The 114,064-nt window shown below is 61.1% G+C and carries 104 protein-coding genes, 2 tRNA genes, 1 pseudogene and 1 riboswitch (1 of these 108 running past the window's edge); of the genes and pseudogenes, 56 read left to right on the top strand and 51 right to left on the bottom strand.

The window, feature by feature from the left end; translation table 11 throughout:
* The 4 genes in view from KIT08_09045 to KIT08_09030 are tightly spaced (at most 31 nt apart) and all read left to right on the top strand, a layout consistent with a single transcriptional unit that may run on beyond the window.
* Positions 1–267, top strand: the 3' portion of a protein-coding gene (locus tag KIT08_09045; protein ID UYN89232.1) for a winged helix-turn-helix transcriptional regulator. 201 nt of this gene lie to the left of the window's left edge; the window shows 267 of its 468 coding nt (coding positions 202–468); its start codon lies beyond the left edge, outside the window; the stop codon is at positions 265–267.
* 10 nt (positions 268–277) lie between these two features.
* Entirely contained in the window at positions 278–1,072 is a 795-nt protein-coding gene (locus KIT08_09040) for an ATP-binding cassette domain-containing protein (GenBank protein ID UYN89231.1), read from the top strand.
* Positions 1,073–1,103: 31 nt separating this feature from the next.
* Positions 1,104–1,886, top strand: a complete 783-nt coding sequence (locus KIT08_09035; GenBank protein UYN89230.1) for an NAD(P)H-binding protein — start codon at positions 1,104–1,106, stop codon at positions 1,884–1,886.
* Complete coding sequence (locus KIT08_09030) at positions 1,792–2,619, top strand: ABC transporter permease (protein UYN89229.1); 828 nt, start codon at positions 1,792–1,794, stop codon at positions 2,617–2,619. The genes KIT08_09035 and KIT08_09030 overlap by 95 nt, the downstream gene beginning before the upstream one ends.
* Positions 2,620–2,857: 238 nt before the next feature.
* Here the strand turns inward: KIT08_09030 and KIT08_09025 are convergent, their stop codons facing one another.
* The 4 genes from KIT08_09025 to KIT08_09010 all read right to left on the bottom strand — a co-directional run bounded on the left by KIT08_09025 (position 2,858) and on the right by KIT08_09010 (position 5,691).
* Positions 2,858–3,790: an SPFH domain-containing protein gene (locus KIT08_09025; protein UYN89228.1), complete on the bottom strand. Its 933-nt coding sequence runs from the start codon at positions 3,788–3,790 to the stop codon at positions 2,858–2,860.
* A gap of 132 nt (positions 3,791–3,922) precedes the next feature.
* The gene (locus tag KIT08_09020) at positions 3,923–4,588 is read right to left on the bottom strand and encodes a histidine phosphatase family protein (GenBank protein UYN89227.1); all 666 of its coding nucleotides are present in this window, start codon (positions 4,586–4,588) and stop codon (positions 3,923–3,925) included.
* 48 nt (positions 4,589–4,636) lie between these two features.
* Positions 4,637–5,056: a hypothetical protein gene (locus tag KIT08_09015; protein ID UYN89226.1), complete on the bottom strand. Its 420-nt coding sequence runs from the start codon at positions 5,054–5,056 to the stop codon at positions 4,637–4,639.
* Positions 5,057–5,058: 2 nt separating this feature from the next.
* Positions 5,059–5,691 (bottom strand): aquaporin, encoded by a 633-nt coding sequence (locus tag KIT08_09010; GenBank protein UYN89225.1) that lies wholly within the window; start codon positions 5,689–5,691, stop codon positions 5,059–5,061.
* A gap of 177 nt (positions 5,692–5,868) precedes the next feature.
* Here KIT08_09010 and KIT08_09005 point away from each other — a divergent pair, with 177 nt between their 5' ends.
* Entirely contained in the window at positions 5,869–6,561 is a 693-nt protein-coding gene (locus KIT08_09005) for a hypothetical protein (protein UYN89224.1), read from the top strand.
* Here KIT08_09005 and fmt read toward each other — a convergent pair.
* Positions 6,558–7,487, bottom strand: coding sequence for a methionyl-tRNA formyltransferase (fmt, locus tag KIT08_09000; protein UYN89223.1), 930 nt, complete (start codon positions 7,485–7,487; stop codon positions 6,558–6,560). The genes KIT08_09005 and fmt overlap by 4 nt on opposite strands.
* A 138-nt stretch (positions 7,488–7,625) precedes the next feature.
* Between fmt and KIT08_08995 the strand changes: the two genes are divergently transcribed.
* The 7 genes from KIT08_08995 to KIT08_08965 all read left to right on the top strand — a co-directional run bounded on the left by KIT08_08995 (position 7,626) and on the right by KIT08_08965 (position 13,252).
* Complete coding sequence (locus tag KIT08_08995) at positions 7,626–7,943, top strand: DUF4870 domain-containing protein (protein ID UYN89222.1); 318 nt, start codon at positions 7,626–7,628, stop codon at positions 7,941–7,943.
* Between the two features lie 68 nt (positions 7,944–8,011).
* Positions 8,012–8,392, top strand: a complete 381-nt coding sequence (locus KIT08_08990) for a hypothetical protein (protein UYN89221.1) — start codon at positions 8,012–8,014, stop codon at positions 8,390–8,392.
* 121 nt (positions 8,393–8,513) lie between these two features.
* Positions 8,514–8,619, top strand: a riboswitch (glycine riboswitch).
* A 179-nt stretch (positions 8,620–8,798) separates the two neighbouring features.
* A complete protein-coding gene (gene gcvH / locus KIT08_08985; GenBank protein UYN89220.1) occupies positions 8,799–9,191 on the top strand; it encodes a glycine cleavage system protein GcvH in 393 nt (130 codons plus the stop codon).
* Between the two features lie 35 nt (positions 9,192–9,226).
* Entirely contained in the window at positions 9,227–10,534 is a 1,308-nt protein-coding gene (gcvPA, locus tag KIT08_08980) for an aminomethyl-transferring glycine dehydrogenase subunit GcvPA (protein ID UYN90804.1), read from the top strand.
* Positions 10,527–11,990, top strand: coding sequence for an aminomethyl-transferring glycine dehydrogenase subunit GcvPB (gene gcvPB / locus KIT08_08975; GenBank protein ID UYN89219.1), 1,464 nt, complete (start codon positions 10,527–10,529; stop codon positions 11,988–11,990). Before gcvPA ends, gcvPB begins: the two co-directional genes overlap by 8 nt.
* Positions 11,991–12,109: 119 nt before the next feature.
* Positions 12,110–12,619, top strand: a complete 510-nt coding sequence (locus KIT08_08970) for a DinB family protein (GenBank protein ID UYN89218.1) — start codon at positions 12,110–12,112, stop codon at positions 12,617–12,619.
* Positions 12,620–12,670: 51 nt separating this feature from the next.
* On the top strand, positions 12,671–13,252 hold the full coding sequence (locus tag KIT08_08965) for a thermonuclease family protein (protein UYN89217.1): 582 nt from the start codon (positions 12,671–12,673) through the stop codon (positions 13,250–13,252).
* A gap of 63 nt (positions 13,253–13,315) precedes the next feature.
* Here KIT08_08965 and KIT08_08960 read toward each other — a convergent pair whose 3' ends face one another.
* Complete coding sequence (locus KIT08_08960; protein ID UYN89216.1) at positions 13,316–13,726, bottom strand: META domain-containing protein; 411 nt, start codon at positions 13,724–13,726, stop codon at positions 13,316–13,318.
* Between the two features lie 386 nt (positions 13,727–14,112).
* Here KIT08_08960 and KIT08_08955 point away from each other — a divergent pair.
* Positions 14,113–15,948: pseudogene (locus KIT08_08955) on the top strand (ABC transporter ATP-binding protein).
* A gap of 14 nt (positions 15,949–15,962) precedes the next feature.
* A complete protein-coding gene (locus tag KIT08_08950; protein ID UYN89215.1) occupies positions 15,963–17,963 on the top strand; it encodes an ABC transporter ATP-binding protein in 2,001 nt (666 codons plus the stop codon).
* A 35-nt stretch (positions 17,964–17,998) separates the two neighbouring features.
* On the opposite strand, the gene KIT08_08945 is transcribed toward KIT08_08950, so the two are convergent.
* The gene (locus KIT08_08945; GenBank protein UYN89214.1) at positions 17,999–20,341 is read right to left on the bottom strand and encodes a transglycosylase domain-containing protein; all 2,343 of its coding nucleotides are present in this window, start codon (positions 20,339–20,341) and stop codon (positions 17,999–18,001) included.
* Between the two features lie 89 nt (positions 20,342–20,430).
* Here KIT08_08945 and KIT08_08940 point away from each other — a divergent pair, with 89 nt between their 5' ends.
* The 6 genes from KIT08_08940 (at position 20,431) to KIT08_08915 (ending at position 25,981) form a co-directional block, all read left to right on the top strand.
* On the top strand, positions 20,431–21,561 hold the full coding sequence (locus KIT08_08940; GenBank protein ID UYN89213.1) for an alanine--glyoxylate aminotransferase family protein: 1,131 nt from the start codon (positions 20,431–20,433) through the stop codon (positions 21,559–21,561).
* Positions 21,562–21,669: 108 nt separating this feature from the next.
* Entirely contained in the window at positions 21,670–22,053 is a 384-nt protein-coding gene (locus tag KIT08_08935; protein UYN89212.1) for a hypothetical protein, read from the top strand.
* Positions 22,054–22,155: 102 nt separating this feature from the next.
* Complete coding sequence (ruvX, locus tag KIT08_08930; protein UYN89211.1) at positions 22,156–22,569, top strand: Holliday junction resolvase RuvX; 414 nt, start codon at positions 22,156–22,158, stop codon at positions 22,567–22,569.
* A gap of 4 nt (positions 22,570–22,573) precedes the next feature.
* Complete coding sequence (gene mltG / locus KIT08_08925) at positions 22,574–23,689, top strand: endolytic transglycosylase MltG (protein ID UYN89210.1); 1,116 nt, start codon at positions 22,574–22,576, stop codon at positions 23,687–23,689.
* 37 nt (positions 23,690–23,726) lie between these two features.
* Positions 23,727–25,133, top strand: coding sequence for a cystathionine beta-synthase (locus KIT08_08920; GenBank protein UYN89209.1), 1,407 nt, complete (start codon positions 23,727–23,729; stop codon positions 25,131–25,133).
* An 11-nt stretch (positions 25,134–25,144) separates the two neighbouring features.
* Complete coding sequence (locus KIT08_08915) at positions 25,145–25,981, top strand: hypothetical protein (protein UYN89208.1); 837 nt, start codon at positions 25,145–25,147, stop codon at positions 25,979–25,981.
* 182 nt (positions 25,982–26,163) lie between these two features.
* Here KIT08_08915 and KIT08_08910 read toward each other — a convergent pair whose 3' ends face one another.
* Genes KIT08_08910 through KIT08_08900 form a run of 3 tightly spaced genes read right to left on the bottom strand, consistent with a single transcriptional unit; the run spans position 26,164 to position 28,108 of the window.
* Positions 26,164–26,559 carry a VOC family protein gene (locus KIT08_08910; protein ID UYN89207.1) on the bottom strand — a complete coding sequence of 132 codons (396 nt, stop codon included), beginning with the start codon at positions 26,557–26,559 and terminating at the stop codon, positions 26,164–26,166.
* 38 nt (positions 26,560–26,597) lie between these two features.
* Positions 26,598–26,948, bottom strand: a complete 351-nt coding sequence (locus tag KIT08_08905; GenBank protein ID UYN89206.1) for a hypothetical protein — start codon at positions 26,946–26,948, stop codon at positions 26,598–26,600.
* 14 nt (positions 26,949–26,962) lie between these two features.
* Positions 26,963–28,108 (bottom strand): cystathionine gamma-synthase, encoded by a 1,146-nt coding sequence (locus tag KIT08_08900; GenBank protein ID UYN89205.1) that lies wholly within the window; start codon positions 28,106–28,108, stop codon positions 26,963–26,965.
* 155 nt (positions 28,109–28,263) lie between these two features.
* On the opposite strand from KIT08_08900, the gene KIT08_08895 reads away from it, so the two are divergent.
* The 7 genes from KIT08_08895 (at position 28,264) to ahcY (ending at position 36,637) form a co-directional block, all read left to right on the top strand.
* Positions 28,264–28,722: a hypothetical protein gene (locus KIT08_08895; GenBank protein ID UYN89204.1), complete on the top strand. Its 459-nt coding sequence runs from the start codon at positions 28,264–28,266 to the stop codon at positions 28,720–28,722.
* 14 nt (positions 28,723–28,736) lie between these two features.
* On the top strand, positions 28,737–30,842 hold the full coding sequence (locus tag KIT08_08890; GenBank protein UYN89203.1) for a heavy metal translocating P-type ATPase: 2,106 nt from the start codon (positions 28,737–28,739) through the stop codon (positions 30,840–30,842).
* Between the two features lie 85 nt (positions 30,843–30,927).
* Positions 30,928–31,341 (top strand): hypothetical protein, encoded by a 414-nt coding sequence (locus KIT08_08885; protein ID UYN89202.1) that lies wholly within the window; start codon positions 30,928–30,930, stop codon positions 31,339–31,341.
* Between the two features lie 38 nt (positions 31,342–31,379).
* Complete coding sequence (locus KIT08_08880; protein ID UYN89201.1) at positions 31,380–33,128, top strand: PD40 domain-containing protein; 1,749 nt, start codon at positions 31,380–31,382, stop codon at positions 33,126–33,128.
* On the top strand, positions 33,125–34,240 hold the full coding sequence (locus KIT08_08875; protein UYN89200.1) for a M23 family metallopeptidase: 1,116 nt from the start codon (positions 33,125–33,127) through the stop codon (positions 34,238–34,240). Before KIT08_08880 ends, KIT08_08875 begins: the two co-directional genes overlap by 4 nt.
* 140 nt (positions 34,241–34,380) lie before the next feature.
* Positions 34,381–35,340, top strand: coding sequence for a carbohydrate kinase family protein (locus KIT08_08870; GenBank protein UYN89199.1), 960 nt, complete (start codon positions 34,381–34,383; stop codon positions 35,338–35,340).
* A 34-nt stretch (positions 35,341–35,374) separates the two neighbouring features.
* Positions 35,375–36,637, top strand: a complete 1,263-nt coding sequence (ahcY, locus tag KIT08_08865) for an adenosylhomocysteinase (GenBank protein ID UYN89198.1) — start codon at positions 35,375–35,377, stop codon at positions 36,635–36,637.
* A 38-nt stretch (positions 36,638–36,675) separates the two neighbouring features.
* Here the strand turns inward: ahcY and KIT08_08860 are convergent, their stop codons facing one another.
* The 3 genes from KIT08_08860 to recA form a co-directional block, all read right to left on the bottom strand.
* Positions 36,676–37,155 carry a YbaK/EbsC family protein gene (locus KIT08_08860; protein ID UYN89197.1) on the bottom strand — a complete coding sequence of 160 codons (480 nt, stop codon included), beginning with the start codon at positions 37,153–37,155 and terminating at the stop codon, positions 36,676–36,678.
* Positions 37,156–37,158: 3 nt separating this feature from the next.
* Positions 37,159–37,656, bottom strand: a complete 498-nt coding sequence (locus tag KIT08_08855; GenBank protein ID UYN89196.1) for a hypothetical protein — start codon at positions 37,654–37,656, stop codon at positions 37,159–37,161.
* Between the two features lie 91 nt (positions 37,657–37,747).
* On the bottom strand, positions 37,748–38,833 hold the full coding sequence (gene recA / locus KIT08_08850) for a recombinase RecA (GenBank protein UYN89195.1): 1,086 nt from the start codon (positions 38,831–38,833) through the stop codon (positions 37,748–37,750).
* Between the two features lie 232 nt (positions 38,834–39,065).
* On the opposite strand from recA, the gene rpsD reads away from it, so the two are divergent.
* Together rpsD and KIT08_08840 are read left to right on the top strand one after the other, a co-directional pair.
* Complete coding sequence (gene rpsD / locus KIT08_08845; GenBank protein UYN89194.1) at positions 39,066–39,665, top strand: 30S ribosomal protein S4; 600 nt, start codon at positions 39,066–39,068, stop codon at positions 39,663–39,665.
* A gap of 169 nt (positions 39,666–39,834) precedes the next feature.
* The gene (locus KIT08_08840; protein UYN89193.1) at positions 39,835–40,134 is read left to right on the top strand and encodes a hypothetical protein; all 300 of its coding nucleotides are present in this window, start codon (positions 39,835–39,837) and stop codon (positions 40,132–40,134) included.
* A 545-nt stretch (positions 40,135–40,679) separates the two neighbouring features.
* Here the strand turns inward: KIT08_08840 and KIT08_08835 are convergent.
* The 7 genes from KIT08_08835 to KIT08_08805 all read right to left on the bottom strand — a co-directional run bounded on the left by KIT08_08835 (position 40,680) and on the right by KIT08_08805 (position 48,601).
* Positions 40,680–41,885, bottom strand: a complete 1,206-nt coding sequence (locus tag KIT08_08835) for a hypothetical protein (GenBank protein UYN89192.1) — start codon at positions 41,883–41,885, stop codon at positions 40,680–40,682.
* A gap of 6 nt (positions 41,886–41,891) precedes the next feature.
* Positions 41,892–42,737 (bottom strand): serine/threonine protein kinase, encoded by an 846-nt coding sequence (locus KIT08_08830; protein UYN89191.1) that lies wholly within the window; start codon positions 42,735–42,737, stop codon positions 41,892–41,894.
* Positions 42,738–42,739: 2 nt separating this feature from the next.
* On the bottom strand, positions 42,740–43,408 hold the full coding sequence (locus tag KIT08_08825) for a hypothetical protein (protein UYN89190.1): 669 nt from the start codon (positions 43,406–43,408) through the stop codon (positions 42,740–42,742).
* A 141-nt stretch (positions 43,409–43,549) separates the two neighbouring features.
* A complete protein-coding gene (gene eno / locus KIT08_08820) occupies positions 43,550–44,842 on the bottom strand; it encodes a phosphopyruvate hydratase (protein UYN89189.1) in 1,293 nt (430 codons plus the stop codon).
* Positions 44,843–45,302: 460 nt separating this feature from the next.
* On the bottom strand, positions 45,303–46,949 hold the full coding sequence (locus KIT08_08815) for a CTP synthase (protein ID UYN89188.1): 1,647 nt from the start codon (positions 46,947–46,949) through the stop codon (positions 45,303–45,305).
* A 291-nt stretch (positions 46,950–47,240) separates the two neighbouring features.
* Positions 47,241–47,615, bottom strand: a complete 375-nt coding sequence (locus KIT08_08810) for a roadblock/LC7 domain-containing protein (GenBank protein ID UYN89187.1) — start codon at positions 47,613–47,615, stop codon at positions 47,241–47,243.
* A 110-nt stretch (positions 47,616–47,725) separates the two neighbouring features.
* Complete coding sequence (locus tag KIT08_08805) at positions 47,726–48,601, bottom strand: hypothetical protein (protein UYN89186.1); 876 nt, start codon at positions 48,599–48,601, stop codon at positions 47,726–47,728.
* Positions 48,602–48,671: 70 nt separating this feature from the next.
* On the opposite strand from KIT08_08805, the gene KIT08_08800 reads away from it, so the two are divergent.
* The 3 genes from KIT08_08800 (at position 48,672) to mfd (ending at position 53,123) form a co-directional block, all read left to right on the top strand.
* On the top strand, positions 48,672–48,872 hold the full coding sequence (locus tag KIT08_08800; GenBank protein ID UYN89185.1) for a hypothetical protein: 201 nt from the start codon (positions 48,672–48,674) through the stop codon (positions 48,870–48,872).
* A 205-nt stretch (positions 48,873–49,077) separates the two neighbouring features.
* Positions 49,078–49,689 carry an aminoacyl-tRNA hydrolase gene (pth, locus tag KIT08_08795; GenBank protein UYN89184.1) on the top strand — a complete coding sequence of 204 codons (612 nt, stop codon included), beginning with the start codon at positions 49,078–49,080 and terminating at the stop codon, positions 49,687–49,689.
* Positions 49,686–53,123, top strand: a complete 3,438-nt coding sequence (mfd, locus tag KIT08_08790) for a transcription-repair coupling factor (protein UYN89183.1) — start codon at positions 49,686–49,688, stop codon at positions 53,121–53,123. The genes pth and mfd overlap by 4 nt, the downstream gene beginning before the upstream one ends.
* Before the next feature lie 50 nt (positions 53,124–53,173).
* Here the strand turns inward: mfd and KIT08_08785 are convergent, their stop codons facing one another.
* On the bottom strand, positions 53,174–53,899 hold the full coding sequence (locus KIT08_08785; protein UYN89182.1) for a YceI family protein: 726 nt from the start codon (positions 53,897–53,899) through the stop codon (positions 53,174–53,176).
* A gap of 170 nt (positions 53,900–54,069) precedes the next feature.
* A complete protein-coding gene (locus KIT08_08780) occupies positions 54,070–54,867 on the bottom strand; it encodes an SDR family oxidoreductase (GenBank protein UYN89181.1) in 798 nt (265 codons plus the stop codon).
* Positions 54,868–55,039: 172 nt separating this feature from the next.
* Between KIT08_08780 and KIT08_08775 the strand changes: the two genes are divergently transcribed.
* On the top strand, positions 55,040–55,594 hold the full coding sequence (locus KIT08_08775; GenBank protein ID UYN89180.1) for a DUF4287 domain-containing protein: 555 nt from the start codon (positions 55,040–55,042) through the stop codon (positions 55,592–55,594).
* 402 nt (positions 55,595–55,996) lie between these two features.
* Here KIT08_08775 and KIT08_08770 read toward each other — a convergent pair whose 3' ends face one another.
* The 9 genes from KIT08_08770 to KIT08_08730 form a co-directional block, all read right to left on the bottom strand.
* Positions 55,997–56,503 (bottom strand): gluconokinase, encoded by a 507-nt coding sequence (locus KIT08_08770; GenBank protein UYN89179.1) that lies wholly within the window; start codon positions 56,501–56,503, stop codon positions 55,997–55,999.
* Positions 56,504–56,505: 2 nt separating this feature from the next.
* Entirely contained in the window at positions 56,506–57,465 is a 960-nt protein-coding gene (locus tag KIT08_08765; GenBank protein ID UYN89178.1) for a glycosyltransferase family 2 protein, read from the bottom strand.
* Positions 57,466–57,475: 10 nt separating this feature from the next.
* Complete coding sequence (locus tag KIT08_08760; GenBank protein ID UYN89177.1) at positions 57,476–60,133, bottom strand: ABC transporter permease subunit; 2,658 nt, start codon at positions 60,131–60,133, stop codon at positions 57,476–57,478.
* Between the two features lie 189 nt (positions 60,134–60,322).
* Entirely contained in the window at positions 60,323–61,891 is a 1,569-nt protein-coding gene (locus KIT08_08755; protein UYN89176.1) for a hydantoinase B/oxoprolinase family protein, read from the bottom strand.
* Positions 61,888–63,864 carry a hydantoinase/oxoprolinase family protein gene (locus tag KIT08_08750; protein UYN89175.1) on the bottom strand — a complete coding sequence of 659 codons (1,977 nt, stop codon included), beginning with the start codon at positions 63,862–63,864 and terminating at the stop codon, positions 61,888–61,890. The genes KIT08_08755 and KIT08_08750 overlap by 4 nt, the downstream gene beginning before the upstream one ends.
* Before the next feature lie 124 nt (positions 63,865–63,988).
* Positions 63,989–64,060: transfer RNA gene (locus KIT08_08745), tRNA-Met, on the bottom strand.
* A gap of 36 nt (positions 64,061–64,096) precedes the next feature.
* Positions 64,097–64,483 carry a hypothetical protein gene (locus tag KIT08_08740; protein ID UYN89174.1) on the bottom strand — a complete coding sequence of 129 codons (387 nt, stop codon included), beginning with the start codon at positions 64,481–64,483 and terminating at the stop codon, positions 64,097–64,099.
* A 39-nt stretch (positions 64,484–64,522) separates the two neighbouring features.
* Positions 64,523–65,569, bottom strand: a complete 1,047-nt coding sequence (locus KIT08_08735; GenBank protein ID UYN89173.1) for an LCP family protein — start codon at positions 65,567–65,569, stop codon at positions 64,523–64,525.
* A 95-nt stretch (positions 65,570–65,664) separates the two neighbouring features.
* Positions 65,665–68,145 carry a hypothetical protein gene (locus KIT08_08730; GenBank protein UYN89172.1) on the bottom strand — a complete coding sequence of 827 codons (2,481 nt, stop codon included), beginning with the start codon at positions 68,143–68,145 and terminating at the stop codon, positions 65,665–65,667.
* A gap of 122 nt (positions 68,146–68,267) precedes the next feature.
* Here KIT08_08730 and KIT08_08725 point away from each other — a divergent pair.
* A tRNA-Leu gene (locus tag KIT08_08725) sits at positions 68,268–68,351 on the top strand.
* A gap of 41 nt (positions 68,352–68,392) precedes the next feature.
* Here KIT08_08725 and KIT08_08720 read toward each other — a convergent pair.
* From KIT08_08720 to murJ, 6 genes are all read right to left on the bottom strand, one after another.
* On the bottom strand, positions 68,393–68,728 hold the full coding sequence (locus KIT08_08720; GenBank protein ID UYN89171.1) for a hypothetical protein: 336 nt from the start codon (positions 68,726–68,728) through the stop codon (positions 68,393–68,395).
* Positions 68,729–69,130: 402 nt separating this feature from the next.
* Positions 69,131–71,755, bottom strand: coding sequence for a hypothetical protein (locus tag KIT08_08715; GenBank protein UYN89170.1), 2,625 nt, complete (start codon positions 71,753–71,755; stop codon positions 69,131–69,133).
* A 10-nt stretch (positions 71,756–71,765) separates the two neighbouring features.
* Complete coding sequence (locus KIT08_08710; protein UYN89169.1) at positions 71,766–73,067, bottom strand: alpha-hydroxy-acid oxidizing protein; 1,302 nt, start codon at positions 73,065–73,067, stop codon at positions 71,766–71,768.
* The gene (locus tag KIT08_08705; protein UYN89168.1) at positions 73,060–74,490 is read right to left on the bottom strand and encodes a hypothetical protein; all 1,431 of its coding nucleotides are present in this window, start codon (positions 74,488–74,490) and stop codon (positions 73,060–73,062) included. Before KIT08_08705 ends, KIT08_08710 begins: the two co-directional genes overlap by 8 nt.
* Before the next feature lie 426 nt (positions 74,491–74,916).
* On the bottom strand, positions 74,917–76,293 hold the full coding sequence (locus tag KIT08_08700; protein UYN89167.1) for an HD domain-containing protein: 1,377 nt from the start codon (positions 76,291–76,293) through the stop codon (positions 74,917–74,919).
* A 22-nt stretch (positions 76,294–76,315) separates the two neighbouring features.
* The gene (gene murJ, locus KIT08_08695; GenBank protein ID UYN89166.1) at positions 76,316–77,884 is read right to left on the bottom strand and encodes a murein biosynthesis integral membrane protein MurJ; all 1,569 of its coding nucleotides are present in this window, start codon (positions 77,882–77,884) and stop codon (positions 76,316–76,318) included.
* Between the two features lie 100 nt (positions 77,885–77,984).
* On the opposite strand from murJ, the gene KIT08_08690 reads away from it, so the two are divergent.
* From KIT08_08690 to KIT08_08645, 10 genes are all read left to right on the top strand, one after another.
* Positions 77,985–78,341, top strand: coding sequence for a hypothetical protein (locus KIT08_08690; protein ID UYN89165.1), 357 nt, complete (start codon positions 77,985–77,987; stop codon positions 78,339–78,341).
* Positions 78,338–78,916, top strand: coding sequence for a DNA-3-methyladenine glycosylase I (locus KIT08_08685; protein ID UYN89164.1), 579 nt, complete (start codon positions 78,338–78,340; stop codon positions 78,914–78,916). The genes KIT08_08690 and KIT08_08685 overlap by 4 nt, the downstream gene beginning before the upstream one ends.
* Positions 78,917–79,283: 367 nt before the next feature.
* Positions 79,284–80,291: an ABC transporter ATP-binding protein gene (locus KIT08_08680; protein ID UYN89163.1), complete on the top strand. Its 1,008-nt coding sequence runs from the start codon at positions 79,284–79,286 to the stop codon at positions 80,289–80,291.
* Positions 80,281–81,117 (top strand): ABC transporter permease, encoded by an 837-nt coding sequence (locus tag KIT08_08675; protein UYN90803.1) that lies wholly within the window; start codon positions 80,281–80,283, stop codon positions 81,115–81,117. The genes KIT08_08680 and KIT08_08675 overlap by 11 nt, the downstream gene beginning before the upstream one ends.
* A gap of 1 nt (position 81,118) precedes the next feature.
* Positions 81,119–82,006 (top strand): ABC transporter permease, encoded by an 888-nt coding sequence (locus KIT08_08670; GenBank protein ID UYN89162.1) that lies wholly within the window; start codon positions 81,119–81,121, stop codon positions 82,004–82,006.
* Positions 82,007–82,064: 58 nt separating this feature from the next.
* Complete coding sequence (locus KIT08_08665) at positions 82,065–82,967, top strand: LLM class flavin-dependent oxidoreductase (GenBank protein ID UYN89161.1); 903 nt, start codon at positions 82,065–82,067, stop codon at positions 82,965–82,967.
* On the top strand, positions 82,964–83,500 hold the full coding sequence (locus KIT08_08660) for a methylated-DNA--[protein]-cysteine S-methyltransferase (protein ID UYN89160.1): 537 nt from the start codon (positions 82,964–82,966) through the stop codon (positions 83,498–83,500). The genes KIT08_08665 and KIT08_08660 overlap by 4 nt, the downstream gene beginning before the upstream one ends.
* Before the next feature lie 96 nt (positions 83,501–83,596).
* Positions 83,597–84,076, top strand: coding sequence for a DUF2975 domain-containing protein (locus tag KIT08_08655; protein UYN89159.1), 480 nt, complete (start codon positions 83,597–83,599; stop codon positions 84,074–84,076).
* Positions 84,077–84,081: 5 nt separating this feature from the next.
* Positions 84,082–84,300 (top strand): helix-turn-helix transcriptional regulator, encoded by a 219-nt coding sequence (locus KIT08_08650; GenBank protein UYN89158.1) that lies wholly within the window; start codon positions 84,082–84,084, stop codon positions 84,298–84,300.
* A gap of 67 nt (positions 84,301–84,367) precedes the next feature.
* Entirely contained in the window at positions 84,368–84,793 is a 426-nt protein-coding gene (locus KIT08_08645) for an RpiB/LacA/LacB family sugar-phosphate isomerase (protein UYN89157.1), read from the top strand.
* 55 nt (positions 84,794–84,848) lie between these two features.
* Here KIT08_08645 and KIT08_08640 read toward each other — a convergent pair whose 3' ends face one another.
* Entirely contained in the window at positions 84,849–87,326 is a 2,478-nt protein-coding gene (locus tag KIT08_08640) for a PDZ domain-containing protein (protein UYN89156.1), read from the bottom strand.
* 106 nt (positions 87,327–87,432) lie between these two features.
* On the opposite strand from KIT08_08640, the gene KIT08_08635 reads away from it, so the two are divergent.
* From KIT08_08635 to KIT08_08615, 5 genes are all read left to right on the top strand, one after another.
* The gene (locus KIT08_08635) at positions 87,433–88,368 is read left to right on the top strand and encodes a hypothetical protein (GenBank protein UYN89155.1); all 936 of its coding nucleotides are present in this window, start codon (positions 87,433–87,435) and stop codon (positions 88,366–88,368) included.
* A 47-nt stretch (positions 88,369–88,415) separates the two neighbouring features.
* Complete coding sequence (locus KIT08_08630; GenBank protein UYN89154.1) at positions 88,416–89,918, top strand: carboxypeptidase M32; 1,503 nt, start codon at positions 88,416–88,418, stop codon at positions 89,916–89,918.
* An 83-nt stretch (positions 89,919–90,001) separates the two neighbouring features.
* Positions 90,002–90,370, top strand: coding sequence for a response regulator (locus KIT08_08625; protein ID UYN89153.1), 369 nt, complete (start codon positions 90,002–90,004; stop codon positions 90,368–90,370).
* Positions 90,348–91,436, top strand: a complete 1,089-nt coding sequence (locus KIT08_08620) for a hypothetical protein (protein UYN89152.1) — start codon at positions 90,348–90,350, stop codon at positions 91,434–91,436. Before KIT08_08625 ends, KIT08_08620 begins: the two co-directional genes overlap by 23 nt.
* The gene (locus KIT08_08615; GenBank protein UYN89151.1) at positions 91,411–92,238 is read left to right on the top strand and encodes a hypothetical protein; all 828 of its coding nucleotides are present in this window, start codon (positions 91,411–91,413) and stop codon (positions 92,236–92,238) included. The genes KIT08_08620 and KIT08_08615 overlap by 26 nt, the downstream gene beginning before the upstream one ends.
* Here the strand turns inward: KIT08_08615 and KIT08_08610 are convergent.
* Positions 92,235–92,873, bottom strand: coding sequence for a site-2 protease family protein (locus KIT08_08610; protein ID UYN89150.1), 639 nt, complete (start codon positions 92,871–92,873; stop codon positions 92,235–92,237). The two genes, KIT08_08615 and KIT08_08610, sit on opposite strands and share 4 nt — an antisense overlap.
* A 43-nt stretch (positions 92,874–92,916) precedes the next feature.
* Here KIT08_08610 and KIT08_08605 point away from each other — a divergent pair, with 43 nt between their 5' ends.
* Genes KIT08_08605 through KIT08_08595 form a run of 3 tightly spaced genes read left to right on the top strand, consistent with a single transcriptional unit; the run spans position 92,917 to position 94,998 of the window.
* On the top strand, positions 92,917–93,117 hold the full coding sequence (locus KIT08_08605) for a DUF951 domain-containing protein (protein UYN89149.1): 201 nt from the start codon (positions 92,917–92,919) through the stop codon (positions 93,115–93,117).
* Positions 93,117–93,956: a 16S rRNA (cytidine(1402)-2'-O)-methyltransferase gene (rsmI, locus tag KIT08_08600; GenBank protein ID UYN89148.1), complete on the top strand. Its 840-nt coding sequence runs from the start codon at positions 93,117–93,119 to the stop codon at positions 93,954–93,956. The genes KIT08_08605 and rsmI overlap by 1 nt, the downstream gene beginning before the upstream one ends.
* On the top strand, positions 93,943–94,998 hold the full coding sequence (locus KIT08_08595; protein ID UYN89147.1) for a bifunctional phosphoglucose/phosphomannose isomerase: 1,056 nt from the start codon (positions 93,943–93,945) through the stop codon (positions 94,996–94,998). The genes rsmI and KIT08_08595 overlap by 14 nt, the downstream gene beginning before the upstream one ends.
* 16 nt (positions 94,999–95,014) lie before the next feature.
* On the opposite strand, the gene KIT08_08590 is transcribed toward KIT08_08595, so the two are convergent.
* The 5 genes from KIT08_08590 to KIT08_08570 all read right to left on the bottom strand — a co-directional run bounded on the left by KIT08_08590 (position 95,015) and on the right by KIT08_08570 (position 99,114).
* Positions 95,015–95,788 (bottom strand): NERD domain-containing protein, encoded by a 774-nt coding sequence (locus KIT08_08590; protein UYN89146.1) that lies wholly within the window; start codon positions 95,786–95,788, stop codon positions 95,015–95,017.
* Positions 95,789–95,808: 20 nt separating this feature from the next.
* Positions 95,809–97,035 (bottom strand): acetyl-CoA C-acetyltransferase, encoded by a 1,227-nt coding sequence (locus KIT08_08585; protein UYN89145.1) that lies wholly within the window; start codon positions 97,033–97,035, stop codon positions 95,809–95,811.
* A 24-nt stretch (positions 97,036–97,059) separates the two neighbouring features.
* Positions 97,060–97,671: a methyltransferase domain-containing protein gene (locus tag KIT08_08580; protein UYN89144.1), complete on the bottom strand. Its 612-nt coding sequence runs from the start codon at positions 97,669–97,671 to the stop codon at positions 97,060–97,062.
* Positions 97,664–98,305 carry a class I SAM-dependent methyltransferase gene (locus KIT08_08575; protein ID UYN89143.1) on the bottom strand — a complete coding sequence of 214 codons (642 nt, stop codon included), beginning with the start codon at positions 98,303–98,305 and terminating at the stop codon, positions 97,664–97,666. Before KIT08_08575 ends, KIT08_08580 begins: the two co-directional genes overlap by 8 nt.
* Before the next feature lie 86 nt (positions 98,306–98,391).
* Positions 98,392–99,114, bottom strand: a complete 723-nt coding sequence (locus tag KIT08_08570; GenBank protein ID UYN89142.1) for a glycosyltransferase — start codon at positions 99,112–99,114, stop codon at positions 98,392–98,394.
* 25 nt (positions 99,115–99,139) lie between these two features.
* On the opposite strand from KIT08_08570, the gene KIT08_08565 reads away from it, so the two are divergent.
* Both KIT08_08565 and KIT08_08560 read left to right on the top strand, forming a co-directional pair.
* Positions 99,140–100,081 (top strand): DMT family transporter, encoded by a 942-nt coding sequence (locus tag KIT08_08565; GenBank protein UYN89141.1) that lies wholly within the window; start codon positions 99,140–99,142, stop codon positions 100,079–100,081.
* Positions 100,082–100,097: 16 nt separating this feature from the next.
* Positions 100,098–101,006 carry a dihydrodipicolinate synthase family protein gene (locus KIT08_08560; protein ID UYN89140.1) on the top strand — a complete coding sequence of 303 codons (909 nt, stop codon included), beginning with the start codon at positions 100,098–100,100 and terminating at the stop codon, positions 101,004–101,006.
* On the opposite strand, the gene KIT08_08555 is transcribed toward KIT08_08560, so the two are convergent.
* Positions 100,990–101,985: a LacI family DNA-binding transcriptional regulator gene (locus tag KIT08_08555; protein UYN89139.1), complete on the bottom strand. Its 996-nt coding sequence runs from the start codon at positions 101,983–101,985 to the stop codon at positions 100,990–100,992. The genes KIT08_08560 and KIT08_08555 overlap by 17 nt on opposite strands.
* A gap of 83 nt (positions 101,986–102,068) precedes the next feature.
* Here KIT08_08555 and KIT08_08550 point away from each other — a divergent pair, with 83 nt between their 5' ends.
* The gene (locus KIT08_08550) at positions 102,069–103,430 is read left to right on the top strand and encodes an FAD-binding oxidoreductase (GenBank protein UYN89138.1); all 1,362 of its coding nucleotides are present in this window, start codon (positions 102,069–102,071) and stop codon (positions 103,428–103,430) included.
* Here KIT08_08550 and KIT08_08545 read toward each other — a convergent pair whose 3' ends face one another.
* Positions 103,431–104,729, bottom strand: coding sequence for a hypothetical protein (locus KIT08_08545; GenBank protein UYN89137.1), 1,299 nt, complete (start codon positions 104,727–104,729; stop codon positions 103,431–103,433).
* A gap of 256 nt (positions 104,730–104,985) precedes the next feature.
* Between KIT08_08545 and KIT08_08540 the strand changes: the two genes are divergently transcribed.
* A complete protein-coding gene (locus KIT08_08540) occupies positions 104,986–106,290 on the top strand; it encodes a DEAD/DEAH box helicase (protein UYN89136.1) in 1,305 nt (434 codons plus the stop codon).
* Positions 106,291–106,304: 14 nt separating this feature from the next.
* Here the strand turns inward: KIT08_08540 and KIT08_08535 are convergent, their stop codons facing one another.
* The 5 genes from KIT08_08535 to KIT08_08515 all read right to left on the bottom strand — a co-directional run bounded on the left by KIT08_08535 (position 106,305) and on the right by KIT08_08515 (position 113,912).
* The gene (locus tag KIT08_08535; protein ID UYN89135.1) at positions 106,305–107,111 is read right to left on the bottom strand and encodes a class I SAM-dependent methyltransferase; all 807 of its coding nucleotides are present in this window, start codon (positions 107,109–107,111) and stop codon (positions 106,305–106,307) included.
* A gap of 9 nt (positions 107,112–107,120) precedes the next feature.
* Complete coding sequence (locus tag KIT08_08530; GenBank protein UYN89134.1) at positions 107,121–107,483, bottom strand: methionine-R-sulfoxide reductase; 363 nt, start codon at positions 107,481–107,483, stop codon at positions 107,121–107,123.
* Between the two features lie 9 nt (positions 107,484–107,492).
* Positions 107,493–110,909 (bottom strand): class I tRNA ligase family protein, encoded by a 3,417-nt coding sequence (locus KIT08_08525; protein ID UYN89133.1) that lies wholly within the window; start codon positions 110,907–110,909, stop codon positions 107,493–107,495.
* Between the two features lie 957 nt (positions 110,910–111,866).
* Positions 111,867–112,865: a hypothetical protein gene (locus tag KIT08_08520; protein UYN89132.1), complete on the bottom strand. Its 999-nt coding sequence runs from the start codon at positions 112,863–112,865 to the stop codon at positions 111,867–111,869.
* A 3-nt stretch (positions 112,866–112,868) separates the two neighbouring features.
* Positions 112,869–113,912 carry a hypothetical protein gene (locus tag KIT08_08515; protein UYN89131.1) on the bottom strand — a complete coding sequence of 348 codons (1,044 nt, stop codon included), beginning with the start codon at positions 113,910–113,912 and terminating at the stop codon, positions 112,869–112,871.
* Between the last annotated feature and the right edge of the window lie 152 nt (positions 113,913–114,064).

Here is a 114,064-nt window from a genome sequence, read left to right as displayed (position 1 = left end):
TCAAAACTGGTGGAGAGCCTGGTGCAGCGCGGGCTGGCCAAGCGTGAAGCACATGCCGGCGACCGCCGGCGTGTGCAATTGAGCGTGCTGCCCAAGGGGCAGAAGAGCATCCACACCGTGCGCGAGCATACGCGTGAATTTTTGGCAGAGCAACTGGCCCACCTGAGCCAGAAAGAGCAGGACGCCGTGATCAGCGCCATGCAGATCCTGAAGGACGCGTTCGGCAGCCTACCCTCCGGGCAGCTCTCGGAATCAAAGAAGGAGTAGTACGCAACCCATGAATGTGATTGAAACTCACCAGCTTACGCGCCAGTTCGGCGCCTTTATGGCCGTGAACGGCGTCTCGTTAGCCCTGCAAGAAGGCGAGATCTTTGGCCTGCTGGGGCCGAACGGCGCCGGCAAAACCACGATGATCAAGATGCTCACTACGCTGCTGCCGCCCAGCGGCGGCAGCGCCAGCGTGGCGGGCTACGACATCGTGACCCAATCGGCCCTGGTGCGCCGCTCGACCGGCTATGTGCCGCAGCTGCTCTCAGCTGACGGCAACATGACCGGCTACGAGAACCTGCTCATCTTCGCCAAGATCTTTGACCTGCCCACGAATGTGCGCGAAGAGCGCATCCAGCGCCTGCTGGAGATGATGGGCCTGCAAGAGGCGGCCGGGCGCATGGTCAAGACCTACTCCGGCGGGATGATCCGCAAGCTGGAGATCGCCCAGTCGGTCATTCACCGGCCGCGGGTCCTGTTCCTGGATGAGCCTACGGTGGGCCTGGACCCGATCGCGCGTGCTTCGGTGTGGGAGCACATCAAACGCCTGAGGGATGAGTTCAACACCACGATCCTGCTGACCACTCATTACATGGACGAGGCGGACGGCCTGTGCCAGCGCATCGCCATCATGCATCAGGGGCAGCTGGCTGCGATCGGCTCGCCGGAGGAGCTCAAGGCTTCGGTGAACGGCGGCGCGAACCTGAACGATGTATTCAGCCATTACGCCGGAGCGGCTTTGGAGGCGCCCGGCTCCTATCTCGAAACATCACGCACGCGCATCAATGCCAACCGAGTCCGCTAAGGGTCGTGTTTTCATAGCGGGAGCCAGCGGCGTGGTGGGCCGCAGCCTGTGCCGCCTGCTGGTCAGTGAGGGCTGGCAAGTGAGCGGAACCACGCGGTCAGCCCATAAAGCCGAGCTGCTGAAGGGCTTGGGCGTGCTGCCAGTGATCGTGGATGTATACGACGAGGCCGCGTTGCGGGAGCATATGCTGCACGCGGCGCCTGAAATAGTTGTGCACCAACTCACTGACCTGAGCGGCCTCACTGACCCGCAGCAAATCAGCACCGTGCTAGCGCAAAATGCGCGCCTGCGCGAAGAGGGGACTCGCAGCCTGGTGGCGGCGGCCGCCGCTGCAGGCGCCCGGCGCATGGTGGCGCAAAGCATCGCTTTCGCTTACGCACCCGGCCCGCGACCTTACAAGGAAGATGCCGCGCTAGCGGTAGACGACGCCCAGCGCGGCCAGACGGCCCGGGCCGTGGCCAGCCTAGAGCAGCAAGTACTGGGCGGCCCGTTTGAGAGCTTGGTGCTGCGCTACGGCAAATTCTACGGCGCGGGCAGCGGAGCAGACCAGGCACCGGCGGGCGGCGCGGTGCATGTGCACGCCGCCGCAGACGCAGCCAGGCGAGCGCTCACCCACGGCGCCGCCGGCATCTACAACATTGCAGAGCAAGACGGCACAGTATCCAGCGCTAAGCTATCGCCGAACTGGGCTGGAACCCTGCCTTTCGTATGGAGACCGAATGACCCACACAGACATTGTCACTCCCCCGGCCGCCTGGCTACGGCCTTTCACTGCGGTAGCTTTTTTCATCCGCAAGACGCTCAACATCGCTGAAATGGAGATGCGCAAACTACGCCACGAGCCGCTGGACCTGCTGACGCGGGCTGCTCAGCCGGTGCTATGGATTCTTATCTTCGGCCAGGTGCTGGCTGGCGTGCGCGCCATCCCCACCGGTGAGTTTGGCTATATCGAGTTCATGGCGCCGGGCATCCTGGCGCAGAGCATGCTGTTCATCTCGATCTTCTACGGTATCTCGATCATCTGGGAGCGCGACCTGGGCATCATTCACAAGTTCCTGGCAGGGCCGGCGCCGCGTGCTTCGCTGGTGCTGGGCAAGGGGCTCTCGGCCGGGGTGCGCGGTATTTCGCAAACCTTCATTATTTATCCGCTGGCGTACATCATGGGCGTCAAGCTGGATTTCAACATCTTCGCTCTGCTGGGCACGCTGTTCACGGTGCTGATGGGCGCGGTGCTGTTCTCGACCTTCTCACTGCTGGTAGCGATCAAGGTGAAGACGCGCGAGCGTTTCATGGGCATTGGCCAATTCATGACCATGCCGCTGTTCTTTGCCAGTAATGCGATCTACCCGATCGAGATCATGCCGGGCTGGTTGCAGGCGATCTCGCGCTTCAACCCGCTAACGTATGTGGTGGATGCTTTGCGCACATTCATGCTGGATGGCGGCCAAAGCCATTTTGGCCTGGGAACCGATTTTGCAGTACTGATCCTGGTAGCCGCGCTGTTTGTGTGGTGGGCAGGGCGTGCGTATCCGAGTTTTGTGAATTGAGGGTGTTACTTGTAAGGGAGTTGCCACAGAATGGCTAGCTGGGAACCTTACCCTTAACGGATTCCTCCTCGGCCTTGTGGCCTCGTTCGGAATGACAACATGACTTGAAACCCGAGCGAAGCGAGGAATCCCGCCTCGGAATGACTTTTAGTGAAGATAGGCTGTCATTCTGGTTTGTCGGAATGACAAACAAAAAGAGCCGCCCAATTGGACGGCTCTTTGATTACAGATCGCGGAACTACTTGCCCTGAGGGCCTTCGTCCCCGGTCATCTCGTTGCCGACGTAGATCGCGTTGCGCATCTGGTCGGTCAGGTCGCCAACGGCGTTGGGGCTATAGGGGATCAGCACCACCTTGCTGCCCGCGTGAGCGCCGATGTCCTTGAGCATGTCGAAGTGCTGGGTAACCATCAGCAGGTCCATTACCGTCTGCGGCGAGACGCTGGGAATCTCCTTCTGGAAGTCGCCAACGGCGCTGCTCAGACCTTGAGCGATCTCCTTACGCTGGTTAGCGATACCCACACCCTGCAGACGCTTGCTTTCGGCTTCACCTTCAGCTGCTTTGACCGTCAGGATGTATTCGGCCTCAGCCTTTTGGGCGGCGGCCAGGCGCAGGCGCTCCTGGGTGTTGATCTCGTTCATGGCCTGCTTCACCTTGGCATCCGGGTCGATATCGGTGATCAGGGTCTGGCGAATGTCGTAGCCAAAGTCTTCCATGGCGTCCGACAGTTCGGTGCGCACGGCAGTGGCGATGTCTTCTTTATTTTCGAAGACCTCATCGAGGGGCATCTTGGGCACATTGGCGCGCACCACGTCAAAGACAAAGGAGCGGATCTGGGTGTGCGGATCCTGCAGACGGTAGAAGGCGTCAAAAACCTTATCCTCGCGGATCAGGTACTGGACGGAAACCGTCATGCGTACGAAGACGTTGTCCTTGGTCTTGGTTTCGATCTCTACATCCAGCTGTTGAAGACGCAGGTTCACGCGGCCGGCGATCTGCTCGATCAGCGGGATCTTGAAGTTAAGACCGGCCCGGTAGATACGCGTAAACTTACCGAAGCGCTGCACAATGACGGCGGTTTGCTGCTGCACCGTGAAGATGGTGCTGGGAACAAGGATCAGCAGTACGACGAGCCAGAATGCGTACGTGCCAATTGTGGAAAAGAAATCCATTGGGTCCTCCTGGTATAGTCAGCGGAGGCGCCGCTGCGACTCAGCAAGGCTGCTGATTAGTATAGGGTAATGCATTATTCATATAAATTGTGTAAGAACGAAAATAAAAATGCGGCTTGCGCCGCATTTTTGCTACTTGCTGTTGTGAGCTGGCACCGGTACCAGCAGTGAACTAACCGGCAGCTCCCCAAGGTGGCCTAGATCATTGAAGGCGAAGAGCCGCCACTGGTGATTATGGGTATCGTAGGTCAGACGGGCAAAACCAGTATTCTGGAAATGGAAGCGCGGGCCCTGGAAATTGGCGTGCGGGTTGATGCCCAGAATGGCATACATGAGCATGCCCAGGAAGCCGCGATGCGAAACCACCAGGTACTTGCCGCGCGGCTGGCTGAGTAGATGGTGCAGCATCTGGCCGGCCCGCAGAAAGAGCTGCCATTGCCCCTCGCCCGTGTTGCCGTATGGTTCATATGGAGTGAGGAAGGGCGGCGGCGGCACTTGCTGGCTGGCAATGTCGTGGGTGAGGCCGGTCAGCTCGCCCAGGTGGCGCTCGGCCAGCATGGGCTCAAGCTCCAGGGGCGCGCCCAGCGCTTCGTTCACGATCTCGGCGGTCTGGCGGGCGCGCTGCAAAGGGCTGGAGAAGATACGCGTGAACTGCACGTTCTCGGAACGCCAGCGCTCGCCGAGCGCGGCGGCCTGCTGGCGGCCGAGTTCAGTCAGCGGAAACTCGGCCTGACCCTGGTGCTTCTTGTCTAGATTGCCCTGCGATTCGGCATGCCGCAACAAAATAAATTCATACATAGCGCAACCTCTATTTGCGTAGCGGTTTCGCTTCTTAGTTTCGCTCGGTTATCGTTTGGGGCGATCCATTAAGCGATAGACGAACTTCAATGCGGACCAGGTTTCATCCACAGCGATCACCTTGACATCCACCAACCCATTATCGAGGCCAATCTGGCGCACGAGGTTCTCATCAAGATCGCTTTTAACCTGGGATGCCTTTTTAGGCCAGGAAATCCACAAGCTGCCGTCAAAGCGTAAAGCCACTTTTAATTCGGCAAATTTTATCTGGAGTTGGCTGAAATGCAAGGCAAAAAAGTGAACAAAATCCAGACTCTGCGGCTTGCCCAAGCGGGCACCAATCGTGATATCCGCGGGCAGTTGACCCAATGATGCAAGAAAGCCTGGCGGCGCGCCAATGATACACGCGCGCTGCCCGGCTTTCAGGCCAAGCTTTTTGATCAGCGGTGTGCCTGAGTACCCAGCCATTACTACTTGAGAAAGCGCTGCGACCAAGCGGCCAGCGCTGCGCCTGCAAACGGGCCAACGATATAGATCCATAGCGAAGCCAGGTTACCGGTGAACAGCGCCGGACCAAAGCTGCGGGCCGGGTTGAGCGAGGCGCCTGTTAGCGGCCCGCCCATCAGAATGAGCGCGGCCAGCGTGAGACCGATGGCGACGCCGGCGAACGGAGTGCCGTCCTTCTGCACTGCCGTGCGCAGCACGACACTGGCGAGCAGGAAGGTCAGCACCGCTTCCACCACGAGGGCCTGCACGACGGTCACGCCGCCGGCCGGCAGCGTGGCGCCCAGGCCGCTGCTGGCGCCGCCGAGGGCGACGTACAGCAGGCCGGCGCCCAGCGCGCCGCCCAGCATCTGGGCCAGCCAGTAGCGGACGGCCTGCGCCCACTTGAGCTTGCCAGCCAGGGTGACGGCCAGGGTGACGGCCGGGTTGATGTGCGTACCCGATACACTGCCATAGGTGTAGGCGAGGCCCACCAGCACGAGACCGTGCGCCAAGGCCACGCCCACCAGGCCGCCAATACCAAGCGCACCCGCGCCGGCGCCGACAAAGATAAGTGCAGCGGTGCCAATGAATTCAGCGAGCCAAACTCTTGTTTTCATACTCTCTCCTTTGTACTCAGTTCGTTGTTGCTTTCAGGAACTTATTCTAGTCTGCCTGAGCCAGTTGAATAAATTTCAAGCTTGTGATATTATATCAATACATTTTGATACAAAAAGGATTGATATATGCGAGCCGCCACATATGCCCCACAATTGTTTAGCCTGCTGGGAAATGACATGCGATGGAAGCTCGTCTCTGCGCTGGTGCGAGGCGATTTCAGCGTCAACGAATTGCAGCAACGGGTGCACGGAAAACAAAACCTTGTGTCGTACCACTTGGGCAAACTCAAGAAGGCCAAGCTGGTAAAGGAAACGGCCAGCATTGCGGACGGCCGCGAGACGTATTACAGCCTCAACATGGCAACCCTGCAGCGCCTGTTCTTCTCCAGCGGCGGAAGCCTGCACCCGGCCCTGACGCCCAACCCGGAGGATGCTGCCGCCGAGCGCAACGAGGGACTGCGCGTCTTGTTCCTATGTACGCACAACAGCGCCCGCTCGCAAATGGCCGAAGGCCTGTTGCGCGCGAAGGGCGGCAGCCATATTGAGGTGTTCAGCGCGGGGACAGAACCCTCAGACGTGCACCCGTTGGCGATTGAAGCGATGGATGGGCTGGGTATCGACATCCGCAGCCAGCAATCCAAATCCATGAATGGCTTTTTAGGCGAGCACTTTGATTACGTAATCACAGTATGCGACCGCGCAAAAGACAGTTGCCCGATCTTTCCGGGAGCGCCGGAACAGATACACTGGAGTTTCCCCGACCCCAGTGCAGTGCAGGGAACCAAAGCAAATCAACTAAAGGCATTTGAAGATGTTGCACAAGGGTTGATGCAACGCATCAACTACTTTCTGATGATGGTGAACCGCTAGGCAGAAGCCCAATCGCGTGCGCCTTGCAGAAATTCCCGCCCGGTCATGGGCCTTTTGCCGGCGGGCTGCACTTGCTCTAACACCAACGTCCCCTGCGAGGTCACGATTGCAGGCAGGCCATTCACAATCATACGGCGGCCAGCCGCGCCGTTGCCCGATGCAGCTTCCGCGCGCAACACGCGCAACGGGCCGCCCTTCCAGGGCAGGCTGGCGACAGGCCAGGGGTTGTAGGCGCGCACCTTGCGTGCAAGCAACGCGGCTGGTTCATTGAAATCAAGCAGGCCGGCGCTCTTCTCCAGCAGAGGGGCCAGGGTCACGCCCTCTTCTGGCTGGGGCTTGGGCTGCAGGCTGCCATCAAGGTAGCCTGGCAGCGTTTCCACCAGCAGGTCGGCGCCCAGCACACTGAGCTTGTCGCTCAGGCTGGCGGCGGTGTCATCCGGCTGGATGGGGATGCTGCGCCGGCTGAGCATGGGGCCGGTATCCATGCCTGGGTCCATGCGCATGATGGTGACGCCGGCTTCGGCGTCACCATGCAGGATGGCGGCCACGATGGGTGAAGCGCCACGCCAGCGCGGCAGGAGCGAGGCGTGCACGTTGACGCAGCCGTGCGGCGGCAGATCCAGCACAGCCGGGCGCAGGATCTGGCCATAGGCAGCCACCACAATGAGATCAGGCGCCCAGGCCTGCAACTGCTGCATGGCGGCCTTTTCGCGCAGGCGTTCGGGTTGGATGACGGGGATATTGAGCTTCTGGGCCAGGGTCTTGACCGGCGGCGGGGTCAGCTGGCGGCCGCGGCCGGCCGGACGATCAGGCTGGGTCACGACGCCGACCAGTTGGGCAGTGGGCCAGGCCGCCAGGGCTTGCAAGCTGGGCAGGGCAAACTCCGGCGAGCCCATGAATACGATGCGGAGCGGGGGGTTTTGCATCTCGGTGGCATTTTAGCATGCAGGCGCATGCGTGCTTTTAGTAACTAATTGACAACTAGTACGTTATGGCTCTTGTGTTGCTCGCTGGACAGCACTACAATGCATCCTAGATTTGCAATCATCTAAAGGAGATTTCACATGGCTCAAGGTACTGTAACGGATAACGACAAGCTGTTGGCTTTACTGGCCTATGTATTTAGCCCACTGGTGCCCATCATCCTGTTGCTGATGGAGGACAAGAAGAACCGTCCATTCATCAAGCAGCACAACGCGCAGGCGCTGGTATGGGGCGTGCTGAGCATTGTGCTCGGATATGGCCTTGGCTCCATCATGTGCGGCCTGCCTGGCCTGGTTATGTGGGTAGTTGCCATTTACTGGGGTATCCAGGCATACAATGGCAAGGATGTGGTTATCCCGGTCATCACTGATTTCGTGAAGAACCAGGGCTGGGCCTAACCCCGCAAGCTGTATAAGAAAAAACGCCCGTGCAGAATTGCACGGGCGTTTTTGTTAGAATGCAAGGTATGCCAAGCAAAAAGAAAGCTCTCCCTGAGAAACCCAGCAACGTCAACGCGATTGGCGTAATGAACCTGGTCAGCGGCGCCATCAACATTCTGGTGGGCGGCGGCCTCACCATCAGTATCGTGCTCGGCACGCTGTTCCTCGGCGTGGTGTGCCTACCGCTTACGATTGCGCCCGCGGTGCTGGGCGTGTTCGAGGTGCTGTACGGCGTGAAGCTGATGGCCAACCCGCCCCAGCCGGTCAAACCCTCCAAGGCGATCGCCATCGCCCAGATCATTACCTTCCTCTACCTGAACGTGGTCTCGGGCGTCATCGGCATTCTGTCGCTGACGATGTACACCGACCCTGAGGTGGAAGCCTACTTTGAGGCGCTGAACGGCTAGTTAGCCCGGTCTGTCATTCTGGAACTAGGGGCGAAGCATGCTTGGTCCCACACGACATGCAGGTCAAAACCTGCCCTGCACCGCTTGACGGACTGCCCCGCCCCTTTTAGAATCATCAAAAAACGAGTACCGGGAAGACGCCTTCTTTAGTGAAGGGACCGAAGGTGCAATTGTGTCGCACACCACGGCACAAGAAACTCTCAGGTAAAAAGGACCCTGCGCTCGCATACTCCTCTGGAAATTCAGGCTACCAACACCGGCTAAAGCCGGTGCAGATACCTGAAACCGACGGTGCAAGTTGCGGCGAAACCCATGCCGCGATGAAACTCTCAGGTCCCCAACAGAGGCGCACACGTTTATTTCGTGTGCGCCTTTTCGTTAATACGAGTGTCACGAGGAGATAACGATGAAATATCCGAGCGATGTGAAGTACACCAAGAACGACGAATGGGTCCGCGTGGAGGGCGACAGCGCCGTTGTGGGCATCAGCGATTACGCCCAGGACCAGCTTTCTGATATTGTGTACGTTGACTTCAGCGCGGCGCCCGGCGCAAACGTGGCGCAGGGCGCCACGTTTGCCAGCGTGGAGTCCGTGAAGGCCGCGGCAGACATCTACATGCCGGTGGACGGCGAAGTGATCGAGGTCAACAGCGGCCTGGCGCAAAAGCCCGAGGCGATCAACAGCGACCCGTATGGCGAAGCCTGGCTGGCCAAGATCAAGCTGACCAACCCGGCCCAGCTTGATGCGTTGCTGGATGCGGCGGCCTATGAAGCCTACTGCAAGGAGCGTTCGGCGTGACCTTCGTCCCGCACACGGACAGCGACCGCCAGCAAATGCTGGAGGCGATCGGCGTCAAGAGCATTGCCGATCTCTTCGCCGCGGTTCCGCAAAAGTTCCGTTTCCCGAAACTCAACCTGCCCGCCCCGCTCACTGAGATGGAAGCGCTGGGCGAGCTCAAAGGCATCGCGGATGCCAATGAGAGCGCGGATGACCTGGTGAGCTTCCTGGGCGCGGGCGCGTACCATCACTACATCCCCGCCGGCGTCGACAGCATCTTGCGCCGCGGCGAGTACTACACGGCCTACACGCCGTACCAGCCGGAGATCTCGCAGGGCACGCTGCAGGCCATCTTCGAATATCAGAGCCTGATCGTTGCGCTGACCGGCATGGAAGTCAGTAACGCCTCGCACTACGATGGGGCTACCGCGCTGGCCGAAGCGGTCAACATGAGCCGCGCCATCCACCGCGGGGCGCGCAACAAGATCATCCTCTCGCCCGGCATCCACCCGCAGTACCGCGCCGTAGTGCACACCTACGAGGACGGCGGCGACCTGCAGTTCGTGGGAGAAGACCTGGACCTGAGCGCCGGCCCCGACGCGCTCATCGACATGATCGATGAGCAGACCGGGCTGGTGTGCGTGGCCTATCCCGATTTCTTTGGCCGGGTATACGATTACACCAAGCTGGCCGAGGCCGCTCACGCCAAGGGCGCCCTACTGGCGGTCTCCGTGAACCCCACCGCGCTCGGGCTGCTTAAACCGCCCGGCGAGATGGGCGCGGACATCGTCACCGGCGAGGGCCAGCCGCTGGGTATCCCGCTCTCGTTCGGCGGGCCGTACCTCGGCATCCTCACCACCCGCAACCAATACGTGCGCCAGATCGCCGGCCGCCTGGTGGGCGAAACGGTAGACAGCCGCGGCCAACGCGGCTTCGTACTGACGCTGAGCACCCGCGAGCAGCACATCAAGCGCGAGAAGGCCAGCTCCAACATCTGCACCAACCAAGGGCTGATGATGCTGGCGGCCACGACCTACATGAGCCTGCTGGGCAAGAGCGGCCTGCGCCAAGTGGCCGAGAGCTGCTATCACAAAGCGCACTATGCCGCGGCCGAGATCAGCAAGCTCAAGGGCTTTGGCCTCAAGTTCAAGGATGCGTTCTTCCATGAGTTCGTGACGCAGAGCCCCATCCCAGCTGCCGAGCTCAACCTGCGCCTGCTGGAGCGCGGCATCATCGGCGGCTACGACCTGGGCAACGATTACCCGGCCCTGGCGGACTGCAGCCTGCTGGCCGTAACTGAGCTGAACAGCAAGGAAGAAATCGACTACCTTGTACAAACCCTGGCGGAGGTGGCGCATGTCTGAGCCATTAATCTACGACCTGGGCGCGCCCGGCCGCACCGGCGTGCAGATGCCTGTTCCGGATGTCCCTTTAGCGGACTTGCCGAGTGGCCTTGTACGTGGTGACCTCCCTCTTCCGGAACTAGGCGAGCTGGAGGCGCTGCGCCACTTTACGCGCCTCTCGCAGCTCAATCACAGCATCCTCACCGGCTTCTATCCGCTGGGCTCGTGCACGATGAAGTACAACCCCATCATCAACGAGGAAACCGCGCGCCTGGGCGGCTTTGCGCACGCCCACCCGCTGCAACCGGCCGAGATGATGCAGGGCAGCCTGGCCATCATGTATCACCTGCAGGAATGGCTGAAGGAGATCGGCGGCTTTGCCGCCGCATCCCTGCAGCCGGCCGCCGGCGCCCAAGGCGAACTGGCCGGCGTGCTGATGATCCGCGCCTACCATGCCAGCCGCGGCGACACAAAGCGCAACAAGGTGCTGATCCCTGACTCGGCGCACGGCACCAACCCCGCCACCAGCGCCATGTCCGGCTACCGCGTGGTCGAGATCCCATCGGACGCGCGCGGCAACATTGACCTCGCCGCCCTCAAAGCGGAATGCGATGACACGCTGGCGGCGCTGATGCTGACCAATCCCAACACCCTGGGCCTGTTCGAAGAACAGGTGAAGGAGGCCATCGAGGCGGTGCACGCCGCCGGCGGCCTGGTGTACGGCGACGGCGCCAACATGAACGCCTTGCTGGGCATTGCCCGCCCGGGCGATCTGGGCGTGGATGTGCTGCACTACAACCTGCACAAGACCTTCACTACGCCACACGGCGGCGGCGGGCCTGGCTCCGGCCCGGTAGGCGTAGCCGCCCACCTGGCTGACTTTCTGCCCGGCCCCATCGTGGGCATTGAGGAAGAGGGCACGGAGGAAATTGGCCCGGTCTACGGCTGGCACCAGCCGCCCAAGAGCATCGGCCGCCTGAAGGCGTTCCACGGCCAGTTTGGCATGCATGTACGCGCCTTCACTTACATCTTGATGCAAGGCGCCGAAGGCCTGCGCTCGGTGGCCGAGCACGCCGTGCTCAACGGCAACTACCTGCGGGTCAAGCTGCAGGGCGCCTACAAAGTGCCTTACGACCGCGTATGCATGCATGAGGTGGTGCTGGAGGGCCGCTGGGCCGACGCGTCGGATGTGCACGCGCTGGACATTGCCAAACGCCTGATGGACTTTGGCTTTCACCCGCCCACCAACTACTTCCCGCTGATCGTGCGCGAAGCGCTGATGATCGAGCCCACCGAGACGGAGAGCAAGGAAGTGCTGGACGCGTTTGTGGACGCCATGCTCAAGATCGCTGAGGAAGCCCACACCACGCCCGAGGTGCTGCAGCAGGCGCCGCACACGACGAAGTACGGCCGCATGGACGAGGTCAAAGCGGCGCGGCAGTTGGTGTTGTGTTGTGAGATTCCGCGGGAGGCTTAACCCCAGCCTGGGGATTGTGCAATCTTCGATTACTTCGTGCGCATGCAAGCCTGCGCCTCGCAATGACGAAGAACAAAAAGAGCGCACCTATGGTGCGTTCTTTTTTGTATACTGCTCGCATGGCCCACCCACTGGTTGAACAACTGCGTTTTACCCGCAAAGAGTTCCAGCGCGGGCTCAAGAACCTCTCCGAGGCGGACGGCCAGAAGCGTTTTGGCCGCATGAACAGCATCAGTTGGATCATTGCCCATATGGCCTGGCAGGAACAGCTGTACTGGCTTACCCGAGCACAAGGCTTGATGCCAGTGCCCGAGGTGCGTGACCAGGCCAACGGCGCACCGGCCAGCACACCTACGCTGGCCTACGCCTGGAAGGCCTGGAAGACGATCACCACCGCCAGCAATGCGTGGCTGGATACGCTTACCAGCAAACAGCTCACCAAGCATTTCACACAGGAGGACGGCACGCCCTACCGCGAGAGCACCGGGTCTTACCTGTTACGCGTGCGCCACCATTACTGGTATCACCTGGGTGAGAGTCAGGCCATTCGCCAGATGCTGGGACATACCGGCTTAGCGACTTATGTGGGCGACCAGCACGGCAAGGCCCCCTACGCCACCGAAAACTAATTTCCCTCTAAAACTAGTGCCGCTATACTATGTGCCTCAAGAAGAGGTGTTATGAAAAAAGCCCTTGCATTAACTCTGATAACTATCCTGCTGGCTGCCTGCGCCCCGGCGCCCAGCACCGATGACACGGCGGTGCAAACCGCCGTGGCCGCCCTACTGACCCAGCAAGCCCCTGCCCCGGCCGACGCCACCCAGGCGCCGGCCGAAGAAGCCCCGGTGGACACGGGCAACCAGGGTCCGCTGCTGCCGACGGCAGCAAGCATCCCCGGCCTGCCGGCTGAGGCCAGCTGCGTGCCGCTGGGCACCGACCGCTCGGTAGGCACGGTTGTCGAGGTCTACACCGGCGACAGCATTGTGGTGCGGGTTGATGGCGTCGATTACGGCGTTCGCTACATCGGCATTGATGACGGCGACAGCCCCCAATCTACCGAAGCCAACCGCGCCCTGGTTGAGAACCAGCAGGTTGTGCTGGTTGCCGATGAAGGCGACACTGACGAATATGGCCGCTATTTACGCTATGTGATAGTGGGCGAGACCTTTGTCAATCTGCGCCTGCTGCAGCAAGGCAATGCATGGGCTTCTCCCGAAGCCCCCAATTCCGCTTGCGAGCGCTTGTTCAACTCCGTTCCGTAAGCTGACACCAAGCTCAAAAAAAGAGGCGCACAATGTGCGCCTCTTTTTTGTCTTGCCTTCAGGTTAGCGGGTGAAGACCAACGTGTGGCCGCTGCCAGTCAGGGTCAGCGTGTTGCCAGAGATCTGCCATTCGCCCACCATGGTGAGCGCCTGCAAGTAGGCGGCTTCGTTCTGCATGACCTGGTCAGGCTCGCAATACATCAGGGTGGAGACGGGCTGTTCAAAACTGACGGAATTGCCGGATACGGTGTAGCCGGCGCCGTATTGGTTACAACCGCCGCTGCCACCGGCGCGGCCATCCTCGCCAAATTGCAAGGTAATGTCGTTGCCGCCGGCGGCGCTGCCCACCTGGCTGTTGCCATCCAGGCTGGTCAGGACCCAAGCGCCGCCACCCAGTGCTGGGGATTGGGGTGTGGCGGCGCATGCAGACAGCAAGATCGCGCCCAGCATGGCCATAATAAGAATCGTTTTCATAGTTACCTCCTGTCACTCCCAGTAACGCCCGGGATGGGCAAATTGTTCCTTGACGTTTACCCACACCCCGTTACACTTATCCGCTTTTTACAAACAGGGCGTTGGACCGATGTGGGAGCTGCAAATCCAGCATCTCACTCTACACAATATTTAAGCCCCACATTCGTCTTCCAAGGAAGATGAGCAAGGGAGCGATCCAAACCCTGTGCTCTTACCGGTAGCAATAGAAAGGAAAACCAGTGCAAGCAACCCAAACCCAGGGTCGGGAGCGTTCCAAGCGTGCGGCTGGCGCGGCCAATCGCCCCCGACTGCCCAAAGGCGTGTTTCCACGCGCCGTGCGCTATCTGTTCCGTTACAAGTGGGAAGCCGCCCTGCCCTACATCTTCCTGCTCGTGGCCACGCTGGCCCAGCTGGCCGTGCCGCGCCTGATCCGCAACATGATCGATGCCGTCACCCAAGGCGTCATCGCCACCCAGGTGCTGGATGGTTTGCAAAACATCCCGGCTGCATTCGTGGGTCAGGCTTTGCCGCGCATTCTGGAGTTCCTGAATTACGCGCCAAGCACCACGCAGGAGCAACTGGTCATGCAACTCACCGCGGATCAGACAGCCGCGCCCGAGCTGCTGGTGCGCGCCGGCATTTTCATCGTGGTGTTCGCCGTGCTGCGCGGCCTGTTCGCGTTCTTGCAGTCCTACTGGGCAGAGCGCAACTCGCAGAGTGTGTCCTTTGACATGCGCAACGAGCTTTACGCCAAGATCCAGCGCCTGTCGTTCTCGTATCATGACCGCAACCAAACCGGCCAACTGATGATCCGTGCTACGGACGATGTGGAAAAGGTGCGCCTGTTCCTTGGGCAAGGTCTGGTGCAGCTGGTCAGCGCGGTGGTGCTGCTGAGCGCCACGCTGATTATTCTGTTCACCACCAATGTGCAGCTGGCCCTGGTAACCCTATGGATCCTGCCGGTGGCGCTGGCGCTGTTCTTCATCTTTGGCAGCATCAGCCAGCCGCTGTTCATGAAACTGCAGATGCGCCTGGCCGCGCTCAACACCATCCTGCAAGAGAATTTGGCGGGCATCAAAGTGGTCAAGGCGTTCACGCGTGAGCAAAACGAGCAGCGCAAGTTTGACGAATCGGTCAACACGCTGATGAACGAGCAGATCCGCATTGCGCGCATCTTCACCTTCCTGTTCCCGCTCATCTTTCTGGTGGCGAACCTCGGCCAGGCGACAACCCTCAACGCGGGCGGCCAGCAGATCATTGCCGGCACGCTCAGCCTGGGCGAGTGGCAGGAGTTCAGCCTGTATCTCATCTATCTGTTCATTCCATTGGCCCAGTTCGGCTTCATCATCAGCCAGTTCGGCCAGGCCATGGCTTCGGCCGGGCGCATCTTTGAGATCCTGGACGCCAAGTCAGACGTGACCGATAAACCCGGCGCGCCGGCCCTGCCAGCGGTCAAAGGCCAGGTGCGCTTTGAAGATGTCACCTTCCGCTATTTCGGCGGGGGCGACCCGGTGCTGGATAATGTGAGCTTCACTGCTGAACCCGGGCAAACGGTGGCCCTGCTGGGCGCCACAGGCTCCGGCAAGACCACCATCATCAATCTGATCCCGCGCTTCTATGACCCCTCCGAAGGCCGCGTCACTGTGGATGGCCACGACCTGCGCGATGTGACCCTTGAGTCTCTACGCAGTCAGATCGGCATTGTGCTGCAGGAGACTACGTTGTTCAGCGGCAACATTCGCGACAACATCGCCTTCGGCAAGCCCGAGGCCACCCAGGCGGAAGTGGAAGCCGCTGCCAAGGCGGCCGCGGCGCATGACTTCATCATGACCTTCTCGCAGGGTTACGACACGCCAGTGGGCGAGCGCGGCACCACGCTGAGCGGCGGGCAAAAGCAGCGCATCGCCATTGCGCGTGCTTTGCTGCTCAACCCGCGCATCCTGATCCTGGATGACTCGACCTCCAGCGTGGACTTGCAGACCGAGAGCCAGATCCAGGCCGCGCTGGACCAGCTGATGCAGGGGCGCACCTCGTTCGTGATCGCCCAACGCATCAGTACGGTGATCAACGCGAACCAGATCCTGGTGCTGGACAAAGGCAAGATCATCGCCAGCGGCAAACATGCCCAACTGCTGGAAGAGAGCGAGATCTATGCCGATATTTACAACTCGCAGCTGGTAGGCGATGGGGCTGGCGACACTCGCCCCGAGGATGCAGCCTAGGCTGCAGGAGAGCTATGTTCAATACCCGCGCATTACTTGACCAGGAAGCCCTGAAACCCAAACGGACCAGTGAGACGCTGGGCCGCCTGGCGGTTTACTTCAAACCCTTCTGGTATGCCCTGTTGCTGGCGGGCATCTTTGTCATCATTTCCACCTGGGCCTCAGTCACCACGCCGGAGCTCACTGGCCAGATCGTCGACTGTTACCTGACCCCGGCCGCGGCCGCCAGCTTCGGCGGCGAGGCCTCGCCGCTGGCAGGCGAGGCCAGCGAGGCAGCCGAGAGTAACTGCTGGCTGGCCAGCGGCGTGGAGCCAAGCACGACCACCCAGCGCATCATCAAAGGCGCGTTTGCGCTGGCTAACTTCAACTTGCCAAGCGACCCGGCTAGCCTGACCAACGCAGAGCGCGTGGTCGGCCTGGGCCAGCTGATCGCGATATTGATCGTGCTGTTCATCATCGCTTCCTTCCTGACCGGCTTGACCTTCTTCTCAATGAGCTGGGCAGGCCAACACGTGCTGCGGGATGTGCGCGCCCAGTTGTTCCGCCATATGCATAGCCTGCCGGTCGGTTACTACGCCGAGAACGAGGTGGGCGACCTGATGAGCCGCATCACCAACGACAGCGACACCATCCAGCAGGCGATGAGCTTCGCCCTGGTGAATGTCATCAGCGGCGCATTGCTGCTGGGCTGGACTGCCTACAACATGCTGAGCAAAAATGTGCAATTCGCTCTGCTGAGCATGGCCATCGCTCCGCTGATGGCGATCGCCACCTGGTGGTTCTCAGAGCAGGCGCGCAAAGCCTTCCGCAAGACGCGGGTGGAGATGGGCTCGGTCAACGCCAATTTGCAAGAGAGCATCTCGGCAGTGCGCGAGTCCCAAGCCTTCAACCGCGCCGAGGAGAACATCGAACACTTCCGCGCTACCAACGCCGCCAACCGTGACGCCAATGTGCGCGCGGTAGCCTTCACCTCGGCGCTGGCCCCGGTGCTGGAGGCGCTGAGCTACCTGGCGCTGGCCATCGTCACCGTGGCCGGCGGCCTGGCGCTGCTCAACGGCTCTTCGCTGGGCGGCACGGCCGTTTCCATCGGTCTGGTGATCACCTTCCTGGGCTATGTGCAGCGCTTCAACCAGCCCATCCAGCAGATCGCCGTGCTGTGGGGCAACATCCAGAGCGCGGTGGCCGGCGCCGAGCGCATCTTTGGCCTACTGGATGTGGAGCCGAACATTCAAGACAAGCCCGGCGCCAAGGTGATGGGCGCGATCGAAGGCAAAGTGGAGCTGGACAATGTGAGCGCGGAGTACAAGCCCGGCGAGCCGGTGCTACGCAACGTGAACTTCTATGCCAACCCGGGCCAGACCGTGGCCATCGTCGGCCCCACCGGCGCTGGCAAGACCACGATCATCAATTTGATCCCGCGCTTCTATGATGTCACCGGCGGCTCGGTCAGGATCGACGGCACCGATGTGCGTGACGTCACGCAGCAATCGCTGCGCCAGCAGATCGGCATTGTGCTGCAAGACACCTTCTTGTTCAGCACCACAGTGATGGAGAACATCCGCTTTGGCCGCCCGCAAGCCACCGATGACGAAGTGATGGCGGCCGCCAGGCTGGCGCATGCCGACAGTTTCATCGAGCGCCTGCCGGAAAAGTACAACACCGTGCTGGGCGAGCGCGGCTCTGGCTTGAGCCAGGGCCAGCGCCAGCTGCTGGCGATCGCGCGTGCGGCCCTGGCCGACCCGCGCATCCTCATCCTGGACGAAGCGACCAGCAGCGTGGACACGCGCACCGAGCGCCTGATCCAGAGCGCGCTGGAGAAGCTGCTGGCTGGGCGCACGAGCTTTGTGATTGCTCACCGCCTCAGCACCATCCGCAACGCGGATGTGATCCTGGTGCTCAAAGCTGGCGAGATCATCGAGCGCGGCAAGCACGCTGAATTGCTGGAGAAGAAGGGCTTTTACTACGACTTGTATATGAGTCAGTTCAAGAAGCAAGAAGAAATGGCAAACCAATAACGCAGCGCATGCATTTAGAACAAAACGGACCAGTGCTACTGGTCCGTTTTGTTTTCTATGGTCACAACCGTATAGGCTCGGCTGACCGCGCCATCCTCATCCCAGACTTGTAACTGGATCACCCACAGGCCGCTCAGGCCACGCGTATCCCATTGGGCGCGCGGCTGCATGCTGCCGCCGCTGGCCAGTTGCAGCCAGCGGCGCGGGTAGAGGCCCTGCCCCACTTGCAGATCCCAGCCAGCTGCTTGCGCATCTGCCTGGCCGCGCACCAGCACCGTCTCGCTCACCGCGCTGAAGCGCTCCGGCTGCAGCAGGCTCGCTGCGCCGCCTGCCGGGTATGCGGGCACGCTGTCAAAATCCTCCGGCGGCAGCGGCACGTCGGCCGCCAGGGCGGCTGCCTGCTGCGCGGTGGGCACGCGCATAAACAAAGCCTCGTGCACGAATTCGGCGGGCGTGAAGACGGTCGCCAGGCGGCCGTTGAGCGAATTCACTGCGAGGCGTTCATATAGCGTGTCTGCAAAGCGCGGCTCGGTGCCGATGACGAAGTATTCGCGGCGCGTCTGCGGGCAGTCCTCATCCGGCAATTGGCCGGAGGGCACACACACCATCACCGAGCTCAAGCCGCCGGGCGCCTGCCAATCGCGGATGGGCAGGTTGGCGTGAGCGGCGGCGAACAGGGCGGGCCAGTCGGCCGCTTCAAGGCTCAGCACCACACGCTGCGGCGAATAGCCCAACTGCCAGTCGCCCGCATCTTCGGGCGCCAATGCGGCCGGGCGGCCCAGGGCCAGCATGCGCTGGCGCGTTTGTGCTGGGCGCACGCTGACATCGCTCAGGGTATTGCTCACCAGAAAGGCCAGCTCTGCGCTGGCCAGCGCTTCGTATTGCGGCTGGCTCCAATCCAGAACCACGCCGCCCATCTCATCGGTGGCGAACAGCAGGCTGGCTGGCTGAAGCCGGCCGCCCAGCCACTGGCCGCTCAGCTGGCCGCTGCTCAGGCTGGCATACGCCGCGGCCAGCTCCAGCGGGCTGGCCGCGGCCGCACTCAGGATCTGCTCGGCGGCCTGCGGCGCGCTGAGTGTGCTGCGAAACGCGTCCAGGCCGGCGGCGGCCAGCACGCCGGCCGTGTGGAGCGGGCCGGTTTGCTGCAAGGCGGCCTCCGCCGGCTGCGCCAGCCCGTTCACCAGGGCGGTGCGCATGCTCAGCGGGCCGCGCAACCCGGCGGGCGCTGCAGCGTCAAAATTCCAGGTCAGGCTGGCGGGGGCATTGCCCGCCGCGAACGAATCCAGGTATACAAACGGGAGCAACACATTCCCAGCGACCTGCCCTGCTTGCGCATCGCCCGCCAGCGCCAGCACGCGGCCATTCAGTGCGTCCAGAGCCAGGGCGGCTTTGCCCTGGTCTGCAAAAGCAGCTTGCATATCCGCATCCTGGGTGGTGATCAGGGACAGGCCACCGCGGGCCAGGCGCGCCGCGCCCAACGCCTGCGTGGCCTGCTCCAGCGCCAGTTGCGCAAACGCGTCCAGCGCCAGCGGCACAGCATCCGGCGCGAATTGCAACGACTCCGACTGCGCGGCAGCAAGTTGCGCATCATCGATCATGCCCTGGCTGTGCATGCTCACCAGCACCAGATGCGCCAGCGGTTGGATCGCGGCGGGCGTGGCCAGCGCGTCCAGCTCAGGCGCGTTGGCTATCGCCGGCAGGGCGGCGGCCTGCGCCAGCGTAAGCTGGCTGGCCGGCACGTCAAAATAGAACTGCGCCGCGCTCTGCGCGCCAAAGGTCCAGTGTCCGAAATGCGTACTGTTCACGGCCCAGGCCAGCACCTGCTGCTGCCCGTAGCGGGCGGTCAGCTCGCTGGCCAGCACGCGTGCGCGCAGCGCTTTGCGCCAACCTTCCGGCTCGGCCGCCAGCAGCAAGTCGGCTGCCAGGCGCTCGGCCAGCGTATGTGGCTCAGGCTGGCCTTGCAGCCAGCCCGCCCCGCTGTGCTGCCAGAAGCGCGGGTCGCTGCTGGCGATGAGCGCTTGCTCTACAGAAGGCGCCTGGCCCAGCGCAATAAATTCGCGCGGCGCGGCGGTTGGCACAAGCTGCGCCAGCGTTTGCATGCCCGTACGGTCCTGCAAACGGGTGGGCTGCAGCAACAAGCCGCGCTTCGGGTCCATCAGCACGGGCAGCATGCCCGCGTCAGGCAGGTCATAGGTGAGATAGCGATAGGCCGGCAACGCCGCGGCCGCCAGCAAGGCGAGCAGCAGGCTGGCCGCCGCCAGCAGCCAGCCGGCGGCGCGCGACGCCACCGCGCTGGGACTGCGCCTAGCTGCCTGGCGGCGAGAGCGGCGGCGCTTGACCAGCTGTACAACCTGCAATATCAACGGGGGCTGTGACACGCCGCCGATTCTCGCATATTTGGCGGGCCAACGCGGTGATTCGCGGCATAAATTACAAGGGTGTAAAATACCTGCAGAAGGAGAAGTGCATGGACCCCAAACGCTTCCACGATCTGGACACCCCCGAACGAATTCTCTTAGGCCCCGGCCCCAGCGAGATGCCGGCCCGCGTATTGCAGGCGATGGCCATGCCGGTCATCGGCCACCTGGACCCGGCCTTTTTGCAGATCATGGATGATGTGCAGGAGCTGCTGCGCTTCGTCTTCCAAACCCAGAACCGCCTCACCATTCCGGTCTCCGGCACCGGCAGCGCCGGCATGGAGGCTGCACTCAGCAACCTGATCGAGCCCGGCGACCGCGTGCTGATCGGCATCATCGGCTATTTCGGTGAGCGAATGTTCAACATGGCCGGCCGCTATGGCGCCACAGTGGATCGCATTGAGGCTCCCTGGGGCCAGGTGCTGGACGTGGACGCGGTCAAGAAGCAGCTCAGCCAGCACAAGTACAAGCTGCTGGCCGTAGTGCACGGCGAAACTTCCAGCGGCGCACAACAGCCGCACATCAAAGAACTGGCTGCCGCAGCCCACGAGGCCGGCACCCTGTTTGTGCTCGACACGGTGGCTTCGTTGGGCGGCGTGCCGGTGCAGGTGGACGAGTGGGACGTGGACGCGGCCTTCAGCGGTTCGCAGAAGGCCATCTCCGCCTCGCCCGGCTTGGCGCCGCTCACTTTTGGCCCGCGCGCTGAGAAGGCCCTGGCCGACCGCAAGGTGGGCGTGGGCAACTGGTATCTCTCGCTGGACGAAGTGCACAAGTATTGGGGCAAGGAGCGCACCTACCATCACACCGCCCCCATCCAATTGAACTACGCCATGCGCGAAGCGCTGCGCATCGTGGCTGAAGAAGGCTTGGAGGCGCGATTCGCTCGCCACAAGCAGAACGCCGAGGACTTGTGGAAGGGTGTGGAAGACCTGGATATGGAGATGCTGGTGGCGCGTGAGCACCGCCTGCCCACCGTGACCGCCGTCAAAGTGCCCCCCACCGCCTCGCACGACCATGTGAAGAACCACCTGCTGGCGGATTACGGCATCGAGGTTGGCGCCGGCCTTGGCCCGCTGAAGGGCCAGATCTGGCGCATTGGCCTGATGGGCCACAGCAGCCGCCGGGAGTACGTCACCCTGGTGCTGGCCGCCATCCGCGAGATTTTGGCGAAGGCCAAGTAGCCGCATATCAATGTAAAAATACGCCGCAGCTGCGGCGCATTTTTTGTTAAGCCAAGCTGGCGCTCGTTCGCGTTTGTGGCGCGTGCCGCCCTTGCCTATACTGATGGCGTGAAGACCTCCCAGATCCAGCTGCCGGCCAGTGGCGATTGGCGCGCCGCCCTGGCGCGTATCCGCGGCGGGGCGCAGGGCCGCGTCATCCTGCTGTGGCCCGAGCGCGGCGAGCCGCGTGCGCCGCGGCTGGTGCTGCAGCTGGCCGCCCGCCGCTGCCTGCGCCTGCGCGTGCCGCTGGCGCTGGTCACCAGCAAGGCGGACATCCGCCTGCTAGCCGAGGAATTTGGCATCCCCACCTTTGCCAATGCGCGCATCGCCCGTAAGGAGAGCTGGGACCTGCCGCCCAAGGTCAGCATGCCCAAACCGGCCTTGACCATGGAAGGCATCTATTTACGCATCATGGCCGAGGAGCGCAGGGCAAAATTTACGGGGATGGAATAGCCCACAGATACATACAGATGTAAAAAGCGGTACATCAGAAGTCCATTCATCCGCAGTGTTATCTGCGCTCATCCGTGGATTCTCTGCTTGTATACTTAATCCATGCGGATTCTGGCCGTAGACCCCGGTGACAGGCGTATCGGCATCGCGCTGAGCGATGCCAGCGGCACCATCGCCAGCCCCTTACAAGTGCTGGCGCACGAGAGCCGCAGCGGCGATGCGGCCCACATCGCCGCCCTGGCGGCGCAGCACGCCGCCGAGCGCATCATCGTGGGCCAGGCCTTCGGTGAGGACGGCCAGCCCAACTACAGCGGGCGCAAAGCGGCCCGGTTGGCCGGCGCTCTGCGGGCGGCCACCAGCATCCCGGTGCAATTATGGGAAGAGAGCTACAGCACGCAGGAAGCGCTGGCGGCCCGCCGGGCGTTGGGTGCAGGTACGCACGACATTGACGCCAGCGCCGCGGCAGTAATCTTGCAAGACTATCTGGATAACCAAAAACAATCGATCAACGGGTAAAAAGATGCGTACCTTCATTGTCCTCGGTTTCGTAGCCCTCCTCGCTTTCCTGGCCTTCCTCGGCGGCAGCACCTTGCTGGCCCGCGCCGAAGATTTGTTCGGCCCGCCCGCGCCCAGCCTCACCACCTTCCAGCGCGTGCGCATTGGCCTGGAGCTAGGCTGGCGCGCCGAAGCCTTGCGCCGCCCCGTGGACCCGGCCGCCGCGCCGGTGCGCTTCACCATCCCACAGGGCGAAGCGACCAGCCAGATCGTCTCACGCCTGTGGCACGACGATCTGATCCATGAGGGCCAGCTGTTCAGCAACTATCTCTTTTACACCGGCAAAGACACCCAGCTGCAAGCGGGCACCTTTCAACTCAGCGCAGCGATGAGCTCGGTCGAGCTCGCCGATGCCCTGCTCGACCCCACGCCGGAGCACGTGACCCTGGTCATCCTGCCCGGCTGGCGGCTGGAGGAGATCGCCGCCAGCCTGCCCAGCGCCGGCGTGAATGTCTCGCCCGAAGAGTTCATTCGCCTGGCGACCTCCACGCCCAACGAGCTGGCGCTGTACGCGGAGATGCCGATCGGCTCCACGTTGGAGGGCTTCCTGCTGCCCGGCAGCTACGAGATCCCGCGCGAGGCGGACGGCATCGCCCTGCTGCTGACCCTGCTGCAAAGCGATGTGTTCTCGAACCAGATGACGCCTGAGTTGGTGGCCGGCTTCCAGGCGCAAAACCTCAGTATCTACGACGCGCTGATCCTGGCCTCCATCGTGGAGCGCGAATCGGTCATCAACTCGGAGATGGCGCTGATCGCTTCGGTGTTCCACAACCGGCTGGATATTGGCATGAAGCTGCAAGCCGACCCCACTGTGCAGTACGCCGTGGGTCTGGATGGCCGCGGCCAATGGTGGCCCAGCCCGCTGACGGGCGCGGATCTGCAAACAGACTCGCCCTACAACACGTACCTCTACGCGGGCCTGCCGCCCAGCCCCATCGCCGCCCCCAGCGGCGAGGCGCTGCAGGCGGTCGCCTTCCCCGCGGCTTCGCCCTATTACTATTTCCAGGCGGCTTGCGATGGCTCCGGAGCGCATCTGTTCGCGGTGACGTATGAGGAGCATGTGGCAAACAATTGCCATTAGGCCTCAGCGCTCTCTGCCCCTCTGTTACACTTAATCCATGAGCCTGCAAGAATCCCAAGACCTGCGCGTCTATAACGACATCATTGGCACCATGGGCCATACGCCGCTGGTGCGCCTGAACAAGGTCACCAAGGGCCTCAAAGCCCCGCTGTACGCCAAGGTGGAATTCTTCAACCCCGGCGGCTCGGTCAAAGACCGCATCGGCAAGAACATCATCGACGAGGCCGAAGCCAGCGGGCGGCTCAAGCCCGGCGGGACCATCGTGGAGGCCACCTCCGGCAATACCGGCGTGGGCCTGGCCATCGTGGCCGCCATCCGCGGCTACAAGTGCATCTTCGTCATGCCAGACAAGATGAGCCAGGAGAAGATCCAACTGCTGCGCGCCTTCGGCGCCAAAGTGGTAATCACCCCCACCGCCGTTGCTCCCGAAGACCCGCGCTCGTATTACAAGGTCGCCAACCGCCTGGCCGCCGAGACTCCCAACACCATCCTTGCCAACCAGTACTACAACCCTGAGAACCCGCGCAGCCACTACCTGACCACCGGACCGGAGATCTGGGAGCAGACCGGCGGCAAGGTGACCGATGTCATCATCTCGATGGGCACCGGCGGCACCATCAGCGGCGTCGGCAAATATTTGAAGGAAAAGAACCCCAATATTCGCATCATTGGTGTGGACCCGGTAGGCTCGATCCTCAAAGAGATCTGGGAGAACAAGGGCAAGATCCCGCCCGGCGTTGAGGCCATCACATACAAGGTTGAAGGCATCGGTGAAGATTTCCTGCCCGGCACCACTGATATGAGCGTGGTGGACGACATCATCCGCGTGACCGACAAAGAGTGCTTCATCCTCACCCGCCAGCTGGTGAGCCAGGAAGGCATCTTCGCCGGCGGCTCCTCCGGCGCCGCCGTCGCTGGGGCGCTCAAATATTTGCAAGACCTGCCGGCTGACCGCGTCGCAGTCGTGATCCTGCCCGACTCGGGCAACCGCTACCTCACCAAACTGTTCGACGACAAGTGGATGCGCGAGAATGGCTTCCTGGACTCCGAATGGAGCGAAGCCACCCTGCGCGAGGTGCTGGGCGGCAAGAGCATGAGCGAGCTCATCTCGGCCTCAGCCGAGGATCGCATTGCTGATGTGGTCAGCAAGATGAAGGAGTTCGGCATCTCGCAGTTGCCCGTGGTGGATGCCGACGGCCAGGTGAGCGGCATCGTACGCGAAGGCGACCTGCTGACCCACCTGCTGGAATCCAAGAACGGCCGCCCGGGCGAAGACAGCGTAGCCGCCCTGCTGCAGCCGGCGCCCAACAGCCTGCCCGCCAGCACCCTGCTGCCTGACGCCATGCAAGAGATCGTGCGCAACAACGCCGTACTGGTCAACGACGGCGGCCGTGTGGTCGGCATCCTCACCAAGATCGACGTACTCGACTTCATCAACGGATAACCCACCGGCTGATGGCCAACCTGCCCACGCTACGCATCGTCCCTTCGCCTGATCTCGTGCCACACGAGTGGCACGACGACCAGCGCAGCCTGCCGCTCATCGAGCGGCTGCGCGCCAGCGGCGTGCTACGCAACCCGCCCATGGTCACGCCGCTGCCGGATGGCAGCGGGCGTTACATGGTGCTGGATGGCGCCAACCGCACCAGCGCTCTCAACCACATGGGCATCCCCCACGCTCTGGTGCAGGTGGTGGAGGCGGACTACGAAGGGCTGGACCTGCACACCTGGAACCACGTATTGTGGGATTGGGATGGCGCCGAGTTTCTGCAGGCGCTAGGCCAACTGCCGGATGTGACCATGCAGGCTATTGACCCCACGGTCAAACGCCCACAGAGCCGCTGGCCCATCAAGACTCTGGTATGGGTGCAGACGCAGGATGGCAAGGCCCACATCGCCCGCAGCGTGCCGGGCGACCTGGCCAGCCGCACGCAGGCGCTTAACAGGATTGCCGAGTTGTATGCCAAAAAAGCGGCGGTGGACCGCACCACCGCCCAGCAAGTGCGCGAGCTGCACGGCAAGTATGACAACCTGACCGCCATCGTGGTCTATCCCCCCTTCAAAGTCAGCGAAGTGCTGGAACTGTGCGCCGCCGGCGTGCTGCTGCCCCCCGGCATCACCCGCTTCACTGTTTCGCCGCGCGCCCTGCGCGTCAATTACCCGCTGGAAGAGCTTTCGGCCAATAAGTCGCTGGAAGAAAAGAACGAGGCGCTGCAGCGCTGGGTCAACGAGCGCACGGCCCGCAAGGGCGTGCGCTACTACGCCGAGCCCACCGTGCTGTACGACGAGTGAGTCCATCGGCTGGCTCTTCATTCACACCGGACTGAATTTCCGCCAACTGGCAAACTCTTTACACTGAGCGCGTAAGGGCCGGTCTAAGACCGGCCCTTACATAGTCTGAGTTGAATTCAAGCTTGCAGGAGACTTCACTTCAAAGCTCCCACAGGTTGTTATTCACGTGTACGAAAGTCTTTCTATTCTTTCTTGGCTGCCTGAGCGAACATCAGACTGTAGCCGTCCAGGTCGCTGGCATTGAAAGCCCGCTCTCCCCAATCACGCGTCTCTATTTGCTTTGTAATCCTTGCGCCGCTGGACTGTGCCGCCTGGTAGAGCGCATCAATGTCGTGGTCTGCGCCCAGGTTGACGTAGAGCTGCACGCCGGTGCCGCGCTTATCCATATTCTCATCGGCTACGAATCCCGTAGTGACGCCAAGCAGGATTTCTGCATCCCCCAGCTTTACGCCGGCAAATTCGATCTCGCCTTTGTCGTTGGGCGGCATTTGCCAGGCCAATACAAAGCCCAGCTTCCTGGTGTAGTACTCAATGGCCGCAGCAACGTCCTTACATGCAAGAATTAGTGATAGCGGCATAGTCCCTCCTCATCTGCGTCTTCATCCTTTACCCATTCTCAGCCCGGCGTACCGCCCAAGGTCTTGTCGATCTCCAAACGGCGGCGAGCATCCTCGGCAACCAATTCGTCCCACTCGGTATTCTTGCCGCCCAGGAAAGCTTTCAAAAAGACTTGGATGTCGGCCACGCGATCCGCGAACTGCTCCAGCCCCTCGCGCTCGACCACGATCCGGGCAGCGTCCCGCAGGGTCAGGCCCGGCGAGTCTTCCTTGAATTCCTTGATCACTGCGGCCAGAAACTCTGTGAACTCGGCCGAGCTGGTTTCCAGCCCGCCGATGGGGTAGCCCATGCCTTCGGAGGCCGCGTTCATTGCATCCGGGCTCTTGTCGCGTTTGCCTTTCTTAGCCATTACAACCTCCTGCGCTAGGCCTTGGCCAGCGCTTGTTCCAGATCTGCAATCAGGTCGTCCACGTGCTCTACCCCTACCGAGAGGCGCACCAGCCCCGGGTCCACCGCCAGCGGCGAGTTGGCCACGGACAAGTGCGTCATCACCGCCGGCACCTCGATCAGCGACTCTACCCCGCCCAGCGACTCCGCCAGGGCGAACAGCCGCGTGCTCTCGGCCACACTGCGGGCGGCGGCTTCGCCGCCCTTCAGTTCAAACGAAAGCATGCCGCCGCCGTTGCGCATCTGTTTGCGCGCCAGCTCGTGCTGCGGGTGCGAAGCGTGAAACGGATAATAGATCTGGCTCACTTTGGGGTGCTTGACCAAGTATTCGGCAATCGCCGCGGCATTCTCGCCATGGCGGTCCATGCGCAGGTGCAGGGTCTTGATGCCGCGCAGCACTAGAAAGCTGTCCATCGGCCCAGGCACGGCCCCGGCCGCGTTCTGGGTGAACGCCAGCCGCTCTGCGAGCGCCGGGTCGTTCACCGCTACCAGGCCCAGCACCACGTCGGAGTGGCCGCCCAGGTACTTGGTGGCCGAATGGATCACGATGTCCGCCCCCAGGGCCAGCGGCTGTTGCAGGTACGGCGAGGCGAAGGTATTGTCCACCGCGAACAGCGGCTTGCTGGCTTGCGCCTTCAAGATGGCAGAAATGGCGGCAATATCGGCCAGGCCCAGGTACGGATTCGTTGGCGTCTCCAGCCACACCAGCTTGGTGTTGGCGCGCAAGCCAGCCTGCACGGCAGCCAGGTCATCCACGTCCACATAACTGAACTCGATGCCAAAGTCCTTGTACTCGCGCTCGAACAGGCGGAAGGTGCCGCCATACACATCGCTGCCCACCAGGATGTGGTCACCCGGTGAATATTGGCGGATGATCGTGTCTGTGGCGGCCAGACCGGAGGCAAAGGCCAAGCCGTGTTTGGCGCCTTCCAGCGCCGCAAAACAGTCCTGCAGCGCGGTGCGGGTGGGGTTGCCGCTGCGCGAGTATTCGTAGCCTTTGTGCACGCCTACTGCGTCCTGCACGAAGGTGCTGGTCTGGTAGATCGGCGTCATCACCGCGCCGGTGCTGGGGTCGGGCTGCTGACCGGCGTGAATGGCAAGGGTTTCAAATTTATCTGGCATTCTTGCTCCTGCCACGATTGTAATCCGTGGAACCCGACCGCTTTTGGCATCAATCCCTCTCATTCTCCTCTTCATTGACTGTTATCCCCAAAGGTTTTAGAGTCAAGGTAACCCCTCCCATAGGGGGAGGGTATCCGACAAAGGAGAAACGCTTCATGTACAGAATGGCCGTAATTTTGGTACTGGCTCTCCTCACCAGCGCCTGCGGCAGCCGCCCCACAGTTGCCCAGGTGGTGCCGATTGAGCTCACCGAATTCGCCATCGAGTCGCCCATCACGGTCTTCAAGGTGGGCACACCTTACCGTTTCATCATCACCAACCCCGGCGCCATCAACCATGAGTTTGTGCTGCTAGCCGAGGGTGAAGAGCATCACATGCAAGCCGAAGGCGAGCACGGCCACGATGACGCCGAAGGCGAGCATGGGCACGGCGAATCAGGCCACGACGCTGAGGACGTGGACGGGATGTTGCATGTCGGCGAAAGCCAGTTGACCCCCGGCGCGACTGTCATGATTGAGTACGCGTTCACGGAACCCGGCGAATACGAATTTGGCTGCTACCTGCCCGGCCACTATGCCGCCGGCATGTTCACTAAAGTCAGTGTAGTTCCTTAGTACAAGAGGCTGGGATGAGCGAGTACGACCAGCACGAGCGCCATCAGCACGCCGCGCACCACCCACAGCCCGACGCAGTCGGGCTGCACAGCGCAGCTGCGCACAGACCTGCTGGACACTCTGCTCACCATGCATCGGCCTCGCGCAGCGTAGCTGCGCACCATAGTGGCCACGAGCAGATGTTCCGCACGCGCTTCTTCGTGTCGCTCGTGCTCACCATCCCAGTCATCCTCTACAGCGAAATGACCCAGCACTGGCTGGGCATTTCGCCGCCATCATTCCCCGGCTCGCAATTCATCGCACCGCTGTTCGCCGCCGTTATCTTCTTCTACGGCGGTCTACCCTTCCTGCAAATGGCCGTGCCAGAGCTGCGGGCGCGCCAGCCGGGCATGATGATGCTCATCAGCCTGGCCATCTCCGTATCCTTCCTCTATAGCACAGCTGCTTTCGTATTCAATCTCGGCGAGGGTTTCTACTGGGAATTGGCAACCCTGATAGACATCATGCTGCTCGGCCACTGGCTGGAGATGCGCAGCGTACGCCGCGCCTCCAGCAGCCTCGACGAGCTTGCCAAGCTGCTTCCAGACCAGGCCGAGCGCATCGGCGCCGACGGCCGCATCGAAACCGTGCCGGCCGCCGCCTTGGCCGCCGGCGACTTGTTCCTCGTGCGCCCAGGCGCGAGCATCCCCGCCGATGGTGAGGTGGTCGAAGGCAATTCGCAAGTCAACGAATCGATGCTGAGCGGCGAATCCCGCCCGGTATCCAAAGCGCCGGGCGACGCGGTGATTGCCGGCGCCATCAATGGCGAGGGGAGCCTGCGCGTGCGCGTCACCGCTGTGGGCGGCGCCACCGCCCTGGCTGGCATCATGCGCCTGGTACAGCAGGCCCAGCTCAGCAAATCGCGCACCCAGATCCTGGCAGACCGTGCTGCCGGCTGGCTGTTCACCATTGCCCTGGTCGCCGCCGCGCTCACCGCGCTGGCCTGGGGGCTGGCCCGCGGGCTGGATCTGTTCGTGCTCGAGCGCGTGGTGACTGTACTCATCATCGCCTGCCCGCACGCCCTCGGTCTCGCCGTTCCACTGGTGGTTGCCATCAGCACCGCTCAGGCCGCCTCCCACGGCCTGCTGGTGAAAGACCGCCTGGCACTGGAGGAAGCACGCCTGGTGGATACAGTCGTTTTCGACAAGACCGGCACGCTCACTCAGGGAGAGATGGGTGTGGTGGCTTTGCGCGCCCTGCAGGGCTACAGCGAGGACCAGGTGCTGAGCCTGGCCGCGGGGCTGGAGGGTGATTCCGAGCACAGCCTGGCCCGCGCCATCCGCGCCTCCGCTGCCGAACGCGGTCTGGCCGCGCCGGCGGTGGAAGACTTCCAGGCCCTAAAGGGCTTGGGCGTGCAGGCCACCGTTGCCGGGCAGCCCTACCATCTCGGCGGCCCACGCTTGCTGCAGCAGCTCGACGCCAGCCTGCCGCCGGAGCTGGCCGCCTTCGCCGAGGATTCCGGGCGCAAGGGCCAGAGCGCCATCTACCTGCTGGCCGGCACACAGCCCATTGCCGTCTTCGCCATTGCGGATGCGCTGCGTCCACAAAGCAAATTAGTCATTGATAGCCTGCGCCAGCTCGGCATCCGCGCGGCCATGCTCACCGGTGACAGCGAGCCGGTGGCGGCCGCGGTCGCCGCCGAGCTGGGCATCACTGAATTCTTTGCCGAGGTGCTGCCCGCCGACAAGGAAAAGAAAATTGCCGCGCTGCAAGCCCAAGGGCGCAAGGTGGCCATGGTGGGTGACGGCGTCAACGATGCGCCCGCTCTCGCCCGCGCCGATGTGGGCATCGCCATCGGCAGCGGCACAGACGTAGCCGTAGAGTCTGCTGGCATCATCCTGGTGGATAATGACCCGCAGGACGTACTCAAGGTTTTTCGCCTCAGCCGCGCCAGTTACGCCAAGATGGTACAGAACCTGCTATGGGCCACCGGCTACAACGTCATTGCCATTCCGCTGGCCGCCGGGGTGCTTGCTAGCCGGGGCATCCTGCTTTCGCCCGCGTTGGGCGCAGTGCTCATGTCTGCCAGCACCATCATCGTGGCGCTAAACGCCCAACTGCTGCGCCGAGCCAGGCTGTAACACTGGCAGCTCCAGTAGCCAATAACTAATAACCAATACCAAGTTCCCAATTTCCCACCGTCTTCCCAACGCTATAATCCCTAGCATGTCTGACATCTTCTTCACCGAAGCCGGCGAAGCCCCCGTGCCGCCTAACGAGGTTCGCATCCGCGAGCTGGAAGCCCAGCCGCGGCCAGATGGCCAGCGCATCCAGGTGCGCATTGATATCACGCCCTTTCAGCGCCGCCCCAATGTCGAAGCCCTCATCACCAACGAGGCCGGGCAGCCGCTGGCCACCGTCAGCGTGGTCGAGGCGATCGACCCGATCATGGAATTCGTGATGCACTTGCGCCAACCGCGCACACCCGGGCGCTACACTCTCAAGGCCCGCGTCTTCTACGCCGATATTGAAGCCCAGCAAACCGAGAACCCACTCGAGGCCAGCTCGGGCGACCTGCTGAGCAAGGCCAAGCAGATCATCCACGAGCACGCTGTTGATTTCATCATTCCCGAAGCGTAGTACGCCAACCCGTTTCTTGCTTTAATACACACATTCCCATGCTCTCAGACCCCGTCACTCCATCCCTGCGCCGCACGCTGGGGTACTGGCTGCGCCTCATCGCCGCCGGCGTGCTGCTCGGCATCGTCCTGCTCTATATCCTCGCCAACGGCTCGCTGGGTTCGGCCGGCACGCCACAAGCCGTCACCAGCACGCCCACAACCGCGCTGCTGGCCGCGCAGGAGCCCACGGCCCTGCCCACCCACACCGTCATGCCCACTCCCCAGGCCACCCCATTGGTGATGGGCGCGGGCCGCTCGTTGGATGGCCTGCGCGTGCTCAGCCTTAGCGAATACGGCTACGCGCGCCTCTTCAGCCACCAGCTCATCGGCCAATCGCTCACTCGCCTCACCTACGGCCAGTGGGATGATGTCTCGCCTGCCTTCTCGTCCCAGTCCGGCTTGCTGGCCTTCGCCTCCAACCGCAACGGCAACTGGGACCTTTACGTGCTAGAGCTGGCTACTGGCATTACCAGCCAGCTCACCCACGACAGCGCCTACGATGGCTCACCCAGCTGGTCAGACAATGGTTGGCTGGCCTACACTCACGATCACAACAACGATCTTGAAATTGCCATCCGTCCGCTGGATGGCTCGGTGGAGCCGCTGTACGTAAGCCTCTCGCCAGCCCGCGATCATTCGCCCGCCTGGCGCCCGCACGCCCAGCAGCTTGCCTTCGTCTCAGACCGCGGCGGCGCACCCGCCATCTGGCTGCTGTATCTGGAGCAGGAGGGCGCCACCCGCTTTGCCCAGTTGGCGCCCGAGCGCGGCGTGCAGGCTTCGCCGGCCTGGTCGCCAGATGGCCGCTGGCTGGCCTGGGCCGAGCAGGACCCCGCCGGTATGTGGAACATCTACGTCAGCGACATGCTCAACCCGCCTCGCTACATCGGCAGCGGCCAGGCGCCGCAGTGGAGCCCGGCCGGTGATGTACTCCTGGCCAAAACCCACACCGAAACGGAGCACTACCTGACTGCCTACACGCTGGATGGCGAGTTGGCCTTGGCGCCTCAAGCCTTGCCCGGCCGCGTGCACGGCGCGGCCTGGACTGCCGGCGAATGGCCCAGCCCGCCGGCCGGCCTGCTGCAAGCGGCCGCCGCGGCCCAGCCTGAGGCCGCTTGGGCACAGCTGGCCGAAAGTTATCAGGTCGTGCCGCTCAGCAATGTCTTTTCACCCAACCCGTCGCTCAGTTCGGCCGCCGCCGCCCCTTTTGAAGCGCTGCGTCAGCGCACCGCGCAACTCCTGGGCTGGGACGCTCTCTCCAGCCTTGAAAATTCGCTGGTGCCGCTAAGCACACCCTTGCCCCCCGGCCAGTACGACAGTTGGCTGCTCACCGGCCGAGCCTTTGCCTTGCGCAGCGGCCTGCTGAACGCGGGCTGGCTGGCTGCCGTGCGCGAAGACATTGGCGGGCAGACCTACTGGCGCATTTATCTGCGCACCGCCGCCCCCGACAGCGGGATGGGCCAGCCGCTCACGCAAAACCCCTGGGATTTTGCAGCGCGTTATTCTGGCGTAGAAAGCAGCTACCAGGCGGGTGGGCAGCTGGCGGACGAAGTGCCTGCCGGCTATTGGATCGATTTCACCGCGCTGGCCGCAGACTATGGCTTTGAGCGTCTGCCCGCCCAGGCCAATTGGCGCAGCTTCTTCCCATCCACACTGTTCAATCAATTTGTGTTGCGTGACGGGCTAAGCTGGCAGGACGCCATGCTTCAACTGTATAGCGCCGAAGTGATCAGCGCCCCCCGGCCATGAGCTTCAAGCGCCTTCGCCTGCTGGCAGCACTTTCATTCTTAGCTCTTGCCGGCTGCACCGCTGCGCCGACCACGGCCAGCCCCGCCGCAACCAGCACCCACACGCCGCTGCCCACGCTCACACAAGTGCTGCCGCCCAGCGATACACCGCCACCAACCAGCACCCTGCCCCTTCTGGAATGGCCCACCTATGCCGCTCCAACCCTGGCGCCATTCCCGCTCGGCGCCGCAGACCTGGCACCCACCCAGCCGGCAGTGCAAGGTTTCCCCGCCATCCAGGCGCCGGTGGCCCTCAGCCCCTACGATCACTTTTATTTCAGCTTCCCTGTCGCCAACGCCCACCTTGGCCTCTATTCCCCTAGCCAGCGCTACGGTGTGCGGCAGGAGGCGGGCACCAACCGCCGCGAACCGCATGTGGGCTTGGATGTTGGTCTGGATGCTGGCACCCCGGTGCGCGCCGCGGGCGACGGCACCATTGTGTGGGCCAGCTACGGCCAAACCTACAACTCGCCCTATTTTCTGGATGATCCCTACGGCATCTCCATCGTCATCCGTCATGATTTCGGCTACAACGGCGACCGCCTGTGGACCGTGTACGCTCACCTGAGCAGTGTCAGCGTGGAGATGGGCCAGCGGGTGCAGCAGGGAGAGCTTATTGGCCTTTCGGGCAACACCGGCCTCTCCACCGGCCCGCATCTGCACTTCGAGGTGCGCACCGGCACCAACACCACCAACTTCACCTACAACCCGGAGCTATGGCTAGCCCCGCCTGAAGGCTATGGCGTGCTGGTTGGCCGCGTCGCCAATGAGCGCAACCAGCTACTGCTCAACTGGCTTACCGAGGTGCGCTCGCTGGACACAGGCGAGTTGTGGACCAATTACACCTACTTCACCGGCTTCCGCCTGCGCTCAGACCCCTATTACAAAGAGAACCTGGTGCTCACCAACCTGCCCGCCGGGCGGTACGAGGTGGCCGTCCCGCTTTATTCCATCTGGTGGCGCACCGAGATCGAGATCAAGCCCGGCGCCGTGACCTATTTTCATTTCATGGGGCGGGACGGCTACAGTTTTGAGCTACCCACCGACCCACCTCTGGTAGGCGTGCCAGATTAGTGCCTCGCCCCTGTTTTTCTGCCCTTCCCAAACCCTTGCCACCATGCTAAACTTGCGTACGCCACGCGCGGGAGAACGCTCTCGAAAACCCGAGGGCGTTTTTGTGTGTAAGGGTAAATTTTCGCCATACAGGTGATGGAATGGATGTACTCATCACGGGCTCAGTAGCCTACGATTACCTCATGACTTTCCCAGGGCTCTTCAAAGAGCACCTGCTGGCAGAGCACCTCGAAAAGATCAGCCTCTCATTTCTTGTAGATAAGTTAGACCGCCGCCGCGGCGGTATCGCCCCCAACATCGCCTACACCATGGCGCTGCTTGGCGGCAAGCCGCGCGTCATGGCCGCCGTCGGCGAAGACTTTGCCGAATACCGCGCCTTCCTAAAGGATCACGGCGTAGACACGACCAATATGGAAGTGATCGAGGGCCTCTACACCGCCTCCTACTTCGCCACTACGGATAAGTCCAACGCCCAGGTCGCCAGCTTCTACCCTGGCGCCATGGCCCGCGCCAGCGAGCTTTCGCTGAAAGCCGTCAAAGGCGGCACGCCTGAACTGGTCATCATTTCGCCCAACGACCCCGGCGCCATGCAGCAGTATGTCGCTGAATGCAAAGAGCTCGACATCCCCTATGTCTACGACCCCAGCCAGCAGATCGTGCGCTTTGATGGCGAAATCCTGCGCACCGGCGTCGAGACCGCCCATGCCATGTTCATGAACGAATACGAATTCGAACTGGTCAAAGACAAGACAGGCATGGATGACAAGGCCATCCTTTCCCACCTGGATTACATGGTCGTCACCCTCGGCCCCAAGGGCGCCAACATCCACACCAAGGATGGCATCACCTGGGTTGAAGCCGTACCCACCGACACGATTGTGGATCCCACCGGCGGCGGCGATGCTTTCCGCGCCGGCTTCCTCACAGGCTACCGCTTGGGCCTCGACTGGGAAACCAGTGGCCGCCTCGGCTCCCTGGCGGCCACCTACTGCCTCGAGCAGGCTGGCCCGCAAACTCACCACTTCTCAACCACCGATTTCGTCACCCGCTATCGCGAGCACTATGACGACGGCGGCAAGCTGCAAGCACTACTGGCATAATTGCGCCTATATAAAAGGAATGGAGTTCTAGTACATGGAAAATTTTGACATCAAAGACGCCGGCCAAGCCGAAGGCGGCCGTCGTCGCATCCAGTGGGCCGAGCGTGAAATGCCCGTCCTGCGCACCATCCACGAGCGTTTCGCCAAAGAGCGCCCGCTCAAGGGTCTGCGCCTGGCGGCCTGCTTGCACGTAACCGCTGAGACCGCCAACCTGATGCGCACGCTGCAGGCCGGCGGCGCCGAGGTGCTGCTCACCGCGTCCAACCCCCTCTCCACCCAGGATGATGTAGCCGCCTCCCTCGTCACCCACGACGAGATCCCCGTCTTCGCCATCAAGGGCGAGGACAACGCCACCTACTACAAGCATCTTCACGTGGCCCTCGACTTCAAGCCCCACATGACCATGGATGACGGCGCAGACCTCGTCAGCGAGCTGCACAAGAACCGCCGTGACCTGCTTGAGACCATCATCGGCGGCACCGAAGAGACCACCACCGGCGTTATCCGCCTCAAGGCCATGGCCGCCGACGGCAAGCTGGAGTTCCCCGTCATCGCCGTCAACGACGCCATGACCAAGCACTTCTTCGACAATCGCTACGGCACCGGCCAATCCACCGTGGATGGCATTGTGCGCGCCACCAACATCCTGCTGGCCGGCAAGACCTTTGTCGTCGCCGGCTACGGCTGGTGTGGCCGCGGCCTGGCTGACCGCGCCCGTGGCATGGGCGCCAACGTCATCGTCACCGAGATCAACCCCATGGCCGCCCTAGAAGCCGTCATGGATGGTTTCCGCGTCATGCCCATGGTTGACGCCGCCAAGGTTGGCGACATCTTCGTCACCGTGACTGGCGACATCAACGTGCTGGACAAGCACCACTTCGAAGTCATGAAGGATGGCGCTATCGTCGCCAACTCCGGCCACTTCAATGTGGAGATCAACATCCCCGCCCTGGCCCAGATGTCCGAAGAGAAGCGCTTGGTGCGCCCCTTCGTGGAGGCCTACTACACCAAGGACGGCCGCACCATCCACATCCTGGGCGATGGCCGCCTGATCAACCTGGCCTCTGCTGAGGGTCACCCCGCCAGCGTGATGGACATGTCGTTCGCCAACCAGGCCCTGGCCGCCGAGTACATGGCCAAGAACGCCTCCACCCTGGAGAACAAGGTCTACTCCGTCCCCGAGGATATTGACCGCGAGATCGCCCGCATCAAGCTGGATGCGATGGGCGTCAAGATCGACAAGCTCACCCCCGAGCAGGAAAAATACCTGAACTCATGGGAAGAGGGCACCATCTAGGAAACAAAAAGACCGGCTTTCGCCGGTCTTTTTTTTATCTAGCCATGCACGCGTAGCAGCTTGCCGCCGCTGATGCGCACCAGCGCATCCGGCGGCAGCGGGAACACCGCGTGCGGGGTGCCGGCGGCCGCCCACACCTCGGCGTACTGCAGCAGGTCCTCGTCAATATAGGTGTGCGCCGGGTGGCTGTAACCGAAGGGCGGCACGCCGCCGATGGCGTAGCCGGTCAGGTTGCGCACGAAGTCGGCGTCAGCCTTGCCAAGGGTGGCGCCGGTGGCCTGGGCCACCAGGGCCTCGTCTACCCGGTTGCAGCCGCTGGTCAGGATGATGACAGCCTCATCTTCCGCAGAGCGGAAGATGAGCGATTTGACGATCTGGCCCAGCTGGCAGCCGATGGCGGCAGCCGCATCAGCTGCGGTGCGGGTGGTGATCTCGAACTCGACCACTTGGCCGGGCAGGCCGTGGTGGCGAATAGTGTCCTGGAATGCGATGGCGGTGGCGTTGGTTGGGGCGCGCATTCGTTACTCCGAAACGGTGATGTCTACATAGAAGCCCACGCCGAAGGGGTTGCCGGCAAAGTCGTGCGCCTTCCACAGGCTGCGGTAGCTGCCCGGCTCGCTGGGAGCGGTAAATTGAATAGTGAGCACCACGCTTTCGCCGGGCTGGGCGGGCGGCAGCGGGTGGCGGGGCACCGCCCCCAGCCCGATGCTGCCCGCCTGCAGCTCGACGGTGTAGCCCACGATCCAGGCGCAGGTGCCGTCGTTGCGCAGCTCCCAGCTCTTTTCAACGGGGGCGCCGGGGGCGAAACGAGTGCCATCGGGCACGGTGATATCGCGCAGGAAGACGAGATTGTTCTCGCATTCCGGGGTGGCAGTGGCGGGCATCGCCGTGGGCGTCTCGAGTACGATGGCTTGCGAGTTGCCGACGACGGTGGGTGCGATGAAGTAGCCCTGGTCAGCGGGGAGTACGCTCCTACTGCATCCAGCCAGAAAACATACGGCGATCAGCAGCCAAAACACGTTGCGGATCGCCGTATATTTATTTATGACGGGAGTTTTGGCGTGCGTAGCACGCCAGAAACTCCAAGCGAAAGACGCTTTTTGTCTTTCGCTACGCTTCAACGGCCTCGAGTTCTGCTTCGGCGGGTTCAAAGGCGAGGCTTTCGTCTGGCTCGGCATAGGCGCTGGGTTCTTGGGTGAGCACTTTCTCGCGGATCTGCTGTTCGATGACGTCGGCTACTTCGGGGTGATCTCGCAGGTAATCCTTGGCCGTTTCGCGGCCCTGGCCCAGGCGGTCGTCACCGTAGTTGTAGAAGGAGCCGCGCTTGGCGACGATCTCGTAGTTGACCGCTAAGTCGAGCAGGTCTCCGCTCTTGGAGATGCCTTCATTATACATAATGTCAAATTCGGCGACCTGGAAGGGTGCGGCAACCTTGTTCTTGACGACGCGCACACGCGTGCGGTTGCCGACGACATCCTGCCCGGTCTTGATGGACTGGATGCGGCGCACATCCATACGCACGGAGGCGTAGAACTTGAGGGCCATGCCGCCGGTGGTGGTTTCGGGGTTGCCGAACATGACGCCGATCTTCTGGCGCAGCTGGTTGGTGAAGACGACGGCGGTATTGGTCTGCTTGATGACGCCGGACATCTTGCGCAAGGCCTGCGACATGAGGCGGGCCTGCATGCCCATGGTGGCGTCGCCCATGTCGCCCTCGATCTCAGAGCGGGGGACCAGGGCGGCGACCGAGTCGATCACGACGAGGTCAATGGCGCCGGAGCGCACGAGGGCTTCGGCGATCTCGAGGGCTTGCTCGCCGGTGTCAGGCTGGGCGACGAGCAGCTTCTCGATGTCCACGCCGCATTTGGCGGCATAGTTGGGATCGAGGGCGTGCTCCATGTCAATGAAGGCGGCGGTGCCGCCGCGCTTCTGCACCTCGGCGACGATGTGCTGGCAGAGGGTGGTCTTGCCGGAGGATTCGGGGCCGTAGATCTCGGTGACGCGGCCGCGGGGGATGCCGCCGACGCCGAGGGCGATATCGAGCGAGAGGGAGCTGGTGGGGATGGCTTCGACGGCCATGCCGTGGGCTTCGCCGAGGCGCATGATGCTGCCCTCGCCGTAGCGTTTGGTGATCTCACCCAGGGTCTTTTGGAGGACCTTGATCTTTTCGTCGTTGTGTTCTTTTTGAGCGGCCATTGTGTCTCCTAGAAAGTCTGTTCTATTTCCGCTTATATTATAGAACAAGCGTTCCTTTGTCAAGGCTTTGCAGGGGCCAAAATACGGCGAGATTGTGCCCTAGCCAAAAGCGGCAAGTGCAAGTATCATCTTGCGGCGCAATCGCCCCTTTCAGCGATCGTGCATTTGTCCAGGCTATTGGTGCGCTCCGCGGCAAACTGGTAGCTGAGTACAAAAATGTAAAGGAAACAGGATGAAGGAATCGAAGGTAAAACGCTCTCGGGCGCTGGGCATCCCCCTGACCCCGAAGGCCATCAAAGTCATGGAGCGCCGGCCGAACCCGCCCGGCCAGCACGGCAGCCAGAACCAGTGGCGCCGCAGCTCTGACTATAAGCTGCAACTGCTGCAGAAGCAGCGCCTGCGCCACCAGTACAACATTCGTGAAGCGCAGATGCGCGGCTACATGGAGAAGGCTTCGCGCTCCAAGGGCCGCACGCCTGAAATGCTGATCACGCTGCTGGAATCTCGCCTGGATGCGCTGGTGCTGCGCTCTGGCTTCGCCCGCACGATCTATGCGGCCCGCCAGTTCGTCTCGCACCGTCACATCACGGTGAACGGGGAGCGCATCAACATTCCGTCGTACTCGGTGAAGCCGGGCGACGTGATCGCCGTGCACGAGAAGAGCCGCCAGATCCCGGCGTTCACTGAGGCGCTGGAGAGCATTGGCAACATTCCGCCGTATCTGGACGTGGACAAAAAGAACATGGCGGCGAAGTATGTGCGCCTGCCCGAGCTGCAGGAAGTGCCGATCATTTGTGAAGTGAACCAGGTGGTTGAGTACTACTCCCGCTAGTCTGGACATTGCAGAACCCAAAACGGCCCGCCCCTGGCGGGCCGTTTTTGTTGGCGTGCGCAGTATCCCCAACAGTGGTGTTGCGTTGCTCGGCTTTGCCGAGCAGCAACACCAAATGTGCGGGTTGCGTGGGCTATGCCCACGCGGCCCGCGCACTATAATGACGGGCATGGATGCGAATACATTGCAGACCCTGGCCACCGCACTGACTGTTTGGGGGGCTACCTTCCTGCTGGCCCTGTGGGCGAGCCTGGTGTACTGGACCCACCGGGACGCGGCCGCCAGGCTGCGGGAGCCGAGCCGCCGGCTGCTGGCGGTGCTGCTTTCGGTGATCTTGTTCATTCCGGGGGTGCTCATCTACATCCTGCTGCGCCCGCAGCGCACGCTGGAGGAAGAGTACTTGCTGACCTTGGAGGAAGAGGCGCTGCTACGAGCGATCGAGGAGAGCGAGAGAAAGCACGGTACGTAGCTGCTGACGCAGCTACTAATGGCGTTTGTGCGCAGCCGCTGACGCTTCTGCGCTTACAAACGCCAGGCTTGAATGGCGACCCTGTCAAGTTGAGATGAGAATGACCTGCTGGCGGGAGTGTGCTTTGGTCATTCTCATCAAGGTGGTTTGATGCGCATGGCGCGCTGGGACGAGAAGTTTTAATAATCATCATTAGTGACCCCCTCTTTTTAGCTCCAAGTTAAACATTTGCCGCCAAAAAATGATCTGTAGGACGGCTAAGCTACAGGAAATGTACTTAATGTATTAATTGTTTACATGTTTTAACTTCGCCCCCCACCCCAACTTGACAAGATACGCAGTGGCTTACGCACGCAAACAGCCCGCCGGGAGCCCGCGAACCAGGCAGCTACGCAGCGGCTGGCGCCGCTGCTAATGGAGTTTGCTGCGCAAACTCCTGCAGGCTTATAGCAGGGAATGTGAGCTGGCGGGCAGATTGGGGCGCGGTGTCAAGGGGGACAACAGAAATTAATAAATGGAAAGCGGGAAGTAATAGACTAAGTAAATCAATCGCTAGCTATCATCTCCAGGTAATCTAAATCGTCTTTACCCTCGATTAGAAGATTCTCCAAGGCCTCCTTCCAGTTTGAATGGTAAGCGTTTGAACTATCGCGTAGAGTACCAACGGTATTCTTGATACGTCCGTACAAAGATTCCGCATGTGCGAGTTTATTAATTGCATACTTTGCTGCTTCTGATACACCTCCCAGCCTGGAAATAGTTTCAATTTCTCGACAAATAGAGGCAACTAAGTGTCTATCAGCCTGCCCTTTTTTCCAAACTGCATCCAAGTTTTCAAGTGAAGGCGAGTATTCCGTCGATGTAAGAGCTTCAGCGCGCAGCTTAGCATTCATCCGTACAATTTCGTTTGGATAAACTAGTGTGCCCCAAAGGTTACTTGAGAACAACCTCCTGAGAGGTTTTTTGGGGCCTTTTCGTGGCGCCGAAAGTATCTGCCACCTTTCGTTTGAAAACTGCCATAGATTATGACTATGGCCAATTGCAGCTGCAGTTGCGCCGAATCCATAAGAGAGCAGTGACATGGGGCCAGCAAATGCATGCATGACAGGCTTCCCTGTCATTGCAAGCTTAAGACCTGCTCGACAAAGCATTTTTACCTTCTCAGAAGAAGCGGGAATTCTCCTTTCGCCAAACTCAATTGAGAAATACCATCCATCCCCACTCAAAGAGGTCACATCAGACAGTATCCTCTCGACCGCAGAAAAGCTATCCAAAGATGATCTGTCAACAGTCACGGTAACAAAGGTAGGAAGTCCCATTGAATCACCGACTGCTTTTGCGGCGGAAAAAAGTTTTGCGTTAACGTCGACAATCTCATTCCTGCCAGCCTGATATTTCATTGCCGGAGCAATGACACCAGTTACAGAGAGCTGTCTCAGGTTTTCTTCCAAGGCTTTAGACAAACCAGACAAACCAATCCTGGACAAATTTGCCATGTTAGATAAAGTTACACGGAATTCCTTTTCCGGATATGTGTCGAAATTCTTGTGACGAAAACTTGAATTGTAAAATTGATGATCAACAAGGACATCGGCGTTCAACTCTTTAAAAGTAGTTGAATATTCCTTGGCACTATTAAAAGGCAAGTCCTTTTCGCTAATTACAACGCCAACTCCAATACCGTTCTGCAAATGCTCACGCGCAATTGTTTGACCTTGATTACCGAGCTGATGCCACGGACCCCTCTTCATAAATTCTTACCTGCCTTTTAAAATAATTCTTGCTGCTAAATTGGCATTACTTGGCCTGTTTACTCGTTCCTTGGCCAGCAATCTGGATACCAACAAAGTAATATTGTTAGGAAGAGTCAAAAATGCCGGATTTTTAAGAAATTCATCTGAACGGAGAGCTGCCTCTCTAAGGTCGCTCATTGACATATCAGCTTTCCAATAAGGATGGACACCAGTTAGAGCTTCATACAACAACAACCCCGTCGCATACAAGTCAGTTCTATGGTCAATATCATACTTGGTACCCACAAACTGTTCAGGAGCAAAATACTTTGGTGTACCAAAACCAGCTCCCTCTTCGGTTCTTGTCAGGTCAGTCAAGTTCAAGTGTCGAGCAAGACCGAAATCAATAATTACAGGGGAAGTATTTTCTCTTACTCGTATGTTTGAAGGTTTCAAGTCCCTATGAACTATACCTTCGTGGTAGAGTGCGGCCAGGCCGCGAAAAAGTTCGGCAAAGAATTTAGTAGCCCTGTTGGCATCCCATATATGTTCTTGCCCCAAGAGATCGGTTAGATCGTTTCCCTTTATATACTCTTCAATCATATAATTAAGAGTAACTCCTGACTTGATAGTTAGGGCATACTCTCTAAAACGAACAATATTGGGGTGATCTAACTTCTGAAGAGCAATCAACTCTCTTTGAAGCCTCTCGGCCTGATAGTCTGGAGAAATGATTTTTAGGCAGAGCTCTAGGCCTTCGGAGTCGCGAACCAGGAACGCTGCCTTTTGTTGACTTGGCGTCAAGGGAGCAACAAATTCGAGATCTGGAAAAAAATTCCTAGCACGTTCAATCGGAAAAAGGAAGGCCATTTTTAGCCACCGTTAGTGGCAATTGTTGAAGCCAGCGAATAGTAATAAGACCACAAAGAAGGATACTTCGATACCGCATTTTTTACAAAGCATGAATCTGCGCCTTGAGCCACGCCAATTAAACCAATCCCTTTTTGGTTGAATGCACTCTCATTACTTATTCTTTTTGCTAAATCTAGTGGCACTGCCACATAAGAATAGTGAGCAAACAGAGTGTTATTCATGGCCTGAGCAACTGCTATCCGCCATTTCGAAATTTTAGCCTCAATCGTAATAATTCTAGGCAAAATATCTCTCCAAGCTTTATCAAGATGATAGGCCTGTTTTTTCTTTCGTATAACTTTTGCATCAATCAGTTTGTCAATACTTAATCGCAAATGACGCGTTTCAATAAGCGTCCTCTTTTGTATAGTCTCAAATCGCGCTGAACTAACTCTATGTAAGTACGCAAGAATAAACTCTGCCCCTGCAACCTCTTCTTGAAGCCAAGTTAATTCGGGCCGATAGGAGACTATGACGATATCAGGGAAGGAACCCCCAATATTAAAAGCTCCCCCCATCCACTGCTTATATTTGCGCTCTGGAAAGGCATCCTGCAACTCATCAAGCAGGTTATCTTCGAGTCTAGATTCTGCCCCCCCTCTCCTCACAGAGTAATAAGTTATGGTCATTTTATGTATCTTCTCCTAACTAGAATTTGTTTCATATCTGTATGGCCGGACCCCGGGTACTCGTCAGTGGAGCCTAGCTCCTCTCGATGCGCAAGATCTTTAGGCTTCACTAGCATTACACGCGCACTAGGCGGCTAGACCCTACCGCCCAATCGCCGCCCAGCCCGCGTACTCGGCGGCAGAGCCCAGCTCCTCCTCGATGCGCAGGAGCTGATTGAACTTGGCGGTGCGGTCGGCGCGGGCGGGGGCGCCGGTTTTGATCTGGCCGAAGCGGTACGCTACGGCCAGATCGGCGATGGTGCTGTCTTCGGTCTCGCCGGAGCGGTGCGAGCACACGGTGCCCCAGCCGGCGGCTTGGCACAGGCGCACGGCTTCCACCGTCTCGCTCAGCGAGCCGATTTGATTGACCTTTGCCAACAGGGCATTGGCCGCCTTCTCGGCGATGGCGCGCTCGATCAGCTTGGGATTGGTGACCACCAGGTCGTCGCCCACCAGCTGCACCTTGCTGCCGATGGCGGCGGTGAGCGCTTTCCATCCGGCCCAGTCTTCCTGCGCCATGCCGTCTTCGATGGAGACGATGGGGTACTGCGCGGCCCAGTCGGACCAGAAGGCCACCATCTCGTCGCTGCTAAGGCGACGGTTCTCTTTGCGTAGGAAATAGTCTTGCTTGGCGTCGTCGAACAGCTCGCTGGTGGCCGGGTCAAGGGCGATGCTGATCTGGTCGCCCGCGGTGTAGCCGGCCTTCTCGATGGCCAGCAGCACCAGCTCGATGGCTTCGACGTTGCTCTTGAGGGCCGGGGCGAAGCCGCCCTCGTCGCCCACCAGGGTGCTGTAGCCCTGCGCCTTGAGGATGGCGCGCAGGCTGTGATAGACCTCGACGCCCCAGCGCAGGCCTTCGCTGAAGCTGGGCGCGCCGAAGGGCATCACCATAAATTCCTGGAAGTCGGTCGATTCCCAGCCGGTGTGAGCGCCGCCGTTGAGGATGTTGAGCATCGGGACGGGCAGCAGCGTGGCCTCGGGGCCGCCGAGGTAACGGTACAGCGGCTGGCCGCTGCTTACAGCGGCGGCTTTGGCCGCAGCCAGGCTGACACCGAGGATGGCGTTGGCGCCGAGCTTGGCTTTGTTGGGCGTGCCGTCGAGGGCGAACATGGCCGCATCAAGGGCGGCCTGGTCGGCCGCGTCATGGCCGGCCAGGGCGGCGGCGATAAGGCCGTTGACGTTGGCGACGGCCTGGGTGACGGATTTGCCGAGGTAGCGCGACTTGTCTCCATCACGCAGCTCGAGCGCCTCGTGGATGCCGGTGGAGGCGCCGGAGGGGACTGCGGCGCGGCCGAGGCTGCCGTCTGCAAGGCGGACATCGACTTCGACGGTAGGGTTGCCGCGCGAGTCGAGGATTTGGCGTGCGTGGATGGAGGCGATGTTGATATTGGACATAGGGAGATTGTAATTCAAGGATGAAGGCGAAAGGATGAAGGATGAGGGGAAAGACAAAACAAGGTGAGAAGTAAGAATGCAGAAGTTAGAAGTGATACCAACACCAGACCGCGTGTGCATCCTGAGCCAGGTGAGCAGCAGCCGAAGGCTGCAGCTTACCGCCAGCGAAGGATCATTGCAGCGTTGGAACAAATGGAGCACAACTGAACTGAATTCCCTCAGCAGGCTTGCCGTAAAGCAAACCAAACGAATGCCCTTCGCGGAGTTACACTGAGGAACGAAGTGCTCAGGGCGACGCGGCTCAGGCGCTGACCGGACACCTTGACACCCTGCTCCACTTTGCCCATAAGTCAACTATGCGTGCTACAACCCGCTCACACCAGCGGAATAAGGACAAAGTTGTTAGTAATAAGTTTTAACCCCCTCCCTCCTCCGCGCAATAACTTTTACGCCCGGCGAGCTAGCTGGCGCTATCTACAGTGACGAGCGCCTGCACCTGGGCGCCGGCCTGCTCGGCGGCGGCGCGCACGAAGGCGACGAACAGTGGGTGTGGGCGCGTGGGGCGCGAGAGGAACTCCGGGTGGAACTGGGTGCCGAGCATGTACGGGTGCTCGGCCACCTCGATGATCTCGACCAGGCGGTTGTCGGGCGAGACGCCCGAGAAGCGCATTCCGTGCTCGGCGAAGGCTTCACGGGCGGCGTTGTTGAACTCGAAGCGGTGGCGGTGGCGCTCCTCGATCACGGGCTGGCCGTAGGCCGCGGCGGCCAGGCTGCCGGGCTCCAACTGGCAGGGGTACACGCCCAGGCGCATGGTGGCGCCCTTCTCGGCGATGCCACGCTGGTCAGGCATCAGGTCGATGACCGGGTACGGCGAAGCCGGGTCGAATTCGGTGGAGTTGGCCTCGCTGTAGCCCAGCACGTTGCGGGCAAACTCGATGGCCATGATCTGCATGCCCAGGCACAGGCCGAAGTACGGCACCTTATGCTCGCGGGCGTACTGGGCCGCGGCGATCTTGCCCTCGATGCCGCGGCTGTCAAAGCCGCCGGGCACCAGGATGCCGTGAGCGGCGCGGATCTCATCCCAGCCGCGGCCCTTCTCCACCTCGCTGGCGTGGATCCAGTCGATTTCGACCTCCACACCGAGGGCGAGGCCGGCGTGCTTGAGGGCCTCTTTGACGCTCATGTAAGCGTCGTGCAGCTCCACGTATTTGCCCACGAGGGCGATGCGCACGGGCGGCTTCTCACGGTGGGCCGACTTGCTGATGGCCTCCCAGGCGGTGAGGTCGGGCTTTTTGGCGGCCTGCAGGCCGAGGGTATCGATGATGTAGTCGGCCACGCCCAGCTTCTCGAGCAGGAGCGGGATCTCGTACATCACGTCGATGGTGGGCACCGGCACCACGCCGCGGCGGTCGACATCGCAGAACTTGGCGATCTTCTCGGTCAGATCGGGCGTGATGGTTTTGTCGGCGCGGGCAATGATCATCTGCGGCGAGATGCCGAGGGAACGGAGTTCTCGCACGGAGTGCTGGGTGGGCTTGGTCTTGAGCTCGTTGGTGGCGCCGATGTGCGGCAGCCAGGTGGTGTGGATGTAGAAGACGTTCTCGCGGCCCACATCGGTGCGGATCTGGCGAAGGGCTTCGATGAAGGGCAGCGACTCAATGTCGCCGACGGTGCCGCCGACCTCGACGAAGACGACTTCGGCGCCGGTCTCTTCGGGTACCAAGCCGATGCGGCGCTTGATCTCGTCGGTGATCTGGGGCACCACCTGGATCGTGCCGCCGAGGTAGTCGCCGCGGCGCTCCTTGGCGATGACCTCGGCATAGACCTGGCCGGTGGTGATGGTGCTGACCTTGGTGAGGTTGATATCTACAAAGCGTTCGTAGTGGCCCAGGTCAAGGTCGGTCTCGGAGCCGTCGTTGAGGACGTAGACCTCGCCGTGCTGGTAGGGGCTCATGGTGCCGGGGTCAACGTTGATGTAGGGGTCGAGTTTCTGCACGGCGACCTTGAAGCCGCGCTCTTTGAGGAGGCGGCCGATGGCCGCAGTGGTGACGCCTTTGCCAACGGAGCTGACAACGCCCCCGGTAACAAATATGTACTTGATCGTCATGACACGACTCCTCTGGTGTATTGCGTGGGCTGCGCCCACGCGTTGGCCTTGCTACTCGGCTCACGCCGAGTAACGCAACGCCGGTTGATTGGCGCGCTATGGCTTAAACGAAACGGAGAGGGGTCTTGTTGCGTGGGCTGCGCCCACGCGTTGGCCTTGCTACTCGGCTCACGCCGAGTAACGCAACGCCGGTTGATTGGCGCGCTATGGATTAAACGAAACGGAGAGGGGTCTTGAAAGAGCCCCTCTCCGTAGAGTGGCGGTGCGGCGAGAGCGATTGCGCTTGCGTATCTATGCGACATATTGCTCCAGGTCGGCGGCGGCGCGGCGCATCTCCATCAGCATGAGGCCGAGCTTGGCCTCGCTGCGGGCCAGGGTGGTGAGCACGGCATCTCGCCCGACGGCGGTAAGCAGCACCAAGCCCTCATCGCCGCGGATGTAGACCTCTTCCATGTTGCCGCGTTGCAGCTCTTGGGCGATGCGCTCACCCAGGCTGAGCATGGCGGCGCTCATGGCGGCGACGCGCTCCTCCTCAACGTCTGAGGGCAGGGCCGAGGCAAGCGAAAGCCCGTCGGCGGTGACGACTGCGGAGGCGATGATATCTGGGGCTGTGGATTGCAGATCCCGAAGGCGGTTCTTGATGAGTGTCGAACGCGAATCGGCCATATCAATACTGCAAGAGACTATACCATATTGAGAAGGCAAGGATGAAGGCGGAAGGATGAGGGACAAGAAATCAAAACCAATCGATTAATTAATTGATCGATTGGTTTTGATCATTGCCAGCGGGTGATGCGCTCGGCGATGGAGCTGGCGTCGAGCTGGGCTAGCAGTTCGCGCAACTGTGGGTGAGCGCCGCGCCATTCGAGGTCGGCCAGGGTTTCGGGCAGGGGCACATCCGTGCGCAGGGTGGCCAGGGTGCGAAAAAGCAGCGCATCGGCCCGCTGGGCTTCGAGGGTGGCGGCCAGCTTGGCCGCCCGCGTGCCGCTGAGCCCAGGCACCTGCCACTGGGTAGCGACGGGCGGTATGGCATCGATGTTGCCATAGACGGCCAGCACGCCGGCGGCGGACTTGGCGCCCCAGCCCGGCAGGCCGGGATAGCCGTCGGCGGCGTCGCCGACCAGGGCGAGATAGTCTGGGATGCTGACGGGCGGCACGCCGAACTTGGCCTGCACGGCGTCAGCATCCAGGATGAGGTCACGGCGGCGGTCCCAGGCGACGACTTTGCCGCCGACCATTTGCATCAGATCCTTATCGGGCGAGCAGAGCAGGATGCGCTCGACGGCGGGGTCGGGTGCCCAGCGGGCGGCGCCAGCCGCCAGGGCGTCGTCGGCCTCGAAATCGACCATGGACCAGACGGTGACGCCGAAGGCGGCCACGAGGTCTTCGGCCAGCTGGAACTGGTTCCAGAGCTCCGGCTCGATGCCCTCGCCGGTCTTGTATCCGGTGTAGAGGCCATTGCGGAAGGATTCGATGACGTGGTCGAAGGCATAGGCAACATGGGTAACTTCGGGGCGCTCGAGCATCGCCATGAGGCTGCGCAACAGGCCGAGGGCGGCGCCAACCTCGCGCCCGGTGGGGTCCTTCTTGGGCGGGGCGCCGAAATAGTTACGGTAGAGCTCGTACGTGCCATCAACGAGGTGGATATGCATGCAGGGATTGTAATCCGTGGCGTGAGCCGGTGCTACAATGAGGTCATTCGCCGTACCAAGGAGAGAAGAAATGGCTAAGAAGAAGCGTTCCACCAACAAGGGGCTGGTACTTTCCGCTCCGAAAGAAGTGACCTGGGTTGTTGCCGTTATTTTCGGCGGCCTGGGTCTGCTGGCCCACTTTGGCGTGTTCGCCATTGGCGTTTCGGCCTTCGCGCTGGTTGCGATCGGTTTCGTGATCCTGGCGCTGGCTACTGCCCTGAAGGGCATCTAGTCCTGCATCATTGTTGTACAAAAAAAAGCCCAGCCATATGGCTGGGCTTTTTTTTGTTTCGTGTTTCCTCATGGTTCACCTCTAAACTGGCTACATAGTTGCCCTTCGCTTCGCTCAGGGCGACACGACTCTTGAAATGCTAAAATAGCTTGAACTCGACCACCCTAGCGTTCGCTTCGGTGGCTACTGTCGTTTAAGAGGAACCATGTTTCGAAAGCGCAAACCGAAAGAGCACGAGAGCAACAACCCACCCTACCTGATCGTGGGCCTGGGCAACCCAGGGCCGGAGTACCGCGAGAACCGCCACAATGTGGGCTTTATGGTGGTGGATAAGCTGGCCGAGGAGCTGGGGGTCAAGTTCAGCAAGGTGCAGAACGAGGCGATGATCGCCCAGGCCGGCGCGGGCGAAGGCCGAGTGGTGCTGGCCAAGCCGCGCACATACATGAACAACTCGGGCGTTTCGGTGAGCCAGCTGGTGCGCTTCTACAAAGTGCCGCTGGAGAAGCTGCTGGTGGTGTACGACGATGTGGACCTGCCGTTCGAGACGCTGCGCTTGCGCAGCGAGGGCAGCTCCGGCGGGCAGAACGGGATGAAGTCCATCATCCAGAAGCTGGGCTCGCAGGAGTTTGCGCGCCTGCGGATTGGCGTCAGCCGGCCCAAGGGACGGATGAGCACGCCCAACCATGTGCTGCAAGACTTCTCACGCGCCGAGCGGCAGGCGTTGGCGTTCGTGCTCAAACGGGCCAGCGACGCCGTGCAAACCTTTATCAATGAGGGCATCGTGGCGGCGATGAACAAATACAACGGAACTGAATGAACGAGATCCTGCCGCGCATCCAACGCCAGCCCGCATTCCAAGAGCTATTGGCGCGCCTGCAAACCGGCAGCCCGGGGCAATTGGGGCTGATCCGCTCGGCAAGGTTGCCAGTAGCAGCCGCTATAGCGGCTGCTACTCAGCAACCTACCCTGCTATTGAGCCAGCGGCGTGACCGAGCGCTGGCCTACTTTGAGGAGCTGGGCTTCTGGGCGCCGGCGATGGAGCGGCTGTACTTCCCTGAGCCCAGCTCGTTGTTCTACGAGAACGCGCCGTGGAGCGAAACAGCGCGGCGCGAGCGCCTTGCGGTGCTGGCGCGGCTTACCCTGCCCGCCGCAGGCGAAGGCGGCGCGCCGTTCATCACCGCCAGCGGGCGGGCGCTGATGGCGCGCACGCTGGCGCCGGCCGAATTCAGCGCGGCGGCCCAGCGCGTGCAACGCGGGGCGCGCAGCCAGCCAGCCGAGCTGGCGGCGCAGCTGGCGCGGCTGGGCTATGAGGCGGCGCAGAACGTGGTGGCGGCCGGCCAATTTGCGCGGCGCGGCGGCATTTTGGACCTGTGGCCGATGCAGGACGAGCTGCCGGCCCGCCTGGAATATTTTGGCGACGAGCTGGACAGCCTGCGCCGCTTTGACCCGGCCACCCAGCGCACGATCCATACGATTGATGACCTGCTGATCCCTCCAGCGCGCGAATACATTGCACAAGAGCCGCTGCCCGAAGGGCTGGAAGCACGTGCTTTGAATGAATTTCACATCCCCCTGCTCCACCCCGAGCCGGCTGGCCTGCTGGACTATTTGCCGCAGGATGCGCTGATCTTGATCGATGACATGGACGCCTTGCGTGAGCAGGTGAGCGAGCTGGAGACGCAGGCGCTGCAACTGCGCCAGGAGAACCTGGAAGCCGGCAGCCTGGCGGCCGAGCACCCCGCGCCGTATCTCTCGCTGTCTGAGCTGGAAGAGATGCTGGGCGAGCGCACGGTCATCGAGCTGGGGCCGACCTTGGCGATCGAGGACGCGCACAGCATCAGCGGCTTGTTCCGCCCGGGGCCGCGCTTTGGCGGCCAACTGAAGCCGATGATGGACCAGGTGGAGCGCTATCTGGATGCGGGCGATGAAGTGCTGATCGTCTCGCGGCAGACGCCGCGACTGAGCGACATGTGGGCGGAGCGCAACTACGGCGCCGGCAACCTGGCCGACCCGCAGTTCGCCGAAGGCAGCCTGGCCGAAGGCTGGAGTTTGGAATCGGCCAAGGAGCCGCGCCTGCAGCTACTGACGGATGGCGAGATCTTTGGCTGGGAGCGGCCACAGCCGCGCCGCCAGCCACGGCCAGAGAGCGCCGCTCCGGAAACGCCGTATGTGGACCTGCAGAACGAAGAGCTGGTGGTGCATATTGACCACGGCATCGGCATCTTCCGCGGCTTGGTGGAAGCCAAGATCGAAGGCAAGACGCGTGAATTTTTACGAGTGGAGTACGCCGGCGGTGACCAGCTGTATGTGCCGGTGCACCAGGCTGACCGGCTAAGCCGCTACATCGGCTCGCGCGGCGAGACGCCGACCCTGAGCCGCCTGGGCGGGCAGGAGTGGCGCAGCACGAAATCCCGCGTGCGGCGGGCGGTGGAAGCGATCGCCGAGGACCTGCTGGAGTTGTATGCCAAGCGCGAAATGGCGCAGGGGCACGCCTACCCGCCGGATACGCCCTGGCAGCACGAGCTGGAGGCCAGCTTTCCGTACGTGGAGACCGAAGACCAGCTGCGCGTGCTGGCCGAAGTGAAGCAGGACATGCAGAACCTGCGCCCGATGGACCGCCTCGTGTGCGGCGACGCGGGCTACGGCAAGACCGAGATCGCCCTGCGGGCGGCGTTCAAAGCGGTGATGGACGGCAAGCAGGTGGCGATGCTGGTGCCGACCACCGTGCTGGCGCAACAGCACTACGAGACGTTCCGCCAGCGGCTGGCAGCGTTCCCGGTGCGGATCGAGATGCTTTCGCGCTTTCGGGATGCCAAGCAGCAGCAGGACACGATCCGCAAGCTGGCGGCGGGCGACATGGACATTGTCATCGGCACGCACCGGCTGGTGCAGGCCGACGTCAAGTTCAAGGACCTGGGGCTGGTGATCATTGACGAAGAGCAGCGCTTTGGCGTGGCGCACAAAGAGCACCTCAAGAAGCTGCGCACCGAAGTGGACGTGCTGACCATGACCGCCACCCCGATCCCGCGCACGCTGTACATGGCGCTGACGGGCGTGCGGGATATTTCGACGATCAACACGCCGCCGGAAGAGCGCCTGCCGATCGTGACCCACGTTGGCCCCTACTCCGAACAGCTGGTACGGCGGGCAGTGCTGCGCGAGCTGGATCGCGGCGGGCAGATGTTCTTCGTGCATAACCGCGTGCACAGCATCGACGCCATGCGGGCACACCTGCAGCGCGTGGTGCCCGAGGTGCGCATCGGCGTGGCGCACGGCCAGATGGCCGAGCGCGAGCTGGCCGAGCGCATGAACGAATTCTCGCGGGGCGAGATCGACATGCTGCTGACCACCACCATTATTGAATCCGGCCTGGATATTCCGAACGCCAATACCCTGATCGTTGACCGAGCGGACGCGTTTGGCTTAGCGCAGCTGTACCAGCTGCGCGGGCGCGTGGGCCGTGGGGCGCAGCGGGCGTATGCGTATTTCTTCCGCCATGCGCAAAACGGTATGACCGACGAGGGCCGCCAACGCCTGGAAACGATCGCCGAGAACACGCAGCACGGCGCGGGCTTCTCGGTGGCGATGCGCGACCTCGAAATCCGCGGCGCGGGCGACCTGCTGGGCGTGCGCCAGCACGGCCTGATCGCCGCGGTGGGCTTTCATCTGTATACGCGGCTGCTCTCCAAGGCGGTGGATGACCTCAAGCGCGTCGGCGGTTTTGGCGCCGAAGCCGGCGCGGTGCATATCACCCTGTATCACCCTCTGATCAATGTGGATCTGCCCATCGAAGTCGGCATCCCGGCCAGTTATGTGAGCGACAAGGCCATGCGCCTGAAGCTGTACCGGCGACTGGCGGACATTCACGATGTGAGCGAGATCGAAGCGCTGGCGGAGGAGTTCCGTGACCGCTTCGGCCCCCCACCCGTCGAGGTGCAGAACCTGCTGTTCCAGCTGCATGTGCGCGTGCTGGCCGAGCGCACCGGGCTGACGACGATCAATGTCGAGAACAAGCAGTTGGCGCTGCGCTTCCCGCCGCCGCGCAAGAAGGACCAACCGATGGATTTTGCGGCCCTGTTTGATGGCAAACCGCTGCCCATAGGCACACGCACCAGCAAGAACACGGTCTGGCTGAGCAATCTGGAATCTGTGGATTGGCGCCAGCGGCTGCTGAGCCTGTTGGAAGCGTTGGTGGAATGGAATACGAAGAAAGCCGGCGCGGTTGCGCCGGCGCCAGCCGAGACGGAATAAAAAAAGGCGGCCTGCATAAGCAGGCCGCCTTTTTGGTTGTAGTGCGTGGGCTATTGAGCCAGCGCGACGAACTCAAGCTCGAGGATCAGGGTCGGCTCAACCGAGGCGACCTGCGGCACGCTGGGGATCTGCAGGTCATAGGTGGCGCGGTCAATCGTGGTGCTGGCCAGGCCGCTGATGCGGGACTCGGATTCCACAGTGACGGTGACGCCAAAAGTAACCAGGCTGGTAATGTCACGAATGGCTAGATCGCCCGTGATCTGAAAACTGAAGGTGTCACCGACGGCGATACTGGCGGGCAGGCCGCTGTAGGCGGTGGGGGTAAAGGTGACGAACTCGAAGGTGTTTGTTTCCAGGATCAAGTTCTGGATGGCGCGGTTCCGGCTGCCGCTATCGGTGATGAAGGTGCGCGCATTCACTTGTACCGTGCCGACCTGCACGCCGGCCGGGCTGGCCGGATCGATCACGATCTGGGCGGCTACCGCGTTGGTGACGCCAACGACGGTCTTGTCTGCGCCGTTGAGGACCTCATTGATGAGGAAGCGCGCTTCGCTTTGGTCGCCGTCGATCTCGAAGACCAGGCTACCCTCCGCCTCGGCCGGCTGGTTGGGCGCGCTGGTGGCCTGCTGGGCCACCGGCGAGGGCAATACGGGGATGGCGGTCAGCTCCCCACTGGGTGCGGCGCTGGGGCGCAGGGCGTAAGCGGCCGCGGCGCCGACGAGCACCAAGGCGACAATGCCGGTTACTGCGATGATTGCGATTGTTCGGCGATCCATATCTCTCCAGGGAAAATGGCGGGTTTAATTATTTGACTATACTGGCTGGGGATTAAGCCGTGATGATAAAGCGCCCACTTTCATGGGCGCTTTATGTGCTTCTATCTGCAAGCTTGGTTTATGCACCAGCTCTATGAATGCCCTTCACTACGCTCAGGGCGACACCTGACCTACTTAGGTAACAGTGACTCCATTTGTTTTGTGATGAAGTGGATGGCGCCGCGCGGGTTGAGCTTGTAGAAGATGTTCATCATGGCGGCATCCCGGCCGATGTAGGCCTGCAGCTTGTTCTTCTCGATGGCCGTGATGATGGTCTCAGCGGCCACCTCGGGTGAGGTGGGCTTGATGGGGGCCGATTCAGCATCGGTCTCAGGCATGGCCAGGCCGGAGTTCTGGCTGATGTTGGTGGCAATGGCGCCTGGGAACACCACGCTGACGCCAACATTTGTGCCGATGAGCTCGGCGTACAGGCCTTCGGTCAGGATCTTGACCGCAGCTTTGGAGGCGCCGTACAGGGTCTGTCCCGGGAAGGGGAAGAAGCCGCCCATGCTGGAGATGTTGACCACGTGCGCCTCGGGGCGCTTGAGCAGCGTGGGCAGAAAGGTCTTGAGCATATAGATGGTGCCATAGAGATTGACGTTGAGCACCCGCTCGATGGCCGGGTAGTCAAGGTCAACCAGCTTGACGAAAGGCTGGATGATGCCAGCATTGTTGACTAAACCGTCCACCATGCCGTGCTTCTCGATCACCTGGGGCAGGAGGGCTTCCACCTGGGCCTTGTTGGAAATGTCCACAATGTGGGTGGAGAGGGCCGCGCTGTTGGCGAGCTGAGCGGTCTCGTTCAAGGTTGCTTCTTTGATGTCGACCGCGGCTACGCGGGCGCCGCGCTGCAATAAAGCCAGGCTTAGGGCGCGACCAATGCCGCTGCCGCCGCCAGTCACTACGAACACTTTGTCTTGAATTTTCATTGTGCCTCCTTGTGAACAGTATAGGCGCAGGCAACACAAGGCTCTAGAGGCAAATGTACTCGGGTTTTTGGGCGCTTTGTTCTTCTGCGGGTATGTTTCGTGTTATGCAGGTAAATTTTTTGCAAGCAAGCAGAAGCAGGCTGTGCTACGCTGGCGGCGAGGAGACACAGACATGGCAAGCCCCGAAGAGCAACTGCAAACGATGGTTAACAACATGCCGGAGAAGACCGGCAAGAGCCTGGAGAAATGGTTCAAGCTTATCAAAACCAAAGGCCTGGAAACGCACGGCGAGATCATGAAGCTGCTGAAGGGCGAGTACGGCGTCTCACATGGCTTTGCCAACACGATCGCGATCATGTACCGGCAGCAGGCCGCCGGCGGCCCGAGCAGCGGCGATGACGTGCAAGCGGCCTATTTCAGCGGGAGCAAGGCGGCCATGCAGCCGCTGTACGCGCAGATCGTCAAGGCCGCCCAGGCGCTGGGCAAGGATGTGGAGCTGGCGCCAAAGAAGACCTATATGAGCCTGCGACGCAACAAGCAGTTCGGGATCGTGCAGGTGAGCAGCAAGGACCGCGTGGACCTGGGGCTGATCTTGAAAGGTGTGCCGGCCAGCGGACGGCTGGAAGCGTGGGGCGGCATGTGCACGCACCGCGTGCGCCTGGGCAGCGCCAAGGAGTTTGACAAGCAGGTTAAGGATTGGTTGAAGCAGGCTTATGGTGAGGCCTAGGGACGAGAAAGAGCCTTCCCTGCTCTGTATGGAAGAGCTATGACCCTGGCTCACCCGTCATTGCGAGCGCAGCGAAGCAATCTGTCTTTTTTGTATCCATGGAGATAAAAACCAGATTGCTTCGGGCTGAAGGGTACATGCATATGCACCTTTCAGCAGCCCTCGCAATGACGGGTAGTGAGGGGGCAAGGCGCGCGGTGATGAATTGCGGGTGTTTGCATCATATGCCCTTTGCAGGGGCTCTGCCCCTGCGCCCCCGTCGGGGGAACCAAAGTTGGTTCCCCCGAGCCCCCTCCGCAGACGCTCATGTGGGTTGTGCATTGTGTGGAGATTCCTCTGCGACCCGCGTTGGATGATTGAGTGGTGCTCACAAAGGTGTTAGACCTATTAGTGGATGAGAGCTTAGTCTTTAGAAGTATCTTCGCCGAGGGCGGCCAGGATCTGGCGAACGGTGCGGCCCACGCTTTGGGCCGCGTCGACGATGATGGCGTTAGCCGGCTCCTCGAGCGCATCGAACTGGCTGTCGAGCAGGGATACGGGCATGAAGTGACGCTTGCGCCCCTGCACGCGGCGGGCGATGAGGGCTGGCGTGCCCTTGAGATAGACGAAGTGTAACGGCAACCCACCCTGCCCCAGTTGCTCACGATAGTTTTGCTTCAAGGCCGAGCAGGCCAGGACGGCGCGCTGGCCGCGGGCGGCGTGCTCCTGCAAAGCTGCGTTGAGGGCGGCCAGCCAGGGGGCGCGGTCCGCATCGGTGAGGGGCTGGCCGCTGCGCATTTTGGCAATGTTCTCGGCGGGGTGGAACCTATCGCCCTCGAGGAAGGCGGCGCCCAGAGCGCGGGCCAGCGCCCGCCCGATGCGGGTTTTGCCCGAGCCGGATACTCCCATGACCACGATGCTTGCAGACATAGCTAGGCCTGGCGGCGAAAGCGCAGGCGGCGCAGCGCGGCGGCCAGGGTACCGCGCAGGCCGCGCGGCAGCAGGCTGGCCAGCAGCGTGAGCCAGGCGGCGGACGCCAGCGGCTGCAGGCGCAGCGCGCTGCGCAGATGCTGGCGGGCGGCGGCGATCTCGGCCCGGCCGCCCTCGCCCAGCAGATTCTGGGCGACCGAGGTGTACATGGCAGCCAGGGCGCGTGCCTTCAGGCGCGGGGTGAGCTGCGGATCTTCGGCGAAGGCCTTCTCCAGCACGGTGCGGAAGTGGGCGGCGGAACCGGCCTTGTGGCTGGACATACTAACCGCCTGCTGGCGGATGCGCACCAGGCTCTCAGGCACAAGATGGAAAGGGTATTTGCGGGCAATGCGCCGCCACATATCGAAGTCTTCAGCGTAACGCAGACTCTCGTCAAACACGCCTACCTCGTCAAACAGCTCACGGCGGAACATGAGGCAGGGCGTGGCCATGAGCATGCGCCAGTAAGAGAGCATCTGAGGGTAGATCCAGCCTTGGAACCAATCAGTCTTGCGCAGACCCAGGTCTGGATTTTCGTCACTGAACTTCCGAAACCAGCAGTGCACCAGCATGGCGTCTGGATGGGCCTTCATGTACTCCACCTGGCGAGCCAGTTTTTGCGGCTCGTACAGGTCATCATCATCCAGGAAGGAGATGTAGGCGCCGCGCGCCAGGCGCAGCCCATGATTGCGGGCGGCCGACAAGCCAGCGTTGGGCTGGTGGGCGTAGTGGATGCGTGCACCCGCGATCAAAGGCTGCAAAGCAGCCCTTGTATCATCCAGCGAGCCATCGTCAACGACGATGCACTCAAAATCCGCATAGGTCTGCGCCAACACGCTGGCGATCGCCTGCTGCACCAGCGCGGCGCGGTTATAGGTGGGGATGATGATGCTTACTGTTGGAGTGCCGACCGGTGAGCGCATGGCGCCGATATTAGACGTTGAGCTTGGGGTTCAGGATCTTATCCAGTGCGAAACCCACCATCGAGAAAGCCAACCCAGTGAGGAACACCAGTGCCAAGGGCTGCAAGACCCAGAAGCGCGACCCGTACACCAGGCCAGAATTCAGCGCCTCATAGATGATGCGACCCCAGGTGGGGTAGATCATACGGATGTTGAACATGCCCAGCGTAGCTTCAAGGAAGATATAGGTGGGGATGAGGTAGATCAGTTGGGGGATGAGCAAGGGCATGATCTTGGGGATCATGTACTTGAAGATGATGCGCCAGTCAGACGCGCCGTAGCTGCGCGCCGCCTCGATGTATGAAGAGGCTTTGACCTGCAGGAAGGCTGAGCGGAAGGTCTTGACGGGGCTGCCGAAGGAGCTGAAGAGCACGATGACGAAGAGCACGCCCCAGATGCTGAGGCCGTAGAAGGCAAAGAACAGCACGCCGATAGCCAGCACGGGCATGACCATGTTGAGGTCAGACAGGCGCTGGGTGATCCAATCCACAATGCCGCCGTACCACACGGAGGCTGCGCCTAAGGCCAGCGCGACGAAGACGGCAAAAACAGCCGCGCCGATGCCGAAGAGCAGCGCGAAGGGCATGCCCCACACCAGCGGCACAAGCAGATCGCGGCGGTAGCCATCGGTGCCGCCGGCGCCGAAGACCTGGCCGAGCATGATGAGCTCGGCATCGATGTCGGCGTCAGGCTCGAACAGCATGGCCTCAATATGCAGCTGGTAACTGCCGGTGACCAGTTGGTTGCCCTGCTCTTCTGGATTGGAGAACAGATAATACAGCGGCACCGCATCCGGCTTGAGGGCAGCCAATGCGGGGTACGAGTTGCTGGCGCGGGCGACGGCGGTTGGGCCGGTGAAGACCTTATCGGTCAGGGGAACTTTCAGGTAGCCGGGGTCACCCATGGAGACAAGCTCCACCGAGCGACCCTCCGGCGTGCGCCAGGTCCACAGAATGAAGGGACGCTTGGCGGAATAGTCTGGCGTGAAGTATAGGAAGATCTCTTGCGGCACATCCTGGTACGAATAGTCGAAATTGAACGTGATATTGACGCGCCGGTTGCCATTCGAGTCAATGCTGACGGTCTTGATAGCACCCGAGGCGGGATCCTGGCTGTCCATCACTACTGTGGAAAGATACGGCCGCTCAGAGAACCAGTTGAGCCAGCTGGGCATGGCAACTTTTGGGCGGTAGGTGCGCCCGGTGACGGAATTGCTGTACCACTCCACACCGATCTTGTTGAGCGGAAGCGCAATGGCGGCATACAGCGAGCCCACGACCATAAACGAGATGATGACGAGGCCGGCCATGGCTGCCGGGTAACGCCGGAACTGCACCACGACGGCCCATACGGCCTGATAGCCGCGGCGCAGCGCGGCAGGCAAGCCCCTTATGGCCTGGACGATCTGGGCGCCGAGCCCGAGAGCGGCGCCGGAGCGCGCTCGGCGGGCAGCCTGGCGCAGCTCAGCCGGCACCGCGGAGCGGCGCGGGCGCACCAGGCGCGAGCGCAGCGGCTCATCGACGCGCACACGCGGGTCGATGAGGGCATACATGACCTCAAGCGCCACAACCGTGATACCCAGCAGGTAGGCAAAGGTGGTGACCAGGGCAACCGTAATGACCATGTCGCCCTCAAACATGGATTCGCCCCAGAAGTTAGGAAGCGAATCTACATAGAGCAGGCCGATGCCGGGCCATTCAAAAACCACTTCAAGCGCAATGGCCATTTGCCAGAAGCCCACCAAGGTGAGCATGAAGCTGGTGATGATGAAGGAGAGCGAGGGGCGCAGGATGTGGCGGCGCTCCAGCAGGCTATTGGGGATGCCGCGCGCCTTGGCCAGCTCTACATAGTCTTCTTCGGCAAAAGAGATCAGGTAGGAGCGCCAGGTGTAGACGAATTGGAAGAACAGGTTGAGCACAATCGCGGTAACCGGCAGCACAAAGTAGCGCGCATTGTGGAGCAAGGTCTCCAGCTGGCTAGCCGTGGGCAATACACTGCGCATGCCAGAGGCAGGCAGCCAGCGCAACTGGATGGCAAAGATGAGCACCAGTACCAGGCCGATGACCCAGCTGGGAAAGGTGGAGAGCGGCGCCAGCAGCGAAACAATGCGATCGAGGCGCGAGCCAGGCTTGCGCGAGAGGTTGAGCGCCAGCGGCAGGCCAACAACGAAGACGATCAGGCTGGCGATGCCGACCAGCGCCAGGGTATTGGGCAGGGCCTGCAACACAATGGCATTTACCGAAGTGGCCTGGGCGGCCGAGGGCAACTGGGCGCGCAACTGGCGGTGGGTGATCTCGCCCCAATCGAAGCTGAGGGCGCGCAGGGCCAGGCGCACCTGGCGGACAATGTAGGGGTCGTTGAAACCGGCTTCATCGAGTAGGCGTTCCTCGATCTGGGCTACGCTCTGGCGCTGGTCATCCGGCAGGCTGGGCGGCTGGTTTCGGTATTCGCGCACGGCCTGGTTGTAGATCTGGCGAGCCATGCCGTCTTCCAGCGTGCCATCGGTATTGACGATCATGACCGTTACGCACACACCAATCAGCACAGTAAGGCCCACCATGAGGCTGCGGCGCAGGACAAAAAGGGCAATGTTGTAAGCCGGGTGAGCAAGTATCGATTTGATGTTCATGCACGTTTCCGCTACGGTGATGGTCCTATCAGTTATATCAAACTAGCTTCAGAAAGCCAAAACTACTTACCGACAGGCTGGGCTGTCGTGGCAATTCTTGGCCCTACGCTTCTACAGGGTGATGCAGGCTTGATCGAGTGTGTTTAGTCGCCTGCACGTGGAAGTATAAAATAAACCAGACGAAGAAGCTTAAGCAGTGCCGGGCTCGCCCCAGCCGCCGCCGCCAGGGGTACGGATGCTGAGCACATCGCCGGCGCGCAGCTGCACCTCGCCCTTGGCGGGCAGGCGTATGGCCTGCCCGTCACGGATGAGCAGGTTCTCGCCGGGGGCGCCCATGATGCCGCCGGCCAGGCCATACGGCCGGCCGTGGCGGCGGTCGCTCAGCAGGCTGGCGGTGGCATCGGTCTGCATCAGCAAGTCGCGGCGCAGGCCATCACCGCCTCGGTATTTGCCTACGCCGCCCGTGCCCTCACGCAATTCGTAACGCACCACCTGGATGGGATAGGCATACTCCATCGCTTCGGCGGGCGTATTGAGGGTGTTGGTCATGTGGCTGTGCAAGCCACTTGGCCCATCGGCCGTGGGGCGCGCTCCCATGCCGCCCGCAATGGTCTCGTAATACGTGAAGGCACGGCCGCGGGCAGGATCCCAGCCGCCGATGAGGGTGTTGTTCATTGTGCCCTGGCTGGCGGCAGGAATGACGTGGGGTAAAGCTTTGGCCAGCGCGCCGAAGAGCACATCCACAATGCGTTGCGAGGTCTCGACATTGCCGCCGGCCACCGGGGCGGGCGGCAATGCGCTGACCAGGCTACCCTCAGGCGCCAGGACGCGGATGGCGCGCAGCGAGCCGGTATTGTTGGGCACCTCACTATCCGCCAGACAGCGGAAGACATAATAAACAGCCGAGAGCGTGATAGCGTAGACCGCGTTGACGCTGCCCTTGGCTTGCGGCGCCGTGCCTTCAAAATCCACGGTGGCCTCATCGCCATGAATGCTGACACTGACGCGGATCGGCAACGGGCCGCTGCCGAGGCCGTCATCGTCCAGAGCGTCGGCAAACTCAAAGCGGCCATCCGGCAGGCGGGCGATGAGGGCGCGGGTCAGGCGCTCGGTGTAATCCAGCAGGGCCGCGGCGTAGTGCTGCACTTCCTGCGCGCCGTAGGCGGCCACCAGCTCGCCCAGGCGGCGCACACCGCGCTGGTTGGCGGCGATCTGGGCGCGCAGGTCTCCGGCGCGTTCGTGGGGCGAGCGGGTGTTGCGCAGGATGATGTCCCACACGCCTTGCTGCAGCTGGCCAGCCGCCAGCAGCTTGACCGGCGGCAGGATCAGCCCCTCCTGCACCAGCTCACGCGCGATCGGCATGGAGCCTGGGGCGATGCCGCCGATATCAGCGTGATGGGCGCGGTTGGCTACGAAGCCAGCCAGCTGCCCGGCGACAAAGACTGGCGCGATCAGGGTGATGTCTGGCAGGTGGGTGCCGCCCTGATAGGGATCGTTGAGGATGACCATATCGCCCTCGGCGAAGGTGGCGCTGCGAATGGCGGCCTGCACCGAGAGCGGCATGGCGCCGAGATGGACGGGGATGTGGGCGGCCTGGGCGATCATCTCGCCGTGCGGGTCGAAGAGGGCGCACGAAAAGTCTCGGCGTTCTTTTATATTGGGCGAGAAGCTGGCACGCTGCAGCGCGGCGCCCATTTCCTCAGGGATGCTGGCGAAGAGATGCTTGAAAATTTCGAGGCGTACCAGGGCGGTGTTCATGCCGCGCCGCCGATCGTAATGATCAGGTTCAAGAAGCGATCCACTTCGGCCGTGTCGCCCTGCCCTACCAGGATGGTCGTGTCGGGCCGCACGACGATGGCCGGGCCGGCAAAACGCTGGCCTGCGCCCAGAAGGCTGCCGTCATAGAAGGGCGTCTCGACCCGCGCATGCTCGAAAAGCACCGGGTAGCGGCCCAGCAAGGCCGCGTCCGCTGGAGCGCCGTGCGGCTCAAAGGACGGCAAGGAGGGACGCTGCGTGCGGCCAATGGCCTGCAGACGCAGATTGACAATTTCCACCTGCGCGGCGGTGTTCTGGTAGCCGTAGCTTTCTTCGTGGACGCGGTGGAATTCGGCAAGCAGCTGCGGCGTGAGCGGAACGTTTAGCTCAAACGACTGGCCGGCATAGCGCAGGTCTGCGCTGGCGTGGAACTGCATATCCGCCGCGGCGACGCCTTCGGCAGCCAAATCCGCGCGGCCACTTTCAAGCATGGGAGCCATTTGGGCTTCGATCTCGGCCAGCGCGGTATCGCCCGGCAGCATCACGGTGCGGCTGTGATCCTTGACCACATCCGCCAGCAGCATGCCCAGGGCAGACAGGGTAGCGGCGTGGCGCGGGACAAGCACGCGCGGCATACCAAGGGCGCGCGCCAGGGCTGCGGCATGCAAGCCGCCGGCGCCACCGAAAGCCAGCAGCGTAAAGTCCTGCGGGTCATGTCCTTTCTCAACGGAGATCACCCGCAGCGCCCGGGCCATATGGGCATTCGTAATTTGCAGAGCGCCCAGAGCGCACTCTTCGGCGGTGAGACCCAGTTCGGTGCCCAGGGCTTCAAACGCGGCGCCAGCCCGCCCCGCATCCAGCGGCATCTGGCCGCCGAAGAAGAGATGCGGCTGAATGCGGCCAAGCAGCACATTGGCATCGGTGACGGTGGGCAAGGTACCGCGGCCGTACGCCGCCGGGCCAGGGTTGGCCCCGGCGCTGTGCGGGCCAACCTGCAGGCCGTCACCCGCATCGCGCCAGGCGATGGAGCCGCCGCCAGAACCCACGGTGTGAATGGCCAGCATAGGCACATGCACCGGCAGCCCACCGATGTGTGAAGTACGGCTGACCTGGGCGGAGCCGTGAATGAGGGCCACGTCAGTGGAAGTGCCGCCCATATCAAAGGTGAGGACGCGCCAGTGGCCGGCGGCATGCGCCACCGCCTGGGCCCCCACCAGGCCGCCGGCCGGGCCGCTGAGGATACAGCGCACCGCCTGCTGCCCCGCCTGCAGCGGGCTGGCCATGCCGCCATTGGACTGCATGACCTGCAAGTGGTCGCCCGGCAGTGCGGCGGCCAGGGCGCCGAGGTAGCGGCTCATCACCTGCGAGACGTAAGCGTTGAGCACGGTGGTACTGGCGCGCTCGTACTCGCGGAATTCCGGCAGTATCTGATGTGAGGTGGAGACATTGAAGCCCGCAGCGACAAAGCGGGCTGCCACGGCCTGCTCATGGACCGGGTTGGCAAAGGAGAACAGCAAGCATATGGCGACCGCCTCGATACCCTCGCGCTGGCAATGAGCGACCAGCGCATCCAGGGCGGACTCATCCAGCGGAAGCTGGACGCTGCCATCCGCCGCCACGCGCTCGCGTATCTCCAGGCGGTGTTGGCGCGGCACGAGCGGCGCGGGCGGATCTGCGAACAAGTCATACAGCGCCGGGCGGTTCTGGCGGCCGATGTGCAGCAGGTCACGGAAGCCTTCGGTATTTACCAGGGCGACATTGGCGCCCTTGCGCTCGAGCACGGCGTTGGTGGCGACGGTGCTGCCGTGCACGATCTGTCGTGGGCCGGCCGCCTTGAGGCCAGCCAGCCCCTGCAGGATGGCCTCGGCCGGGTCGTGCGGGGTGGACAGCCGCTTAAAGGTATCCAACTGACCGCTAGCTGGGTCAAAGACGACAAAATCGGTGAAGGTGCCGCCGGTATCTATGCCGATACGCATGGGGCAGATTGTAAGGCAAGGATGGAGAGAGCGAATAGAGATTGGAGATTGCTAGTCGGAACTTGGGACCTTCGGGTGATGTGTCCGACAAACAAAACAGCCAGCAAATGCTGGCTGTTTTTAGTAGCGGGGCCAGGACTCGAACCTGGGACCTTCGGGTTATGAGCCCGACGAGCTGCCACTGCTCCACCCCGCGATGAAGGGCGATACTATCACGCGGGCAGGGCAAACGTCAAGGCCCAGTGTAAAAAAACCAATTCCACCATGTATCGAAGTTGCTTAAGGCGGAATCAAATTGCGCTTCGGGCGTGGGCGCGGAGGGAGTGAAATCGGCGGGGGGCAGCGGAATGACGGGGAAGTCGCCCGGGCGGGCCCAGCGCCCCTGCTCACGCGCCCAAGCTTCCACTGCGGCGTCCGAGTTGGCGTAGGTGATGCGGTCTTGCAGCACCTGCTGCGTGGCGGCCATTTGGGTGATGACAGCCTGCTCGCGCTCCAGCTGATCAGATAAGCGCGAGAACTCAGCGATGCGGCGGCTGAAGCCAAAAAGCACGATGAGCAGGGCAATGATGCCGATGCCCATCCACAGGCGGCGCATGTCGAAGCTTAGATTACGCAACATAAGGTCGAGTGTACCTGCATGAAAATGCAGGCGCAACAGCTACGGCCCGCCAGCCGCGCTGGATTCAGGCGAGCTGAGCGCCTGGAGCATGATGCGGCGCACGCGCTCCTGGTTGGGGATGAGGACCGAGCTGCCAAAGATGTTTCGGTAGGAGATGACATCATCAGGCCCGATGGAATAGCGGTTGATGGACTGGGTGTCCCGAATGATGCCGGCCAGCGGCAGCAGGGGCAGAATGTCCACCAGGCCCATGTTGGTGGTGAGCATTTGCTGGTACTGCGAATACAGCTCCGGGGCGCGGGTGATTGCGTTCAGGCTGAGCAGGCGATAGACGATGGCGGCGATCAGCTCCTGATGGCGACGGCCGCGGTCGTAATCGCTGGTGGTGCCGCGCGAGCGGGCATACCACAGGGCGGTCTCGCCATCCATGTGCACCAGCCCGGAGGGCACGCTGAAGTCGCCCGGGCCTTCGCGCTCATCCCACAGCGGGCGGGCCACCTGTACATCCACTCCACCCAGCGCATCGATCATGCGCATGAAGCCGTCGAAGTTGACCAGCACAAAATAGTCAGGCTTGACGCCAAAGTTGTAGGCAAAGGTGTCGGCCATCATTTCAAAGCCGCCGCGCTGCATGCCCGCGTTGATGCGGGTGATGTACCAGCCGGGGTGATAGACGTACAGGTCGCGCGGGAAGGAGGTGACGCTGACGGTGTTATCCATCGTGTTGATGGTGAGCAGCTCAATCACATCCGTGCGGAAACCGCCATCGCGTGGGCGTTGGTCGCTGCCCATGATGAGGATGTTGATCTGGCCCTCAGGCTGGGGCAGCTTTCCCATCTGAGGGGGAATGTCAATATCGGAGTCCTGGGTGGGGCCGGGGAACTCACCAAAGCCAAGGTCACCCATGGGGAGATCGAGCGTCACCTGGGCGTTGGGGGTTGGCGGTGCAGTTATGGGGCCGGCGGGCAGGAACGGTGTAGGGGTAGGCGTACCCAACGCGGAAGCGGTGGACTGGGGGCGCGCAGGCTGGCAGGCGCCGAGCAGCAGGGCCACAATGAGAGTGAGGAAGAGCAAAGTACGCTTCATGTATCGTTCCGCGTGCAAGACTTGTGCCTGGGCGCAACTAAAGGATAGCCGTTTTCAGACACACTGAGTTAACGCTGGATAAGGCGGATTGTTCCCTAGGAAGCGGGCGCCAGCGGCAGCAAAACGCTGAAGGTGGCCCCCACCCCAGCCTGGCTTTCGACCCAGATGCGGCCGCCGAGGGCCTTTGCGAGGGTTTCGGCAATGGTGAGGCCCACGCCGCTGTCGCCCACGCCGGGGATGACCGGGTTCTGGGCGCGGTAGACGCGCGAGAAGACCCGCGGCAGCGCATCCTCAGGGATGCCGCCGCCGCTGTCAGAGACCTGGATGAGCACATACTGGCCCAGGCCAGGCTCCTCTTCGACCACGGCGCGCAGGGTAATGGCGCTGCCGGCGGGCGAAGCCGCGTCCGCATTCTGCAGGAGGTGGTAAAGAATCTGCTGCAGAGCGTCTTTATCAGTATTGAGCGAAGGCATCTGGCGCGGCAGGTTGACGCGTAGGGCGATGCGCTTCTCCTGCAGCGCTTCGCGCAGCAGGCTGAGCGCATCGTCGATCACGCTGCTGAGGTCTACCAGGCTGCGCTGGACCGACTGGCCCTGCGGGTCAAGCTCGGCGATGCGGATGAGGTTCTCGATGAGCGTGTTCATGCGCTCGGTGGAGCTGCGCACGCGCTCGAGGAATTTGCGCTGCAACGCGCCGAGCAGGCCGACAGACTCGCCGAGCAACAGGTCGGTATAGCCCATGACCGAGGAGAGTGGCTGGCGCAACTCCTGAGCGATAGAGGCGACCAGCTCGACCTGCTCGGCAGGAATCTTGGCGCCGGGCTGCTGCTGGGTGGTCTCCACGATGGCTTGCTGGGCGGCCTGCAGTTTGGTATGCAAGGCGGCCACCTCTTCGAGGGCCAGGCGCAGTTCTTCCTTGGCTTGCTCCACGCTGATCTGGGCGGGCGGCACGCTGCCGCCTACCCCGGCTGCGGCGGGCGCGGCCTGCAAGTCTGAGAGGGATTGCTTGAGGCGCGTATTCTCTTGCTTCAGGGCGGCAAGCAGCTCCTGGCTGCCGTTGGTCACTGTAGCCGGCGCGGTGGGCGACGTTTGCAGGGAGTCAATGTGGGCCAACAGGCGCTCCACATCGGCGCGGTAGCGAGCATTCTCCTGTTGCAGCGTTTCCAGTTCGCTACGCGCCTCCTCCAGCTCGTGGGCGATGGGAGCGACCAGCTGGGTGGCGGGCGTGCTGCGACCGCTCACGCCCAGCGCTTCGGCCAGCTGCTCGCCGAGGGTCTCGGCGTGCTGCTGCAGGACGACCTCATCGGTCGCTTCCCAGGGCGTGACGATGTGCAGCGCCAGCACGGCCCACTGGCGCAGGTCTTGCGGATACTCGAAGGGCGTCATGAGCAGATTGGCCGGGAAGGAGAGGCGCAGCGCTTGCGAAAGGGCGGCCAGCTCGGTGTCGCCAGCGTCGACTTCGTGGCGCAGGATGCGGCCGCGCTGCAGCGCGGCCGCCAGGCGCGGCACCTGGCGCAGGGCGATGCGGGCTGGCTCCACCGGGGCGGAACGTAGCACGTTGTAACCGTATTGGAATTCCAGTTGTAGTTGGGCCTCGTTGTAGGTGGCCAGCACGCACACATCCGCGCCCAAGTCTTGCGCTAACGCACGGGCCAGCTCCTCAGCGCGGCTGAGCTGGATGGCCAGAGCCTCTGGCTCAGGATCATCCAGAATGAAAGCCGGCGTAGAAGGCAACGGGGGTACGGCCTGCTCGTCTTGCTCCATCTCTTCTATAGAAGGCAACTCGGGGCCGAGCTGGAAATCGAATTCGTTCTCATCGCCATCTTCGACCGGTTCGGCAAAGAGGTCATCCAGAGGGTCGGGGGCATCGGTCTCGTCTGACGGCTCAGGCGACGCCTGCTTGGCGGCTTCAGTGGACTGCAAGGCGGCGGGCTGGGCCTGCGCAGGCAGCGCGAACAGCAGCGGCAGCGAGAGCAGCGCGGCGGCCTGGGTCAGCAAGGGAAGGTTGCCGAAGGGTTCGGCCAGCAAGACATGCGCCACCTGCCCCAGCAGCAGCACGGCCAGGTGCAGCAGCCCCAGCGGCTGGCGCGGCTTGACCGCGCCGACCTGAAGCAAGCCCAGCAGGGCCAGCAAGCCCAAAGCGGCGCCCCAGGCGTAATCCACGTCGGTGTAGTTGAAGGCGCTGCCGGCGGGCACGCCCAGCCAGTAGAGCAGCATAAATGCGGTGAGGATGAATGCGCCCAGCACCGGCAGGGCATGGATGAGCTGCACGCCGCGGCCGGGCGCTGCGGGCCGCGCCCACAACCAGGCGATGACGGCGATGCTGATCAGTAGCACGCCGCGCTCCATCGGGGGCGCAGCGGCCTGGGCTGCCGGCTGACCCAGCCAGGCCAGTGCGTAGACCGGCAGCTGGATGAGGCGCAGGCCCATCAGCACGCCCAGCCCGGTGGCGACGCGGCGGTCAAGCCCGGCGGTTCCGGCTCGGCTGTGCAGCCACACGCTGGCAGCTGAGAGCAGCAGCAGGGTGAGAAGAGCGTAGAACGCGCCGGTCAGCGGGCTGTCAAGAATGGCGAGCATGGTTGATTCGTAGCATTATAAATGAGCCCCTTATTGCGTGCTACGCGCAAGCAATGCGGCACTTGCCCGTTGACATGGAATTGATTCAAGTTAGAATACTGCCTTCTGTGACGCAGAGTTACGCCGAAGTGGCGGAACTGGCAGACGCGCTACGTTCAGGGCGTAGTGGGCGAAAGCTCGTGTGGGTTCGACTCCCACCTTCGGCACAGAAAAACAGCCAGGCAAAGCCTGGCTGTTTTGATTCTTGTTACATGCCGGCGTACTTGACGAAGTCAAAGTACGCCGAGATGAGGATGAACGGCACGAAGATGGCGGCGATGAGCAGGTAGCGCTTGCGCCAGTTGGTGTTCCACAGGGTGACGAGGTTGTAGCCGATGACACCGATCGCCAGCGCCCCTGCCCCAATGTTGACCAGCGGGGAAAAGGTATCGCCCCACCCCAGCAACGGCACCACCAGCGGCACGATGATGTATTGCAGAGTGCAGCGGATGGCGGTGAGGATGATAGGGATGCCGAGCACGGTGCTGCCATAGGCAGCCAGCGGCGGGGTTTCGGTGGTGATGGTTTCTTGCTTGGTGACCATGGGTTAATTATAGACCCATTGCCTGTGTCTGTCATTGCGAGCGCCGCGCAGCGGCGCATGAAGCAATCTGCCCTCGTGAGCCACACGATAAATAGACGAGATTTGGAAGATACATGAGCAGGGATTCCTCACTGAGACGGGTTCGGCGGTCTGGTGTGGGTTTCAATGCCCGTTCGGAATGACACGGGGAGGATGGCACAGCTCCAGTGTCATCCTGAGCGAAAGCGAAGGATATTTGCTGATTGAGTGATGGATACACGCGATTTGGAAAGCGCAGACATTACTTTCAGCAAACTTGAACTCAACACCACCTCTACGATTGCCCTTCGCTGCGCTCAGGGCGACACGATCCCGGACGACGGGTTGATAAAAGAGCGGCCGTGCGGCCGCTCTTTTATTCTGTTAGTGCCCGCCGCCAGAGGCAGTAGGCGTCTTTGCCTTCGTCACCCAGGCTTCCTCGGCTTGCAGGGCGCGCACGGAGCCGGGCTGGATCTTGCGGTAGACCGCGTGCGGTTGGCGAGCTACGCCGTCCACCTCCAGCAGGCGGGCGAGCGGGATGCCGAACAGGCGCTCGTTCTCCTGCAGATACGGCAGGATCAGCGCCCAGTCAGCCTCACTAAGCGGCACGAATTCACCGCCGTTGAGCTGCTCGGCAACCACGCGCTGGTGCGGGTCACGCACGTAGATGGCGCCGCCGGAGGCAAGCGAGAACAGATTGCTGCCGGGGTATGGCGTCTCGAGCTCGGCAATGTGGCCGTCTTCGTCAAACAGGATGCCGTTGAGCACCACGAAGCCACCGCCGTTGAGCGGGTCGCCGGCCATGAACGATTCCGCCAGGTAGTCAAGACAGGTGCCGTTGATGACCACGCGCGGCTTGCCCACCGCATTGATGAGCGGGCGGCCGGCGGCATTGCCGAGGATGTAGGCGCTGCCACCCTTGGCGCCGTACATGAAGGTTTGGCCCACATCGCCATGCACCACGAGGCGGCCAGCCTTCATTATCTGGGCCAGCTGGTCCTGCCCGTTGTTGTGGACGGTGATGGTGGCGCCATCCAGGCCGGAAGCGAGATAGTCGCCCGCCGAGCCATAGGTATGAATGTGCACATCCTGCGTGCTGATACCGATGCCGTTGCCGATGAAGCGCTGGCCGCGCAGGTGAATGATGAGGATGTGGCGGAAGCCGGCGGCCACGATGCGCTGCACTTCGCGGCCCACCGAGTCGTCGCCTTGCGGCGGGTAGCCCTGCGCGTCGAGGATGATGACCTGCTCGGCGCTGGCGGCTTTGGGCAACTCGGCCCCGTAGACGTGATATGCGTAGCCGGGGCCGGGGGCTTGGCGGATGGCGGCCATGACGCGCTCGAACGAGGCGTCCACCAGCGAGACCAGGCTGCTGCGGCGCAGGCTGCCGGTGGGATAGCGGCGATCCATGAGCAGCGAGAGCAACTCAATGGCGCGGGCGCGGCCAGCATCGTCGTTGGCGCTGGCTTCAACACCGGCCAGGAAATCCTGGATCTGCTGGTAGTTCCAGCCGGGCAGCTGGGTCTGCGCCCAATCGTAGAGTTCGGTTGCCCTGCCCTGCGGCAGCGTCATGGCAGACGGCGTGTATGGTGAGCGGTCGTAGGCAGCGCGGCGGGTGGGCTGCTTGACCGGCTCGCCGAACTTGTTGGTGAGCACCAGCTTTGGCTTGGTCTTGTAATCGTCATGCACGCTGAACAGGAAGGCGCCGCCATCGGTGTGGCTGCCGCCGCGGGCGTTCCAGTAGCGGTCCGCGCGTGACCAGAAGCGCGGGTCCTCAGCGGCCAGGCTGATCATGGCGGCGTCAATGCCTTGCTTCTCCGAGGCGGCCATGGCGATCGAGACGCTTTCACCGTCAACAGTGCTCTCCTGCCAGGCGAACACCTGCGGGCGCAGCATGCTGGTGTCGGTGATGCCGGTCAGGCGGTAAACCGCCTCGCCCTGCCCGCCTTCGTCGGCCTGGGCGATGAGGAAGAACCACGGCCCATCTGGCGAGGAGTGGATGTGGCTGCTCTGCAGCATGGAGTAGATGCGCTGCTTATCAGCGGGCAGCAGGGTGAAGTCACGCTCGGTGGTGGGCGCCAGCGCTTCGATGACGTATTCGAGCGGATACTTGTAAGTGCGGTACAGCAGGTCAAAGACCTGCACGGCCACTTCGGTATCCGTCAGATACAGCGGGAATATGTTGCGCTGCGCCAAATATTCACTGATGGAGGCGTGGTTGGCAAAGTCGCCATTGTGAACGAGAGCTTCGTTCATGCCGATGAAGGGATGGGCGCCACCCGGGTGCCAGACGCGGCCCTTGGTGGGATAGCGGTGATGGCCGATCCACACATGGGCGTGCATGTCTTCCAGTTGGTAGTAGCGGATCACATCGTCGCCATACCCCACCATTTTGAGCACCAGCAGGTTCTTGGCATGCGAGAGCACAAAGGCGCGCTTCTCGCCCAGCGAGGCGTAAAAAGTGGTGTTGATCTTGAAGCTATTCTGGTAGACGTACTCGTCTTCCCCGGCGCGGGCGGGCAGATTGGCAAAGTCGTGCTGGGCGCGGAAGGCGGCCAGCGCATCGGCTTTGGGGCGCACAAAATACTGCACCACGTCCGGCGGGCGCACATCCAGGCCGGCGATCTGGGTGTGATCAGCCATCTGAGGCTGCTCACGCACATGGTCGATCTCGAATACCGGGTGAATGTACTGCGCCTCGACCTCGGCACGGGCGGCCGGGTCCATGTAGGCCATGGCGAGCAAGTAGTCGTTGTGCAGCACATCTGGGCTGACACCAAATTCCGCCGCGTCCAGGCCTACGGCGGCGATGCCGCCGCCTTTGCCGTTGCCGCGGTTGCTCATTTGCGCCAGGGCGGCCAGCATGTGGCGGGCGGCGACGCGCTCGCTGCTGGCCATGCCGATCACGCCGCAGCCGCCCTCGGCGGCTTCGTCTCGGTTGAATTCGGTCAGGTCAGTGCGCGGCAAGCGGCCGCGGCTGGCGAGGATACGGGTCAGGTCGTTAGTCATCACAGTCTCCTCAGCCCACATACTTGAGCAGATCACGGCGGCCGCGCAGCTCACGGATGCTGTGCAAGCCCAGCTTGCGCAGCAGGTCACGCAGCTGGGCGGCGTAGGCGGTGTACATATTGACGATGCGCTGCTGGCCCCAGTCGGCGGGCATTAGCTGCTGTAGCAGCGGGTCGGTGGTGGTGAGGCCGAAGGGGCAGCCGCGACCACGCTCGCAGTTGCTGCAGCGCGTGCAGCCAATCGCGATCAGTTCGGCCGTACCCATGACGCAGCCATCCGCGCCAAGGGCGATGGCCTTGGCGACGTCGTAGGCAGTGCGCACACCACCGCTGGCCATCAAGGTCACTTCCTCGCGCACATTTTCGCTGACCAGGTATTTGTGCACCTTGGGGATGGCGAACTCGATCGGCATGGCGATGTTCTTTTTGGCAATTTCCGGCGCGGCGCCGGTGCCACCGTACGAGCCATCCAGGTGGACGATGTGCGCGCCGGCGAAATACGAACCGACCGCCACCATGTCTACATCGGTCGGCGTGGACACTTTGACGGAAACGAGGGCACGCGGATTGGTAGTGCGGATCCAGTCCACATGCTTACGGTGGTCTTCGACCGAATACACAGAGTGGAAGGGGAACGGCGAGAACAAGCTGACCCAGGGCACGCTCTCACGCATGGCGGCGACCACATCGGTGGCCTTGTCGCCCAGCAGGTGGCCGCCCAGGCCGGGCTTGGCGCCCTGGGCGTACTTGAACTCGACGATGGGCGCGTACTGGATGGTTTCCTCGCGCACGCCAAACATGCCGGTGGCCACTTGGGTGATGATGTGGTCTTTGTACGGCACCAGCGACGGCGGGTAACCGCCCTCCCCCGTGCTGGTGAAGGTGCCCAGCTGCTGGGCGGCGCGGGCGCGCGCCTGCATGACGTGCTCGCTGATCGAGCCGTAGGACATGCCGCCGCCATACATCGGCAGGTCTATCTTGAGCTGTGCGCCATCGTCGCGGCGGTTGAGCGGGATAGAGAGATCAATCTCAGTATCAGCAGGAAGCCATTTATCTTCGCTGGGAATGTTGAAATCCAGCACGTCAAAGCCGCCGCCAGAAGCGCCGATCTTGTATTCCAGGCCGTTGTCGGGTGGTTTGCCAGTCTCGGCCATCAGCCAGGTGGCAAGGATCAGGTCTTGCGTCCAGCGGCTGTCGCCGAGGGCGGGCGGAGCCTCCTCGGCGCGCGGCCAATAGGCGAAGCCTCTATGAAAATTCGCGATGTGCTTTTCGACGATGAGTTGCTCGTCGGTCTTTCCAGCAATGCTAGCCATTTGCAGCCTCCGAATACCCCAGCAGGCCGGCAAAGGCATCTGCTTCCAGTGTCTTCATGAACATGGCGCGGCCCATCTCGCCGCGCAGGCGGCGCACTTCACGCAGGCCCATGGCGCCGAGAATTTCGAGCAGTTGGTCACGCCAGGACGCGGCCAGGTTCTTGAGGCGCTGCACGCCCCAGGCCTCGTTGAGGCCAGCGGGCAGCGAGAAGCGGCTGGCGGTGCGGCTGGCGCATTCGCCCTCAAAGCGGGCTTGCAGGGCCACCAGCGGCGGCGTGTCCACAGCCACCGCATCCAGCCCGCAGATCATGGCCTTGGGCATGTGCTCGGCGGCGATCATGCCGCCGCTACCCAGCAAGGTCACTTCTTCGCGGATGCCGGCGTCAACGAAGGCTTTGTGCGCATCGCGGATCAGGTCGAGCACGAAGCGGCCATCGGCGCTACGGCCGTGATAGTCGGCCACCAGGTGGAACACTTTGACGCCGCGCTGGGCATAGCCCACCAGGGCAGGCGCATCCCCAAAGCCGGTGCGTAGGGCGATGATGGCCTGGGGGAAGGCGGCGATGATGGCGGCATACAGTCCATCATCCCAGCCGTGCATCTCAACCATGCGCGGGGTGAAGCCGAGCTGGCCCAGCTGTTGTGCGTGCTCCGCACGCACAACCGGCACGATGGCGTGGGCGTATTGGCCCAGGCCGAGGGCTTGCTCAAACGGCAAAACGGCGAGCGTATCCAGCTCGGCGGCGGCGCAGGCGTACATGCGGGCGATGTGACCGTCGCGGGGCAGATCGCCACCATCGAACAAAATGGGAAGCTGGATGGAAAGATAGTGCGGAGTGTTGCCCACCGGTTGGCCGGCCGCGTCGAATTGCAGGAAGTTGGGCGTGTAGCCGATATCTACGACGGTGGAGATGGTCTCGCGACCGTGAATGCCGTCCCGCGTGGGGCGCACGATCTCGGACATATCCGTCCACATGCCGTCCCAGCCCTCGCCGCCAAACTTGCCGCGGTAGCCGGCTCCGCGCACAGGCACCAGGCCACTGGACGCCTCATACGCGATCTGGTCCACATAGTTGAAGGTGAAGTACGAGTCGCCCAGTTTCTGGCGCTCGGGGTTGTGCTCGATGCGCACGAACTCGGGGAACTCGGTGGTGCAGCGCAGGCAGCCCACGCAGTGCTCCTCGCGCGGCATGAAGCCGCCCACCGGGCCGGAGAACACTCCGTACATGCATGGCCGGCTGAGGATTACATCTTTGCGGCCGCGGTAATGCACGATTTCAGATAACAGCAGCTTGGCCAGGCCAGTGCGGCGCACTTTGACCTTGAAGCGGCTGGGCCATTTTTCAATATCGGGTGCGGGCTTGGTGGGGATGTGATAGCGGTGATAGCCGCTGGAGGGTGAGCCTGTTGGCACGTGGGTCATTCCGTAACCTTCCTGCCCAACAAAAAATGGGCACATGGCGTGCCCATTCACAGGTCACACCTTCCAATGTGTATATGCAGGCACACTCCACCACTAAATGTGAGTGCGCTCACAACTACTGCCGCGCTGTTTGTCTCGCCCGTCACCGGGCGGTTTTGCAACGCAGCTCGTTCTGGAAGGAGAAGGGAAGCCCGTAGTCAGGCTTCGGAAGTATCCGCTGATCTATGCTGCTTCGGCTGATTCATCAGCCGCACACAGCATGTTCGATAACTTCCACCTCGTACTCTCGCTTGCCAAGGCATAGCATCGCAAAGCGATGCTATGGGTTGGTACAAGAGCCAGCCGCTGGTTCTCCTATTCGATTGTTAACCGAGGGAACTATACCCGCAGGCTCAAAGGGCTGTCAAGGAAGCCTGGCTGGAGAGGCTAGATCTTCTCGACCGCCGCTGGCTCTGGTACCCCACCCTTCTCTACTGTGGAGCGCAGGGCCTGGAAGGCGGTTGCGTCGATACCGGTGCCCACCTGGCCCTCGAGCAGCTTAAGGGCTTCGTCGGAGCTGAGTGGCTCTCGATAGGGGCGCGGCGCGGTGAGCGCCTCGTACTGGTCAGCCACGGCCAGCAGGCGGGCATCCTGCGACATTTCGCCGCCGGGTAGGCCGCGGTGGTAGCCACTCCCATCCAGGCGCTCGTGGTGGGCGCTGGCCACCTGGGCCAGCTGGCGGAAGCCGCGCACACGCTCGAGGATGCGATAGGTGTAATCGGTGTGCGAGCGCATCTGGGCCCACTCGGCGTCGTTGAGCTCGCCCGGCTTATCCAAAATGGTGTTGGAGACGGCCAGCTTGCCAATGTCGTGCAGCAGGGCCGCTCGCGAGAGGTCGCGGCGCTGCTCGGGCGGCAGGTTGAGCTCGGCGGCCATCAGGCGCACGATCTCAGCCACGCGGGCGGAGTGACGGCTGGTATACGGCGACTTGGCGTCGATCACGCGGGCGAAGGCCTCGGCGATCTGGTCCAGCTTGTCCTGATCGGCATGCAGAATGCGGTCAGGCGGCTCATAGGCGCTGATGTCAGCGATGAGCTCGTTGGACTTGAGCTTTTGCCAAAAGCTGTCATCGTGAGCAAAGGTAGCGAAGAACAGATCCACCAGGGACGGATCAAACCAGGTGCCGCGGCGTTTTTGGGCCACGCGGCGTGCATCCTCCGGGCCGTAGGCGCTATAAAAGACTTCGAGTGTCTGCGCAAAATCAAGCACTCGGCCGAGCAGCGAGATCTGCTCGCCCTTCTTGCCAAGCGGGTCGCCCTTACCATCCCAGTGCTCGTCGAGATCCAGGATGGCCTGCGCCGTCTCTTCGGGGAAGCCGAGCATGCGGGCGATATCGGCGCCGCGCTCGCAACGGGTCTTGATCAGCCCGCGGGCTGCCGGGCGGCCCTGCAGGCCAAGGGTGACCACGCGCCAGAAACGCGAGAGCAGGTTTGAACCTTCGCCCGCCGTGCGCACCACGTACATCCCGGCATTGATCAGGCTGGACCACTGCACGGTCTTGAGGCGAAACTTGGCGGTGTGGTCATCCACGCCGAATAGCGAACTGACCTTGGCTGCATTGCTGGAGCAGCCGAGATCCTTGAGCAGCAGCGCGTAAAAGAGGGCTGAGCGCTGCTGCGAGGTGAGATCCATATGATCGGCCAGGGTCATGCCGATCATGCAGTTGCGGATGGTGTGGCCTTCGGGTTGGCCTTCAGTGAGATCGAGCGCATAAGTAAGCGCTGAAACCACCTCAGACAGGCGAATGTCGACTGTATTTGGCATAGGGGTTATGAATTTTATCGTCTCAACGTTTGAGGCGAGCACGTATTTGCGCCAGCACGCCGGCCAGCTCCGGCACACGCAGCAGCCAGGCCGCGGCGGCGTAAACGGCCAGCCCGATGGCAATGCCGCCGGCGGCCTGCAGCCACAACGGCCGGGCCGCGGCGGTTGCCAGCCAGCCCCACAGCGCGGCCAGCATGGCGGCGCTGGCAAGGATGGATTGGCCCGCGCCGCCGAGCAGGCGCTTCTCTTCGAGGCCGCCCAAACGGCCACGCATCAGCCACAGCAGCACCAGCATTTCAATGAAGGTAGCAGCCGAGTTAGCCAGGGCCAAGCCACCGTGCGGCATCAGGCCGGCGCGGGCGAAGACGCCCGGCAGGGTGAGGCTGAGGACCACGTTGAGCCCCATGGCCCCCACCCCCACCATCACCGGGGTGCGCGTATCTTGCAGGGCGTAGAAGGCGCGCGAGCCGATCTCGACCACCGAGTGGCCGACCAAGCCCGCCGCGTACCAGAGCAGCGCCCAGGCGACGAGCTGGGTATCGTCCGGCCCGAACTCGCCGCGCTGGAACAGCAAGGCCACGACCGGCTGGCGCAGCAGGATCAGGCCGATGCTGGCTGGCAGAGCAAGGAAAATGATGCCGCGCAGCGTGCTGACCAGCGATGAGCGCAGCTCGGCGATGTTGCCGCGCGCAAATTGGGCCGAAAACGTCGGCAGCGCCGCGATGGCAATCGCCTGGCCGATGGCTTGCTGCGGCATCAGCATGACCGAGAAAGCCACCGTGATGGCTGCCAGGCTGCCCGGCGCCATGCCAGACGCCACGATGGTGTTGACGAGGAAGTTGAGCTGCACTACCGCCACGCCCAGCAGGCGCGGCGCCATGAGGCGCCCCACCTGGCGCACGCCCGGCAGGCGCAGCCCCAGCGTGGGTGAATAGTGCGGCCGCAGGCGCAGCACCGCCGGCAGCTGCACGCCCAGGTGCAACAGCGAGCCGAGCACCGCGCCCCACGCCAGGCCATGGATGCCCATGCTGGGCACGAAGATGAAGATGCTGAGGATGATGCCCAGCCACAACATGCTGGGCGCCAGGGCGGGCAGGAAGAAGCGCTGGTGCGCATTGAGCACGCCCATCAACAAGCCGCTAAGGCCGAAGATGACCGGGGTCAGCAATTGAATGCGCAGCAGTTCAACAGTCAACGCCTGCTGGGCCGGGTCGAACTGCGGCACCAGCACGCCGCCCACCAGCTGCGGGGCGAACAGCCAGGCCAGCGCAGACACCAACGCCAGCACCAGGCCGACCAGGTTGGCGACCGAGGAGGCCAGCTGCCAGGCGTCATGGGGCGCCTGGCCAGTCTTGTTCTCAAGGTAGCCGGTGAAGGTGGGAATGAAGGCGGAGGCCAGCGCCCCGCCGGCAATGAGACTGAACAGGATTTCCGGCAGGCGCGAGGCGGCGTAGAACGCATCCAGCGCGGCATCCGTGCCGAAGGCCCGCGTGATCAGGATCTGGCGCAACAAGCCCATAAGGCTGTTAAGCACGAAGGCGAACATGACGGTGCCAGCGGCGCGGGCGATCTGGCGGGTGGCGGTGGACATTGGGGCAGATTATACGGCGGAGACGAGTCCATAGATGAACACGGATGAAGCTTTTATCTGCGTTCATCTGTGTTCATCTGTGACTGTTATGATTTAAGGCATGAGCAAAGGACGCATATTCCTGTTCCTGTGGGATGAGACGGAAGCCGAAGCGGCCGCGCTGCGCATCCGCGCCTGGGGCTGGGATGTGGAGCTGGAATGGCAGGACGGCGGGCGCGGCAGCGCGGCAGTGAAAGCCAGCCTGCCCGACGCGGTGGTGCTGTATCTTGACCGCAAGCCCTCCCACAGCCGCGCCACCGCCGAGCACCTGGCCGAGGCCAAGGCCACGCGCAACATCCCGCTCCTCTTTGTAGGCGGCGAGGACGCCGCCGTGGAGCAGACCCGCGCCAAGCTGCCCGAAGCGACGTATACCTCAGAGGCTGATTTGCAAACCGCGCTGGAGGAGCTGACCCTGTGAGCGCAGAGCCGACCCGCTGCGGCTGGCACGGCACCGACCCGCTGTACATCCAATATCACGATGAGGAATGGGGCGTGCCGCTACACGACGAGCGCTGCCTGTTTGAGATGCTGATCCTCGAAGGCGCGCAAGCCGGGCTGAGCTGGATCACGGTGCTGCGCAAGCGTGACGCCTACCGGAAAGCCTTCGATAATTTTGACCCTAACAAAGTAGCCCGTTACACCGATAAGAAGATCGCCCGGCTATTGGCCGACCCTGGCATCATCCGCAACCGGGCCAAGATCAATGCAGCCGTGGGCAATGCCCAGGCCTTCCTGGCGGTGCAGAAGGAATTCGGTAGCTTTGATGCGTACATCTGGCAATTCGTGGGCGGCAAGCCGATCCAGAACAAGCGCAAGAGCCTGCGCGACATTCCTGCCGAAACGGACGAATCCCGCGCCATGAGCAAAGACCTCAAAAAGCGCGGCTTTCGCTTTGTTGGCCCTACGATCTGCTATGCCCATATGCAAGCCACCGGCATGGTAAATGACCATCTGGTGGGATGTTTCAGATACAAAGAAGTAAATCGGGGATAGTGAGCCGGGCACTCCCTTGACAGCCGGCTAGACTTGGCCAATGGGCTGGCATCCTGTGCTATAAGCTCATCATGGGTTATTCGCAGGCTGGGGAAGGCTAAAGTTGTTAGTAATAAGTTTTAACCCCCTCCCCCATGCAGACATAATAACTTTTTGCATTAAGACAGTCCGCAGGGCGCGCCCTGACCGTTAAAGTGAGAGAGCCGGGTACGCCGCCCGGCTCTCACTAAGGAGGAGAAGAAGAGAGAAATCGCCCTTACGAGACATATAATAGGCGGTCTATGCATGGAGTGCTTGACGCTTACCCTACGATTACCCTACTCTAGCCGCTCACTTACCCGCGCGGTAGCTAGGAAAAAAGGACTATATGGATCTGGCAATTCACACTGAAAAACTGGCCCGCGTGTACAAGCTGCGTGGCAACAAAAAAGAAAAAGCCAAAGAGCTGGTGGCCCTACGCGACATCAATCTGGATGTGCGCCGCGGCGAGCTGTTTGGCCTGCTTGGCCCCAACGGCGCCGGCAAGACCACGCTGATCAAGATCCTCACCACCCTGCTGGCCCCAACCTCCGGCACGGCGCAGGTGGCGGGCTACGATGTGGCCAAGGAGCCAGAGAAGGTGCGCCCGCGCATCAACATGGTGTCAGGCGGCGAATCTTCCGGGTATGGCTTGCTGACCGTGCGCGAGAACCTGTGGATGTTCGCCCAGTTCTACGGCATCCCCAGCAAGATTGCCAATGAGCGCATCAAGCAGCTGCTGGATATTGTCCACATGAGCGACCGCATGAACACCAAGTCCTCCGACCTTTCGACCGGGCTGCGACAAAAGATGAACATTGTGCGCGGCTTTCTGACCGACCCCGAAGTGCTGTTCCTGGATGAGCCGACCCTGGGCCTGGATGTAGAGGCTGGCATGGATGTGCGCAACTTTGTGCGCGGCTGGATGGACGCCAACAATGACCGCACCCTGCTGCTGACCACCCACTACATGGTGGAAGCCGACGAGCTGTGCGACCGGGTGGCGATCATCAACGGCGGCCAGGTGCTGGCGTGCGACACGCCGGCCAACTTGAAGCGCCAGTTGCAGAGCGATGTGATCTACCGCATGGAGGTGAGCCCGCTCAATGGCCTGCAGCCCGAAGCGCTGGAAGCGCTGAACGGGGTGCGCAAGGTGAGCCACGAAGCCCAGGACGGTTCGGCGGTGCTGGAGCTGATCCTGGCCGAAGATGACGCTCTAGGTTCGGTGGTGAATACGCTGACCGGTAAGGACATCCACATTCTCAATTTGCAGAAGCGCGAACCCTCGTTGGAGGATGTGTTCGTAAACCTGGTGGGCCACAGCATGAAGGAGGCCGAGAGTGGCGCTGACGGATAGAGTTCCCAAGAATAGCGGCTGGCGCCTGTTCCTCCAGACGGTGGTGGGCCGCGCCTACCCGCGCATCATCGGCCTGCTGCGTGAGCTGAGCTGGTTCTTCTTCGAAGTCTTTCTGCCCGTGCTCTCGGTGGCGGCGTACGTCTTCATTTATCGTGCCATCGGCGCGCCGGATGTGTATGTGGGCTTTGTGGTGATGGGCGGCGCCATGACCGCCTTCTGGCTCAACATCCTGTGGTCGATGAGCAGCCAGATGTACTGGGAGAAACAGACCGGTAACCTGGCGCTGTATATCATGGCGCCCAATTCGCTGATGGCGATCCTGCTGGGCATGGCTTTCGGCGGCCTGTTCTCCACCGGCTTGCGCGCCCTGGTGATCACGCTGGCGGGCAGTTTCTTATTCAATGTCAATTTTGAGGTGAGCAGCTATCTGCTGCTGTTCGCGATCTTTATGCTTACGATGGTGGCGCTGTATGGCCTGGGGATGATGACCGCCTCGCTGTTCCTGCTGCTCAACCGCGAGGCATGGCACTACGCCAACCTGGCACAGGAGCCGGTGTATCTGGCTTCGGGCTTTTACTTCCCGATCAAGAGCCTGGATTTCTGGATCGCGGCCGGCGCTTCGATCATTCCGCTGACCCTGGGTATGGACGCCATGCGCCAGCTTTCGTTCAGCGGCGGCACAGAGCTAGGCTTTCTGCCAGTGCAAACCGAGCTGCTGATCCTGGCCGGGTTATGCGTGGTGTTCCTGTTCGGCGCACGCTGGCTGCTGGGCTACATGGAGCGCCTGGCGGTACGCGAAGGGCGCCTGACGGAGTCGAGGAGATAGCATGCAGGCGACACAAAATATCGAGAAGCCCGCCAAAGAACGCGGCGTTGCCCGGCGCACCTTTAGCGCAGCAGCCTGGCTGGGCTGGCAGATCGAGTCCAACTGGGCTGACCCGCTGATCTTCTTCATTTACTCAGTCATCAAGCCGCTTTCGGGCGCGGCGATCCTGGTGGTGATGTACAGCGTGATCACCAATGGCAATTTTCAGGACCCAATGTTTGCCTACATCTATTTAGGCAACGCCTTCTATATATATGTGGCGGCGGTGCTTACCGGAGTCTCGTGGACCGTGATCGATGACCGCGAGATCTACCGGATGCTGAAGTACATCTACATCGCTCCGGTGCATGTGCCGGTCTACCTGCTGGGGCGCGGCTTCGCCAAGTTCGCTTTCGGCAGCCTGGCCGTGTTCATCACCATCGCGGCGGGCGTGTACTTCCTCAATGTCCCGCTGGACCTGAGCCTGGTCAATTGGCCGCTGTTCGTAGTGAGCCTGACGCTGGGCATCGTGATGTTGGCGATGATGGGCCTGGTGTTGGGCAGCGTGATGCTCCTCATCGTCAACAATGCCAACTTCATGGGCGAGGCGGTGGCCGGCGCGTTGTACCTGTTCAGCGGCGCAGTCTTCCCGCTCAGCATCCTGCCCGCCTGGTTGCAGCCGGTGGGCTACATTATCCCCATCTCGTACTGGCTGGAGCTGCTGCGCCGCGCCGTAGTTGGGCAAGTTGCCGAGTCGTTTCCAACCTTCAGCCAGTTCTCAGACATGCAGCTGCTCGCCATCCTGGCCGGGCTGACGGTCGTATTCACAGTGCTGGGCTTTGTGGTCTTCCGCTATTGCGACCACCAGGCGCGCGAAAAAGGCTACCTCGACCGTTATTCCAATTTCTAGCGCCTAAGCACGCACGCGGTCGTGCACCACTCTCACCGCCCAGGCGAAAGGAGATTGTATGAACGACTATGGGCATGACCTGCTGTTCGGGGTCTTCATCACTCCGGTGGCTCAACCCGCCCAGCAAGCCGTAGAGCTGGCCGTGGCGGCAGAACAGGCCGGGCTGGACCTGGCAACTTTCCAGGACCACCCCTACCAGCCGCGCTTCCACGATACTTGGACCCTTCTTTCATATATAGCCGCTCGCACGCAACGCATCCGCATCAGCGCCAATGTGCACAACCTGCCGCTGCGCCAGCCGGCGGTGCTGGCGCGCAGCGCCGCCAGCTTGGACCTGCTGAGCGGCGGCCGCTTTGAAATGGCCCTGGGCGCGGGCGGCTTTTGGGATGCGATCGCCGCCATGGGCGGCCGGCGGCTGAGCCCAGGCGAATCGATCGAGGCGCTGGGCGAAGCGATCCAGATCATGCGCATGCTGTGGGATACCGAGGAGCGCAGTGGAGCGCGGCTGAACGGAACGTTCTACCAGGTGAACGGAGCCAAGCGCGGCCCGGCGCCCGCCCACAAGATCGAGATCTGGGTGGGCGCTTACAAGCCGCGCATCCTTGCGCTCACCGGGCGGCTGGCGGATGGCTGGGTGCCCAGCCTGGCCTATCTGGAAAGAGGCCTGCCCAGCCTGGGACGCATGAACCAGCATATAGACGAGGCGGCGGAGGTGGCTGGGCGCCCTGCCGCCAGCGTGCGGCGCATGCTCAATATTGGGGGGCAGTTCAGCCCCAACGAAAACGGGCTGCTGAACGGCCCGCCGGCCATGTGGGCCGAACAGCTGGCGGAGATGACCTTTCAATACGGCACCAGCGCCTTCATTCTGGCGGTGGATGATGCCGCTGTGATCGAACGCTTTGCCAAGGAAGTGGCGCCCGCCACACGTGAGCTGGTGGCCGCCGAACGCAACCGAAAATGACAAAGCAGCCCGCGCCCCTGCTCTTCTATGCAGCCAAGCGCCACAAGCGCCTTGGCCTGGTGTGGGCCGCGGTGAGCCAGCGCGGCGTTTGGTCTGCCGCGTACGGAATAGACGAGCCGCGCTTCTGCGATCACATTCTGGAGCGCGGCCCGGCGCAGCTGGTGAAGCAGCCGGCCGCCGCGGCGGATGTGCTGGAGCAGATTCATGAGTTCCTGGCCGGCACGCGCCGCCGCTTTGAGCTTAATGTGGATCTCAGCGGCATGACCCCGTTCCAGGTGGCAGTGCGCAAGGCGGTGATGGCCGTGCGCTACGGGCAGACCGCCTCATATGGCGACATTGCCGCGGCGGTGGGCAAGCCGCGGGCGGCGCGGGCCGTGGGCGGCGTGCAGGCCGGCAACCCGATCTCATTCATCATCCCGTGCCACCGAATCATCGGCGCCGACGGCAGCCTGGCCGGCTACGGCGGCTTTGGCGGGTTGGAGACGAAGCGCTGGCTGCTCAAGTTGGAGGGCACAGAACTCAGGAAGCCTTAGGGGAAGAACCAGAAATATATTGACTATCAGCAATAATATATTGACAAACGATAAATTCAGGCTACACTTGGGACATTCATTTCAGAGGAATGACCAATGAAAAAACCTGCTACATCCTTTCTGAAAGTTGTTGTATTGCTGCTTGCCGCAGTTGTCCTGGCTGCAATGCTGTGGTTTCCACAGATTGAAGGGCGAAATGCAAATGCCGACTGGGTAACCATCTATTTCCGTGACCCAGTGCTGGCTTTCGCCTATGTAGCTACGATTCCGTTCTTTGTGGCCTTGTACCAGGCCTACACCCTGCTTGGCCTTATTGAACAGGGCGAAGTGTTCTCAGAGCGATCGGTGAAAGCGGTCAGGGTCATCAAGCACTGTGCTTTGACTTTGCTCAGCTTTGTGCTGATCGGGGTTGCGTACATCTTCTTCGGGGTTGATGGCGACGACCGCGCCGGCCCAGTTGCCCTGGGTATCTATATTGCCTTTGCAACCATCGTGATCGCGGCTGCGGCAGCCATCTTTCAGCATCTGCTCAAGAAGGCCGCCGAACTGCAATCCGAGAACGACTTAACGGTCTAGGCAGTATGGCAATCATCATCCATATCGATGTGATGCTGGCGAAGCGAAAAATGAGCGTCACCAGGCTGGCAGAAGAGGTTGGCATCACCATGGCAAACCTGTCCATCCTCAAGAATGGCAAAGCCAAGGCGATACGCCTATCCACGCTGGAGGCGATCTGCAAAGCGCTGGATTGCCAACCTGGAGATGTGTTGGAATACCGCAAGGACGAAGCGAGTAATTAATGCGGATACAGCCCGGTTATTACATGAACAAGAAGCACTGGAACCCGTTCCCGCTACAATGGTTCGCATGAAGATCCTCATAGGCACTGACGAAGCCAGCCCGGTTGTAGGGCATGTGCTCGCCTGGCTGCAGCAGCACGGCCACCAGGCCGAGCTGCTGCCGGTGGCGCTGTGGCCGCAGGCCGCCCGCCAGGTAGCCGAAGGCGTAGCCGTCGGCGAGGCCGACGAAGGCATTCTGTTCTGCTGGACGGGCACGGGCGTCAGCATGGCGGCCAACAAGGTGGCCGACATCCGCGCCGCCTTGTGCGCCGATGCCGAAACCGCCCGCGGCGCCCGGCTATGGAACAATGCCAATGTGCTGTGCCTCTCGTTGCGCACCACAACCGCGGCGCTGGCAAGCGAGATCTTGCAGAGCTGGTTTGAAACGCAATACGCACCCAACGCCAACGATGACGCCTGCCTGGCGCAGATCGAGGCACTGGATAAGAGATAGACAAAAATAAAAGAGAGCGGCTTTTAGCCGCTCTCTTTTATTAGTACTAGCCAGTTTACTTCTCAACAAAGATGCGGAAGTCTGAGACGTAGGTGCCGGCGGGGTAATCGCCGTAGCCATCGTTTAGGCTGGCGCTGTGCACCACCGAGACCACCATGTGGTGCTCGCCTGCCGGCCAGTCCGTCATTAAGACGGTGAGCAGGTTGCAGGGCAGGTCCGGATGGGACTCGAAGTCAAGCTGGTCATTGGGGATGACCTCGCCATTGAGCTCAACCGTGATGCTCATCTTGCCCCAGTTGTCCTCCAGTTCCTCAGGGGTGACGGTGCACCAGTAGTAGCCGCCCACGATGGACGTGGATTGGGGCAGAACGATGGTGTAGTACAGGGTGCCAGGGGTTTCGTGCTCGGCGTCGCTGTACTCCTCGCGGGCGACATCGAACAGGGTCGGCACGCCGGCCTGCAGCTGGGCCAGGGCGTTGTAGTCGCTATCCAGCGCGGGCGGGCCGGAGGGCACCACGCCGGCGCCGGCCGGGTTATCCAGCACGGCGATGGCAGCTTCCAGCAGCGGGTCACCGCTGCTGAACAGGGTCTCCTCGTTCACCGGTACGAACACATCGGGCACTACGCCCACGTCCTCGATGATGATATTGCCGTCAAGGTCCATCGGGCGGGCGATGGGGAAGCGCACGGTCATGCCGGGCATCTCAAAATCCTTCACGCCGCCGCCCAGGCCGCCGGTGGGATAGTGGCCCACAACGGTGGCGCGATCCTGGATGGTCATGTCATGGGCGAAGAACTCGCAGGCGCTGGAGCAGTTGGGGGAGACCAGCACGACAATCTTGCCGTGATACTGCATGTCCTCGGAAGGCGGGTAGAGCATGTCCGGCGTGTTGGGGTCCGTGTAAAAGTCGCCCAGGCTTTCATCCCAGGCCGAACCGAGGCCGATGGCCATTTCTTCGGTGAAGAAGTAGGCCGCCATCTGATCGGCCAGGAAACCGAAGCCGCCGCCATTGTTGCGCATATCGATCACCAGGCCTGGGATCTCATTGGTATTGAGCGTATTGATCATGCGCTCCCACAGCTGGATGGTGAGCACCTCGTTGTCGAAGAAGGAGTAGATGGCTACATAGCCGTAGCCATTCTCCATGACCTCAAATTCCACGGGGAGCTCAAAACCGGTGGTCTCGCCGAAGAAGGAGGACTGGTTGAAGCTGTCGTACTCCGCGGTGGTGCGCACCACCGTCGTGGCAGGCGCACCGCCCGGGTTCTGGTACTCCACGGCGATATCTACGGCCTGCGGGAAGCGCACAGCGTAGCGAAGCTGCTGCAGACGGCGAGTATGGTCCGTGCTGAAGGGCGAAGACCAGGGCACGGCGCGGGAGACGATCTCATCGACCGGTTCGCCATCAAGACTGATGATCTGGGCGCCAAGCTGGATGCCGGCGCGTTCGGCCGGGCCACCCGGGGTGAGGAAGGTAACGATGACGCGGCCATCGCTGGTGTCTCGGATCGAGAGACCCAGACCGGTGGCAATATCAATGTTGAATTGGTTGTTCAACACATTGGGGAAGGAGAAGCCGATATGGCCATCGGGGATGGACCACAGGAAATCTCGCATGGCGAAGAAGTAGGCATCTTCATCGTTGTCAGCTTCGGCCTGCTCAAAGCGCGGGCGGAACTCAGCGTCGAGCGCGTCCCAATCCAAGCCCTTGAGCTCGGTGAAGGCGTACTCCTGGCGCATCATCGTGATCATGGCGTCAAAGGCTTCGCCATAGGGTAGGTCAGAGAAGTCGTCCAGCGCAGCGCCTTCGGGCTCTAGCAGATCCATCACTGCGGTGCGTGATCGGTCAAAGGTGAAGGGGTCCGTATCCATATCCACCAGGGTGTAGCCCTGCGGGATGCCGACGATGGGATCGTCCTCAGTGAAAAGCATGTTGTCGGCGCCGAAGCCGGAAGGGAAACCCTGCTGGTCATCGGCGGCGTAGACCAACAGCTTGCCGCCGATGTACTCGCGCTCAGTGGCGGCTTCTTCGCTGGTGCGCACGGAGGTGTAGGCGGTGGACCAGCCACCGCCGCCCAAGTCACGCTTCTCAAGGAAGGGATCACCAAAGGCGTTGGTCCAGTAAGCTGGCGCAAACACCAGCACGCCGGTGTTCTCCTCGCCGTTCTGGTCCACATCCCGGACACCGCCTTGGGGCACGATGGGCAGCGAGATGCTGTAGGTGAAGGGCGAGATATAAAAGTCAGAGGTGATCTGCCCCATCACCTGGGAGGCGACGGGCATCAGGTAGCCGCGGTCACGATCAACAAAACCGGCCTGGTCTTCAAGAATGACGAGGGGCTGGGCTACGCCATCAGTAAAGAAGGGATAGCTGTAGAAGAGCTCACCGGTGATGGTGACCACCCCACCCTCGTCGTTCTGGATGGAAGCCGGCTCAAAAGCGCTGTTGGGCGCGGCGGTCGCTTCGCCATCCGAGCCACACGCGGCCAGGGCAAAAGCGAGAACAATTAACAAAACGCGGGAAGTACGCATGCTCTCCTCCTTGGGAGACAGCTATTGCTTTGCGCCAAATTCTAGCACGCGTCCATAGCCCACAAACGCGCTTACAATCGTGTATCTCCGAGGAAAGAAATAGCCGATGAAAGTCCTTATTGCAGATTCGCTTTCCCCTGAAGCCCTGGGCCGCCTGCAGGCGGCCGGAATTAGCACCGATGACCGCGCCGGCATTGATGCGGCCGAGCTGCTAGCCGTGCTGCCGGAGTATGCCGGGCTGATCGTGCGCAGCCGCACCAAAGTGACCGCCGATGTGCTGGCCGCGGCGCCCAACCTGAAGGTAATAGGCCGAGCCGGCGTAGGCGTGGACAACATTGACCTGGCAGCGGCGGCAGCCCACGGCGTGGCCGTGGTGAATACGCCAGTTTCCACCAGCGTGGCAGTGGCCGAGCTGACCATGGCGCTGATGCTGGCGCTGGTGCGCAGCGTGCCGCGAGCGGACGCCAGCATGAAGGCCGGCGCATGGGACAAGAAGTCTTTTGAAGGCGCCGAGCTGGCTGGCAAGACCCTGGGTATTCTGGGTATGGGCAATATTGGCGCCCAGGTTGCCCGCCGGGCGGCCGCGTTCGACATGAACGTATTGGGCTTCGACCCCTTTTTGGACGACAGCACCATCCAGACCCGCGGCGCCCTGGCGGCCAAGCTGGACGAAGTCTATAGCCGCAGCGATGTGCTGACCCTGCACCTGCCACTGCTGCCGGAAACGCGCGGGATGTTGAATGAAGCGACCTTCGAGAAGATGAAGCGTGGCGTGTATCTGGTGTGCGCGGCCCGCGGCGGCGTAATAGACGAAGACGCGCTGCTCAACGCACTCAACCGCGGCCAGGTGGCCGGCGTGGCGCTGGATGTGTTCGCACAAGAGCCGCCCGGCGCAAGCCCGCTGGTGAGCCACCCCAGCGTGATCGCCACGCCGCATATGGGCGCCCAAACCGCCGAGGCGCAAACGCGGGCCGCCATGGACGTGGCCGATGAGGTGGCCAACGCCCTGCTGGGTAAGCCGCTGCGTTGGCAGGTGAAGTAACCTACGTCACAACCGATATAAGAAACTTTTGCAGCACAAGGAGAGAGATGAGCAAAGAAATGGAACAACTGAAGGAGATCCTGGGCGAGATCTCCGACATCAACAATGCCAGTGCGGTATTGGGCTGGGACCAGCAGACTTACATGCCGCCGATGGGCGCCGAAGCCCGCGGCCAGGCCCAGGGCACGCTGGACAAGATCGCCCATGAGAAGTTCACCTCAGCCGAGGTGGGCAAGCTGCTGGATGCGCTGGAGAAGCAAGCCGGCGACTGGGATCCGGATTCAGATGAGGCCCGGCTGGTGGCGGTCACCCGCCGCCATTTTGACAAGGACACCAAGGTGCCCAGCAGCATGGTGGCTGAGCGCGCCGAGCTGACCACGATGGGCAACCAGGCCTGGCAGGAAGCGCGCATCAAGTCTGACTTCCCGCTGTTTGAGCCGCACCTGGAGAAGTTGGTGGACTGGGCACGCCGTTTTGCCGAGTTGTACGCTCCGTACGACCATGTGTATGACCCGATGCTGGATATTTACGAGCCGGGCATGAAGGCCAAGGACGTCAAAGCGATCTTCGATGACATCCGCCCCAAGCAGGTGGACCTGATCAAGCGCATCTCTGAAGCGCAGCAGGTGGATGACTCCGTACTGCACCAGCCGTTTGACGAAAAAGGCCAGTGGGACTTTGGTGTGGGCGTGGTGACTGACTTCGGCTACGACTGGAAGCAAGGCCGCCTGGACAAGACCACCCACCCCTTCCAAACCACGCTGGGCTGGGGCGACCACCGCATCACTACCCGCGTCTACCCTGATTTCTTCAACCCCTACTTCTTTGGCACTCTGCACGAAGCCGGGCATGCCATGCACGCCCAGGGCGTAGCCGAGAGCCTGAAGCGCACGCCGCTGTACAACAGCCCCTCGCTGGCGATCGGCGAATCGCAATCACGCATGTGGGAAAACCTGGTGGGCCGCTCCAAGCCCTTCTGGGAGCACTACTTCCCCAAACTGCAGAAGGTGTTCCCTGAGCAGTTGAAGGGCGTAGATATGGAAACCTTCTACAAGGCCATCAACAAAGTAGCGCCGTCGTACATTCGTGTAGAGGCGGATGAGGCTACCTACAACCTGCATATCATGCTGCGCATGGAGCTGGAGATGGCCATCATGGAGGGCGAGGCCGAGGTCAAGAAACTACCCATGTACTGGAGCGACCTGTTCAGCAAGTACCTGGGCGTTACCCCACCGAATGATAAGGAAGGCGTGCTGCAAGATGTGCACTGGTCATTCGGCCTGATGGGCTACTTCTCCACCTATGCGCTGGGCAACCTGGTATCCGCCCAGCTGTGGGAAGTGATCGGCCGCGATATCCCCGATATCGAGAACAAGATCCGCTCGGCGGAATTTGCCCCGCTGCTGCAATGGCTGAACAAGCACGTGCACGCCCCGGGCGCCAAGTTCGAACCCCAGGTGATGGTGGAGCGCATCACCGGCTCCAAGATCAACGGTGACGCCTACATTCGCTACCTGGAGAAGAAGTTCAGCGACATCTACGGACTGTAGAAAAAATCGCCGCCGTAACAGGCGGCGATTTTCTTTAAGGTGGCACAGAGAATAGGGCCGCGTTCAGGTATCATTGGCTCTCTATGGCAAACATTCTCTTCGTAGATGATGAGCCGCTGACGCGCAAGCTGCTCACCCAGGCAGCCATGATCATGGGCCACCAGGCGATCACAGCCGCCAACGAAGAGGAAGCGATACGCCTAGCCCAGGAGTCACGCCCTGACTTAATCGTGACGGATGTAAATCTGAACGGCCGCCGCAGCCTTAAAATGATCCAGCAGCTGCGCAGCCTGCCGGAGACCAGCGACATTCCAATCGTCACGCTCTCGGCACTTAATCTAAGCGAAATCCAGTCTGAGGCGCGCGCCAGCGGCGCGGTCGCCTCGCTGGAAAAACCCATTCGACTGCAAGAACTACTAGAGGTAATTGGTGAGTACGCTCCAAAAAAGTAAACCCCTGCGAGTGGTCGTGATGCATGGCGATCAAACCGGGGAGGAATTATTGCTGGAAACCCTGCGAGCAGCTGAGGTGTTGGGTGTGGATTTTGCGTTCGAGCACTTTGACCTGAGCCTGGCCAACCGCGAAGCCACGAAGAACGAAGTGGTGCAAGCAGCCGGCAAAGCAATGGTTGAGTGCGGCTTCGGCCTAAAGGCGGCCACGATCACGCCGGAAAGCGGAACGCTGGGCAGCCCGAATGCGATCCTGCGCAATGCGATGAAGGCGCAGGTGATCCTGCGCACCGGCCGCCGCATCCCCAATGTGCTACCGGTGGCCGGCGTGCACGCCCCGATCGCGGTGGCGCGCATGGCGGTGGAGGATGCCTACGGCGCCAAGGAATGGCGCGAAACGATCGATGGCGACGAAGTGGCCTATCGCACCTCACAGATCCACCGTTCCACCTGCCAGGCCGTGGCCGAGTTTGCCTTTTTGTACGCCAAGAAGAACGGCGCAACCGTGTTCGGCGGGCCGAAGTTCACCGTCAGCCCAGTGTACGAAGGCATGTTCAAGGAAGAGATGGACGCGGCCTCCCGGCGCCATCCAGATGTGGAGTATCGCCCGCTGCTGATCGACGCCACGCTGGCGTTGCTGTTGCAAGCCAACGGGCAGGCGCTGGTGATCCCGGCGATGAACCGCGATGGCGACCTGCTGTCTGACCTGATCCTGCAAATGTTCGGCAGCATTGCTGGCTCGGAAAGCCTGGTGCTTGCGGTGGATGGCGAAAACCAGAGCGTGAAAGCCGTGATGGCCGAAGCGCCGCACGGCACGGCCCCGGCCCTGGAGGGCAAGGACATTGCTAACCCCATGGGCATGATCCTGGCCCTGGGTGCGCTGTTGAGCTATGTGCCCGGCAAGGCCAGCGAGCACGCCTCGCGGGCGATCTATGAGGCCGTTTTTGAGGCGATCCACAATGGGCATGCCACCACGGACTTGGGCGGTCACCTGGGCACGAAAGCCTTCACGGATGAGATCATTAAACGCGTGGGCACCAAGCTTGACGTTTGGTCTTCGCTCTCGTAAGCATGCAACGGCGCTGGCGGCGCTCAGCCTGCTGATCCTGGCAGGCTGCGCCGCGCCGCCAACCGTTCCCCCAAGCTCAACAATTTCTGCAAGCACGCCGCGCCCCACTGCGCAGGCGACTGCAACTGCAACAGAAAATGCAGATATAGATAATTATGCAATTTCGATTGCGGACATATGGATACTGTCCCCGGGGAGCGGCTCACAGGTCATCTCGCCGATCGAAGTGGAGGCTGTGTTGCAGGCGGGCGCGGATGGGCATGTCATCGCTGAACTGAGCGACCAGGCCGGGCGCCTGCTGATGCGCCAAGTGCTGATGCTAAGCACCAGCGAGCTCAGGATGCTGTTGCCTTTTGAAGTCAGCCGCCCGCCCATGCCGGCGCGGCTAACCCTGCGGACTGTGGACAGCTACGGGCGCACCCAGGCGCTAAATTCAGTCGAGCTGATGTTGCTGGCCGAGGGAGAGGCAAGCATCGTGCCGGGCAGCGAGCAGGCGCACATCACCATCAGCCAACCGGCGGATGGGCAACGCGTGCCGAGCAGCGAGATCACCGTCAGTGGCACTGCATATACAGCCAGCCATCGGCCGCTGACAATCCAACTGATCACGCGTGAAGGCCGCGTGCTGGCTGTGCGCGAAGTCTATCCGCAGGGCGAGCTAAGCCGCCCCGCGCTCTTTGAGGCCGTGTTCAGGATAGAGGTCAATGAGCCGACCTGGGTACAGGTGGCGGTGACCGAGCACGGCCAGAGCGTTCCGGGGCCGGCGCACTTCAGCGCGGTTGAGATCCTGCTGGAGCCCTAACCCATCAGGATCTGGTAAAACGCCCGCATCGGCTCCCACACCAGGTAACCCAACACATCAATGCCCAGCCGCGGCAGCAGGAAGATGGCCGCCAACAGAATCAGCGAGCCATAAGGGCGGATGCTTGCCATGAAATCTTTGCCGGCCGGGGGCAGGAAGTACGTGAGGATCTTTTCGCCATCCAGCGGAAAGATGGGGAGCAGGTTGAAGAACATCAACAGCAAATTAATGAAGACGAAAGCCTGCAAGAGCTGAAAGGCGCTCGGTAACAGGGCGCCGGCCGCAGCCAAGGGCACAATGCCAAGCTGGAACGGAATGGCGGCCAGGATGGCGAGCAGCAGGTTACTGGCAGGGCCGGCCAGCGCCACCAGCATCATGGCGGCGGGATGGCGGCGCTGCAGGATGTCTGGATTGACCAGCACAGGCTTAGCCCAGCCGAAGCCGGCCACGATGAGGAGCAGCGAGCCGAGCGGGTCCAGATGGGCCAGCGGGTTGAGGGTTAGGCGGCCCATGGCACGCGGGGTTGGGTCACCAAAACGGTCAGCAGTGTAAGCGTGCGCAAATTCGTGCACGGTAAAAGCCACGACCAGCACGATGATACGGGCGATCAAGTCAGATACGGTCATATCAAGCATAGGGGAATTATAGCGGCGCAGGTTGGCGTGATACCATTCGCCCATGCTGCCGGAAATCAAGCTGGATGATGTTGTGCGCCTGCGCAAAGTGCACCCATGTGGCAGCACAGACTGGAAAGTGGTGCGCCTGGGGGCCGATATTGGCCTGGTGTGCCTGGGCTGTGGGCGGCGCGTACTGCTGGAGCGGCGCAAGCTGGCGCACCGAATGAAAAAGATCCTGAGCGAGGACGAGAAACAAGGTTAATGTCGACGCTGTTTTTGGTAGCAACCCCGATCGGCAATCTTGAAGATATGAGCCCGCGGGCGGTGCGCGTATTGAAGGAAGTGGGTTTGATCGCAGCAGAGGACACGCGCCACAGCAAAAAGCTGCTGACCCACTTTGACATTCACACCCGCATCACCAGCTACTACGAACACAATCAGAAGCACAAACTGGAGCCGATCCTGGAGGCGCTGGCACAGGGCGATGTAGCCCTGATCTCGGATGCCGGCATGCCGGGCATCAATGACCCCGGCTACCTGCTGGTGCAAGCCGCGCTGGCAGCCGGGCACCAGGTCAGCCCCATCCCTGGCCCCAGCGCGCCAGTGGCGGCGCTGGCGGCCAGCGGTCTGCCAACCGACCACTTTGTTTATCTGGGCTATTTGCCACAAAAGGCCAGCGAACGCCAGCGAGCCATCCGAACCGCGGCTGCCCTGCCCTACACGCTGATATGGCTGGAAAGCCCGCACCGCTTGCAAGCCGCGCTGGCCGACCTGCACAGCGTGCTGGGCGAGCGCCAGGTGGCGGTGGCGGCTGAGCTGACCAAGATGTACGAGCGTTTCTTCCGCGGCACGCTGAGCGAAGCGGCTGCCTTCTACGCCAAGGAGCCGGCCCGCGGTGAGTTCACGCTGGTGGTGGCTGGCGCCTTGCAGGCCGAGCAGGCCCGGGATGAAGAGCAAGTAAAATCAGTGCTGCGCGCCGGGCTTGAGAGCACGCCCCCCTCGCAACTGGCCAAGCAAGTCGCCGCCGATACGGGCTGGCCGCGCAGCCAGGTCTACACTCTGCTGGAACAGCTCCGCAAGGAAAACAATGAATCTGAATGATCGTGAACTGCTAAAGAAACTTGACCCTGAGAATATGATCGGCCACATCAATGGCCTGCCTGACCAGCTGGCCGCCACCTGGGAACTGGGCCAAAGCCTACCCTTGCCAGAACGCCAGGGCGCGAAGCAAATTGTGGTGGCGGGGATGGGCGGCTCTGCGATCGGGGCCGACCTGCTGGCCGCTTACGGCGAACCGCATCTGAAAGCCAGCCTGACCACGCACCGCGATTATGGGCTGCCGGCCTGGGTCAATAGCGAGACGCTGGTGGTGTGTTCTTCGCACTCGGGAAATACGGAAGAAACTTTGGAGGCTTACCAGGCCGCCAAGGCAGCCGGCTGCCAGATCCTGGTGGTGTGCACCGGCGGCATTCTGGCTGAGCTGGCCCGCCAGGACAGTGTTCCGCTATGGCAATTCGATCACAAAGGGCAGCCGCGTACCGCGGTAGGCTATTCGTTTGGGCTGCTGCTGGCGCTGGTGGCACGCATGGGTCTGCTGCCGGACCCGGCAGCCGAGGTGGCCGACGCAGTGGCCGCCATGAAAGCGCAGCAAGCCAGCTTCGTAGCCGAGGTGGCGGACACAAGCAACCCGGCCAAGCGCATGGGCGGCCAGTTGATGGGCCGCTGGGTGACGGTGTACGGCGCCGGCCTGATGGCGCCGGTGGCGCGGCGCTGGAAGGCGCAGATCAACGAGAACAGCAAAGCGGCGGCCAGCTTTGAAGTGATCCCTGAGACCAATCACAATGCGCTGCAGGGCCTGATGCAGCCCGAAGCGCAGTTCAACGCCAGCATGGCGCTGTTCCTGACCGCGGCGCACGACCACCCGCGCAACCAAAAGCGCACGCAGCTGACCCGCACGGCGGTGATGGTGGAGGGCCAGAACACCGATATGATCGCCGCCACGGGGGACACGCGCCTGGCCAACCTATGGACGGCGTTGCACTACGGCGACTATGTGAGCTTCTACCTGGCGATGGCCTACGGTTACGACCCCACGCCCGTGCCGGCGCTGGCAAGTTTCAAAAGCAGTATGGCTGAGGATTAAGCCAGCGCAAGAAACTCTAGCCTGTGCGCGAAATGCGCGAAACATGAAACAGCGCCATCTGCACATCATCGGGCTGCAGCAACTGCGGCTGGTGAATGATGAAATCTGCGAGCGCTTTGGGGTTTAGCACCCATACCTCGGCTTTATTGCCTGCACGTGATTCCACATACCAACCCGGGTAGACCACCACGCCTCTGACAGGAAAGGCCTTCCCGGTTGAAGCTTTCAGCATTTCCTGCAGCCAACGCGCGGCCGATTTCACTTGGATTATTGGGTCGCGCGTTGGCTGGCGGCCAGCCACCAGCACGCGAGTACCATCGTAGTTAACCTGTGCGTCTGGCGCAGGCTTGTTAATCGTCTTGGTCTCTACTACATAGATGCCATGCGGTGAAAAGACCACATGATCCAGATTGAATTTGTCACCAGGCACATCGTGCAAAACACCAAACCCTCGAACACGCAACTCTTCCAGCACTTCGGCAACAATACGTTCTCCATGGCGTCCTAGTTTCAATTGCTTGACGGCCCGTAGAGAACGTAACATTCTAAAAATCAGGAATGTGCAGATCACCGCGGTGAGAATGGTTACAGCTATTGGAGGTTTTGTTTGGGGATAAAAATACAGATACCACTGGAATCCTGTTACAACGATAATGGCAGTCACGAATGTCAGGTCGAAGAAGACCTTTTCATCCAGAACGCGGTTGATTTCATCTTGCAGGGACTGGCCTGCATGACGCAAGGGTTGTTCCCTCAGTGGGGACTTTGGCCTCTTCTTTTTATCCCACATAGTCACCCCTCTTACCCGGTCTAGTCCCCGATCCATTCCACAATCGTCGCCTCGCCCTGCCCCACACCTACGCACATAGTTGCCAAGCCGTAGAAGGGGCGCGGCATGCTGGGCGCACGGCGGCGCATCTCGTGCAGCAGCGTGGTGAGGATGCGCGCCCCGGAGCAACCGAGCGGATGCCCAAGGGCGATCGCGCCGCCATTTACGTTGGTGATGTCTTCACTGATGCCAAGTTCGCGCAGTACCGCCAGGGATTGGACGGCAAAGGCCTCGTTCAGCTCTACAAGGCTGATGTCTTCGATCTTAAGCCCTGCGCGCTGCAAGGCTTTGCGCACGGCGGGCACCGGGCCAATGCCCATGGTGCGCGGCGGCACACCCGCGGCCGCCGAAGCCACTACACGGGCCATCGGCTTGAGGCCAAGAGCCTTGGCCTTGGCGGCGCTGGTGAGCAGCAAGGCCGAGGCGCCATCGTTGAGGCCAGAGGAGTTACCCGCCGTGACAGTGCCATCCTTACGGAAGGCTGGGCGCAGCTTGGCCAGGCTTTCCATGCTGGTATCGCGGCGCGGGCGTTCATCAGTATCTACGATCACGGGGTCGCCTTTGCGTTGCGGTACTGGCACCGGCAGGATCTCGTCTTTGAAGCGGCCGGCATCCACGGCAGCGATGGCGCGCTGGTGGCTTTGCAGAGCGAAGCGGTCCTGCTCATCGCGGGAGATGGGAGTCTCATCGTACAAATTTTCGGCGGTTTCGCCCATCGAGTCGTTGCCGTAAGCGTCTTTTAGTTTCTGATTCGGAAAGCGCCAGCCCAACGTGGTGTCCCACATGGTGACGTTCCCATACTCATACGCCTGGGCGGCCTTGGCTACCGAGTATGGCGAGCGGGTCATGCTTTCAACGCCTGCGGCGATGTACACATCGCCCTCGCCGGCTTTGATGGCACGGGCGGCGGTGTTGACCGCATTCAAGCCCGAAGCGCACAGCCGGTTCACAGTGATGGCGGGCACTTCCACCGGGAAACCTGCCAGCAAAACCGCCATGCGGGCTACATTGCGATTATCTTCGCCAGCCTGGTTGGCGCACCCCATGATGACTTCTTCAATCTCAGCTGGGTTAATGCCAGTTCGCTCGACCAGACCCTTAAGCACCAGAGCGGCCATATCGTCTGGCCGCACGGCGGCTAACGAGCCGCCCAGGGCGCCAATGGGAGTGCGGATGCCATCAATGATGACTGCTTCGTGTAGTTGCATGGCTCAATTCTAATGTGTTTGGAATCAGCTGCGTGGTTTTTGCGCCAGCAGGCCGATGAACGTGCCAAAAAGATACGAGGTCTCGCGCACGGGGTGCAATCCGGCGCCAGCCAGCAGGCCGCGCAATTCGGCGCGGCTATATACCCGGCCCAGCCAAGCGCGCGTGCGCGCCGAGGGCAGCAGGCGCAGCAGCCCAGCAATGCCTTGGCGACTGGGCACTCCGACAAACACCAGGCCGCCGTGCTTTGCCAAAGCGGCCATACATGCCACGGCCTGTTGCGGGCGGTCGATCTCTTCGATCGAAGAGGAGTTCCACACTAAGTCCAGCGAATTGGCTTGCAACGCGGGAGCAAAGAGATCAGTAAGCAGAAATGAGGCCGCGTAGCCGGAGATATTGGCCTGGGTGTAATCATCCAAGTTGAGGTCGGCGGCGATGCTCAGCGACACTTCGGGGCGGGTGGCCAGCAGGTGAGCAGCGAAGCCGCTGCCGCAGGCCACCTCGGCCAGGCGCAGGCCGCGGCGCCCGGCCAACGCCCCCTGCACCAGGAAGTTGATCAGGCTGCGGTTCATCCACTGCCGTAGCCATTGATAAGGGCGGGTTGCCTCCAAGCGGTCAAGCCAGATGGGCTCAGCCATTTTTTTGCACCACTACAACCACAGATGACCCCATCGGCAGGTTCGCTGTGCGCAAAAGCTGGTTCTCAAGCCAGCAGAGCCAATATAGAGGCAAGTTAACTGCCTGTGGAGGCACACTGACATCTGAAGTGCTGATGTGCCCCGTGAGCGGCTTGTTACCTAACTTGCGCAACACAACCAGCGGAAAGACCAGAAAGAACAGATAGGTGCCGCGCAGGACGCGAGCGGTTTTACCCGCAAACAGGTTGCGCAATTGGGTGAGATTAAAACGACGGATGGAGTTCACGGCGCGGTCGTGCTCACTTAGCAGCCATTGGTGAGCAGCCATGACAAACAAGCCATAGCCACCCGGGCGCAGGACCCGCAGGGCGTTTTCCACCAGCGCCTCGGGCTGCACAGTGGCTACTTCCAGCAAGTCAACACAGGTGACGAAGTCAAAACTTTCGTCAGCGAAGGGCAATTCGTTGGCACTGGCGCGCGCTACAGGCCCTGCGCGGCGGGCGGCTGTGAACTCAACTGCTTCCGACGAAAAATCAATGCCGGTCACATGCAAGCCGCGCTGGGCTAACTTTTGCATCAAGCCGCCCGTGCCACAACCAACTTCAAGCACGCGCCCCTGGTGTGGCCTGGGCAATAGATAGAAGATAGCTTGATGGAGCGCTCGAAACCACCACAGTCTCTCTTCTGCGGCATGCAGACGCTGGTATTCGGCGGCCTGCATTAATCCCGACCAGTAATGAAGCGTAGACGCAGGCTGAAGATACGCAGGATGTAGCGCAAACCGGTAACGAAAAAGCTAATGAGTGAAGGAGCGGATTTTGACAAACCGACGCTGCGATCACGAAACGCATAGCCAACTTCTTTGATCTTTAAGCCAGCCCGGTGCGCATCATATATAAACTCAATAAAATAATCCCCATACCCATAGGGGATAAGGGTCACATGGTCGAAGACCTCTCGGCGGATGGCAATAAAGCCGCTGTCGTAATCGCGAACTGCATTGTTCAAAATCAGCCGCGCCAAGCGGTTGATGGCGCGACTGGCGAGTGTGCGAATTGGATGGCGATTGTCGCTGCCCCCTTCCACATAGCGAGAGCCAATAGCGATGTGATATTCATCCAGTTGTTGAACAAGCTGGTTCATTACGGTTGCGGGCATGGTCATATCCGCATCCATCCAACCCAGAATGTCTCCCTTGGCCTCCAGAATACCGCGATGAAATGCAGCCGCAAGCCCTCGAGCTTTACGCCGAATCAAACGCAACCCCGGATAGTCCAGACCAGCAACTACATCAGCTGTACCATCAGGGGATGCATCATCAACGACAATGACTTCAAGAGGTGCCTTGATATGTGTATATAGAGAGTCAACGAGAGCTTCGATGTGCTCTTTTTCATTGTAAGTCGGGATGATTATTGAAACCTGAGTGTTTTCAGGGCGCATAGGCACGAATTATAAAGGTAGAGATGTGCTTGGCGGCGTATACTTCGCCACTGGAGATTCCATGCCCATAACCTATATCGGTGAACTTGCCGGCCTGGCCACTGCCATATTCTTTGCGGGTGGGGCCACATTTTTCACGTTTAGCTCGCGCCTGGTCGGCTCGCAAGTGGTCAACCGCACCCGGCTGCTGGTGGCCACGCTGATCCTGCTCTGCCTGCACCTCTTGCTGTACGGAAGCCTTATCCCGGCAGCCAGCAACGAGCGCTGGCTCTGGCTCGGGTTGTCGGGCGTGATCGGTCTGGCGCTGGGTGACGCGGCGCTGTTCCAAGCTTTTGTTCAGCTAGGCACGCGGCTCACCATGCTTGTATTCAGCACCGCGCCCGTGGTGGCCGCACTCTTTGGGTATTTTTTATTTGGGGAAACCCTCAACACAGTCCAGATCATGGGCATGCTGCTCGGCCTTAGCGGTGTTTTGTGGGTTGTATCTGAGCATGAAGGCGAACCGCGCAGCCATTCGCAGCAACGCGTGTATTTGTTCGGGCTGCTGTTTGCCTTTCTGGCGGCGTTGGGACAGGCTTTAGGCGCCATCACCGCCAAGTTTGGCCTGGTGGGCGATTTTCCAGCTCTTTCGGCGCAGGTACTGCGCATGCTGACCGCGACGGCTTGCATATGGCTGTTTACCTTAGTGCGCGGGCAGGCAGCCGGCACATTTACTACACTGCGTCAACAACCCAAAGCATTTGGCTTGCTTTTTATCGGCGCATTATTTGGGCCAGTGAGCGGTGTGTGGTTGTCGTTAGTGTCGATCCAAAACACGGAAGTCGGCATCGCTAGTACGCTGATCGCCATGGTGCCGATTTTTCTTTTGCCGATCGGCTACTTTGTTTTCAGGGAAAAGCTGACGGCACGAGGCATCGTTGGGACGGTTGTAGCGCTGGCAGGTGTAGCTATCCTGTTCCTGGCATGACCTTATAATCACCAGCATGCCCTCGGCCAACCTCACCCATCCTCTCTCCGGAGTCTACACCGCGGCCGTCACCCCGTTGACGGCCGATGATCAGCCCGATCTTTCTGCTTGGGCGGGTCTGCTTAGTTTCTTCGCCCAGCGCGGCGCACATGGCGCTTTGCTGCTGGGCACCACGGGCGAAGGCACCAGCTTCTCTGCCGCTGAACGCGTGGATATATTCAAAGCTGCGGCGGCAACCCGGCCGGAAGAGTTTCGTTTGCTGGCAGGCACCGGGACACCGAGCCTGACCGAAACGATTGCGCTTAACCAGGCTGCTTTTGATGCAGGCTTCGAAGCGGTGGTGGTTCTACCGCCATACTTTATGCGCAACGCCAGCGAAGATGGCTTGTTTGACTGGTTCAGCCAGGTAATCGAGCGCAGTGTGCCGGAGGGGCGCTGGCTGTTGGGCTATCACATCCCAGCGGTGAGCGGCGTGCCGCTGCCGCTCAGCTTGCTGCAGCGTCTGCAGGCAGCCTACCCCACTCGCTTTGCCGGGCTCAAAGACTCCACCGGCGATCAGGCATCTGCCGCGGCATACGCGGCCGGGCTGCCGGGCTGCGCGGTGCTGGTGGGCAACGACAAACTGATGACCAGCGGAATGCAGGCGGGCGCGGCGGGCTGCATCACCGCCCTGGCCAACCTGCGCATCGCTGAGCTGCGCGCAGTGTACGAAGGCTTTCTATGGGACACGGATGCCAGCGTGCACCAAGCCACCCTAGACGCGGCCCGCAGCGCCATGGATAGCATGCCGCCTGCGCCGGCGTACCTGAAGGCCATGCTGCACAGCCAACATGGCTTGCCCTTGTGGCCGGTGCGCAGCCCGTTGCGCGATTTCTCTGGGGCCCAAGTTGAACAGGCTTCAGCCGCGCTTAAGCAGACTCTCTGATAACCAGCTTGGAGGCAAGCACCTTTGTCAGTGGTTTGTCTGGCCGGTCCTCGATCAGTTGCATTAGCATGTCCACAGCATGGCATCCCAGCTCGGCAATGGGCTGTGCCACCGTAGTGAGTGCAGGCTTGTAGCTGGAGGCAAACGGCGCATCGTCAAAGCCTAGGACGGCCACGTCCTCAGGAACGCGCAAACCTTGCTCATGCAGATAACGGATTGCGCCTACTGCCATGGCATCGTTGGTGGCAAACACTGCGTCGGGCCGGAACGGAGCAAGCTTGCGCATGGCCGCATAGCCGCCCTCCTCCACAAAGCCGCCCTGAGCGATCAGGTTCTCATCTACCTTCAAACCCGCTTCAGCCAGGGTCGCGCGATAAGCCTCGAGACGCGCCCGGTACACCAACGTTCCTTCAACACCTGTGATGGTGGCAATACGCTTGCGGCCGATTTGGATGAGGTACTTTACTGCCTGACGGGTGCACTCTTCGTTATCAATATCCACAAAGCTGACCGGCAAGCTATCTGGGTAACGCCCGATAAGAACAAAGGGGATCTGTGATTGGTGCAGGGCCGCCACGATAGGATCGCGATCCTGCAGGGAGGACACAACCACTCCATCAAGAAGATCGTTGCTGAGGATTTGGGAAATGCTTCTGCGTTCGCGCTCAGGCTCGCCAAGCCAAAGCATCACGGAATGGTTGAGATGATTGCAGCGATTGGTGACACTTTGAACAAGAATAGGGAAGAAAGGCTCCACGAAGAGGTTGGATACCCCAATCGGTATCACCAGACCAATGATTCCGGTACGCCCGCCAGCCAACTTTCTGGCAGCCCGATTTGGGACATAGTTGTTTGAAGAAATAACATCCAGCACACGCTGACGAGTGCGTTCACTTACATTTGGGTCATCATTGATCACTCGGGAAACAGTGGAGCGCGACACGCCCGCCTGCTTAGCAATTTCCTCGATTCCGCTCATCACTCCCCGATCTTGACGTTTACGTGCATCACTAAGGTGAATTGTAATCCTCTGGCCAGCTACAACTGTGGTTGAATCAGCCAATGGCTAGCAAGTCGACCGATATCGTGATCTGTGGCGCCGGCATACTGGGGGTTAGCACGGCTTACGCCCTGGCACAGCGCGGCGTGAGGAATATCGTGGTGGTGGACAAACGCCCCCCGCTCACGCTGACCACGGACAAATCCAGCGAGTGCTACCGCAACTGGTGGCCTGGCCCGGGCGACGCCATGGTGCAGCTGATGAACCGCAGCATCACCCTGATCGAGGAGCGCGCCGCGGCCTGCAACAACATGTTCAAGCTCAACCGGCGCGGCTATTTGTATGTCACCACTGACCCCGCGCAGGTTGCTGGTTTGCGCACGGCGGCGGCCGAGGCGGCCGGCCTGGGCGCCGGCGAACTGCGCGAGCACTCGGCGGGCAGCGCCGGTTACATGGCGCATCATGCCGAAGGCTACGATGGCCCGGATGGCGCCGACCTGCTGACCGACCCGGCTGCCATCCGGCAGCACTTTCCTTATCTTGCCCCTGAGACAGCGGCCGTGCTGCATGTGCGCCGCGCCGGCTGGCTGAGCGCGCAGAGCTACGGTATGTGGATGTGGGAGCAGGCGCGCGCCGCGGGCGTGCAACTCATCACTGGGCGTGTAGCTGCGGTGGAGACTGCCGGCGGAGTTGTCTCTGGTGTACGCCTGGCAGATGGCACCCACATCACCACCAGCACTTTCGTCAACGCCGCCGGCCCCCTGCTTGGCCAGGTTGGCAGACTGCTTAATATTGAAGTGCCGGTCTATAACGAGCTGCATCTCAAGGCAGCTTTCAACGACCACTTGGCCGCGCTGGGCCGCGAAGCTCCATTGGTCATATGTGCTGATGAGCAGGAACTGAGCTGGAGCGAAGATGAGCGCGCCATGCTGGCTGAAGACCCCGAGACAGCCTGGCTCCTGAGGCGCCTGCCTTCAGGGGCGCACACCCGCCCGGAGGGGGACGCGGCCGCCCAGAGCATTTTGATCCTTTGGGATGTACACAACGAAGCCGTAGAGCCGAGCTTCCCGATCGCAGAGGACCCGCTATATGCGGAAACGGCCATCCGCGGCCTGGGCCGGATTTTGCCGGGCATGCGCGGTTACCTGGAACGCATGCCGCGCCCCAGCGTAGACGGCGGCTATTACACAAAGACGCAGGAGAATCGCCCCCTAGCTGGCCCACTAGGCGTGCCTGGGTCTTACGTCATCGGCGCCGCCTCAGGCTACGGCATCATGGCAGCGGCGGGGTTGGCCGAGCTTGTGGCCGGGCATATCACCGGCGCCGCCCTGCCGGACTACGCTCCGCTGTTCAGCCTGGCACGCTACCAAGATCCCGGCTATCAGGCCCTGCTGGCAAACTGGGGCGAGAGCTGGCAGCTGTAGCTAGCCCGCCCACAAATCAAAGCTGAACAACGCCGCCATGATACTCATCAGCAGCAAGCTCACCATGCTCCATGAGCGGTCAAAGGCCGCGCTCTTGCCGGCCCTTGCCAGCAGCAGGAAAACTGGCGGAGCAACCAAAATGTAACGATACATGCCTTGCGCCTGGCCACTGGTAAATGAGAGAAAAATAACGGCCAAGCCAAACAGGGCCAGATCAGGATGGCGGCGCAGGCCAATAAGACAGGCCACGAAACCGAACACAATGCTGGCAAGTTCCAGCGAATAATAGGCTGCCGATTGTGAAACGCCGCTGCGTAGAATATCCAGCACTACTCCCCAATTGTAAAAAGTCTTGCCCCAATCCAATAGCCCGCGCCCAAACCAGACATCCTCCACAGTAGTGAAGGCCTGCCCATAATACGAGATGCGCCATAGGCCAAAGGCCAGCAGCGGCGCAGTCGCCAGCAACAGGCTGCCAAGCGCACGCGCCGAGAAGCTCCTTGGCAGCAATTGCCGCCAAGCTCCACTGCGATACCAGTGATAGAGCAGCGGCAGCGCCAGCAGCACGCCGACCGCGCGAGTATAAGTGGCCAAAACGGCCAAAGCAGCGGCCCAGCCCAACTGGCCACGCCGCGCCATGACTAAAACCCAGAAAGCCAAGCCTACAAACAAGCCTTCGGTATACACCTGGGCCAGAAAGAACCCACTAGGGAAAATGACTAGGTAGAAGGCAGCCCGCAGGCCGCCATCTTCGCCCAGCTCATCTTTTGCAAGCTGGTACAAGGCCAGCATGCCTGCCAGCGTTCCGAGCAGCGATACGGCCACAGCGGCTAGAGTGGCAGTGGCGATAGGCGCCATGCCTAGCAGGCTGAGCGGCATGTTGAGCGCGCGAATAGCAAGCGGGTACAGCGGGAAGAAGGCCATGCTCATCGAGAGACGCTGTCCAGTCGGCACAGAATCGGGCGCAGTAAACGGCCAAAAGTCCAGTACAGCATTGCCAGGCTCAAAGTAACCGTTCACACGGCGAATATTGTCGGAATGGTAGCCCTCAAGCGCAACGCCAAGATAGAACTCTGAATCCCATGAGACGTGAGTGTTCAGGAACGGTTCGCTGAGATACAGCTTGTCGTCCTGCGCGCCGGCCCGCGTCTCCTGTGGGGTCCATTCAATCGCATAGTCAGGCCGGGCCAGCTCCAGGCGAGCGGGCAGGTAGGCTTGGAAGCCCAGTATGGCGATCACCCACCCCAGCCAGATCAATGCAACTCTACGGTGGCCAGGATCTGCAAAGAATTTTTTCATCGACTTCCTCGCAAGTGGCGAACTATACACTAGGAAGTGATGCATGACTCAAACAATTCTCATACTCCGCTTGCTTGACATTCACTCCAATGCCTGTATACTCAGCCAGTCTTATCCAGCTCGGCTATGCCGAGTAACTATCGATATTCAGCAGTCGCTGCTGTTCTACACCCTTCGGGTGTCTAGGTTGAACTTCAGTTTCGGCCCGTCATTCTGACGGAAATTCCCCGTAGACTTCTGAATACAAAGGAATATTGTGAAATTTACTGAATTCAACCTCGATTCACGCCTATCGAAGGGCATTCAACGCGCCGGCTACTCGCAGGCCACGCCCATTCAAGAACAGGCCATCCCCGTGGCGCTGGAAGGCCACGACATTATCGGCACCGCCCAAACCGGCACCGGCAAGACCGCCGCGTTCGTGCTGCCGATCCTCAACAAGCTGCTCAGCGGGCCGCGCCGGCAGGCGCGGGCGCTGATCGTCACGCCTACGCGTGAGCTGGCCGAGCAGATCCGCGAGACGATCGTCATGCTGGCGAGCGGCACCAGCCTGCACTGCGTCACCGTCTACGGTGGCGTCAGCGCCCGCCCCCAGGTGGAATCGCTGCGCCGCGGCGCCGAGATCATCGTAGCCTGCCCCGGCCGCCTGCTGGACCTGGCGAACCAGAATTCCGTGCGCCTAGGCAATATCGAAGTGCTGGTGCTGGACGAAGCCGACCGCATGTTTGACATGGGCTTTCTGCCGGATGTCAAACGCATCATCAAACTGCTGCCGCCGAAACGGCAGAACATGCTGTTCTCGGCCACCTTCCCCAAGGAAGTCAGCGAGCTGGCCAGCGGCATGCTGCACAACCCCAAGCGAGTATCCGTGGGCATCGGCGCCCCGGCCCACACTGTTTCGCACGCGCTGTACCCGGTGCCCGGCGCACTCAAAACCGCTATGTTGCTGGAGCTGCTGAAGCGCGCCGAGGCCAACTCCGTGTTGGTCTTCACCCGCACCAAGCACCGTGCCCAGAAGGTGACGCGCCACCTGGAGCGTGAAGGCTATATGGCCACGGCCCTGCACGGCAACCGCAGCCAGAGCCAGCGCCAAGCGGCGCTCAAGGGCTTCCGCGATGGGCGCTACCAGGTGATGGTCGCGACCGACATTGCGGCCCGCGGCCTGGACATCGAAAAGATCAAGCTTGTCATCAACTATGACATGCCTGACACTACCGACGCCTACATTCACCGCATTGGCCGCACCGGCCGCGCGGAGCGCACCGGGGAAGCTTTTACGCTGGTGGTGGCCAACGAAGACCGCGAAATGCTACGCTCTCTGGAGCGCGTGATGGGCAAAAAGATCGAAAGCCGCAAGCTGGATGGCTTTGACTACAACGCCGTGCCAGCCAAGGTGAGCGAGCCTATGACGGACAATCGTCCGTTCAAGAACTCTGGCCCTCGCCGGCCACAGCGCACGCAGGATGCCCCCAAGGGGGCTACCCCGCAGCGCCCCACGCGCTCGCCGCGCAAACACCGCCAAAACACATCGTACGCCAAGCGGCTGGAAACCTACCGCTAGTAAAAAGAGGCGGCTCAATGAGCCGCCTCTTTTTTGTCTGGTTTGCGGGCCACATACATCATCATGTGGCCGTTATGGGCGTTAACCCATTTGGAATTCATCAGCCATTTTTGCAAACGCCAACCCTGCGGCCAAGCGAACACTTTGCTAAGCCAAGGCAATTCATCTTTGACACCCTTATAGCCACCGTATTGGTAGCGAGCCAGCACTTCAAAACCATGCCGCTCCAAGATGTGGGTGAATTCCTTTGCGGAATATGCAAACTGGTAGAAGGGCAGCGTATCGGAGCCTGGGCGGCCATACAAGCCCAGGCGGGCTTTCAAACGCCGCAGAAAATTGAGATAAGGCACGGAGATGCAGGCCACGCCTCCGGGCGACAAGATGCGATAGGTTTCCTGCAGGAACTGCTGCGGGCCTTCTTGCAAATGCTCCATGACGCCAAGAGAAATGTAGGCGCGGTAGTAGCCATCAGGCACGTCCATAGCGGTGACATCGGCTACACGGAAGGGCTGGTTCGGAAAGCGCTGGTTTAGGAAACGGATGGTCTCCTCGGCATAGTCCACCCCTTCGGCATCGTATCCGCGCTGGCGAAGGGCGATGACGAATTGGCCGAGGCCGCAGCCCGCCTCCAGGATCTTGCCGGTTTTAGGAAGATGACGGGGGAAGATCTCGTTGTAGTAGCCAAGCTCTCCGTTGGCGGCTTCTGCGAACAGGCGCTGTGTATCCTGCGACTTCCAGACGGCATCCCAGTGCTGCGCATCGGCCGCCTGGCGGTAATAGACAAGGCGGTCGTTGGCATAGATGCGTTGCAATGCGGCCATTAAATTACCTTACTCCGCCGGGATGAACTTCATGGAGATGGAGTTGACGCAATGGCGGGTATTGGTGGGCGTGAAGCCCTCGCCTTCAAAGACGTGGCCGAGGTGGCCGCCGCAGTTGGCGCAGGTGATCTCGACCCGGTAGCCATCCGGGTCGGGGTGGCGGGCGACGGCGCCGGGAATCTCGGCGTCGAAAGCGGGCCAGCCACAATGGGCGTCAAACTTGGTGTCTGAGCCGTACAGCGGCGCGTCGCACTGGCGGCAGACGTAGGTGCCGGCTTCGTAGTGGCGGTCATACTCGCCGGTGAAGGGCATCTCAGTGCCCTTGCGGAGGATGATGCGTTGCTCTTCGGGCGTGAGTGGGTTCAGTTTCATGCTATCACCTCAAGCTTTCACTACTGCCAAGGTTACCGTAGCACCGTCAATCTTGTGCTCCTCGCTGTAGGCGCCAGCGGGCGCCGAGCCAGCAGCGAGCTCGAGGCTGAGGGTCTCAGACTTGATCGTCTCCGCCCATTGGGTCAGCACGGCGGCAAGGTCGCCCTCGGCGGCGTAGTAGGTGCGGATACGGTCTTCGATATTGAAGTCAGCCTTCTTCCGCATGTCCTGAATACGGCGGACGACTTCGCGGGCGGTGCCTTCGGCCTTGAGTTCGGGCGTCAAGGCCGTATCAAGGCCGACGGTGACGCCCTTCTCTGCGGCGACGGCCAGGCCTTCGGCGGGCTGGCTGTTGACCAGCACCTCATCGGCGGCGAGCTCAACTTCGCTGCCATCCAGCGTGAGCTGGACGGGCTCGCCGGCCGCCACGCTGGCGGCGACGCTGGCCGCATCCAGAGCGGCCAGCGCTGGGCGCAGCTTGGGGAAATCAGCCCCGAAGCGCGGGCCTAGCTTGGCGTTATTGGGCAGCAGGGTGTAGGTGACCAGCTCACCGGCCTGCTGGACGAACTCGATGTTCTTGACATTGAGCTCGTCTTTGACGATATCGATCAGGTACTCAGACAAGTGATTGGCTCCGCTGGCGGAGTGGACCAGGGTCTTGGCGAGCGGCTGGCGCACTTTCAAATTGGCGGCGCCGCGAGCGCTGAGGCCCAGGCTGGCGATCTGGCGGGCGAGGCCCATCTCATTGATGAGGGTCTCGTCAATGGCGGCGGCATCCGCCTGGGGGTACAAGCTCATGTGGACACTGGTGTATGCGGCGCTATTGTGGGCGGCGACGAGGTTCTGATACATCTCCTCAGTGACGAAAGGCGTGAGGGGCGCGATGGTGCGGATAAGCTTGACGAGGACGTGCCATAGCGTGGCGTAGGCGGCCTGCTTGTCGCCGTCCTGCTCGCTGCGCCAGAAGCGGCGGCGGCTGCGGCGCACATACCAATTGGAGAGGTCGTCGATCAGGGATTCGATAGCCAAGGTCACGCCGAAGGCATCCCAGTTATCCAAACGATTGGTGGATTGTTGCACGGCCTGATTGAGGCGGGCCAGAATCCACTTATCGAGCGGGTTGTCCGACGCGGGCGTTGCGCCTTCGGGGTGGTTCGGGTCAAAGGCAGCGAAGGTTGGCGTCCAACCATCGAGGCGGGCGTAGGTGACGAAGAAGCTGTAGATGTTCCAGAGCGGGATGAGGAAGCGGCGGCGCACATCATCAGCCTTGTTGTAGCCGAAGAGCAGATTGTTCTCCGGCTTCTGGGCGGCATACATCCAGCGCATCACATCCACGCCCATTTTGTCGGCGGCCTGGTTGAACTCGATGGAGTTGCCCTTGCTCTTGTGCATGGACTCGCCGTGCTCGTCGAGCAAGGTTGAATAGCTAAAGAGATTCTTGAACGGCGCGGTCTCGGCCATGACGGTGCCCATGGCGAGCATGCTGTAAAACCAGTTGCGGAACTGGCCGGGGAAACTCTCGCTGATCCAGTCAGCCGGGAACCACTGCTGCCAATACTGCGGCTCGGCGCGGTAGCGCAGGGTGCTCATGCTGACGATGCCGGCATCCAGCCAAGGGTTACCCACATCCGGAATGCGGGTCATGTGGCCCTCGGCGCAATGCTCGCACTTGACCTTGACGGCATCGATGTACGGGCGGTGCGGGGTGTGACCGGCGAAGGTATCGTAGCCTTGCACAGCGCGCTCGGCGAGCTCATCCTCGCTGCCGATGACGGTGTGCTGCTTGCACGAGTCGCAGACCCAGATGGGCAGCGCGAGGCCCCAGTAGCGCTTCTTGCTGATCATCCAATCATGCATGTTGCGCAGCCAGTCCATCTCACGGGCGTGGCCGAACTCCGGCACCCAGCGGATCTGGTCGACAACATCCATGATCTGGTAGCGCAGATTATTGGCCTTCTCTTCGGCGGTGAGCTCCTCGCGGGGCTTGTCGAAGCTCTTACCCATGCTGATGAACCATTCGTCTACGACGCGCCAGACCAGCTCAGTCTTGCAGCGCCAGCAGGTGGGATAGCGGTGGGTATATGGCTCATACTTGTAGAGCAGACCCTTCTCGTCGAGCAGACTGGCGATGGTGTCGGGCACCTCGGCGGTGGTCATGCCGGTGAGCGGACCAAAACCATCCACGATGCGGGCCTCATCATCGATGGGTACGATGATGGGCAGCTTGTTCTGCAGGCCGAGCTGGTAGTCCTCGGCGCCGGCGCCGGGGGCGATGTGTACGATGCCGGTGCCTTCGGCCTCGCCGACCTCATCCCAGAGGATGACGCGGTGGGCCTCCTTGGCGGACTGGGTAACGCCCTTCACCAGGTCACGCAATTCAAGGTGGCCGCCGGACTCGTTGGCGGCGGGCAGGTCATCAAAGGGGCCGTCGTAGGCCCAGCCTTCCATGTCGCGGCCCTTGAGCTCGGCGAGGAGTTCGTGCTCTCCAGTCAGCATGTGCAGGGTGCCCTTGGAGAGGTAGTACGCGTGGTCGCCCTGCTTGACCTTGACATAATCAAGATCGGGGCCAACGGCAGCGGCGACGTTGCTGGTGAGGGTCCACGGAGTCGTGGTCCAGGCAAGCAGGTACTCGTTCTGGCGGCCACGCAGCGGGAGGCGCAGGGTGATGGACTTGTGAGTTACCTCTTTGTAGCCATCGCTCTCGATCTCGTGCTGGCTGATGCCGGTGGCGCAGCGCGGGCACCAGGGCATGGAGTCTGCGCCGCGGTAGAGCCAGCCCTTCTCCCAGCACTTCTTGAGGAAGGCCCAGATCATGTAGTTGTTCTCGTCGCTGAAGGTGAAGTAGCTGCCGCCGAGCTCGGGGAGGCCGAGGTGGCCTACGACCTGCTCGACGGTGCCAGCGGCGCCACCGGCGGGGCCAGCGTAGGCGATCTCGGCCTGCGGGTCAGCGGCGAGCTGGTCAGCCAGCCAACGGAGCTGGGCGGGGTCGTCCCACTCCATCCAGTAACCGAGGCGGATGGACTGCTCGGTCTGGACGGCGGCGAAGCGCAGGACGCGCTCTTTGCAGCGCAGGACGAACTGATCGAGCCCGTAGGCTTCGATATCGCGCTTGCTGGCGAACTTGAGCTCTTTCTCAACCTCGACCTCGACCCAGAGGCCCTGGCAGTCGAAGCCTTGCTGGTAGCGCAACTGGCGGCCCTGCATGGCGTAGTAGCGGTTGTAGAGGTCTTTATAGGTGCGGCCCCAGCCGTGATGGACGCCCATGGGGTTGTTGGCGGTGATGGGGCCGTCAATGAAGGACCAGGGCTTGGCGCCGGCGCGCAGGGTGCGCAGCTTGGCGAGCGAGCGGTCAGCCTGCCAGAAGGCGAGGATTTGGTGCTCCTGAGCGACGAAATCTACTTTGTTGGGTACTTCTTTGAATGCCATGTTCGTGTTGCTCCTCATACGCCCATGCGGGCAAAGTCTTTTCGGCAGGAAGTTTGCACCCAGGTTAAAACTTTTACAGGCAAAGTTTTAACTTGCGCCCTCTCCGACGTATGCGCTGCTACGCAGCGCGGGGACAAGCTGCTCGGCTAAAGCCGAGCGACGCTTGTCCAATGCGGCCGTGCGTCCAAATGCATCGCTATACAGCGTGCGTTGCTTCGCAACGCGGGACAAGCTGCTCGGCTAAAGCCGAGTTTGCGGCGCAGAGCGCCGCGGCGCTTGTCCAAGTTGTGCTTGACGCCAGCTTGTCACGCTCCGCGCGTCAACTTGTAGTTGTTGTTGTAGTGAGCGGGGTGTGCTTCACTACAACTTGACGCTTTCCTCTGTCAAGTTCATATGAGAATGACCTGCTAGCAGGGAGACCGCTTTGGTCATTCTCATCAAAGCCCTTGACGCCAGCTTGGCAGCTTGGCAGCTTGGCTCATCAAGGCCTGACGACAAGCTTCTTCGGTTGTTAATGTGCAGGCTGGCGCAGAATTTGCCAGCAGGCTGCACACAATGCCACAGTTGGCGGAGATGCGGCCAAACTGGGCAGGAAATCAAGGAGTCTTCACCCTCACCTATATGGGGATGGACTCCGCAGGCGGTAGGAGATTAAAACAAAGCTCCCGTCCGTGAAAGCAGGACGAGAGCGAACTCCCGCGGTACCACCCGCAGTTCCTGACCAAGCCAGGCCCTTATGCAGCGCAGATACGCTGCCACTCGCTAACGGGAGCACCCGGCGCCCCTACTGGCCGCCAGGGAACGGCGGCGTTGGGTTTGCATACAACAGAGGGATCTTCGGCCTGGTGGGGAACCTGCCCGGCTTGCACCGTCCCGGGCTCGCTAAAGGGTCAGCAGGCGAAGTTGGCTCTGAGGTAAGGGGATTATGCCACAAGAAAGCACTGCAACACGTCAGATTCAAGCTTCTTGATCGAGCGAACCATACGCGCTCAATGATTCATTTATTCTTCGCAAATCTAGTTGAAGCGTTTGACCAGTTTCTCGTGAAATTTCGAAAGCCTGTGCTTGGATCCAGCCTAGCTGAGTAGCAGCATTCAAGTCGAGTGGATTCTTTATAAGGACCAGATCATTTACTTCCATTTTAAAGGTTCGGCTTCCTAGTTGCACCAAAATTCTATAGCTTTCCCCACAAAGGTTGTGCCGCGGACCCTCAAAACTGATAATAGTCTCTCCGTCTAAAATAGCTAATTTATCAACTGTTAGTGCTTGAAAAAGCAGTTGATTCAAATGACTAAGCGATGACCTTAGCGCGACTAGATTTGTAATAAAGCGTAAGATTTTTCTTTCCTGACTGTTTCTCTCATAGGTAAAAATGACACGCTGCAGCTCAGATGGACAATCTTCTTGAGCAAGAATCGATGCTTCAAAATTACGGACATGGTTAGAAATCTTTTGCGCAGACAAATCAAGAAAGTCTCGAGGAAACCCTAACAAGCAACTATAGCTAGGGTGCTTTATAAATTCTTCGACAAACAATTGAATAGCTGAATTCTCAAACCTAATCTCTTTCAAGGAAGGCGGGATGTTTTTTAGCAGTGTTGGATCATAAATATCTAGTGCTTGCTCTAGTCTCGGATTATGTTCAACTAGTGTTTGAATACATAGCCTGTCCACTTCCACTAATTGATTGTGGAAGCTGCTTATGAGTTGAAGCTCTTCTTGTTCTATTCTAGGCAGACCAAATGGGGACTGTTCTAATTTCGACCTGTTTGCTTCTGTCAACAAATATCCGTAAAGCTGAAGCCGCTGATTTCTAGCTACATAACCGAAATGATTTCTGTCAATTTGTCCTTCTCTAACGGAATTTAGATTGTAGATAAGTTTTCTCAAATCGTTACGTTTAGTAAGTGATTTAACAGACTTAGCAAGCGTATATGCAGCTTCCAATATAGTCATTCTCTACCTCCCTAGCCGGTCCAGTTTCTGAATGTCATCATCGGAAAGCGAGGTTCGTCGATCAACTGGTTCAACGATTGTGTTAACAAACTGTATTGAGGAACTCCTAATTTTGTTCAGCGCCAAATTAGGTACATATCTATAGCAAACGTCAAGAAATTTCTCAATCAATAAACGTTCACCAGTCTCATCACGTTCAACAAATCTATTCCATATTTCAGGTTGATAGCGAGATATATGCCCCAGCCCAAACAGACCCATATACATAAGAATGAGCTGATTCGGCAAAAGTTTCCTGCCATTCTTAAGGTGAGCCAATTGTATGTGCTTCTGTCCGAAAATCGATTTCTCACCTATTTCCACTCCGTTCAACCTAGGGTGTAGTATTAAAAATTCACTATTCAACTGGGGTTCTAAATATGCTTTGTTCAAGTCAATTATGTTATCTACCACATTCTTAGGGTCTTTAAATCTAGACATATCTTTGCGAGCGATGCGCTCTACAACTCCCCGCCTTGTATTAACTATTTCTACCGGAAGAGTATATGGGGAAGAATCTTGATACATCTGCTCAAAATCTAATTTAAGATCTGGGATTGAGCCGAGGATCTCTCCTATGCTCCAGGAGTCGCTGTTTACTAGCTCAACTCCGGGAGAAAACACATTCGCAAAAAGCTGAAGAGAACCTCTATTTAGTTGAACAGGCAGTATTTTTAACTCGGCAATTCTATAGTCTTCCCTCTGAGGTATTTCTGGTACCATCCCATGATGTTCAACTGGAAGCTTAGCGCCTGTAACAAGTACAGAAAGTCCATTTAGCAAATTAGACGTTCCATAATAATAGAGCAGGGGGGAAATAGTAAGTTCTGAATTTGCAGCAGCAAAAAAATACTCTCGACCTTGGGATACTGCGGCAGAGACGAAATTAACCAATCTATCACTTGGGGGGGCAAAGCCGCTTTCGACAAAATGTCGCTTGATATTTGCGGGGTAGGAAAACTGTGAAAGTAATTTCCATTGCTCTTTATAAGCATTTTCAGTTCTCACTAGTAAAGTATTCAAATTTAGGCCCCTTGAAGGCACATCTTTACTCAGCAATTCTTGGATACATTGTAAGTGATATTTCTAATTGACGATCTTACACTAAGATAATGGAACACCCCCAGCTTGCGCTGGAGCTTTTGTTTAGAGCGTTGTGA

This window comes from Anaerolineales bacterium (genome assembly GCA_025808555.1).
Classification (GTDB): domain Bacteria; phylum Chloroflexota; class Anaerolineae; order Anaerolineales; family UBA11579; genus JAMCZK01.
This window is presented reverse-complemented; position numbering and strand designations above follow the sequence as displayed.

What these genes read in the sequence shown, in the direction of transcription:
- KIT08_09040 (UYN89231.1), top strand. Translation starts at nt 278, where the DNA reads ATGAATGTGATTGAAACTCACCAGCTTACGCGCCAGTTCGGCGCCTTT.
- KIT08_09030 (UYN89229.1), top strand. Translation starts at nt 1,792, where the DNA reads ATGACCCACACAGACATTGTCACTCCCCCGGCCGCCTGGCTACGGCCT.
- KIT08_09025 (UYN89228.1), bottom strand. Translation starts at nt 3,790, where the DNA reads ATGGATTTCTTTTCCACAATTGGCACGTACGCATTCTGGCTCGTCGTA.
- KIT08_09020 (UYN89227.1), bottom strand. Translation starts at nt 4,588, where the DNA reads ATGTATGAATTTATTTTGTTGCGGCATGCCGAATCGCAGGGCAATCTA.
- KIT08_09015 (UYN89226.1), bottom strand. Translation starts at nt 5,056, where the DNA reads ATGGCTGGGTACTCAGGCACACCGCTGATCAAAAAGCTTGGCCTGAAA.
- KIT08_09010 (UYN89225.1), bottom strand. Translation starts at nt 5,691, where the DNA reads ATGAAAACAAGAGTTTGGCTCGCTGAATTCATTGGCACCGCTGCACTT.
- KIT08_09005 (UYN89224.1), top strand. Translation starts at nt 5,869, where the DNA reads ATGCGATGGAAGCTCGTCTCTGCGCTGGTGCGAGGCGATTTCAGCGTC.
- fmt (UYN89223.1), bottom strand. Translation starts at nt 7,487, where the DNA reads ATGCAAAACCCCCCGCTCCGCATCGTATTCATGGGCTCGCCGGAGTTT.
- KIT08_08995 (UYN89222.1), top strand. Translation starts at nt 7,626, where the DNA reads ATGGCTCAAGGTACTGTAACGGATAACGACAAGCTGTTGGCTTTACTG.
- KIT08_08990 (UYN89221.1), top strand. Translation starts at nt 8,012, where the DNA reads ATGCCAAGCAAAAAGAAAGCTCTCCCTGAGAAACCCAGCAACGTCAAC.
- gcvH (UYN89220.1), top strand. Translation starts at nt 8,799, where the DNA reads ATGAAATATCCGAGCGATGTGAAGTACACCAAGAACGACGAATGGGTC.
- gcvPA (UYN90804.1), top strand. Translation starts at nt 9,227, where the DNA reads ATGCTGGAGGCGATCGGCGTCAAGAGCATTGCCGATCTCTTCGCCGCG.
- gcvPB (UYN89219.1), top strand. Translation starts at nt 10,527, where the DNA reads ATGTCTGAGCCATTAATCTACGACCTGGGCGCGCCCGGCCGCACCGGC.
- KIT08_08970 (UYN89218.1), top strand. Translation starts at nt 12,110, where the DNA reads ATGGCCCACCCACTGGTTGAACAACTGCGTTTTACCCGCAAAGAGTTC.
- KIT08_08965 (UYN89217.1), top strand. Translation starts at nt 12,671, where the DNA reads ATGAAAAAAGCCCTTGCATTAACTCTGATAACTATCCTGCTGGCTGCC.
- KIT08_08960 (UYN89216.1), bottom strand. Translation starts at nt 13,726, where the DNA reads ATGAAAACGATTCTTATTATGGCCATGCTGGGCGCGATCTTGCTGTCT.
- KIT08_08950 (UYN89215.1), top strand. Translation starts at nt 15,963, where the DNA reads ATGTTCAATACCCGCGCATTACTTGACCAGGAAGCCCTGAAACCCAAA.
- KIT08_08940 (UYN89213.1), top strand. Translation starts at nt 20,431, where the DNA reads ATGGACCCCAAACGCTTCCACGATCTGGACACCCCCGAACGAATTCTC.
- ruvX (UYN89211.1), top strand. Translation starts at nt 22,156, where the DNA reads ATGCGGATTCTGGCCGTAGACCCCGGTGACAGGCGTATCGGCATCGCG.
- mltG (UYN89210.1), top strand. Translation starts at nt 22,574, where the DNA reads ATGCGTACCTTCATTGTCCTCGGTTTCGTAGCCCTCCTCGCTTTCCTG.
- KIT08_08920 (UYN89209.1), top strand. Translation starts at nt 23,727, where the DNA reads ATGAGCCTGCAAGAATCCCAAGACCTGCGCGTCTATAACGACATCATT.
- KIT08_08915 (UYN89208.1), top strand. Translation starts at nt 25,145, where the DNA reads ATGGCCAACCTGCCCACGCTACGCATCGTCCCTTCGCCTGATCTCGTG.
- KIT08_08910 (UYN89207.1), bottom strand. Translation starts at nt 26,559, where the DNA reads ATGCCGCTATCACTAATTCTTGCATGTAAGGACGTTGCTGCGGCCATT.
- KIT08_08905 (UYN89206.1), bottom strand. Translation starts at nt 26,948, where the DNA reads ATGGCTAAGAAAGGCAAACGCGACAAGAGCCCGGATGCAATGAACGCG.
- KIT08_08900 (UYN89205.1), bottom strand. Translation starts at nt 28,108, where the DNA reads ATGCCAGATAAATTTGAAACCCTTGCCATTCACGCCGGTCAGCAGCCC.
- KIT08_08895 (UYN89204.1), top strand. Translation starts at nt 28,264, where the DNA reads ATGTACAGAATGGCCGTAATTTTGGTACTGGCTCTCCTCACCAGCGCC.
- KIT08_08890 (UYN89203.1), top strand. Translation starts at nt 28,737, where the DNA reads ATGAGCGAGTACGACCAGCACGAGCGCCATCAGCACGCCGCGCACCAC.
- KIT08_08885 (UYN89202.1), top strand. Translation starts at nt 30,928, where the DNA reads ATGTCTGACATCTTCTTCACCGAAGCCGGCGAAGCCCCCGTGCCGCCT.
- KIT08_08880 (UYN89201.1), top strand. Translation starts at nt 31,380, where the DNA reads ATGCTCTCAGACCCCGTCACTCCATCCCTGCGCCGCACGCTGGGGTAC.
- KIT08_08875 (UYN89200.1), top strand. Translation starts at nt 33,125, where the DNA reads ATGAGCTTCAAGCGCCTTCGCCTGCTGGCAGCACTTTCATTCTTAGCT.
- KIT08_08870 (UYN89199.1), top strand. Translation starts at nt 34,381, where the DNA reads ATGGATGTACTCATCACGGGCTCAGTAGCCTACGATTACCTCATGACT.
- ahcY (UYN89198.1), top strand. Translation starts at nt 35,375, where the DNA reads ATGGAAAATTTTGACATCAAAGACGCCGGCCAAGCCGAAGGCGGCCGT.
- KIT08_08860 (UYN89197.1), bottom strand. Translation starts at nt 37,155, where the DNA reads ATGCGCGCCCCAACCAACGCCACCGCCATCGCATTCCAGGACACTATT.
- recA (UYN89195.1), bottom strand. Translation starts at nt 38,833, where the DNA reads ATGGCCGCTCAAAAAGAACACAACGACGAAAAGATCAAGGTCCTCCAA.
- rpsD (UYN89194.1), top strand. Translation starts at nt 39,066, where the DNA reads ATGAAGGAATCGAAGGTAAAACGCTCTCGGGCGCTGGGCATCCCCCTG.
- KIT08_08840 (UYN89193.1), top strand. Translation starts at nt 39,835, where the DNA reads ATGGATGCGAATACATTGCAGACCCTGGCCACCGCACTGACTGTTTGG.
- KIT08_08835 (UYN89192.1), bottom strand. Translation starts at nt 41,885, where the DNA reads ATGAAGAGGGGTCCGTGGCATCAGCTCGGTAATCAAGGTCAAACAATT.
- KIT08_08830 (UYN89191.1), bottom strand. Translation starts at nt 42,737, where the DNA reads ATGGCCTTCCTTTTTCCGATTGAACGTGCTAGGAATTTTTTTCCAGAT.
- KIT08_08825 (UYN89190.1), bottom strand. Translation starts at nt 43,408, where the DNA reads ATGACCATAACTTATTACTCTGTGAGGAGAGGGGGGGCAGAATCTAGA.
- eno (UYN89189.1), bottom strand. Translation starts at nt 44,842, where the DNA reads ATGTCCAATATCAACATCGCCTCCATCCACGCACGCCAAATCCTCGAC.
- KIT08_08815 (UYN89188.1), bottom strand. Translation starts at nt 46,949, where the DNA reads ATGACGATCAAGTACATATTTGTTACCGGGGGCGTTGTCAGCTCCGTT.
- KIT08_08810 (UYN89187.1), bottom strand. Translation starts at nt 47,615, where the DNA reads ATGGCCGATTCGCGTTCGACACTCATCAAGAACCGCCTTCGGGATCTG.
- KIT08_08805 (UYN89186.1), bottom strand. Translation starts at nt 48,601, where the DNA reads ATGCATATCCACCTCGTTGATGGCACGTACGAGCTCTACCGTAACTAT.
- KIT08_08800 (UYN89185.1), top strand. Translation starts at nt 48,672, where the DNA reads ATGGCTAAGAAGAAGCGTTCCACCAACAAGGGGCTGGTACTTTCCGCT.
- pth (UYN89184.1), top strand. Translation starts at nt 49,078, where the DNA reads ATGTTTCGAAAGCGCAAACCGAAAGAGCACGAGAGCAACAACCCACCC.
- mfd (UYN89183.1), top strand. Translation starts at nt 49,686, where the DNA reads ATGAACGAGATCCTGCCGCGCATCCAACGCCAGCCCGCATTCCAAGAG.
- KIT08_08785 (UYN89182.1), bottom strand. Translation starts at nt 53,899, where the DNA reads ATGGATCGCCGAACAATCGCAATCATCGCAGTAACCGGCATTGTCGCC.
- KIT08_08780 (UYN89181.1), bottom strand. Translation starts at nt 54,867, where the DNA reads ATGAAAATTCAAGACAAAGTGTTCGTAGTGACTGGCGGCGGCAGCGGC.
- KIT08_08775 (UYN89180.1), top strand. Translation starts at nt 55,040, where the DNA reads ATGGCAAGCCCCGAAGAGCAACTGCAAACGATGGTTAACAACATGCCG.
- KIT08_08770 (UYN89179.1), bottom strand. Translation starts at nt 56,503, where the DNA reads ATGTCTGCAAGCATCGTGGTCATGGGAGTATCCGGCTCGGGCAAAACC.
- KIT08_08765 (UYN89178.1), bottom strand. Translation starts at nt 57,465, where the DNA reads ATGCGCTCACCGGTCGGCACTCCAACAGTAAGCATCATCATCCCCACC.
- KIT08_08760 (UYN89177.1), bottom strand. Translation starts at nt 60,133, where the DNA reads ATGAACATCAAATCGATACTTGCTCACCCGGCTTACAACATTGCCCTT.
- KIT08_08755 (UYN89176.1), bottom strand. Translation starts at nt 61,891, where the DNA reads ATGAACACCGCCCTGGTACGCCTCGAAATTTTCAAGCATCTCTTCGCC.
- KIT08_08750 (UYN89175.1), bottom strand. Translation starts at nt 63,864, where the DNA reads ATGCGTATCGGCATAGATACCGGCGGCACCTTCACCGATTTTGTCGTC.
- KIT08_08740 (UYN89174.1), bottom strand. Translation starts at nt 64,483, where the DNA reads ATGTTGCGTAATCTAAGCTTCGACATGCGCCGCCTGTGGATGGGCATC.
- KIT08_08735 (UYN89173.1), bottom strand. Translation starts at nt 65,569, where the DNA reads ATGAAGCGTACTTTGCTCTTCCTCACTCTCATTGTGGCCCTGCTGCTC.
- KIT08_08730 (UYN89172.1), bottom strand. Translation starts at nt 68,145, where the DNA reads ATGCTCGCCATTCTTGACAGCCCGCTGACCGGCGCGTTCTACGCTCTT.
- KIT08_08720 (UYN89171.1), bottom strand. Translation starts at nt 68,728, where the DNA reads ATGGTCACCAAGCAAGAAACCATCACCACCGAAACCCCGCCGCTGGCT.
- KIT08_08715 (UYN89170.1), bottom strand. Translation starts at nt 71,755, where the DNA reads ATGACTAACGACCTGACCCGTATCCTCGCCAGCCGCGGCCGCTTGCCG.
- KIT08_08710 (UYN89169.1), bottom strand. Translation starts at nt 73,067, where the DNA reads ATGGCTAGCATTGCTGGAAAGACCGACGAGCAACTCATCGTCGAAAAG.
- KIT08_08705 (UYN89168.1), bottom strand. Translation starts at nt 74,490, where the DNA reads ATGACCCACGTGCCAACAGGCTCACCCTCCAGCGGCTATCACCGCTAT.
- KIT08_08700 (UYN89167.1), bottom strand. Translation starts at nt 76,293, where the DNA reads ATGCCAAATACAGTCGACATTCGCCTGTCTGAGGTGGTTTCAGCGCTT.
- murJ (UYN89166.1), bottom strand. Translation starts at nt 77,884, where the DNA reads ATGTCCACCGCCACCCGCCAGATCGCCCGCGCCGCTGGCACCGTCATG.
- KIT08_08690 (UYN89165.1), top strand. Translation starts at nt 77,985, where the DNA reads ATGAGCAAAGGACGCATATTCCTGTTCCTGTGGGATGAGACGGAAGCC.
- KIT08_08680 (UYN89163.1), top strand. Translation starts at nt 79,284, where the DNA reads ATGGATCTGGCAATTCACACTGAAAAACTGGCCCGCGTGTACAAGCTG.
- KIT08_08670 (UYN89162.1), top strand. Translation starts at nt 81,119, where the DNA reads ATGCAGGCGACACAAAATATCGAGAAGCCCGCCAAAGAACGCGGCGTT.
- KIT08_08665 (UYN89161.1), top strand. Translation starts at nt 82,065, where the DNA reads ATGAACGACTATGGGCATGACCTGCTGTTCGGGGTCTTCATCACTCCG.
- KIT08_08660 (UYN89160.1), top strand. Translation starts at nt 82,964, where the DNA reads ATGACAAAGCAGCCCGCGCCCCTGCTCTTCTATGCAGCCAAGCGCCAC.
- KIT08_08655 (UYN89159.1), top strand. Translation starts at nt 83,597, where the DNA reads ATGAAAAAACCTGCTACATCCTTTCTGAAAGTTGTTGTATTGCTGCTT.
- KIT08_08650 (UYN89158.1), top strand. Translation starts at nt 84,082, where the DNA reads ATGGCAATCATCATCCATATCGATGTGATGCTGGCGAAGCGAAAAATG.
- KIT08_08645 (UYN89157.1), top strand. Translation starts at nt 84,368, where the DNA reads ATGAAGATCCTCATAGGCACTGACGAAGCCAGCCCGGTTGTAGGGCAT.
- KIT08_08640 (UYN89156.1), bottom strand. Translation starts at nt 87,326, where the DNA reads ATGCGTACTTCCCGCGTTTTGTTAATTGTTCTCGCTTTTGCCCTGGCC.
- KIT08_08635 (UYN89155.1), top strand. Translation starts at nt 87,433, where the DNA reads ATGAAAGTCCTTATTGCAGATTCGCTTTCCCCTGAAGCCCTGGGCCGC.
- KIT08_08630 (UYN89154.1), top strand. Translation starts at nt 88,416, where the DNA reads ATGAGCAAAGAAATGGAACAACTGAAGGAGATCCTGGGCGAGATCTCC.
- KIT08_08625 (UYN89153.1), top strand. Translation starts at nt 90,002, where the DNA reads ATGGCAAACATTCTCTTCGTAGATGATGAGCCGCTGACGCGCAAGCTG.
- KIT08_08610 (UYN89150.1), bottom strand. Translation starts at nt 92,873, where the DNA reads ATGCTTGATATGACCGTATCTGACTTGATCGCCCGTATCATCGTGCTG.
- KIT08_08605 (UYN89149.1), top strand. Translation starts at nt 92,917, where the DNA reads ATGCTGCCGGAAATCAAGCTGGATGATGTTGTGCGCCTGCGCAAAGTG.
- rsmI (UYN89148.1), top strand. Translation starts at nt 93,117, where the DNA reads ATGTCGACGCTGTTTTTGGTAGCAACCCCGATCGGCAATCTTGAAGAT.
- KIT08_08595 (UYN89147.1), top strand. Translation starts at nt 93,943, where the DNA reads ATGAATCTGAATGATCGTGAACTGCTAAAGAAACTTGACCCTGAGAAT.
- KIT08_08590 (UYN89146.1), bottom strand. Translation starts at nt 95,788, where the DNA reads ATGTGGGATAAAAAGAAGAGGCCAAAGTCCCCACTGAGGGAACAACCC.
- KIT08_08585 (UYN89145.1), bottom strand. Translation starts at nt 97,035, where the DNA reads ATGCAACTACACGAAGCAGTCATCATTGATGGCATCCGCACTCCCATT.
- KIT08_08580 (UYN89144.1), bottom strand. Translation starts at nt 97,671, where the DNA reads ATGGCTGAGCCCATCTGGCTTGACCGCTTGGAGGCAACCCGCCCTTAT.
- KIT08_08570 (UYN89142.1), bottom strand. Translation starts at nt 99,114, where the DNA reads ATGCGCCCTGAAAACACTCAGGTTTCAATAATCATCCCGACTTACAAT.
- KIT08_08560 (UYN89140.1), top strand. Translation starts at nt 100,098, where the DNA reads ATGCCCTCGGCCAACCTCACCCATCCTCTCTCCGGAGTCTACACCGCG.
- KIT08_08555 (UYN89139.1), bottom strand. Translation starts at nt 101,985, where the DNA reads ATGAGCGGAATCGAGGAAATTGCTAAGCAGGCGGGCGTGTCGCGCTCC.
- KIT08_08550 (UYN89138.1), top strand. Translation starts at nt 102,069, where the DNA reads ATGGCTAGCAAGTCGACCGATATCGTGATCTGTGGCGCCGGCATACTG.
- KIT08_08545 (UYN89137.1), bottom strand. Translation starts at nt 104,729, where the DNA reads ATGAAAAAATTCTTTGCAGATCCTGGCCACCGTAGAGTTGCATTGATC.
- KIT08_08535 (UYN89135.1), bottom strand. Translation starts at nt 107,111, where the DNA reads ATGGCCGCATTGCAACGCATCTATGCCAACGACCGCCTTGTCTATTAC.
- KIT08_08530 (UYN89134.1), bottom strand. Translation starts at nt 107,483, where the DNA reads ATGAAACTGAACCCACTCACGCCCGAAGAGCAACGCATCATCCTCCGC.
- KIT08_08525 (UYN89133.1), bottom strand. Translation starts at nt 110,909, where the DNA reads ATGGCATTCAAAGAAGTACCCAACAAAGTAGATTTCGTCGCTCAGGAG.
- KIT08_08520 (UYN89132.1), bottom strand. Translation starts at nt 112,865, where the DNA reads ATGACTATATTGGAAGCTGCATATACGCTTGCTAAGTCTGTTAAATCA.